Source organism: Micromonospora sp. NPDC047187, assembly GCF_040643355.1.
In the GTDB taxonomy this organism is placed as follows: Bacteria; Actinomycetota; Actinomycetes; order Mycobacteriales; family Micromonosporaceae; genus Micromonospora; species Micromonospora salmantinae.
Window position 1 is genome coordinate 159,952 of the sequence record NZ_JBEYUF010000009.1, and the last position, 81,453, is coordinate 241,404.

An 81,453-nucleotide genomic window follows, 5' to 3' on the forward strand; every position below is an offset into this window, starting at 1 on the left:
TCGATACTCTATGGTTTTCGCTTGTTTTGCTCCGCTACGGTTAGGGCTCCCGCGGTGGGGGGGGGGGGGGGTTTGGGGGGGGGGGGGGGGGGGGGCCCCCCCCCCCCCCCCACCCCCGTTCACCCGTTCGGGTCAGACCTTGGCCTTGCCCAGGATGCGGTTCACTGTTGTACCGCATACCGGACACTTGCCCTTGGCCATGTTCATTCCGGTCTTCGAAACCTCGACGTGCCCCTCGAAGTCCCGCTTCTCCTTGCACTTCACGCAGTAACCGTTGTAGGTCGTCTGGGCCTGGTCGGCCACGGTGCCCTCCTCGTCTCGTCCGCCGGTCAATGCCGTTCCGGCGGGGTGCCCGGCGGCGGGCCACACGGGGCGCCGGCGCTGGGTCTCACTCCGCGGCCACCTTCGTGACCGCTGGTCCGCGGACCCTACCCAGGTCTGGGCAGTTCCATGTCAGCTGTGCATCGACACTGTGAGCAAGTCGACGTCGAGAGTGTGCATGGCGAAATAGGTCGGATAAGTCAGTTTGGCGGGGACACGCCGACCAAACCCTGACAGCCACCCGTGCGAGTGCCCCTGCGGCGGCATCCGGGGCGGTGATCACCTACGGTGGAGACGTGCCGAGCACCGGCGCCATCGGCGTTCACCAAGGGTGACGAGATGGCGCGATGGCGCTACGGTCAAGAAATTTTCGGGACGGCTGGCGACCAATCACCATTTTCCGGGCGCGTGTCGTGCGGTTGACTCTTGCGGACCCCTGGTCAGTGGGCATTAGCTTTCCTTCGTGACACGTAGTCGAGGCTGCGCGGGCCAGTGATGGCGGGGGCGCGCAAGCCGGTCGTCGAGGTGCGGCGCAGTCAGCGTCGACGACGCACGGTGTCCGCGTACCGTGACGGTGAGCGAGTGGTCGTCCTCATCCCCGACCAGTTCTCCCGTGCCGAGGAGAGCGAGTGGGTCGACCGGATGCTCGCCCGGCTCGCCGCCCGGGAGGGGCGCCTCGCCCGGTCCGACGACGAGCTGCTGGCCCGGGCCAATCGGCTCATCGATCTCTACCTCGCCGGATACGCCGCGAAGGCGGTGCCGGCCAGCGTCCGATGGGTCACCAACCAGAACGGCCGGTGGGGTTCCTGCACGCCGGCGGACCGCAGCATCCGCATCTCGCACCGCGTCCAGGAGATGCCCGACTGGGTGATCGACTACGTGTTGCTGCACGAGTTGGCGCACCTCATCGTGCCCAGCCACAACGCCCGGTTCTGGGCGCTGGTCGGTCGCTACCCCAAGGCGGAACGCGCCCGCGGCTACCTCGAAGGGGTCGCCGCCGCCTCCTCCTGCGCGCCGCTTCCCACCTGATCCACACCCCGCCCCGAGTCTCTGGACGCCGCGCGCCGAGATCCACTCGCCTTCCTGAATGCCGCGCTATCCAGGTCTCCGGGACGCCGCGAATTCAATGAAAACCGAGTCGATCATGCAGCCGAGGCCCGCTCGCCGACGTGGTTCGGGATGGGTGGGGTGGCGGGCGCTAGGGTCGGGGGATGGCGCGACGGGTGGTGGTGGCGTTGCTCGGGCCGGTGCACTGGTCGCCGCCCGGCGTCGACCTGGCGCAGTGGCGAGCGGCGCTCGCGGAAGACGTTATCGACCTGTTCGCCACGCTCAACGAGGTGGAGGTCGCGGTCGCGGTGACTCCGGCCGACCGGGCCCTGGCCGATGCGCTGGTGTGGCCCGGTACGGCGGTGTACGAGGTGGCCGAGCCGACGCCGAACGCCGTGTTCGCCACGCTGAAGGGGTACGACCAAGCGGCAGTGCTGGTCAGTGACGTGCCCGACCTGCCCGCCCTGACCGTCGGCAAGCTGCTCCGCCCACTCACCAGCCGGCCGGTCGCGGTGGCCCCGGTCGAGGGCGGCGGCCCGGGTCTGCTCGGGGTCGCGGTACGACTGCCCGCGCCGGACTGGCTGCCGACGCTGGAGCTGGACACCGCGACGCCGGCTGAGGCGCGCGCCAACGCCCCGCGCCCGGGTGACGTGGCCGTCACCACCGGCTGGCGACGACTGCGCGGCCCGGCTGACCTGGCCACGCTGGACCCGGCCTTCGAGGGTTGGGAAGCGACCCGCGCCCTGCTCTCCGGGTCGGGCCGACCCACCTGAACCGCCGCACCTGACGAACGCGCCCGGGTGCCCGCTGTCGATGACGCGGGCACCCGGAGCGCAGGCCGTCGACGCGTGGGCGTCAGGACCTGGTGTCGCCCTCGCCGTCGGTCTCGTCGGACGGACCGGGCTGACCCGACGGACCCGACGGACCGGGCTGATCAGACTGGCCAGGGGCCTTCTCCTCCACCCCGCTGGGGGCGGTGAAGTCGAAGCTGTCCAGCTCGCTGAGGTCCATGTCGTTCATCGCGAAGGCGACCGGGTCGGCGAAGTCGTCGTCCGACGGGAGCAGGTCCGGGTGGCCCCAGACGGCGTCGCGGCCCTCGATGCCACGGTGCTGGGTGAGCGCGGCCCAGAGCGCCGCGGCCTCGCGCAGTCGGCGGGGGCGCAGTTCCAGACCGACCAGCGCGGCGAAGGTCTGCTCGGCGGGACCGCCTGCGGCCCGGCGACGGCGGAACGCCTCGCCCAGCCGGACGACGTTGGGCAGCCGGTCGCTGGCGGCGCTGTCGACGACGTGGCACACCCAGCCCTCGACCAGGGCGAGTGCGGTCTCCAGGCGGGCCAGCGAGGCCTTCTGCGCCGGAGTGTCCTCCGGGGTGAAGATGCCCTCCAGGGCGATCGCCTGCATCGACTCGGGGTCGGTCGGGTCGACCCGGCCCATCGCCTCCTCGATCGCCTCCCGGTTGACCCGGATGCCCGAGGCGTACATCTCGACAGCGCTGAGCACATGCCCACGCAGCCACGGGACGTGCTGGAACAACCGCTGGTGGGCGGCCTCGCGCAGCGCCACGTAGAGGCGGACCTCGTCCTCGGGCAGCTCCAGGCCCTCGCCGTACGCCCGGATGTTGGCCGGGATCAACGCGGCCGTGCCGGCCGGGCCGAGCGGCAGCCCGATGTCGCCGGCGGAGAGCACCTCCGCGGCGAGCGAGCCGAGGGCCTGGCCCAGCTGACCGCCGAACAGCGCGCCACCGAGGGAGGCCACCATCGACTGCATCGGGCCGAGCTGGGCGCGCGCCTCGGGTGGCACCAGGTCGCCCATCGCACCGACCATCCGGCTGGCGACGGGGTCGCACAGCTTGCGCCACACGTCCAGCGTCTTGAAGATCCACTCATTGCGGTTCCACGCAACGGGGTTCTGGATGCCGGAGGGCCACGCCGAGGCGGGCTCCAACCACAGGTCGGCGAGGCGCAGCGCCTCCTCGACCGCGTTGCGCTCGTACATCGACACCGCCGGGTCACCGGCGGCCGCGAGCTGGCTGGCTGCTACCTGCCGGGCCAGGTCCCAGTTGACCGGCCCGCTGCCCGGCGCGGAGAGCAGGTGCTGCAACTGCGACATGAACTGCTGCATCTGCGCGGGATCGTTGGGGTCTGGTGGTTGCCCACCCGGGAGCGCGAAACCGAACGGAATATCAGGCACGACATCTACGGTACGCGGACCGCGCCCCAGGTAGCCGCCGCTGGCGTTGCGCTGAGGGCGAAGTCGCGCGCCGCATCCGGCGGGTGACCCGCAGCCGGTCGGTACGCTCTGCGGCATGAGACGTCGTGGCCTGACGGTCCTGCTCGGTGCCCTGCTCACCGCCCTGCTGAGCATCGGGGTGCTCCGGGTGCCGATTCCGTACGTGGTGCTGGGCCCAGGGCCGACGGTCAACACCCTCGGTACGACCGACGGTAAGGAGGTCATCCAGGTCTCCGGTCGGGAGACCTCGACCTCGGCCGGTCAGTTGCGGCTGACCACGGTGGGGGTGCAACCCAGTGTGCGGTTGCGGGGGGCGATCGCTGGCTGGTTCTCCGACGACGAGGCGGTGGTGCCGCGGGAGCTGGTTTACCCGCCGGGGGAGTCGACGGAGCAGGTCGAGCAGCGCAACGCCGAGGACTTCAAGGCGTCGCAGACCAGCGCGGAGACCGCCGCGCTGCGGGAGCTGGGCTTTCCGGTGCAGGTGGTCATCAAGACGGTGGCCGGGGACGGCCCGGCGGCCGGGGCGCTGAAGGCCGGCGATGTGATCACGTCGGTCGACGGTCAGCCGGTGCCGGTGGCCGCGAAGGTCACCGAGCTGGTCCGGGCCAAGCCGGCGGGCACGGCGTTGACCATCGGCTACACCCGTGACGGCGTGCCGGCCACCGCGACGGTGACCAGTCAGGAGCAGGACGGCCGACCGCGGATCGGTGTCGAGATCGATCAGCAGCAGCCACACCCGTTCACCCTCGGCATCGACCTGGGAGACATCGGTGGGCCGAGCGCCGGTCTGATGTTCGCCCTGGGGATCGTGGACAAGTTGACCCCGGCCGACCTCACCGGCGGCCAGATCATCGCCGGCACCGGCACCATCGACGACGAGGGCGCCGTCGGCCCGATCGGCGGGATCGCCCAGAAGCTGGTCGGCGCCAAGCGCGCCGGGGCGAAGGTCTTCCTGGTGCCGGCGGACAACTGCGCCGAGGCGGTCCGCAATCCGCAGCCCGATCTGCCGCTGTTGCGGGTGGGTTCGTTGGACGAGGCGATGACCGCTCTGGAGACGTTGCGCGCGGGTGGTCAGCCGACGCGTTGCTGACCGATGTGACCGTGCCCCGACACGCTCAGGAACACCCCGTACTCTGGGTGCCTGGTCGGAGCCGATCATATCGAGCGTGCGGAGCCAACAGTGGTCATGCGAAGCAGCAGCCCCCTCCCGAGGATGAGCCGGCGCGGGCGCGTCACCATCGCGGTCCTGGTCGGGGTGTTCGTGCTCTTCACCCTGCTCGGCTGGGGTGTCCAGGCCTGGACCGACTGGCTCTGGTTCGACGAGGTCCGCTACACCGAGGTCTTCACCGGCGTCCTGCTCACCCGGCTGGTGCTCTTCCTCGCCATCGGCCTCGGCATGGCGGTGATCGTCGGCGGCAACCTGTGGCTGGCCTACCGGTTGCGCCCGCGACTGCGTCCGCACTCGGTGGAGCAGGCGACCCTGGAGCGCTACCGGATGGTGCTCGGCCCGCGTCTCGGCACCTGGATCTCGCTGACCGCCGCGGTGGTCGGGCTCTTCGCCGGTCTCTCCGCGCAGAACCGGTGGAACCAGTGGCTGCTCTTCCGCAACGGCGGTGACTTCGGCATCAAGGACCCGGAGTTCGGGGTCGACATCGGCTTCTACGTCTTCCAACTGCCGTTCTGGCGTTACCTGCTCGGGGTCGCCTTCACCGCTGTGGTGCTGGCCGTGATCGGCGCGCTGGCGGTGCACTACCTCTTCGGCGGGGTCCGCCTGCAGGGCGTCGGCGACCGGATGAGCAACGCGGCCCGCGCGCACCTGAGCACCCTGGTCGCGGTCTTCGTGCTGTTGAAGGCGATCGCGTACGTGCTGGACCGGCGGGCCATGCTGCTGGAGTACAACGAGGGCGCCAAGTTGTACGGCGCCGGCTACGCCGACGTCAACGCGTTGCTGCCGGCGAAGGAGATCCTCGCCTACATCTCGATTGTTGTGGCGATCGCGATCCTCGTGTTCTCCAACGCCTGGATGCGGAACCTGGTCTGGCCGGGGATCTCGCTGGCGCTGCTCGGCGTGTCCGCGGTGGCCATCGGCGGCATCTACCCCTGGGCGGTGCAGACCTTCGAGGTCAAGCCGAGCGCCAAGGACAAGGAAGCGCCGTACATCCAGCGCAGCATCGACGCGACGCGGGCAGCGTTCGGGTTGGGGGCCACCGAGACGACCCCGTACGCGGCGAACAACCTCACCCCACCGGCGAACCTGGCCACCGACACCTCGGTGGTGTCGAACGTGCGACTGCTCGACCCGCAACTGGTCAGCGAGACGTACACCCAGCTCCAGCAGGTGCGTGGCTTCTACGACTTCGGCCCCAAGCTGGACATCGACAGGTACGGGGTGAACGGAAAGGTCTCCGACTACGTGGTCGGCGTCCGGGAGATCAACTACGGCGAGTTGACCGACCAGCAGAACACCTGGATCAACAGGCACACCGTCTACACCCACGGGTACGGGCTGGTGGCTGCCCCGGCCAACCAGGTGGTCTGCGGCGGGCAGCCGTTCTTCGTCTCCGGCTTCCTCGGCGAGAAGACCCAGGAGGCGTGCTCCTCGCAGACCGAGCAGATCCCGGCCAAGCAGCCGCGCATCTACTTCGGCGAGCGGATGGCGGCCGACGACTACGCGATCGTCGGCCAGGCCGACCCGAACAGGAAGGCCGAGTTCGACAGGCCGGTCGGCGACGGCGGCGGCGAGTCCTACACCTACACCGGTGAGGGCGGCGTCGAGATCGGCTCCTTCACCCGGCGGCTGCTGTACGCCATCAAGGAGCAGGAGTCGAACTTCCTGCTCTCCGAGGCGGTCAACAAGGACTCCAAGCTGCTCTATGTGCGTAACCCGCGCGACCGGGTGGAGAAGGTCGCGCCGTTCCTCACGTTGGACGGCGACCCGTACCCGGCGGTGGTGGACGGCCGGGTGCAGTGGATCGTCGACGGTTACACCACGGCGGCCACCTATCCGTACGCGGAGAAGGTCAACCTGCAGACCGAGACCACCGACGAGTTGACCAACCGGGGCACCTTCCAGCTGGCCCGCGAAGACGTCAACTACATGCGCAACTCGGTGAAGGCCACCGTCGACGCGTACGACGGCACCGTCAAGCTCTACGAGTACGACGACACCGATCCGGTGCTCAAGGCGTGGAACAAGGCGTTCGGTGGTGACCTGGTGCTGCCGAAGGCGGAGATCCCGGTCGAGCTGACCGAGCACCTGCGCTACCCGGCGGACATGTTCAAGGTGCAGCGCAACCTGTTGACCAAGTTCCACGTGACCAACCCGGGTGACTTCTACTCGGCCCAGGACTTCTGGCAGGTGCCAAACGTGCCGGACGCTCCGGACAGCGGCCAGAAGCAGCCTCCGTACTACCTGTTCACCCAGTTCCCGGGGCAGGAGAGCCCCCGGTTCCAGCTCACCTCGGCGGTCACCCCGAACGGCCGGCAGAACCTCGCCGCGCTGATCTCCGGGTCGTACGTCGAGGGGAAGCCCCGCCTGGAGGTGCTGGAGTTGCCGGACCAGACCCGGATCTCCGGTCCGGTTCAGGTGCACCAGCAGATGACCAACAACGCGAACATCCGTCAGCAGCTCAACCTGCTCTCCAGCAACCAGGCCCAGGTGCACTACGGCAACCTGCTCTCGTTGCCCTTCGCCGACGGGATGCTCTACGTCGAGCCGGTCTACGTGAAGAGCAACCAGCAGGACGCGTACCCGCTGTTGCAGAAGGTGCTGCTCTCGTACGGTGACGGCGGCTCCTTCGTGGCGCTCGCCGACAACATCAACGACGGCATCAAGCAGTTGGTCGAGCAGGGCAAGAAGGCCGGGCAGGGCACGTCGCCGCCGCCGACGACCGGGGGCAACCCGACGACGCCCACGCCGACGCCTTCGGGCACGGCGACGCCGGCGCCGACGGCGACCCCGAGCCCCGGCACCCCACCGCCGACCGGTGACCTGGCTGCCGCCGCGGACCGGGTGCAGACCGCTATCACCGAGGTCCGGGCCGCGCAGACGTCCGGCGACTTCGAGCGGTACGGGCGTGCGCTGAAGGCCCTCGACGAGGCGCTCACGGCGTTCCAGCAGGCGCAGCAGGCCGCTGGTGCGCCGGGTGCCAGCCCGAGTGCCGGAGGCTGACCCGCCACCGCACGCAGTTCCTCCCCGAGCCCCCGTCGTTCGGACCGCATCAGGTCCGAACGGCGGGGGCTCGGCCGTTGTCGTGATCTGTGCGTATCTGTCACGTCACCGACAGCACCCTCCACCCCCGCAACCTGCGACGCCGGTCCGCCGTCCTCAATGCAACGGGGTGGGGACGAGGGGGAACAGTCGTGCGGGACGCGCAGAGCTTCGATGACTTCTACCGCAGCACCGCCCGGCGGATGGTGCGGTACGGCTATGCGGTCGCTGGCGACCACGGCGAGGCCCAGGACCTGGTGCAGGAGGCGTACACCCGGGCCTGGCGGCAGTGGGGGCGACTGTCGTCGCATCCGGCTCCGGAGGCGTGGCTGCGGCTCGTGGTGGCCCGGCTGGCCACCGACCGCTGGCGGCGCCTGCACCGTTGGCGGGTGGTGCTGAGCCGTACCGGACCACCGGCTGTCGCACCCCCGCCCAGCGAGGACGGGGTGCTCCTGGTCGGAGCGCTCCGGCAGTTGCCCGCCACGCACCGGCAGGCGCTGGCCCTGCACTACCTCTTCGACATGTCCGTCGAGGAGATCGCCCGGGAGACCGACGTCCCGGTCGGCACCGTGAAGTCCTGGCTGTCCCGAGGCCGGTCCCGGCTGGCCGCGCTGCTGCCCGACCTCTGCACCCTGGAGTTGGAGGCGAACGATGTCAGTTGAACTCTCTGCCCTGTACCGGTCGCTCAGCACCGTCGCGGACGGGTACGAGCTGACCCATCCCGAGTCGCTTCGACGGTTCGCCGACCGGCGGGCCCGGGCCCGGGTAGCCGGTTCGACGCTCGCGGTGGCGCTGCTCGTCGGCGGGGTTGCCGTCGGTGGCCGACTGGCGTACCCGGCGGACGGCGCCGCACCGCTGCCGCCGCCCGCCGACACCCCTGGCCCGCTGCCGACCGGGGCGACTGCGACCCCCCTGCCGTCGACGACACCGACTCCGGCGTCGACACCCTCGTCCCCGCCGCCGTCGCGGACCACCCCGAGCGGTACGCCGTCGCAGCCGGCCACCGGACCGGCGGCACCTCGACCGCCCACCTCGATCCCCGACCGCGCCTTCTTCGTGCTGGCGGCCCCGAATCGGACCGGACTGGAATCCTCGGGGGAGGGGCCGGCACTGCCGACGCTGTGCGGGACGCGCCTGCCCAGCGACTCGGCAATGGTCCAACGCCGTGGTCGCTACCTGGCCTACAAGTTGCCGGAGACGCCGACGGGGCACGTCCCGGACGGCAGCTACCGGCACACCATCACCATCTACCGGGCAGGCCGCGCCGACGACGCGTTGCGGGAGCTGCGGCAGGCCGTGCGCGGCTGCCCCGACCAGAAGCTGTCCGACGACAACAGGACGTGGCGGCAGCGGCTGCTGGCCTCGGGGGCGTACGGGGACGGGTCGGTGCTGTTCGAGATGCGGGCCCCGATGCCGGACGGGATGGGCGAGCCGGGTACGGAGGAGGTTCGGCTGGTCCGGGCGGTCCGGGTCGGCGACGTGGTGACGGTGCTCTGGGAGCAGGGTTGGGAGCACACGGCGGCCGTTCGGTCCCAGGTCGATGCTGACAGTCGACGGGCGGTCGCGGCGATCGAGAACTGGCTCGACTGACAACGGCCCAGGTCAGGGGTGTCGGCGAGTGCGGTATCGGCGTCGCTTTGCGGTGTCCCGGGTCGGTGCGCTACGGTTATCGAGCCGACGCGGGGTGGAGCAGCTCGGTAGCTCGCTGGGCTCATAACCCAGAGGTCGCAGGTTCAAATCCTGTCCCCGCTACGAGAGAAAGCCCGTCCCGGGAAACGCCGGGGCGGGCTTTCGGCATTGTCCGGCACGTTGGGCATCGTCGAGTACGGGCGCCCGCAGCGGTTGGTGACCCCGGTGATCATCGCTCGGAACGGGTGAGTTAGTCTTAACCAGTCGACGCGGGGTGGAGCAGCTCGGTAGCTCGCTGGGCTCATAACCCAGAGGTCGCAGGTTCAAATCCTGTCCCCGCTACCACTGAAAGTGATACGAGTCCGGCCCCCACAGTGTGGGGGCCGGACTTGTTTGGTGCCGCTGTCAGAACTGAGGGGCCCGGACGGGCCGGCACCTCGTCGGTGCCGGCCCCCCCGGCGGGTTCTACCGCAGGCCGAAGGCCCGGGTGACGGTCTGGGTGACGCCGCCACCGTTGCGCTGCTTGGCGGTGACCCGGATCGACACGAAGTCGGCCCGGTGCGGCGCGTTCAGCGACGCCTGCCAGGTGCCCTTCTTCTCCCGCAGGTCCTGCCGCTGCCAGGTCGCCCCGTCGTCGTAGGAGATCTCCAACTCAAGTGACGACACGGCGTCCCGAGCCGCTGTGCTGCCCACCACCACGGGCGTGATCGAGAAGTCGGTTCGGCGCTTCGTCCGACCCGCGAAGTCCACGTCAGTTCCGTAGTCCAGTTGGACCAGCGGGATGGCCTGCACCTCAGTGCTGCCGCCGGAGACGAAGCTCCACTCGGTGTGCGTGGCGGTCGAGTACGGGCTGAACTCGGGCTTGCCAGTGGTCTCGACGACCAGTCGGTACGGCAGCTTCTCCGGCGACAGGTCACCAGCGCCGACCTCCGGCCAGCCGTCGAACCGGGTCAGCTGCTTGTCGCCCTGATAGAACGTGGCGATCTGCGACATGCTGGCCCCGCCGCTGTGGGCGGCGCCCGCGTCGCCGAACCCCTGGATGTAGGCGCTCATGGCCGTCTCACCACGGAACGGGATCTCGGTGCTGAGCAGCCGTGGCCGGGTGATCGGCCCGAACCAGCGGTCCTTCTGGACGCTGCCCGGCCGGTACGCGATGGCCTCCGTGTTGGACCGCGCCCAGTCGGCGACGTCGGCGTACTGCATCCACTTGATGCCGCCGCCTGCGGAGACCCAGTCGGTACGCGGCCCCGGCGCTACCGGCTCGAACGGGAACGGCCGTGCCGCCGCGTACTCGTACGGTGGGAAGTCCATCCGGGTCTCGCTGGACTGCTTCCCCGGGGGCGGGGAGAAGGTGAGATCGATCCGGGCGAGGTTGCGCGGGTCCGTCTTGGCGGACGGGTCCTTCGGCACCCCGCCGCTGTGGTAGTCCACCAGGTCGTACAGGTACTTCGCCCTGGGGTGGGCGACCACTACCAGTCGTACCGGGTTGCGGCCCGCGACGGTGATCTTCTGGATCAACGCCTCGCCCTCGTCCATGGTCACCGAGGCCACCGGGACCGGTCCGGGCGTCACCGCGTCGGGGTTGCCGTACCAGTCGCTCTTGCGACCGGCGCGGTCGTTGACCACGACGAGCATCGCCGCACCGGCGGTGTGCGCCGCCGCTGCCTGGTCCGTGGGGGTCACCGCGTCGTTGCCGCGGACGACCACTGCCTTGCCGCGGGCGGAGACGCCGGCGTAGTCGGCGGTGCCGCCGTCGCCCGCGAAGACGGCGTCCAAGCGCGAGGTGCCGTCGGGCAGCGGTGGGGAACCGGGCTGCGCGAGCGGGTGGCTGAGGTGCCGGCCGTGGTAGCTGATCGCCAGTGGCGTCTGCGCGGCGCGGATCCGGGTGGTGAAGACGAAGCTGCCCTTGCGCACCTTGTCCCTGGTCGGCAGGGCCCACAGGCTGTCGTAGGCGGCGCCCGGCCAGAACGTCTCGCGGAGGGCGCTCCAGTCGGTGGGTGTCGGCTCGCTCGAGGTGAAGGAGCGGTAGACGTCGATTCTGCTGTTGACGACGGCGGTCGGCTGGGGTGTCGCCACCTTCACCTGGCGGGCCCGCGCGGCGTCGAGTTCCACTACCCGGTTGGTCGTCAGGTCGACCTCGGGAGCGGTCAGCATCGCGAGCCCGAGGGAGCGGGGCCCGTGCAGACCCTCCACGTCCGCCGCCGTGACGACAGTGTAGGAGCCAGGTGCCAGGCGGGCGGTGAGCTTTCCGTCGGGCACCCACATGAAGGCGGAGCCGGTCTCGGCGTTGACGACCTCGACCTCGCCGCTCATGGGCCGGCCGGCGCGGTCCTTCAGGTGGATGGTGAGGTCGTACTTCTTGGACTCGACGGCGACCCCGACGGCCGTGTGCACCTCGCCGGCGGCGAAGCGGGCCGTGACCTGGGCTGAGTACCTGCCGGCGGGAAGGCCCGCCGGGGCCACCACGACGTCGACAGTCGCGCTGGCCCGAGCGGGCACCGTGACGCTGTCGGCGGTTGCCGTGAACGTCTGCGCGGGGGCGGAGCCGTTGTCGACGGAGAGCGCCAACGCGATCGGGCTGTCAGTGGTGTTGGTGTAGGTGATCGTCCGCTTGATGGGCTGTGGCGCGGTGCCCCAGCCGACGAGTCCGGCGTCCACCGACCCGGACGCGACGACCTGGTCCTGGTGGTACGCGGCGGCGACGTTCAACCGACCGCTACCGGCCTGGTAGGCGTCGTAGTCGGGCGTGCGGACGCTGGTGCTCATCAGCGCGTCCTTGATCTGCCGCGCGCTCCAGGTCGGGTGCTTCTGGACCAGCAGGGCGGCCGCCCCGGCGACGTGCGGCGCTGCCATCGAGGTGCCACTGTCGGCGTAGTAGTAGCCCTCACCCCAGGAGATGTGCTGCGAGCGTGCCGCCAGCACGTCCACCCCGGGAGCGGTCATGTCGGGCTTGAGGGCCTCGTCGTTCAGCCGGGGTCCGACGCTGGAGAAGCCCGCCAGGTGGTCGGAGGTGTCCACCGCCCCGATGGTCAGCGCGGCGTCCGCGGTGCCCGGCGCACCGAGGGTGTACGGATCTGGTCCGCTGTTGCCGGCGGCCACGACGAAGAGGGCACCCGTCTCGGCGGTCAGCTGGTTGACGGCCTGGCTCAGCGGGTCGTCCTGGGTGTGCCAGGCGCTCACGCCGAGACTCATGTTGATCACTTTGGCGTGCTCGGCCCGCGCCGCCCACTCCATGCCCGCGATGATCCCCGAGATGGACCCGCTGCCGTACTCGTCGAGGACCTTGCCGATCACCAGGTCGGCGTCGGGGGCCACGCCCCGTTCCCTGCCTCCGGAGGCGGCGCCCGTCCCGGCGACGGTGGAGGCGGTGTGGGTGCCGTGCCCGTTCCGGTCGATCACGTCCTGGCCGGGGATGAAGCTCCGCGAGGCCACCACCTGGTCGGCGAGATCCGGGTGGGTGGTGTCCACCCCGCTGTCCAGGACGGCGACCCGGACACCGCTGCCGGTGCCACCCGCGGCCCACGCCGCGGGCGCGCCGATCTGGGCGGTGGTGTCGGCCAGGGTGGCCTTCGCCTTGCCGTCGAGCCACACCTTGTCGACGCCGGCCGCGAAGGAGGGTGCCGGGGTGGCAGCGCTGCGACCGGTCGGCGACTGTCCATCGGTGAGGGCCGACCAGAAGTCAGCGGCCTGCGATCGGCGGGTGCGGATCGCCTCGCCGCGGACGGAGGGAAGCTCCAGCGTGGTCCGCGCGCCGGGCAGCGCGGTGCCGGTCCTGAGCTTCGCCGTACCCGTCGTGCGGGTGACGATCAGGGGGAGTTCGGCGGTCCGCGCGTCGTCGTAGCCCTGGGCGATGAGCTGGGTGACGTCGAACAGTTGCTTGTCGAGTCGACCGGTGGCGAGGTACGGCATCGCCTCGTCCGGGTACACGTAGGTGTCCCGACCCTCAGTGGAGACGCGTACGGAGCCGGTGGCGCCCGGGGCGCGCTTGACATCCACCGTTGGGGTTGCGCCGTGGACGCCCGGGGTCACGGTCACCCGGTCGCCGGTGATCAGCGTGACCGTGACGGGTGCGCGGTCCGCGTTGCCGCTCGGAGCGGGTTTGGTCGGCGGCGGTGGGGGTGGCGGGGCGCCGTGCGCCGCCGTGGGGGTGAGGAGGGCGGCGACGAGGGTGACGCCGACCGCTGCCGCCGCAGATCTTCGGGTGCGAGAGATCCGCGCACTGTCTACAGAGTTGAGCATGAGGCGAATCCGATCACCTCGAGAGATTCATGTAAAGATCATCATCTTTGCCGGGACGTTGCGAGCGCGTTGCGCCCCGCACGGAGAGCTTGCGGACCATCCGGTCCCGTGATTCGGCGTGGACCGACGTGCCGAGGTTGCGCGCTTCGGCGAGGATGGGCACATGTCTTCATTCGGTAAGTGGTGGGGCCGCCTGAGCGCGGTCTTCGGTGCGGTCGTACTGGCGGTCTTCGTACCCGTCGCGGCCTGGGCGTCCACGGGCACCGGCGAACTCGTGGTGGAGGCCGCCCGGCGGCGAGGCCGCAGCGGCTTCGGGGTGCTCCCGCTGCTCTGCTGCCTGGTGGTGGTCGCGATCGTCGTGTTCCTGGTGCTGCGGCTGATGCGCAACCGCCGGGGTGGCCCGCCGCGCTGACCGGGCCCGAGGCGTCGGCGGATCACCAGCGGCCGGCTCCGGGCCGACCGCCGGTGCTCACACCGCCAGAGCCGCGATGGCCTGGGACAGGAAGCGCGCGGTGGCCTCACGGGTGCCGTCGCGCTTGACGCGGATGCGCTCGGCGGCGGTGACCAGCAGGGTGCGCACCTTGGCGTGCCCCTTGGGCGGCGGCGCCGGCGCCGGCCCGAGCAGGTCGGCGATGCTGGCGCCGAACTCGGCGGCACGTCGCTGCGCCGGGTCGGTGATGCTGCCCTCTGCGTAGCGGCGGACCTGGGCACTGGCGTTCAGCCCACGTTCGTGGCCGAGAACGGCGCCGACCTCACCATTTGTGGTCAGAAAGTTGATCACGTCGGCGACCGCGTCCGGGTGGCGGGTGCCTCGGAAGCCCGCCCAGTACATCGACGCTCGCGCCCACTGAGCCCCCGGCGGGCCGGGAATGCCGACGATGCCCAACTCGGACTCGGTGAGTCGTTGCAGCTCCGGGAGCTGGTGCGACCAGGCGAAGGACGCCGCCGTCACCCCGTTCACCACCAGTTGCCGGGCCGGCTCGCCGCTGTCGGCCTGCTCGACCAGGGCCGCGCTCGGTGTGGCTCGGCCCCGGCGGGCCCGCTGCCACAACTCGAACCACGCGATCAGCTCGTCCGCGCCGAAGCCGAGCTGGTTGCCCCGGTAGAACTCGCCGCCCTGCGACCGCAACCAGAGCCAGAGCGCCCGGTAGTCGCCCGACCCGTCCATGGTGCCGGCCACCCGGCGGTCGCTGGCCTCGGTGACCTGCGTGGCCCAGGAGATGTAGTCGGCCCAGGTCATCCCGGCGCGGGGCTCCGGCATCTCCAGCTCCCGCAGCAGGTCCCGGTTGAACACCACCACGGCGTGGGTCTGCCCGGCGGCCACCGCCATCGTCCGACCCTGCACAGTGCCGTAGCGGATCAGACCTTCCGGCAGGCCCCGAAGATCCAGGTGGTGGTCGGTGAGGTCGAGGATGACCTGACGTTGGGTGTACTCGGTCAGCATGGCGTCGTCGATCTGGATCAGGTCCGGTACGTTCCCGCCGCCCGCCTGGGTGGCCAGCCGGTCGTAGTAGCCGTCGGCGCCCTGCCAGGTGACCCGGAAGGTGACCCTGGGGTTGCGATCCGAGTAGAGCCGTAGCGCCTTCTCGGTGAGCTCGGCCCGCTTGGTGCCACCCCACCAGAAGACCGACAGCTCGACGGGCCCGTCCTGGGTCGAGGTGGCCGCGCCGTCGCTGCACCCCGCCAGCCCGCCGGACGCGAGCAGAGGTGCGCCGAGCAGCGCGCCGAGCAGTCGGCGCCGGCCCGGGTCGGCGCCGAGGCGGTCGAGCGGGGGTCGAACAACGGGCACGGTGCTCTCCTGGACCTACGGGGGTGGCGGTCGGACCATTCACGCAGGCAGCACACGAAGGTGTCAACGTCCGTCCGGTCACCCTCGGCCGGGTGGTCGAATCAGGCCCTTCCCATGTCGCGTGGTGTACTAGGGCGCGTGGAACTTCTGCACTCGGGCAAGGTCCGGGACGTCTACGCCGACGGCGACGACCTGATCCTGGTGGCCTCGGATCGCATCTCGATCTACGACGTGGCGCTGCCGACGCCGATCCCGGACAAGGGTCGTCTGCTCACCGCGCTCTCGCTGTGGTGGTTCGAGCAGCTCGCCGACCTCGTGCCCAACCACGTCATCTCGGCCACCGACGTGCCCGCCGAGTTCGCCGGGCGGGCCATCCGCTGCCAGCGGCTGGACATGGTCCCGGTCGAGTGCGTCGCCCGCGGTTACCTGACCGGCGGCGGCCTGCGGGAGTACGAGCAGACCGGCGCGGTCTCCGGCGTGCCACTGCCGCGAGGGCTCGGCGAGGCGTCGATCCTGCCCGAGCCGATCTTCACGCCGTCGAGCAAGGCCCCGGCGGGCGAGCACGACGAGCCGATCACGTACGACGACGTGGTGGACAAGGTGGGTCAGGCCACCGCCGAGCGGCTGCGGCAGATCACCGTCGACATCTACCGGCGCGGCGCCGAGTTGGCCGCCGACCGGGGCATCCTGGTCGCCGACACCAAGATCGAGCTGGGTTGGGCGCCGGACGGCACCCTGGTCCTCGCCGACGAACTGCTCACCTCCGACTCGTCGCGGTTCTGGCCGGCCGAGTCGTACCAGCCGGGCCGGGTGCAGTTCTCCTACGACAAGCAGTACGTGCGGGACTGGGCCACCGGCAGCGGCTGGAACAAGCGGGCCCCCGCCCCGGACATGCCGGCCGAGGTGGTCGAGGCGACCCGGGCTCGCTACATCGACGTCTACGAGAAGCTCACCGGCAACCGCTGGGAGTGAGTGACGGCCGGACCGGCGTCACTCCACCCAGTCGAGGGTGCGCTGCACGGCCTTGCGCCACTGGCGCAGCTCCTTCTCGCGCAGGTCCGCGGCCATGGCCGGCTCCCACTGGGCGTCGGAGCGCCACTGCGCCCGCAGGGTGGCCAGGTCCGGCCAGAAGCCGACCGCCAGACCGGCCGCGTACGCGGCGCCCAGGCAGGTGGTCTCGGTGATCCGGGAGCGGACGACCGGCACGTCGAGCACGTCGGCGAGGAACTGCATGAGCAGGCCGTTCGCTGTCATCCCGCCGTCCACCCGGAGACGGCGCAGCGCCACGTCCGAGTCGGCGTTCATCGCGTCGACCACCTCGCGGGTCTGCCACGCCGACGCCTCCAGCACCGCCCGCGCCAGGTGCCCCTTGGTGATGTAACCGGTCAGGCCGGCGATCACCCCGCGGGCGTCGCTGCGCCAGTGCGGGGCGAACAGCCCCGAGAACGCCGGCACCACGTAGCAGCCGCCGTTGTCGTCCACCGTGCGGGCCAACTCCTCCACCTCGGCGGCCGTGGAGATCAGCCCGAGGTTGTCACGCAGCCACTGCACCAGCGAGCCGGTGACCGCGATGGCGCCTTCGAGGGCGTACGCCGGTGGTTGGTCCTTGATCCGGTAGGCGACAGTGGTGAGCAGGCCGTGCGTCGACGGGACCGGGCTGGCGCCGGTGTTGAGCAGCAGGAAGCTGCCGGTGCCGTAGGTGCACTTCGCCTCACCCGGCTGGAAGCAGGTCTGCCCGAACAGGGCGGCCTGCTGGTCGCCGAGCGCACTGGCCACCGGCACCCCGGCGAGCACCCCGCCGGCAGTGCCGTACACCTCGGCGGAGCAGCGGATCTCCGGCAGCATCGCCGCCGGAACACCCATCGCGTCCAGCAGCTCCGGGGCCCACTCCAGGGTCGTGAGGTCCATCAGCATGGTCCGGCTGGCGTTTGTCACGTCGGTGACGTGCTCGCCGGTCAGCTTCCAGATCAGCCAGCTGTCCATGGTGCCGAAGAGCACCTCGCCGCGCTCGGCGCGCCCGCGCAGGCCGTCGACCTCGTCGAGCAGCCAGCGCAGCTTCGGCCCGGCGAAGTAGGTGGCCAGCGGCAGGCCCGTGCGGGCCCGGAACCGCTCCTCGCCGTACGCCGACGCAAGCTCGCGCAGCAGCGGCCCGGTCCGGGTGTCCTGCCAGACGATGGCGTTGGCCACCGGGCGCCCGGTGGCCCGATCCCAGACGACTGTGGTCTCCCGCTGGTTGGTGATGCCGACTGCGGCCAGCCCGGACGCGTCGGTGCCGGCGGCCCGCAGCGCCTCGGCGACCACCTGCTCGACGTTGTCCCAGATCTCCTCGGCGTCGTGCTCCACCCACCCCGGTCGGGGGAAGATCTGCCGGTGCTCGCGCTGGGCCACGGCGACGATGTCCCCGGCCCGGTCGAAGACGATGCACCGCGAGGAGGTGGTGCCCTGGTCGATGGCGGCGACGTACTGGGGGGTCACCGCAGCACCGTACCCGGACGGCGGCGCGGCGCGACAGGCGTCACGGCGGGTTCCGGCCCGCCGCCGTCGGCGGCCGTCCGCTTCCCCTACGATGTGCGAACGTGCGCGACATCGCAGTTTTCAGTGGAACCGCCCATCCCGACCTGGCTGCCGAGATCTGCGCCCACCTGGGGGTGCCGCTGCACCCGGTGCGGGTCTCCCGGTTCGCCAACGACTGTCTGGAAGTCCAGTTGCAGGCCAACTGCCGGGAGCGGGACGTCTTCCTGATCCAGCCGTTGGTGCCGCCGGTGCAGGAGCACCTGGTCGAGCTGCTGCTGATGATCGACGCCGCCCGGGGCGCCTCCGCCGGTCGGATCACCGTGGTGCTGCCGCACTACGCGTACGCCCGGTCGGACAAGAAGGACGCGCCACGGATCTCGATCGGCGCGCGGCTCGTCGCCGACCTGCTCACCTCGGCCGGGGCGGACCGGGTGCTCGCGATGACCCTGCACTCGCCGCAGGTGCACGGCTTCTTCAGCGTCCCGGTGGATCACCTGCACGCGCTGCGGGAGCTGGCCACCCACTTTCGGCGCTACGACCTCAGCAACACAGTGGTGGTCTCGCCCGACCTGGGCAACGCCAAGGAGGCCGCTGCCTTCGCCCGGCTGCTCGGCACGCCGGTCGCGGCCGGGGCGAAGCAGCGGTTCAGCGACGACCTGGTCAAGATCAGTGCGGTGATCGGCGACGTGACCGACCGGGATGTCATCGTGCTGGACGACGAGATCGCCAAGGGCAGCACCGTGGTCGAGCTGATGGAGCACCTGCGCGGCCTGAAGGTCCGGTCGATCCGGCTCGCCTGCACGCACGGGCTCTTCTCCGGCGACGCGTTGCAGCGGCTCAGCGACCAGGACGGCGTCCTGGAGATCGTCTGCACCAACACGGTGCCCATCCCGGCCGAAAAGCGCGTCCCCAAGTTGCAGGTCCTGTCGGTGGCCCCCGCCCTGGCCGAGGCGACCCGCCGAATCCACAACGGAGAATCCGTCTCCGCCCTCTTCGCCTGACCCGCCCCCCGCGCCCTCCCGCCCCGTCACCCCGCGCCCGCGCGATCTTGCGGTTTCTGTCGCGACGAAAGGGATATTCCACTCATCTTGACAACAGGAATCGCAAGATCGCCGGAGCGACGGGCGACGGGCGAGGGCGAGGCTGAGTGGGGGTTAGCGCGGGGTGTGGTTTTGGGTGGTTAGGCCCGTCGTGATGCGGACGGTGGTGCCGGCGGTGCCGGTGACGACCTCCATCGCGTCGGTCAGCTCGCGGGCCAGCCAGAGGCCCCAGCCGCCAGCGGTGTCCGGGGTGGGTCGAGTGCGGTCGCCCAGCCGTTGCGGGCTGATCCCGTGCCCGTGATCGGCGACCTCGCAGACCAGCACGCCGGACTCGTGCCAGAGCCGCAGCCAGCCGCGCCCGCCGCCGTGTCGCACCGCGTTGGTGATCAATTCGTTGATCGCGAGCACGAAGTCGTCCAGCCGTTGGCCGCTGAGACCCGAGGCATGCGCGCAGGAGGTGACCGAGTGTCGAATCTCGGTTACCTGGGCCTGGTCAAAGGCTTCGGCGATCAGGAGGGCAGGTTCGATGGGCACAACCGTACGCGGTGCGTGCGGATCTGCGTTCGTCATGGGCCCGTCCCGGCGGCGCATCTCGGAGTATTTCGCGGCTTTTCCACCGTACGTCAGGGTTTCCCGAACCGCACTCGCTGCTCGCCGTGTACCGGCCCGGTTGTGGCATCCTGACCGCCATGCCGTCGCCGCCGGGTGGGTTCGAGGTGCCGCTGTGGCGTGCGCTCACCGTGTTCAGGCTGGCCTCCCTGGCGTACGTCTGCGCGCTCGCGGTGCGCGACGCCGACCGGTACGCCCACCCGTACGCCGTCGGCGCCCTGATCCTTCTGATGATCGCCTGGACCGGCGCGACAGCGATCGGGTACGCCCGACCGGCCTGGCGGCGCTGGCCGCTGCTGCTGGCCGACCTCGGGGTGGTAGTGGCCATCGTGCTGGCCACCCCATGGGCTGTCGGCCGGACGGCGCTCACCCAAGGCGTACCCACCCTGGGGGTGGCCTGGATGGCCGGCCCGGTGCTGGCCTGGGCCGTCTCCGGTGGCCGGCGGCGGGGCACTGTCGCCGCGCTGGTGGTCGCCGGCGCGGACCTGGCCACCCGGGAGCGGATCGGCCAGTCCTCGTTCACCGGGGTGATCCTGATGCTGCTCGCCGGAGTGGTGGTCGGGCACGTTGCCCGGCTCGCGGTGAGCGCCGAGGAGCGGTTGCAGCGCGCGGTGGAGCTGGAGGCCGCCACCCGGGAGCGGGAGCGGCTGGCCCGGGACATTCACGACTCGGTGCTCCAGGTGCTGGCGCTGGTGCAGCGGCGCGGCGCCGACCTGCCCGGTGAGGCCGGCGAGCTGGCCCGGCTGGCCGGCGAGCAGGAGGTTGCCCTGCGGGCGCTGATCGCCGGCGCCGGCCCGGCCGCCGCGAGCCTCCCGGACGGCGGCGAGGCGGTGGACCTGAGGACCCTGCTCGGCCGGTACGCCTCGGGGGCGGTGGCGCTCTCCGCCCCGGCCACCCCGGTGCCGCTGCCCCGCCGGGTGGCCGGAGAGTTGGCCGCCGCGACCGGCGCGGCCCTGGACAACGTGGGGCGGCACGCCGGCGGACGGGCCTGGGTGCTGATCGAGGACGAGGGGGCGACGGTGACCGTGTCGATCCGCGACGAGGGGCCGGGCATCCCGGACGGTCGGCTGGACGAGGCGGCCGCCCAGGGTCGGCTCGGCGTGACCCAGTCGATCCGGGGCCGGGTGGCCGACGTGGGCGGCACTGTCCGGATCGTGTCCGGCCCCGAGGCGGGCACCGAGATCGAGCTGAGCGTGCCGAGGTCACCGCGGTGAACCCGATCCGGGTGATGGTGGTGGACGACCATCCGATGTGGCGGGAGGGCGTGGCCCGCGACCTGACCGAGGCCGGTTTCCTGGTGGTGGCGACCAGCGGCGAGGGACGACAGGCCATCCGGGTGGCCGCCGCCGCCCGGCCCGACGTCGTCGTCCTCGACCTGCAACTACCCGACATCTCCGGCGTCGAGGTTATCCTGGGGTTGCGCGCGGCACTGCCCGCCGTACGGGTGCTGATGCTCAGCGCCAGCGGCGAACAGCAGAGCGTGCTGGACGCGGTGAAGGCCGGGGCCACCGGTTACCTGGTGAAGTCGACAGCGCCCGCCGAGTTCCTGGAAGCGGTGCACCGCACCGCGGCCGGCGACGCGGTCTTCACCCCCGGCCTGGCCGGGCTGGTGCTCGGCGAGTACCGCCGGCTGGCCGCCGGACCGGGGCGGGGGACCGGCCCGGCCGGCGCTGCCGAACCCGCGACGCCCCAGCTCACCGAACGGGAGACGGAGGTGCTGCGGCTGGTGGCGAAGGGGATGTCGTACAAGCAGATCGCCCAGCGGCTCGGCCTGTCGCACCGCACGGTGCAGAACCACGTGCAGAACACCCTGGGCAAGCTGCAACTGCACAACCGGGTCGAGCTGACCCGGTACGCCATCGAACGCGGTCTGGACGACTGAGCGGATGTCAGACCGAGCGCGGCGGCTCTGTCTCGTGGATGGCCAACTCCTCGGCTGTCGCTCCGCCCCCGGCCGATCCGGCGTCGTACGCCACCGAGTCGGTCTCCTGGTCGGTGTGCGACCCCTCGTCCGGTTCCACCAGTCGGCCCACAGTGGCGTCGGCCACCGTGCCGAGCTGACCGTGGTCGTAGAGGGAGACCGGTGAGTTCGGGTCCGAGGTCGGCCCGGGGTCCATCACGTCGGCGTCCAGCTGAGCCTCCGCCGCGGCTTCCAGGTTGTCCGCCTCGAAGGCGATCTTCGGGTCGATGGTGCCGGCCAGCGGGTCGTCCGCCGGGCGCTCGTAGACCTCGCGGTCGAGCTTGTAGTCCAACGACTCACCGTCGAGCTGCTCCTCGGCGGTCGTTCCGAACCGGTCCACCGCCACCGGCGTCCGATCGCCGGGCAGTTGGGCAGGGTCCGGGCCGTCCGCCTCGCGCCCGGTGAGGACGTCGTCGTTGGCGGTCGAGTCGTCATCGGCGGTGTCGGGCAGCCCTTGCGCCTCGGTGTCGGACAGGGGGGTCGGGTACTCGTTGTCGCGCATGTCTGATCACTACCCGCTGCCCTGCCGCCATAACCGGGCGGCCTCCGGCGGTACGTCGCCGAACCGGGCGCCGATGGCGAAAGCCCCCGTCAGGCGGCCTCGTCGTCGGGATGCAGCACACACCAGACGACCTTGCCGTCCGGTACGGCGCTGCTGCCCCAACGACGGGTCACCGTGTCGATCAGCAGCAGGCCCCGGCCGCCGGCACGGTTCGGCGGGGAGATCCCGGCGAAGGTCGGCTGACGCGGGGAGTGGTCGCGAACCGCCAGGTGCAGGGTGGCCTCCTGAGGCGCCAGCCGAACCGTCATCGGGGTCCGGGCGTGCGCCACCACGTTGTTGACCATCTCGGTGATCGCGATGCACGCCGGGTCGGTGAGCGTCGGCATGCCCCAGCGCTCGCAACCGGTGGCGACCAGCTCGCGCGCCTGCCGGGCCGCTCCCACCGCCGGAGCCAGTTCGGCGGTGAGCACCGCCGCCAGGGGTGTCGCCGCCACAGCGGCCAGCGCCCCGTCGAGCGTCGGCCAGGCCGGCACCCCGGCGAGCGCGGCGTCCGGGCGGGCGGGCCCGTCGACCGCCGGGTCACACAGCAGCAGGTCCGCGGCGGGCCAGTCGGCGACCTCCCGGCGTACGTCGGCGAAGACGCCGCGCCCGGCCGGGTCGACGACCCGCAGGCCGGTCACGTCGGCCACCACCGGGCCGGGCCGGGCCAGCAGACGGGCGAGCAGCGCGCCGCGTACCGCCTCGGCGCCGGCGGCATCGAGCACACCGGTCAGCCGGACCACCGCTGACGACTCGTCGATTTCCACGAGACAGCTCGACATGATCGCCCCATTGTGCGCGCCGGTGACGGTCAGCGCATTCGGGCGCTCGACATCGGCCATCAGCGGTCCGACCGGGAGCGGCGGTTGATGGCCGCCAGGGTGCCGACAGCGGTGCCGGCGGCGGCCAGACCGAACGCGGCGGTCATCCGCACCAACTGTCGCCGCCGACCGTGCCAGCCACCGTCCTGACGCGCCTGGGCATCGGGGTGGAACACGTTACCGCTGCTGTCCACCCGGGCGCCCGGGCCGAACTGGGTGCGGTGGGCGTACCAGCCGAGGGTGCGCTCGACCAGCGCGGGTGCCAGCCGCCACTGCAGGCCGATCAGCCGGGCCGCGCCGCCGGCGTACGCCTCGCGGCGGGGCCGGCGCAGCAGCCGGACGATGGTCTCGGCGACCACCTCCGGCGGGTAGATCGGAGGAGGCGGCACCAGTTCCCGGCCGCTGTGGTTGCCGGTGTGCCGGAAGAAGGGGGTGTCGATAGTGGCCGGCAGCACTGTGCAGACGGAGATGTGACCGCGACCGGTGACCCGCAGCTCCTGTCGGACGGTGTCGGCCAGCCCGCGGATGCCGTGCTTGGTGGCGTTGTACGCCGACTGGTACGGCATGGCCACCTCGGCCAGCACCGAGGCGTTGTTGACCAGCACACCCCCACCGGCGGCGCCCAGGTAGGGCAGGGCCGCCTTGATGCCGTGCACCGCCCCGAGCAGGTTGACCTCCAGCACCCGGCGGAACTCGGCGACCGGGATCTCGTCGAACAGCCCCACGGCGCTCACCGCGGCGTTGTTCACCCAGGCGTCGATCCGGCCGAACTCGGCCGCCGCCTGCTCGGCCAGCCGCCGCACCGACTCCAACTCGGTGACGTCGGTCGGTACGACCAGAGCGCGGCCGCCCAACTCCCGGCAGCGCTGCGCGACCTGTAGCAGGGCCGGCTCGCTGCGGGCGGCCAGCACGACGGCGGCACCCCGGCGGGCCAGTGCGTACGCGGTCGCCGTGCCGATCCCGCTGGACGCGCCGGTGATCACCACGGTCGAATCGTCGAGACTGCGGGTCAGCGGCATTCCTGAGCGGTACCCCCGGCCGGGCCTGGTCACACCGACGACGGCTTGTCGATCATCGTCGAACCGTGCTGTCGCGTGTCGCCTGTGCTTGCCGTGGCGCAAGTGTCGGTGGCACCTGCGCTGACTCTTCCTGATCTGCCAGGTTTCGGCTCAGCGTCGCGGGGTTAATGGGACGCTCTGACCGGGAGGACCACCGCCGAGGAAAGATCGCAGGGAGGTGACCCATGCGCGTCGGCCTCGTCTGCGCGCACGCCAGTTCCTACCGCCACGCCGACGGCCCGCCGGTCGGCACCCGACAGCACACCGCGAGGGTCGCCGCCGAACTGGCCGAGCGAGGCCATGACGTCCGGCTCTACGTGCGCCGGGACGACCCGACGCTGCCGGCGACGATGAACGTCGACGGCTACCAGGTGCACCAGGTGCCCGCCGGCCCGCCCGCCCCACTACCCACCGTCGAGCTGATCCCGCACGTGACGGAGGTCGGCCGCTGGCTGGCCGACGAGTGGTCGGGTTCCTGGCGGCCCGAGGTGGTGCACGGGCACTACTGGGTCGGTGGGCTGGCCGCCGCGCACGCCGTTCGGGAGACCGACATACCGGTGGTGCAGACGTTCCACTCGCTCGGCATCGAGCAGCTGCGTCACCTGGGAGGCCACTACGACGGGCCGGGCCAGCGGATCACGCTGGAGCGCGCGTTGACCCGGGCGGTCGACATCGCCGTGGCCCAGTCCAACGACGAGGTCGACGAGCTGACCCGGATGGGTCTGCAACGCAGCTCTGTCGCGTTGGTGCCGGCCGGCGTCGACATCGACCTGTTCCACCCCGACGGCGAGGCAGCACCCCGCGAGCAGCGGCCCCGCATCCTCTCGGTGGGCTCGCTGTCCGCCGGGCACGGCCAGGAGGACCTGATCCGGGCGATGCGGGTGGTCGGTGACGCCGAGCTGGTGATCGCCGGTGGGCCGTCGGCCGACCAGTTGGCCAACCACGCCGAGGCGCGACGGCTGCGCGAGCTGGCCGAACAGCTCGGCGTCGTCGACCAGGTACGGCTCGTCGGAGCGGTGCCGCACGACCAGATGGCCACCTGGTACCGGTCGGCGGACGTGGTCGCCTGCACGCCGCACTACTCCTCGGCCGGGCGGGTCTCGCTGGAGGCGATGGCCTGCGGGGTGCCGGTGATCGGCTACGCGATGGGCGGCCTGGCGGACGCCGTCGTCGACGAGGTCACCGGCCGCCTGGTGCCCCCCGGTGACGTACGGGCACTCGGAGTGTCGATGCGCCGGCTGCTCGCCGACAACGCCGGCCGGTTCGCGTACGGGCACGCCGCGGTGGACCGGGTGCGCAGCAGCTACACCTGGGAGCGGACCGCCGGTGCGTTGGAGCGCCTCTACGAACGGGTGGTGAGCCGCCGCAAGCCGGTCGAGGCCTGAGTCGGCGGTGCCGCGACACCTCTGCAGTGGCGCGGTGCCGGACGGTCAGCCCGGCCGGCCGGCACCGACCATCGCGGGGTCCCGACGGCGTGCCACCGAACGGTGTTGCTGCGGTTCGGCGTACCGGGTCAGGCCGATCACCGCGGCCAGGGTGACCAGAAAGCCGACAGCGGCCAGCCACTCCCGCCCCGGCCAGATCTTGTCGTTGAGCAGCAGCAGGCCGACGATCGCGGCCGGCACCGCGCCGGCGGCGTCCATCGCGGCGACAGCGGCGGTCGTCGAGCCGCGCTGCATGGCCAGACCGAGCAGCAGCTGACCCACTATCGAGTGGGCGATCAGCAGGTAGAACAGCGGGTCGGCGAGGAACGCCTCGGCGGACGGCGCGGACGCCAGTGGTCGGGCGGCGACCGCGGCCGAGCTGAACGCCAGCCCGGCCAGTGAGCCGAGGGCCACCGAACCCGGCGCCCCGTGCAGCCGGACGGCGAAGAAACCGAGCACCGCGATCACGCCCAGCGCCACCAGCAGGGCGATCGAGCCGGCGGTGCCGAGCTGCTTCGACGGCGCCGGCCGGGCGGACAGCACCAGCGCGGTGATCCCCGCGAAGAGCAGCGCCAGCAGCACCACCTCCGCCGCCGGCAGCCGCCACTTCAGCACCAGCACCCCGAGGATGGCGGTCACCCCGAGCCCGGCGGCCACGCTGGCCTGCACGAGGAACAGCGGCAGGTCCCGCCGAGCCAGGAAGGCGAGCACGAAACCGCCGATCTGACAGCCGAGGCCGACCAGGTACGTCCGGTGCCCGGCGAGGCGCAGCAGCAGGCCCGGATCGAAGGTGTGGTGGACAGTGGTGCGGGCCGCCGCCACCGACTGGAGCAGGTTGGCGAAGCCGTACGCGACGATCATCGCCGCGAGAAAGCACCAACCGGAGGAGACCACCTGGCGAGGATAGAGGTTGCCGGGGGTCAGCGCTCGGCTGGTCGATTGAGGCGGGCGAGGATGTCGGCGTGCAGCACACCGTTGGTGGCCACCACGCTGCTGTCGGTGCCCGGAGCGCCGGTGGGGGCCGGTTGTCCGGCCAGATCCGTGACCGTGCCACCCGCCTCCGTGACGATCGGAACCAGCGCCGCCACGTCCCACAGCGACAACTCCGGCTCGGCCATCACGTCCAGTGCCCCCTCGGCCAACAGCATGTAGCCGTAGAAGTCGCCGTACGCCCGGTTGCGCCAGCTGTCCCGCATGAGGTCGAGCACCGCGTCGAGCCGCCCGGCTTCCTCCCACCCGTTCAGCGACGAGTAGCAGAAGCTGGCGTCCGCGATCCCCCGCACCGCTGACACGCCGATCCGCTCGCCGGCCGCGGGGCCCGGCCCGGCGTACGCGCCCGCACCCGCGCTGGCCCACCAGCGTCGTCCGAGCGCCGGCGCGGACACCACGCCGACCGCCGGCCGGTCGCCGTCGTAGAGCGCGATCAGGGTGGCCCAGATCGGCACGCCACGGACGAAGTTCTTGGTGCCGTCGATCGGATCGATGATCCACCGGCGACCGTTCGGGTCGGCGGACGACTGCGCGCCGTACTCCTCACCGAGCAGCCCGTCGGCCGGTCGGTGCTCGGCCAGCAGGGCACGGATCTCCCGCTCCACCGCGGTGTCCGCGTCGGAGACCGGGGTCAGGTCGGGCTTCGCCTCGACGCGCAGGTCGAGCGCGCGGAACCGGGCCGTGGCAATGGCGTCGGCCCGGTCGGCGAGCAGGTGGGCGAGGGCGAGGTCGTCGGCGTACCCGGTCATGCCGGCAACCTAGCCCACGCCCTTCGGGTCACTCGTCGGGGCCGCGCCGGTCACCCTCGCCGGGGCCGCGCTGGTCGCTGTCGCCGCGCGAGTCACCCTCGCCGGCCCGGGAGGCGAGCAACCGACGGTACGAGGCCAGCCGGCGCGGGTCGGCCTTACCGGCGGCCACCCAGGCGTCCAGCCCACAGTCGGCCTCGTCGGCGGTGTGGGGGCAGTTCGGTGGGCAGTCGACGGTGCCCTCGACCAGGTCCGGAAAGCCGTGCAACAGGCTGTCGGCCGAGACGTGCGCCAACCCGAAGCTGCGGATGCCGGGGGTGTCGATGATCCAGCCCGGATCGGTGTCGATCCCGGGCACCGGTGGCAGCCGCAGTGCCACCGCGCTGGTCGAGGTGTGCCGGCCCCGGCCGATCGCGCTGACCACGCCGACCGCGCGCAGCGCGTCCGGAACGAGGCGGTTGACCAGCGTCGACTTGCCCACGCCGGAGTGCCCGACCAGCACCGACACCTTGCCGCTGAGCAGCGCACGGAGCGCGTCGAGGTCGGAGTCGGGGCGGTTGAGCACGTACGGCAGCTCCAGCTCGGTGTAGTAGCCGAGCACCTCCTCCGGCCCGGCCAGGTCGGCCTTCGTGAGGCAGAGCAGCGGCTCGACGTCCGCGTCGTACGCGGCCACCAGGCAGCGGTCGATGAACCCGGTGCGCGGCGGTGGGTCGGCCAACGCGCTGACGATCACCAACTGGTCCGCGTTGGCCACCACGACCCGTTCCAGCCGACCCTCGGCGGTGGTCTCGTCGTCGTCGGCGGTGCGACGCAGCACCGAGCGACGTTCGGCGATCCGGACGATGCGGGCGAGCGCGCCCTCCGCGCCGGACGTGTCGCCGACCAGGCTGACCCGGTCACCGACCACCACCGACTTGCGGCCCAACTCGCGGGCCCGCATGGCGGTGACAGTGGGCAGCTCGGCGCCGACGACGCCGCGTTCGGCCCCGGAGAGCACGCAGGTGTAGCGCCCCCGGTCGACGGCGATGACGAACCCGTCGACCGCGTCGGCGTGCTGGGGGCGGGTGCGCGTACGCGGGCGCGACGATTTTCCGGGCCGGACCCGCACGTCGTCCTCGTCGTACTCCCGCCGTTTGGTCGCCAGGACCTGTCCTCTTCTCGCGTCAGCTCTTGCCGGTCACCATCGCTGACCATAGTGCCGGGAACTCGGGCATGGTCTTGGAGGTACACCCCACGTCGTCCACCTCGATGCCCGGAACCGCCAGCCCGGCCACCGCGGCGGCGTGCGCCATCCGGTGGTCGTGGTAGGTGCGGAAGACGCCGCCCCGCAGGGGTCGGGGCCGGATCTCCAACCCGTCCGGTGTTTCGGTGATGTCCGCCCCGAGCCCGCCGAACTCGCGCGCGAGCGCGGCTAGCCGGTCGGTCTCGTGGCCACGGATGTGCCCGACGCCGGTGAACACCGACGGCGAGTCGGCCAGCATGGCCAGCGCGGTCAGCACGAGGGTCAGCTCGCCGACGTCGGAGAGGTCGGCGCTCAGACCGTGCACCACGCCGGTGCCACGGACGGTCAACCCGTTGGTGGAGAGGGTGACCTCGCCGCCCATCCGCTGTAGCAGCGAGCGGAGTTTCTCGACCGGCTGCGCGCTGCTGTGCGGCCAACCCTGCAAGGTGACCTCGCCGCCGGTGACCATCGCGGCGGCGAAGAACGGCACGGCGCCGGAGAGGTCCGGCTCGATCTCCCAGCCGCGCCCGGTGAGCGGGCCGGGCTCGACGGCCCAGACGTCGGGGGTGCTGTCGTCGACCGCCGCGCCGGCGGCCCGCAGCATCCGCACCGTCATCCGCAGGTGCGGCGCGGAGGGGACCGGGGGGCCGACGTGGCGGACCACGACGCCCCTGTCGAAGCGCGGGGCGGCCAGCAACAGCCCGGAGACGAGTTGACTTGAGGCGGACGCGTCGATCACGACCTCGCCGCCGGTGACCCGGCCGGTGCCGAGCACTGTCAACGGCAGGCTGCCGGTGCCGGTGACGTCGATCCGGACGCCCAGCGAGCGCAGCGCGCCGACCAACGGGCCGAGTGGGCGGGTGCGCACGTACGGGTCACCGTCGAAGGTGACCTGCCCGTCGGCCAGGCCCGCCACCGGTGGCACGAACCGCATCACGGTGCCGGCCAGCCCGACGTCGACGTGGGCGGGGCCGGCCAGCGGGTGCGGTCGGACCAGCCAGCGCTCGTCGTCGCTGATCGAGACGTGCGCGCCCATCGCCCGCAGGCCGGCGGCCATCAACTCGGTGTCGCGGGCGCGCAGTGGCCGGGCCAGCGTCGACGGGCCGGCGGCCAGCGCGCTGAGCACCAGGGCCCGGGCGGTCATCGATTTGGAACCGGGCAGGCGCAGCGTCGCCGCCACCGGGTCGGATGCGGTCGGTGCGGTCCACGGCTGCGGCGGCCGGGTCGCGGTCAGGTTGCCCACGGTTACATTCTGCCGTGTCGGCGGGCGGGCGGCGGGGCCCGGCACTCGTACTCCCGGTTGGCGGGACAGCCGACGGGGCCTCCGACGCGTTAGCGTGTGCCCCATGTGCGGCAGGTACGCGACGACCCGGAGTTCCGGCGAGCTGAGCGCGCTGTTCGAGTCGTCCGACGACTCCGACGGCCTGGTGCGGGCGGACCACAACGTCGCGCCGACCGACCCGGTGCCGCTGGTCCGGGTCAGCCCGGAGGGGCACCGCAGCCTCTGTGTCGGTCGCTGGGGTCTGTTGCCGCACTGGTCCCGGTCGGCCTCCGGAGCCGCCCGGATGATCAACGCGCGGGCGGAGACCGTGGCCACCAGCCGGGCGTACGCCGGTTCCTTCTCCCGTCGCCGTTGCCTGGTCCCGGCCGACGGCTGGTATGAGTGGGTCCGGCTGCCCGACGGCGGGCGGCAGGCGTACTTCATGACCCCCCGGGACGGCTCGGTGCTCGCGCTGGCCGGCATCTGGTCGCTCTGGAAGTCCGACGCAGAGAGCCGGCTCACCTTCAGCGTGCTGACCACCGCGGCGCTCGGCGACCTGGCCGAGGTGCACGACCGGATGCCGGTGCTGCTGCCGCCTGAGCGTTGGTCGTCGTGGCTCGCGCCGACGGACGAGCCGGGGCGGCTGCTCACTCCGGCGTCGGCGGAGCAGTTGGCGGGGTTGGAGATCCGCCCGGTGGGTGCGGCGGTGGGAGACGTTCGTAACGACGGGCCACAGCTGACCGCGCGGGTGGCGGTGGCGCCGACGGTGCCACCGCAGGAGCTGACCCTGTTCTGACGGGCGCCGCGCATCGTCGGCCGCCGATTTGCCAGGGTTCCGCGCGATTCGTCTCCTGGCTGTTCAGTCATGTTCCCGGCAGACCCTTGTCCCGGTGTTGTGAAGTGCGATAGAACACAGCGCCGGTAGTGGCTGTCGGTCCGCACGGGGCGGACGACGTCCACAGCTCTTGCCGGTCCCACGGGGGAGGTGGGTGGATGACACGGGCACGTATGCCGCGCCCGCACGAGGTGGCGGCGGCGCGGCGAGATCCGCGACTGCTGCGGGCCGTGCGAGAACGGCGACAGGACGACGCATGGCGCACCAGAGGAACCTGCCAGAGCGTCGATCCGGAGACATTCTTTCCGGCACCGAACGAGCCGGCGGACGCCGCCGTCGCGCTGTGTCGCAGTTGTGACGTGCAGGGGTCCTGCCTGGCCTGGGCCCTCGACGTCGGTGACTGCCACGGCGTGTGGGGCGGCACCACGCCGCGGGAACGACGGGCGATGCTGGTCGCCTGGCGCGGCGAGGTCGAACCCGATCCGGACGCCATCGACGACGCGGGCCCGCCGGTGCGCGATCGCCTGCTGGCCCTGGTCCCGCTGAGCTGATCGGCGGCCCGGTTCGCACCCGACGCCCGTCCGGCGGCGCAGAATAGGCCGGTGCCAGCCAGCAACGAGATCGACACCCCGCGCGGTCCGGCGTGGATCGACACCGACCTGCCGATCCGCCCGGCCACCGCCCTGCTCGTCCTCGGGCACGGCGCGGGCGGCAGCGTCGACGCGCCCGACCTGCTCGCGGTCCGGGACGCGTCGGTGGCGGCCGGCCTGGCGGTGGTCCGGGTGACGCAGCCCTACCGGGTCGCCGGTCGACGCGCGCCGGCACCGGCAGGTCATCTCGACGAGGCCTGGACGGCGGTGCTCGCCGAGCTGCGCGACCGGCACGCCGACGTGCCGACGGTGGTGGTCGGTGGGCGGTCCAGTGGCGCACGGGTGGCCTGTCGGACGGCCCGCGCGGTGGGCGCGGTGGGCGTGGTCGCCTTGGCCTTTCCATTGCACCCGCCCGGCCGGCCGGAACGCTCGCGCGCCGCCGAACTGGGCACCGGCCTGCCGACGTTGGTCGTCAACGGCGACCGGGATCCGTTCGGGACGCCGGAGCCGGGACCGGCCGTGCAGGTGGTGAGCCGTCCCGGTGAGACGCACGACCTGCGCCGCGATCCGGCCGGCACCGCCGCCGCCGTGCGGGACTGGCTGTCCGCCCAGGGCTGGGCGGCCAGCTGACCCGTCGCGGCCGGCTCGCCGGGGCGACCGTTTCCGGCGCGGGAACGGGTCGTTGCATCCGTTGGTGCCGCCGGCCCGAGCAGGGCCGGTGACACCAGTCCTCCCAGGCCCTTCCTGGTCCCAGCGCCGGCCGCCGTCGGGGCCGGGACCAGGAACGGGGAGGACCGGCCGGAATGCCCCAGTGGTCATCTCGCGTTACTAACCCCGGACGACTTTTCTGCGAGGGGGGTGACCGGTGCCAACCGAGACACGAAGCCTGGAACGGGACGAGCGGGACGCCCGGCAGCTGAAGCGGCTGCTGGACGGTCCGGAGTGGCCCGCGACGGCGGGACCGGGCGTGGTGGGTGCGGTGAGCACGGGCACACCGGCCGGAAGTGAATCTGCGGGCAGGTCCGTGCGCGTATCCTCGGCGGGAAAGCATCCGACGCGAGGGGATGTGCGGTTGACCACCGAGAAGACGGACGAGCGCAGGGCCCGATTCGAGCGGGACGCGATGCCATTCGTCGATCAGCTCTACGCTGCTGGGCTGCGAATGACACGCAACCCGGCGGATGCCGAGGACCTGGTCCAGGAGACGTACCTGAAGGCGTACGCGGCCTTCCACCAGTTTGAGCAGGGCACAAACCTCAAGGCCTGGCTCTACCGGATCCTGACCAACACCTACATCAACTCCTACCGCAAGCGGCAGCGCCAGCCGATCCAGGCGCCCACCGAGGAGATCACCGACTGGCAGCTCGCCGAGGCCGAGTCGCACACCTCCAGCGGGTTGCGTTCGGCCGAGACCGAGGCACTGGACCGGCTGCCGGACAGTGACGTCAAGGAGGCCCTCCAGCAGTTGCCGGAGGAGTTCCGCCTGGCCGTCTACCTCACCGATGTCGAGGGCTTCTCCTACAAGGAGGTCGCGGACATCATGGGCACGCCGATCGGCACCGTGATGTCGCGTCTGCACCGGGGCCGTCGTAATCTGCGCAAGCTGCTCGAGCGTTACGCCGGCGAGCGGGGCTTCAGTGCGGCCCGTTCGGCGAAGGGCTCGACCGCCGCTGCCGGCCGGGAGGTGTGACGTGAGCTGTGGGGAGCCGCACGAGACGGACTGCCGCGAAGTGCTCGCGGAGGTGTATCTCTACCTGGATCTGGAGTGCGCCGACGAGCGTCGCTCGCTGATCCGGCACCACCTGGACGAGTGCGGGCCCTGCCTGCGCGAGTACGGGCTGGAGCAGGAGGTGCGGGCGCTGGTGGCGCGTTGCTGCGGCAACGAGACCGCGCCGGATCAGCTGCGTGAGCGGCTGCGGGTCAAGCTCACCGAGCTGGTGGTCTTCGAGACCAGCGACTCCCGTGAGCTGGCCGACTGAGCGTCTGAGCTGGCCGATTGAGCGTCGGCACCAGCTGGCAAGACCGGTGGCCCGGGTCGATGTCGACCCGGCCCACCGGTGTACCCGGCCTCGGCCGGCTGAGCGGCGACGGGCAGTCGGCCCGTCGACCCGTTCAGGAGTTGGGACGCTTGCCGTGGTTCGCGGCGCTCTTCTTACGAGCCTTCTTCTTCCGGGACTTCTTCGCCATGCTGACCTCCTCGTGATGGGTCGGATCCGTCCTGCGCACGACCTCGGCGCGGATGCGGCCACCGGCGGTCCGGCGTCGGGTCCGACCCGCTGATGGTAGTGCGGTCGACACCCGCCGCCTTCCCCAGGGCGGGCCTGTCATCCCGGCTGCGCCGCTGCCCGCCCATCGCCGGTCGACGCATGATTGGATACATCGGCAGGCACGTCGCGAAGAGGGAGGGCCTGGACATGGCCGAGGAGATCCGCGCCGAGATGGTGGCCAACGTCTGGAAGGTCGTCGCCACGGCGGGTGACACGGTGACCGAGGGCGACACCCTGGTGATCCTCGAGTCGATGAAGATGGAGATCCCGGTCGTCGCCGAGTCCGACGGTGTGCTCCAGCAACTCGTCGTCAACGAGGGCGACGTCGTGCAGGACGGTGACCTGATCGCGGTGATCGCTTGACCGGGTTGCGGGTCCGTTCGGCCGAGTCGGCCGATTTCCCGGCGGTGGCCCGGGTGACAGTGGCCGCGTACGAGGCGGACGGCCAGCTCAAGGGCGAACACGGGTACGGCGAGGTGCTGGCCGACGTGTCGACCCGAGCCGCCAGCGGCGAGGTGCTGGTCGCTGTCGACGAGGTGACCGGGGCGGTGCTCGGCTCGGTCACGTTCGTGCTGCCGGGCACCCCGTTCGCCGAGCTGGCCGGGCCGGGCGAGGCGGAGTTCCGGATGCTCGCGGTCGACCCGGGCGCTCAGGGGCGGGGTGTGGGCGCCGCACTGGTCGAGGCGTGTGTCGACCGGGCAACCGGGTTGGGTTGCACGGCGGTGGTGATCTGCGTCCGGGCCGGGATGGCCGATCAGGCGCACCGGCTCTACTCGCGGCGCGGCTTCGTCCGTTCGCCGGAAAAGGACTGGTCACCGCTGCCTGGTGTGGACCTGCTCGGCCTTCGGCTGGAGCTGACGCGCGGCTGAGCCGGCGACCGACGAGCCCGGGCCGCCACGATCACGCCCGGTCAGGCGTCGGGCTGCGTGCCGATGGCGGCCAGCAGTTCGTCGGCCACCTCCAGGGCGAGCTTGCGGCGTTCGTCGTCGCTGATGTGCGGCGCGCGGACCGCGAACCAGCTCGTGTGCACCGCAAAGATTGACAGCGCGGCGCGCAGTTGGGCGGCGGGGGAGTCGTCGCCCCGGCAGAGCGCGTCGGCCAGCTCCAACATCCGCCCGCGCATCTTCTGCCCGGAGGAGAGGCTCTTGAGCGCGGTCTGGTTCTGCTCGAAGAAGCGCATCACCGACGGCTGAGTGCCGTCGAACATCGTGTCGGCGTACCGGGAGATCAGCTCGCGCCGGGTGGCCAGGGTGGCGGGCTGGGTGGCGGCCCAGGCGATCAGTGCGTCCATCCCCTCCAGCCGGTCCTCGACGAAGCTGGCGACGATGTCGTCCTTGCTCTTGAAGTGGTAGTAGAGCGCGGCCTTGGTGACGTTGAGGCGCTCGGCGATCTCCCGGAGCGAGGTCTTCTCGTACCCCTGCTCGGTGAAGAGCTCGAGCGCGACGGCCTTGATCCGTTCCCGCGTTCCGCCGCCTGTGCTCTCGCTCACGCACACCCTCCAAATGGCTTGACCGTTGCTTGTACCCAACTTACCGTGCGGCTAGTAAGGTGACTAGCCGGGCGGCAAGTAAGTACGGCAATCTTCGGGGGGAGCTTACCCATGACTCAGGCAACCCAGGCCGGCACGCGACCCAACAACATTCGGGTCGTGCTGTTCGGGCTGATGATCGCGATGATGCTCGCGATGCTCGACAATATGATCGTCAGCACCGCGTTACCGCGGATCGTCGGCGAGTTCGGCGGGCTCAACCACTTCACCTGGGTGGTTACCGCGTACGTCCTGGGCACCACCGTCTCCACCCCGATCTGGGGCAAGCTCGGTGACCTCTACGGCCGCAAGTCGGTCTTCCTGACCTCGGTCGTCGTCTTCCTGGTCGGCTCCGCCCTCTGTGGCATGGCCGGCTCCGGGATGCTCGGCGGCCCAGAGGACGGCATGGTCCAGCTCATCGCCTTCCGGGCCGTGCAGGGCCTCGGCGCCGGCGGCCTCATGGTCGGCGTGATGGCGATCATCGGTGACCTGGTCCCGCCCCGCGAGCGCGGGCGCTACCAGGGCATGATCGCCGGCATCATGGCCATCGCCATGGTCGCCGGCCCGCTGGCCGGCGGATTCATCACCGACCACCTCTCCTGGCGCTGGGCGTTCTACGTGAACCTGCCGCTGGGCGGAATCGCGCTGCTCGTGCTGATCACCACAATGCACCTGCCGAAGTACCGCACCGAGCACCGGATCGACTGGCTCGGCGCCGGGCTGCTCTCGGTCGGCATCACCGCGATCGTGCTCATCACCACCTGGGGTGGCAACGAGTACGACTGGGTGTCACTGCCGATCCTCGGCCTGGCCCTGCTGGCCCTCCTCTCGTTGGCGGCGTTCGCCGTGGTGGAGTATCACGTCCAGGAGCCGATCCTGCCGCTGGCGCTCTTCGCCAACCGCAACTTCGCGCTGATCTCGGTGATCGGCTTCCTGCTCGGCTTCGCGATGTTCGGCGCGATGAACTTCCTGCCGCTCTACCAGCAGACAGTGCAGGGTGCGTCGGCCACCAACAGTGGCCTGCTGCTGCTGCCCCTGATGTTCGGCATGCTGGTCGTCTCGCTGGTCATCGGCCGGGCGATCACCCGCAACGGCAGGTACCGGGCGTACCCGATCATCGGTGGCGTGATGATGACCGCGGGCATGGCGCTGCTGTCCATGCTCGACACCGACACCAGCAAGCTGATGTCCTCGCTCTACATGATCGTGCTCGGCGTCGGCATGGGCTTCCTCATGCAGACGTCGATGCTGATCGCGCAGAACAGCGTGGAGCAGAAGGACCTCGGCGCGGCCAGTGGCGCGGCCACCTTCTTCCGGTCGATCGGCGGTTCGTTCGGCATCTCGCTGTTCGGCGCGATCTTCGCCAGCCGGCTGGCCAGCTCCGAGGGCGGTCGGGCCTTCGGTGGCGGCGAGGCCGGTGCCGGGATGGACCTGGAGAAGCTCAAGGAACTGCCCGCCCAGGCGCGCGAGGCGGTGCTCGGTGGTCTCTCCGGCGCCATCTCGCACGTCTTCCTCTGGGCGGTGCTGTTCACCATCGTGATCCCGGTGCTCGCCTGGTTCATCAAGGAGATCCCGCTGCGCACCGCGAACGAGGCGCCGCCGCAGGCCACCCCGGAGGAGGACGCCGAGGTCGCCCTCGGCAAGGCCCCGGTCGCCTGACCCCGAACCTCCGCGATCTTGCACTTTGTGCGCGTGCATAAGCACTGTTTCCGACAGAACGGCGACAGTAAGTGCAAGATCGCGGGGTGGTGGGAGTCAGCGGCGGAGCAGGCGTTGCCAGAGGCGGCGCAATGGGTTGCGGGGGCGGGGAAGCCGGGGGGAGTGGGCGGCCAGCAGTTCGGTGGCCAGTGCCGCCGTCGCCGGATCCAACTGCGGGGCGGCGAGTGCCAGGTGAGCCAGCGAGGCGGCGATCGGGACCGGTCGGCTCCGCGCCACGGCAGCCGCGTCGGCCAGCCGCTCCGCCACCACCCGAGCCACGTCCGACCGCACCGAGGGGTCCACCCAGGCGGCGGTGACCAGGGCGAACAGCGCCGCCTCGGTGACCCAGTCCTCGACGCCCCAGATCAGATCGAGCAGCACCCGGCGCCGGGTCGAGCCCACCCACGGCTCGTCGGTGCGGTGGTGCAGCAACCCCAGACAGGCCCACACCTGCACCCCACGAACCCAGACCGACGGGTCGTGGGCCGCCAGCAGCCGACCCACCGCGTTGGCCGGCGCCGCCGGCGGGTGCACCAGCAGACCGAGCAGGTCACCCAGGTCGAGGCCGGCCAGGCCCACCGCCGCGTCGTACGCCGCCGGTGGGTGTGCCCACGCCGGGTGGGCGATCTGCCCGATCCGTTCGACAGCCGTCGCCGAGGGCGCCGCCAGCGCGGGCGTGGGGACGGCGTCCGCGTAGTGCCACAACCGCTGAGCGGACTCCCGCCGGGGCTCGCGCGGGTCGGGCTCCGGCGCGCCGACGACCTCGATCCGCAGCCCGGGGGCGGTGGAGATCGCCGTCCCGACCGCGCTCGGCGGGGCGGCGGCGGGTAGGCGTACGGCACCGCCGAGACCAAGTTCGTCATCGGCCACCGCCTGGCGCATCGCGTCGACCAGGGGCCCACCGGCCGGGGTGAGTTGGCCGAGCCAGGGCCGACCTCGGCAGCACTGGGCCAGGTCGCCGTGCTCGTGGCTGTCGTCCGGGTGGTCCCGCACGAAGTCGGCGAGCGCGACCAGGTGGGCGAGGTCACCGTCGCGCAGGTGCCGCAGGCGGTGGGCGGTGTGCACCGCGCAATCGAACGACGGGTCGCGCGCCAGCGCCCGCTCGGTCCACTCCAACGCCTCGTCCAGCCGGCCGATCTCGGCCAGGGTGCCGGCGATGTCCGCGTAGATCGCCAGGTCGTCGGGGTCCAGCTCGACGGCCCGACCGAGAGCCGCGAGGCCGTCGCGGGTCCGGCCCGAGCTGCGGTACGCGTACCCGAGCCACACCTCGCCCATCTTCGAGGGCTGTGCGCGTACCCCTCGGGTGGCCCAGCGGACCGCCAGCTCGACCTCGCCGAGGCGCCGGGCCAGCGCGGACGCCGCGCCCAGCAGCAGGCCGTGTTCGGGGTGCACTGTGGCCGCGTTGCGGGCGAGCGTGAGGTACGGGGTCAGCGGGGCCCGGCCGATCCGCGGCACCGGGTCGGGCAGTGCGGCGCAGACCTGCATGAGGACGCGGGCGATGTGCTCCGGCTCCAGTCGTTCGGCCAGCTCGGGCGCGGTGACCCAGGGCACGCCGGCCCACTCGGTGCCGGGCGCGTACGACGTCGCCGCGGCCAGCAGCTCCAGCCCTTCGGCGGGGCGGCCGGCGGTAGCGAGGAGGTGGGCGCGGGCGACGACGGCACCGACGAAGGTGTGGTGGTTGATCGGGAAGAGGTCGAGGCCGCCGCCGCTCGACACGGCGAGCCGGGCCAGCGTCTCGTGCACCTCCGGCAGGGTGGGGGCCCGCGCCAACGCGCCGGCGAGGTGGCCGGCGGCGTGGTGCAGGTCGCCCTCGTCGAGTGCCAGCCGGGCCAGCGCCAGCTCCTCCGTCGCGGAGAGCGCGGGATCGTCCGTTCCCTCGGGCACGTCGTCCTCTCGTGGCAGTTAGACCGGGTGCAACGGGTAAAGCTTAGTTGATATTGAGATCAACTGGTGATCACCTGCGCAATCCTGCTCGTTCGATTGCTGAGATACGCTCAAAAGTGCAAGACTGAGCAAGAATCGCGCGGCAACCGCGCAGGGGGAGGGGTTTCCGTGACACGTGCAGGGGCTGGAATGGCCGCCGACATCGACGAGCAGCCGGCTGGCTACGCGCGCTTGCTCTCCGCTGCCAACGCCGCCGAGATCGCCCGGGTGGCGGCGGTCATCGCCGAACGTCGGCCACGGCACGTGGTCTTCACCGCGCGGGGCACCTCCGATCACGCGGCGCTCTACGGGGCCTACCTGACCGAGATCCGGCTCGGCCTGCCCGCCGGGCTGGCCTCGCCCAGCGTCGTCACCCTGTTCGGGGCCCGCCCCGACCTCTCCGACGCGCTGGTCGTCGGGGTCAGCCAGAGTGGCGGCTCGCCCGACCTGGCCGAGGTGCTGCGCGCGGCCCGAGCCTCCGGCGCGCTGACCCTGGCGGTGACAAACGCCCCAGACTCGCCGCTGGTCGACGTGGCCGAGCTGAGCGTCGACATCGCCGCCGGGCACGAACGGGCGGTGGCCGCCACCAAGACGTACACGGCGGAGCTGCTCGCCCTGCTGATGCTGGTGGAGGGGATCCGGGCCGGCGACGGCGTGCTTCCGAAGGACGAACGGGAGGCGCTCGACGCACTGCCCGAGCTGGCCGCCCGCACCCTGGCCGACGGCACCCCGGCCCAGCTCGCCCCGCGCTACCGGTTCGCCCGTCAGCTGGTCACCACCGGCCGGGGGTACGCCTATCCCACCGCCCGGGAGGCCGCGCTGAAGCTGATGGAGACCTCGTACCTGCCGGCGCTCGCCTTCTCCGGCGCCGACCTGCTGCACGGCCCGCTCGCGATGACCGACCCGGAGGTCCCGGTGCTCGCCGTGGTCGGCTCCGGCCCCGGCGGCCGGTCGATGGGTGAGGTGCTGCCCCGCCTCGGCGAACGCCGCGCCGACGTCGTGGTGGTCGGCTCCGCCGACGTGCCGGGCGCCACCCGGCTGGCCGTCCCCGAGGTCGACGAGCGGTACGCCCCGCTGCTGGACATCCTGCCGATGCAGCGGTTGGCGCTGGCCCTGGCGCTCACCCGAGGCGAGGACCCGGACGCGCCGCGCGGGTTGAAGAAGGTCACCGCGACGATGTGAGGCGCGGCGTGGCACCCTGGTCACCGTGTCCACGCTGCGCGACCTCGCCGAGGAGCACACCCATCTCCGTCCGGCCGACATCGACCACCTGCACCGGATCGCCGGCGACTGGCAACTGCTCTCCGATCTGTCCTTCGCCGACCTGCTGCTCTGGGTGCCGGTCGACGCCGACGGCACGTTCCTCTGCGTCGCCCAGGTGCGCCCGACCACCGCACCGACCGCCTACCAGGACGACCAGGTGGGTCGGATCGTCGGCGGGCCGGAGGTGGCCCACCTGGGGGTGGCGTACTCCCAGGGCCGGATCTGGCGCGAGGGCGACCCGGTCTGGTACGGCGACGTGCCGGCCCGGCACGAGGCGATCCCGGTTCGGCTGCGTACCGCCGAGGGGGAGGCCGGCGAGGTGATCGCCGTGGTGGGGCGGGACACCAACCTCTCCACCGCGCGTACGCCCAGCCAGCTGGAGCTCAACTACCTCACCACCGCCGACGACCTGGCGCAGATGATCGCGGACGGCACCTTCCCGCCGCCGCGGCATCCGGGCGAGACCACCTCGGCGCCCCGCGTCGGCGACGGCCTGGTCCGGCTCGACGCCGGCGGCAAGGTCACCTACGCCAGCCCGAACGCCCAGTCCGCGTACCGCCGACTGGGCTACGCCTCGCACCTGGTGGGGGAGGACCTGGCCGCGTTGCACCGCCGGTTGGCCGGTGACCCGCTGGACGGCACGGAGGCCTCGAACGGCATCCTGGCCGCGCTGCGCGGTGAGGCGCCACCCCGCCGGGAGATCGACGCACGAGGTGCCACGATGCTCACCCGGGCGCTGCCGCTGATGCCGGCGGGGGTGCCGATCGGAGCGTTGGTGCTGGTCCGGGACATCACCGAGGTCCGCCGCCGGGACCGGGCGCTGATCACCAAGGACGCCACCATCCGGGAGATCCACCACCGGGTGAAGAACAATCTTCAGACGGTGGCCGCGCTGCTGCGCTTGCAGGCCCGCCGGGTGGCGATGCCGGAGGCCCGGGTCGCGCTTGAGGAATCGGTCCGTCGGGTCGCCTCGATCGCCCTGGTGCACGAGACACTCTCGATGTCCAGCGACGAGGCGGTGGAGTTCGACGGCATCGTCGACCGGGTGGCGAGCGCGGCGACCGAGGTGGCGGCGACCGAGGTGAGCGTCGGCATGCGCCGGCGGGGCAGCTTCGGCGTCCTGCCGGCGGAGATCGCCACCTCGCTGGTGATGGTCCTCAACGAGTTGCTGCTCAACGCCGTCGAGCACGGCTTCCCGCCGGCCGACGAGGCGGAGGAGGCCCTGGTGGCCTCCGCCTCTGGCATGGTGCCGGTCGCCGCTCCCGAGGTGGACCCGTCCCTGCGGCCCGAGGTGGTGGTCTCCGCGCACCGGTTCCGCAAGATGCTGCACGTCTCGGTGACCGACAACGGGCGCGGCCTGCCCCCGGACTTCGACGCCGAACGCGGCAGCCGGCTCGGCCTCCAGATCGTCCGAGCCCTGATCACCGGGGAGCTGCGCGGCACCATCGAACTGCGCGCCGGCGCCAACGGTGGCACCGAGGCCATGCTGGTCGTCCCGCTGGCCCGCAACACCCACGACGGCCGCTCGCAGACCTGACCGCCGTGCCGCCCAGCCCTCTTCCGCGTTGTGCCGATCAGCGGTCGGGGCGGGTGGTCAGCAGGGCGACGGTCAGGCCGGGTCGCTGCCAGACCTGGGTGACGGTGAACTGCGCGCGTAGCGCGTCGCCCTTGGCGCCCGGCACGGCGGCCAGCGGCTCGGCGTGCCGGCCGGACACGACGAGCCACACCCGTGTCGTACCGGCGAGGCACGGTGCTGGCTGCTGGCACTCGGCGGCCCACAGGTCGCCGCGGCGGACCTCGTCCTCGGTGACCAGCACGTCACGTGGTGGGTCGCCGAGGTGGTACTCGATGCCGAGATCGAGGAAGAGCCAACTGTGCCGGGGCGAGTAGACCACCGCGTCCCCTGGGCGTTGGCCGTCGGCGATCACACGGGCCGCCCCCGCATAGTCCACCGGCGCGCTGCGCGGCCACTCGTGGGTCCGTCGCAGCGCGGCCTGGTCGGGTAGGCCGAGTAGCCCGGCCAGGACCACCACGACGAGCGCGGCCGGAGCGGCCACGGTGGCCAGCGCCGCTCCCGCCGGGAGGCAGGCGAAGGGCACCACGAAGACCAGGTACCGCGGCACCCACAGCGGTACGACGGTGCCGGCGGCGAAGAGCAGCAGTACCGGCAGCAGCACCGCGCTGACCGGCAGCAGGGCGCGCCGCCCGAGCCGGGCCGCGCCCAGCGCGGCGACCCCGACCAGCAGGCCACCGACCACACTGCTCTGGGCCACACCGCCGGGCAGCGCGGTCAGGTCGTCCAGCCGGGCCAGGTGGACCCAGTTCAACTGCCGGGACTGCTGGGTCCGGGCCTTGACCAGCAGCGGGCCGGCCAGCAACGCGACCGGCACCACGGCGACCAGCCAACGCCACACCCGCCGGTCCCGCTCGGCGTCGGGCTGGGCCGCTGTGGCGATGCCGGCCGGGGTCGGGCCGCGCCACCAGGCGACGAGGACGACCAGCGCGTGGGCGGCGAGCAGCGTGAGCGCTATCAGGTGGATGAGCCCGAGAGCGGCGACGGTGGCGGCGTAACCGGCCCAGCGGGCCCAGCTCGGTCGACGCAGCGCGCTCACCAGCAGCACTGTGGCGAGCACGGCGAGCATTGTGGCCAGCGCGTACGGGCGAGCCTCCTGCCCGTAGCGGGAGGTGCCGGGAAGCACCGCGAACAGCAGCCCGGCGAAGAGGCCGCCGCGTCGGTCGACGAGCCGCGCGCCGAGCACGGCGAGCAGCCCGGCTGTCACCGTCATCGCCAACACGGCCGGTACGCGCAGGGCGATCGTGGAGTCGCCGAAGATCCGCGTCCAGAGGTGCATCAGCAGGTAGTACGGCCCGGTGGCGGCGTCGATGGTGCCGGCCAGTCGGGCCAGGTCGCCGGGCGACCGGGTGGCAGCGCTCCACGTCGCCAGCTCGTCGCGCCAGAGCTGGGCGGAGCCCAGCCCGGTCACTGTCACCGCCAGGGTCAACAGCGCCGGGGGGAGCCAGACCGGCAGGCGGCGCAGGTGCTCCCACGCCGTCCCGGCCGACCTCTCGGACAATTGCCCCACGGGCCGAGCCTGCCACGGCCACCCGCTCCGTGGGCGTCAGCCGGCGCTCTCCCTGTCATGCCCGAACTGTCCTTGGTGACCAGCTGGTCGGCTGAGGTTCGGCCCGTGATGTGGGATCCAGCACGTGGACATTGGCCGGCCCCCATGGGGTGTGGCAGCATGGGCGCATGACCGCCGCAGTCGTCCGCCGCTTCGTGGCACGTCGCCACGTCGATTACGGCCGCGTGCGCAGCGCGATCTGTCCGGCCTACTGACGACGCCCGATCATTCTGTCTCGGGCGCGCTCCGCGCCGGCTGTCTGAAGACACCGTTGTCCCGCCCGCTTCGCCGGGCCGGCCGCCGCGCCCCGCGTATCCCGAGGCACAGCAGACAACGGAGGACGCCGCGATGGCGGTCAGCAGCATCCCGGCCCGTTCCGAGGACCCGACGGCTCGCCCGACCCGAGCGCCGCGCCGGCCACGGGGTGAGGGGCAGTGGGCGCTCGGCCACCGCGAGCCGCTCAACCCCAACGAGCGGATCAAGAAGGACGACGACCCGCTCAACGTCCGGGCCCGCATCGAGACCATCTACGCGCATCGTGGCTTCGCCTCGATCGATCCGCAGGACCTGCGGGGCCGGTTCCGCTGGTGGGGCCTCTACACCCAGCGCAAGGCGGGCATCGACGGCGGGCGTACCGCGGTGCTGGAGCCGCACGAGCTGGAGGACGAGTTCTTCATGCTCCGGGTCCGCATCGACGGCGGGCAGCTCAGCCTTGCCCAGCTGCGGGTGATCGCGGACATCTCCCGGGAGTTCGCACGGGACACCGCCGACATCACCGACCGGCAGAACATCCAGTACCACTGGATCCGGGTCGAGGACATGCCGGAGATCTGGCGTCGGCTGGAGTCGGTCGGTTTGCAGACCACCGAGGCGTGCGGCGACTGCCCGCGGATCGTGCTGGGCAGCCCGGTCGCCGGGGTGGCCCGCGACGAGCTGCTCGACCCGACCCCGGCGATCGACGAGATCGTCTCCCGGTACGTCGGCGACAAGCAGTTCTCCAACCTGCCCCGCAAGTTCAAGACGTCGATCTCCTGGTTGGTGGACACCCCGTACGAGTCGAACGACATCGCCTTCCTCGGTGTCGACCACCCGGAGCACGGGCCCGGCTTCGACGTCTGGGTCGGCGGGGGCCTCTCCACCAACCCGATGCTCGCCAAGCGGCTCGGCGTCTGGGTGCCGCTGGCCGAGGTGCCGGACGTGTGGGCCGGGGTGGTCGGGATCTTCCGCGACTACGGCTACCGCCGACTGCGCAACCGGGCCCGGTTGAAGTTTCTGGTGGCCGACTGGGGCGTGGAGCGCTTCCGCGAGGTCCTGGAGAAGGACTACCTCGGTCGTACGCTGCTCGACGGCCCGGCGCCGGTCCTGCCGTCGAAGCCGGTCGACCACGTGGGGGTGCACGAGCAGGCCGACGGGCGGCACTACGTGGGCGCCGCTCCGGTGGTCGGGCGGGTCTCCGGCGCGCAGCTCAGCCAGTTGGCCGACGTGGTCGAGGCGCACGGCAGCGACCGGGTGCGGCTCACCCCGTACCAGAAGCTGCTGGTGCTCGACGTGCCGTCGGAGCGGACGGAGTCGCTGATCGACGCGCTGCGTGGGATCGGTCTGGAGGCCCGGCCGTCGGCCTGGCGGCGCGGCACGATGGCGTGCACCGGCATCGAGTACTGCAAGCTCGCCATCGTCGAGACGAAGGCCCGCGGCGAGGAGTTGGTGGCCCGGCTGGAGCAGCGGCTGCGCGACTTCGACGCGGACATCTCGATCCACATCAACGGCTGCCCGAACGCGTGCGCCCGCACCCAGGTGGCCGACATCGGGCTCAAGGGTCAACTGGTGGTCGGCCCGGACGGCCGGCAGGTCGAGGGTTTCCAGGTGCACCTGGGCGGCGGGCTGGGCATGGCCCAGGGGCAGACCGCCGGTTTCGGCCGCAAGCTTCGCGGCCTGAAGACCACCGCCGACGAACTTCCGGATTACGTGGAACGGCTGGCCCGTCGCTACCTGGCCGGTCGGAGCGAGGGCGAGACGTTCGCCAACTGGGTGATCAGAGTCGACGAGGAGGAACTGCGGTGAGCAGCGAGAACCGAGCGGCACCTCTGTACTGCCCGTACTGCGGCGAGGAGGACCTACGGCCGCACGAGGCGGGTCACGGCGCCTGGGAGTGCCACGCCTGCACCCGGGTCTTCTCGGTGAAGTTCACCGGGTTGCTGAGTCGGGCGGTGACCTCATGAGTCTCGTCTCGGCCGCGAGCCTGCGCCTGGTGGGCCCGGGCGGCTCGACGTCGGCCGACCCGGCCCGGCGCGACCCGGACGAGCTGCGGGCCCTGGCCGAGCAGGCCGCTCGGGACCTGGAGGGCGCCCCGGCACTGGAGATCGCCCGCTGGGCGGCGCAGACCTTCGGTGAGCGGTTCTGCGTGACCAGCTCGATGGCCGACGCCGTGCTGGCGCACCTGGTCTCCCGGGTGGCCCCCGGGGTGGACGTGGTCTTCCTCGACACCGGCCTGCACTTCCCCGAGACGCTGCGGGTACGCGACGAGGTCGCCCGGACGCTGCCGGTGAACGTCAGGTCGATCCGGCCCCGGCTCACCGTCGGCCAGCAGGACGGCCAGTACGGCCCCCGGCTGTTCAACAAGTCGCCGGACGACTGCTGCCAGTTGCGCAAGGTGGAGCCGCTGGAACGGGCGCTGACCGGGTACGACGCCTGGGCTGCCGGTCTGCGCCGCGACGAGTCGCCGAGCCGGGCCAACACTCCTGTGGTGACCTTCGACGCGCGTCGGGGCAAGGTCAAGGTCAATCCGATCGCGGCCTGGTCGCAGAAGGATGTGGACTCCTACATCGCCCGTTTCAACGTGCCGGTCAACGAGCTGTTCAAGCAGGGTTACGGGTCGATCGGCTGCTGGCCGTGCACCCGCCGTACGAAGGCCGGCGAGGACGCGCGGGCCGGCCGGTGGGCCATGTTCGAGAAGACCGAGTGCGGGCTGCACGTCTGACCTCCCCGGCGGCGCCCCTGACCGGCCTCGGTGCGGCTGGCGGGGCGGACCCGGTGGTGCTTGTCGCACACGGCAGCCGTGACCCACGAGCCGCCGATGCCACCCGGGCGCTGGCTCGGGCGGTGTCGGCGGCCCGGCCGGGCACACCGGTGTGGGCGAGTTGGCTGGACCACACCGAGCCGGGGCCTACCGAGGTGCTGCGCGACCTGGCCGTTGCCGGTCATCGCCGGGCGGTGCTGGTGCCGCTGCTGCTGACCGCCGCGTACCACAATCGGGTGGACATTCCGGCGGCGATCGCCGCGGCGGCGCGATCCGGGCCACCGCTGTCGGTACGGGTGACCGATGTGCTCGGCCCGGCGGACGACACGCCCGATCCTGGGCTGCTGGCCGGGCTGTGCCGGCGGCTGGGTGAGACGCGTCCGGGCCGCTTCGACGCGTTGGTGCTGGCCGCGGCGGGCACCCGGGACGCGCGGGCGCGGCGGTCGGTGGGCCGGGTCGCCGATGCGCTCGGCGTGGAGTTCGGGGTGCCCTGCCGGGTGGCGTACGCGTCGGCGGCTCCACCGGCGGCCGGTGTGGCGGTGTCCCGACTGCGGGCGTCCGGCGCGCGTCGGGTCGCGGTGTCCGCGTACTTCCTCGCGCCGGGGCTGTTCCACGACGCGGTGACCGAAGCGGCCGGGGCGGCGGGTGCGGTGGCGGTCGCCGCGCCGCTGACCGACGCACCGGAGTTGGTCGAGTTGGTGCTGCGTCGGGTCGACGACCGGCCGGTGCTGGCGTCTACGGGCTGACCCGTGCCGACACCGTGATCAGGGCCCGTGCCGACACTGCGCGATCGGTGCCGGACAGCAGAACGCCCCGGTGGGCGAACCCACCGGGGCGTACAGCTGTGTGTGGGGGATCAGGCGGAGTGAGCGCGCAGCACCCGGAGACCGCCGCGCCGCTTGACGGCGCGCCGCTCCTCCTCGCTCATTCCGCCCCAGACGCCGGCGTCCTGACCAGACTCGAGTGCCCACTGAAGGCACTGGTCGGTCACGGAGCAGCGCCTGCAGACGGCCTTGGCCTGCTCGACCTGCAGCAGAGCCGGTCCAGACGTCCCGATCGGGAAGAACAGCTCCGGGTCCTCGTCGCGGCAGACACTATGGTGACGCCAGTCCATGGCGGCAACACTCCTCATTCTGGATGGGTGGCGAACAATTGCTTGTCGTGCTTTTCCTATATGCATCCGCAGTGCCGATGGTGACAGTTAGCGTCCGTCCATTCGGCAGTGCGTGAGCAGGCGTTCAGCGCCGGGGACCTGCTGGAACAGCTCAACCTGACGAGCATATCCAGGCAATGTCCCGGTAACTCAAGTCCGCTTGTGAATACTTTCACGAACAGTCGCGATGTCAAGGGTGACGCTCGGAAAAACTCCGGGCGGTGAGCAAGCCCACAACCCATTTGTCCGGGTTCCAGTGCTTTCCTGGTTACCCGCCGTGCCACAGTCGAGGATCAATATAGTACAGTCCGCGTGACATTGCTGACATTTCCGGCACCTGCCCCTCGGTGTGGCGGCGACCAAGTCGATCGGTTGTGGCCACCGTGTCGACCAAGGGCAGTACCCGAGACCTAGCAGATTACTCTCAGTGCGGCCGGAACGGAGGTGAATCTGACTTTCTCCCGCTCGCCGAGATAGTCCCCGTCCAGCTGGAACGCCTGCGGACGGCTGGAGACCAGCGTGAACTCCGCCGTGTCATGGAGTCGTAACACCTGCCGGCCGCGCGGATCCGGTTGCCGGGACAGGAATTGCGTCACTGTCCGTGTTGTGCTAGCCACCCGGAGCTGACGCAACGCCAGCACATCCAGCCCGAGATCGAACGACGCCGCCGGGTTCGGGTTGACCTCCCGGTCGCCCAGGTACGTCCACGGTGCCGTGTTCTGGATGATGACGGTGGCCAGCTCGGCCTCCGCCGGCTCGCCCGGCCGCTCCAGGACGATCGCCGGGTGCCGCCGGTCCGAGGCGAAGAAGTACTGATTCATGATCGAACGCAGATAGAGCGACGGCGTGGAGACCCGCCCCTTCCGCCGGGCCTGCTCCACCCGGTGGATCACCGCGGCGTCCAGGCCGAAGCCGGCGCAGAAGGTGAAGTAGCGGTCGTCGGCGAGGCCCAGCCCCACCGTCCGGCTCCGGCCCAGCCGCAGCCCCTCCAGGATCATGCTGGTCGCCTCCGGCCACTCCCGGGGCAGACCCACCGCGCGGGCGAACACGTTTGTCGAGCCACCGGGAACGGTCGCCAGCGCGGGCAGTCGCTCGGCCATCGGCGCGTCGCCGGTGCGAGTCGGCGGTTCGGCCGTCATCAGGCCGTTCACCACCTCGTTCACAGTGCCATCGCCACCCAGGGTGACGACCAGGTCGACGCCCTCAGCGGCTGCCTCCCGGGCCAGCGCCACGGCGTGTCCACGCCGACGGGTGTAGCGCACGCTGAGATCGACTTCGCTGCGCAGCGCCCGGACGAGCACGTCCCGGCTGCGTTCGCTGGTGGTGGTGGCCTTTGGATTGACCACCAGGACGGCCCGCATGGGCGGCACTGTACCTTCCGGCAGCCCGGGTATCGTGGCGCGCGTGACCATCGACTCGGACCCGATCCCCGTCACGCTCCGCTGGGCGGTCCGGCTGCTGTGGGCGGAGGCGGCCGTCGTCGGGCTGATCGCCGTCTGGCTGGTCTGGGCCGACCTCACGGCCACCCGCACCGACCTGCTGGCGGCATTGCTGGTGACAGTGTTCGCCATCGGGGCGGCCGTCGCGCTCTGGGCCCTGGGTCGCGCGCTGCTGCGCCGCCAGGCGGGCGCACGAGCCCCCGCGATCGTGCTTCAGCTGATGCTGCTGCCGATCGGGTGGTTCATGATCCAGGCCGGCCTGGGCTGGCTGGGCGTGCCGCTGATGGCGCTCGGCCTGGGCGTGGCCTGGCTGCTGATCTGCCCTCCGACGACCCGGGCCCTCGGCTTCGAGTGACCGCCCTGGTGCGTCGAACCGGTCAGTAGCCGCCGGAGCGGCGGGTGAGCAGCGCGATAGTGGCCCGATCGTCGGCGGAGGTGGCGGACGCCGAGGTGGTCAGCGCGGTGAGCACCTTCCAGGCGAAGGACGACTCGCCGGGCAGGGTGGCACCGCGCACGGTCGGCACCGTCACCTCGACGGTCAGCGCGTCCTCGGTGACCGCGAAGCGGCACTCCAACTCGGCGTCGCGGGTGGCGATGGCGAGCAGCATGGCGCACGCCTCGTCGACAGCGATCCGTAGATCCTCGATCTCGTCGAGCGCGAACTGCAGCCGGGCAGCGAGACCGGCGGTGGCGGTGCGGAGCACGCCGAGGTAACCGCCGTCGGCAGGCACCGTGAGGTGCACCACGTCGTCGTCGGTCGCTGGCTGGCCAGTCAGTTGAGTCACGCCTCATCCCCCCGGTCGGGGACTCTACCCGGTCAGTCGTCCGTACGCGTGCCGGCGGTGGTGGCGTGCTCGGCCAACTCGCGGAGCGCGGGGCCGCTGAGTCGGTAGGGAACCCACTCGCTCATCTGTTCGGCGCCGATCGAGGCGTAGAAGCCGGCGGCCGGATTCCAGTCGATCATCCACCACTCCAGCCGCTGGTAGCCGCGTCGTACGCAGATGTCGGCCAGCGCGGCGAGCAGCAGCCGACCGGCTCCGGTGCCCCGGGCGGCCGGCCGGACGTAGAGGTCCTCCAGGTGGATGCCGTGCACGCCGGCCCAGGTGGAGAAGTTGAGGAACCACAGCGCGAAGCCGACCGGCTCGTCGTGCGCGTCCACCGCGACGTGACCGAAGAGCGCCGGAGCGGACGGACGACTGCTCCAGCTCGGCGCGTCCGACGCCACGCCGCGACCTGGAGCACTCGCAAATAGCGCCGAGGTCAGTTGCTCGGTGGTGAGGTGGCACTGCTCCGCGGCACGCTCGTACTCGGCCAACTCGTGCACCATGGCGACGACGGCCGGCACGTCCTCGGGACGTGCCGGCCGGATCGTCGGGATGACCGGGGAGGTCACGCCTTCTTGGTCTCCCAGAAGATCTTCGAGATCTCGTCGATCTTCGCGAGCAGCTTGTCGGCGGTGGCCGGGTCGAGGCTGCCCTTGACGCCACCGGCGCCGGCGAGCTTGGTGGCCTCGTTGAACAGGCTGTGCAGGTTCGGGTACTTCTCGAAGTGCGGCGGCTTGAAGTAGTCCGTCCACAGCACCCAGAGGTGGTGCTTGACCAGCTCGGCGCGCTGCTCCTTGATGATGACGGCGCGGGTGCGGAACTCCGGGTCGGTGTTCGCCTGGTACTTCTCGCAGATCATTTTGACCGATTCGGCCTCGATCCGGGCCTGAGCCGGGTCGTAGACACCGCACGGCAGGTCGCAGTGAGCGCTCGCGGTGACGCGGGGCGCAAGGATGCGCGGAAGTCGCATCGGGATCCTCCATGGGAAGTTTGCGATGATCAAAGGCGACATTACTCCTGGGAATGCTCCCCGAACGGGGTGGAGGTGAAACCAGTGGCCGCCGATCACCCGGCTGAGGTGCCGCGGTTGCGCGGGCCGCTGACCGCCGTTCTGGTGACCGGCCCGTCCATGGCGCCGACCCTGCGGCACGGTGACGCGGTGCTGGTTCGTCCCGGTGGCCGCCCGATCCGCGCCGGCGACGTGGTGGTCGCGGTCTTCCGGACCCGGCCCGATCTGCTGGTGGTGAAGCGTGCGGTCCGGCCGCAGGACGGCGGCTGGTGGCTGCGTGGCGACAATGACCTGATCACCGATGACTCCCGGGCGTACGGGGTGGCCGACGTACGAGGACGGGTGGTGGCCCGCTACTGGCCGCGCCCCGGACGGGTGCCTCGTCGTCAGTTATGACCCTGCTCACATCCGAGGGGTGGTGCCGACACTATGCTCGGAAAGTGCCCGGGTGACCCCCCGCACCGCGTGCCACCGCTCGCCGCCCACCTTGCGGCGGGGCCGGCCGCCTCACATCTGCTCGACAGATCCTGGAGTCACCACCATGTCTTCGTCCACCGTGGACCCCGCTGATCCCGTCTTCCTACTGCACCGGGGCGGCAAGATGGCCGTCACCTCGACCGTGCCGCTCACCAGCCGGGAGGACCTCTCCCTGGCGTACACCCCGGGGGTGGCCCGGGTGTGTGAGGCGATCGCCGCCGACCCGGCCCTGGTGGACGACTACACCTGGGTGTCGCACACGGTCGCGGTGGTCACCGACGGCTCGGCGGTGCTCGGGCTGGGCAACATCGGTCCCCGGGCCGCGCTGCCGGTGATGGAGGGCAAGGCGGTGCTGTTCAAGCAGTTCGCCGGGGTGGACGCGGTGCCGGTGTGCCTGGACACCCAGGACGTGGACGAGATCGTCGCGGTGGTGCGGGCGCTGGCGCCCTCGTTCGGTGGGATCAACCTGGAGGACATCAGCGCGCCGCGTTGCTTCGAGATCGAGCGTCGGCTCGACGAGGCGCTGGACATCCCGGTCTTCCACGACGACCAGCACGGCACCGCCATCGTGGTGCTTGCCGCGCTGCGCAACGCCGCGATGTTGCTCGACCGCAAGCTCGGTGACCTGCGGGTGGCGGTGAGCGGCGCGGGCGCGGCCGGCGTGGCCGTGACGAAGATGCTGATCGCCGGGGGCGTCAACCCCGACCAGGTGGTGGTCTGTGACTCCAAGGGGATCATCGGCCGGCACCGCACCGAGCTGACCGGCACCAAGGCCGAGCTGGCGGCGAGCACCAACGCCGACGGCCGCCAGGGCGACATCACCGAGGCGTTGCGCGACGCGGACGTGCTGGTCGGGGTCTCCGGCGGGCAGATCCCCGAGGCCGCGGTGGCCGGGATGGCACCCGGCGGGATCGTGTTCGCGCTGGCGAACCCGACCCCCGAGGTGCACCCCGAGGTGGCCGCCCGGCACGTCGCGGTGGTCGCCACCGGGCGCAGCGACTACCCCAACCAGATCAACAACGTGCTGGCGTTCCCCGGTGTGTTCCGCGGCGCGCTGGACGCCGGTGCCACCCGGATCACCGAGGCGATGAAGGTCGCCGCCGCGGACGCCATCGCGGGTGTGGTGGCCGAGTCCCTGACCGCCGACGCGATCGTTCCGTCCCCGCTCGACCCGCGCGTCGCGCCGGCCGTGGCCGAGGCGGTCGCCGAAGCCGCCCGCCGCGACGGCGTCGCCCGTCGCTAGGCGCACGCGTCGGCCGGCGGCGCGCTGCGCCGTCGGCCTGCGCGCACGGCTTCTTAACGAGCGCTCAGCTTGTTACCGTGCCGATCATGCGTGCTGCCTTTGCCTCCCGTTTCGACGACGCCGATCCGCTCGCCGCGCTCACCGTCGGCGAGCGGCCCGAGCCGACCCCTCCGGCCGACGACTGGGTGACCGTGCAGTTGCGGGCCACCTCGCTCAACCACCACGACCTCTGGTCGCTGCGTGGGGTGGGTCTCACCGAGGCCCAGCTGCCGATGATCCTCGGCTGCGACGCGGTCGGGCTGGACCCGGAGGGGCGCCCGGTGGTCGTGTACCCGGTGGTCGTCACGCCGGGTGACCCGCGCGGGGTTTCCATCCTCTCCGAGCACTTTGCCGGGACGCTCGCCGAGCGGGTGGCCGTACCCCGGTCGAATCTGATCCCGCTGCCCGACGGCATGGCGGCTACCGACGCGGCGTGCCTGCCCACGGCCTGGCTGACCGCGTGGCGGATGCTGACCACCAAGGGCCGCGTCGCGGACGCCGACAGCGTGCTGGTCCAGGGTGCGGGCGGCGGCGTGGCCACCGCGGCCGTCGCGCTCGCCGTCGCGATGGGCAAGCGGGTGTACGCGACCAGCCGCGACGCCGTCAAGCGGGACCGGATCTCGGCCCTCGGCGCCATCGCCGTGGAGCCCGGTGCCCGGCTGCCGGAGCGGGTGGACGTGGTGATCGAGACGGTCGGCGCGGCCACCTTCGACCACTCGCTGAAGTCGGCCGCGCCGATGGCCCGGATCGTGGTCTCCGGCGCGACCGCCGGGCACGAGCCGTCGGTCAACCTGCGCCGGGTCTTCGCCATGCAGCTGGAGATCCTGGGCACCTCGATGGGCACGCCCGGCGAGCTGTACGAGCTGCTGGCGTTCTGCTCGGACAACGAGGTGCGCCCGGTGGTGGACAGCGTCATCCCGTTCAGCCGGGTCGAGGACGCCTTCGCCCGACTGCACTCCGGCGACGCCTTCGGCAAGGTCGTCATCGACCACACCGCCTGACGCGCACCGCGCGCTGCATCGCCGCGCCGCGCCGCCGGGCCTGGGCCCCACGCCGCTAGATCGCGCAACATCATGGAAGTAGTGGCCTCCGCGTCGTGGGAGGCCACTACTTCCTGGTCACTGCACGATCTTGCGGCGGCCGGAGCGGCGAAGGCGCACGGCGCGGGCGGGCCTCAGAGGTGGTCGTCGAAGGTGGCGATGTCGCCGCGCGTCGCGTCGGTGGGGATGCGCTTCCTGGCGTCGGCGTCGCCGTAGAGCGACCAGCGCAGGAACTCAACAGACGTGTCGGAGACGACCCGCAACGTCGCGCCGTCGCTGAGCAACGCCCGCCCGTGGTCGCCCTTGGGCAGGCTCAGCATCGCCTTCGGCCAGGGCACCTTGTCGTACGCGGCCCTGCCCGCCGCGTACTCGACCACCTCGTCCAACTCGCCGTGCACGAACAGCTGCGGTGCGGCCGCACCGGCGAACGCGGTGCCCACGCCGAGCGCCGTGCCCGCGAACACCACACCCGCGTCCAGCCGCTCGTCCCGGCTCGCTGTGAACAGGCCGATGGTGGTCACCCCGCCCGCGGAGTGCCCGGCCGCGGCCACCCGCTCGCCGTCCAACCGGCCGCGCAACGCGTCGCCGGCCTTGCCGTCCAACGCCAGCACCTGGTCCAACGCGTACGACACGTCGGCGGGCTGGTTGAGCACGTCGAGGACGTTGTTGTCCGCGCCCCGCGAGGTGTGCGGGAACGTCGGCGCGGCCACCACGAAACCCGCAGCCGCCCAGCGGGTCAGCAGCGTGGCGTAGTCGTCCGGTCGCCCACCCAGGCCGTGACTGAACATCACCACCGGGAACCGGCCCTCCACCGCCGTCGCCGCCCGCTTGGCCGCGCCGCCGGACTGCCCGGCCGCCGGGTACCAGAGCGTCGTCGGCAGCGCCCGGCCATCCCGGTTCAGCTTGAGCTGGCGTACGCCGACCGCGAAGGCGCGCTGCGGCGCCTTGCCGGCGGGGACCTGCGGTGTCGGCGTGGCGGCGGGTGGTGGTTCGACGGGCGCCTGCTGACCCTCGGTCTTCCTGGCGTCCGCCGAGCAGCCGACCAGACCGGCCATGAGCACGGCGCTGGCCAGCAGGGCGGGGGTGAGGCGACGTGGCATGAATCCGATTGTGCCTTGCCCCGCTGACGTGCCCGGTGGACTTCGACGCGGTGTGCCCGTCGACTCACCCAGCGCCGCGCGCCCGGTGTCAGGCGGCACGTTCGGCGAGCGGGCGTCGCCGTCGTGCGGTGTCGGCCAGCGGGCGCGGAGGGAAGGCGGCGTTGGGATTGGTACGCACGCCGACGGCGTACGACCCCTCGGGCGACCGACGCGCCGACACCGGCCCGGTGGCCCCGCCGGCCACCGCCGTGGCCGGGGCACAACCGGCCAGCAGCGCTGTCACCAGTACGGCCATCAGCCGGCCCGCCCCATCGTTCCGCGGTAGGTGCCCGGGCAGGCGTAGCGGCCCCGCCGTCCGGCTCGGGTGCACCCGCCACCCGGTCGGGTCCCCTCCGCCGGCCGGGTCCAGCCCTGGGACGCCGCGGGCCGGGGACGGTGCCGCGTGGCCAGCTTCGCTAGGGTCACCGACATGCCTGAGAACTACACGGACCCCAGCGGCAACACCGAGGCGTTCCGCGCCTTCAACCAGACGCCGGAGACTGCGGCGTCGACGGAGGCCCCGTCCCGCCTGCCGCTCATCATCGGTGCGGCAGTGGTCGTCGTGGTGCTGGTGGCACTCGTGGCCTGGCTGGCGACCGGCTGATCGAGTCGCCTGGCTGGCTCCGGCACCGAACGGGCTCCACCGACTCGCGCACCCTCGGGCCTCCCGGGGGTGCGCGCCTCAGTGGCGTCAGGCCGCCCCGACCACGTCCCGGGTCTGCCGGGCGATTTCCCGCTCCTCGTCGGTGCGGATGACGCAGACGCTCACCTCGGCGCCGTCGGGAGAGATCAACCGGTCGCCCTCGCCGTTGTTGCGGGCGTCGTCCACTGTGATGCCGAGCCGGCCCAGGCCGCCCAGCGCGGCGGCCCGCACCGGCGCGGCGTGCTCGCCGACCCCGGCGGTGAAGGCGATCGCGTCGACCCGACCGAGCAGCGCGTAGTACGCCCCGACGTACTCGGTGATGCGCCGGCAGTACACGTCGAAGGCCAACGCCGCCGCCCGGTCACCAGCGGCTCGGCGTTCGAGCACCTCGCGCATGTCGTTGACTCCGGTCAGCCCGAGCAGGCCGCTGCGGTGGTTGAGCAGGTCGTCGATGTCGTCCACCGACAGCCCGCCCTCCCGGCGCAGGTGGAAGATCACGGTCGGGTCCACGTCGCCGCTGCGGGTGCCCATCACCAGCCCCTGCAACGGGGACATGCCCATCGAGGTGGCGACGCTGCGACCGTCCGCCACCGCGCAGGCGCTGGCCCCGTTGCCAAGGTGCAGGGTGATCGCGTTGATCTGCTCGTACGGGCGGCCCAGCAGCTCGGCGGTGCGCCGGGACACGTACGCGTGCGACGTGCCGTGGAAGCCGTACCGGCGGATGTCGTACCGTTCGGCGGTTTCCCGGTCGATCGCGTACGTCGCGGCGGCCTCCGACAGGGTGTGGTGGAACGCGGTGTCGAAGACGGCGACCTGCGGGACGTCCGGCAGCGCCGCGCGGGCCACCTCGATGCCGGCCAGGTTGGCCGGGTTGTGCAGTGGGGCGAGCGGCACCAGATCCTTGATCGCGGCCAGCACGGCGTCGTCGACAAGTACCGGCGCGCTGAACGTCCGGCCACCGTGCACCACCCGGTGTCCGACCGCCGTCAGCCCGGCCAGGTCCAGCCCGTCCAGGATCTGCCGGACCGCCTCGGCGTGGTCCGCCGGGCCGCCACCGGGCTCACCGATCCGCTCGACGGTGCCGTGGTCGAGTGCCCGGTCACCGTCGTAGCGGCGCCACTTCACCGACGACGACCCGCAGTTGAGCACCAGTACCCGACTCACGACGCCTCCTCGGTGGCCGCCTGGATGGCGGTGATCGCCACGGTGTTGACGATGTCCGGCACCGTGGCGCCCCGCGACAGGTCGTTCACCGGCCGCCGCAGGCCCTGCATGACCGGGCCGACGGCGACCGCCCCGGCCGAGCGCTGCACCGCCTTGTACGTGTTGTTGCCGGTGTTCAGGTCCGGGAAGATGAAGACAGTGGCGTGCCCGGCGACGGGGCTGTCGGGCAGCTTCGTGGCCGCCACCGCCGGGTCAATCGCCGCGTCGTACTGGATGGGCCCCTCGACCAGCAGGTCGGGCCGGCGCTCCCGGACCAGCGCGGTGGCCGCGGCGACCTTCTCCACGTCGGCGCCCGCGCCGGAGCTGCCGGTCGAGTACGACAGCATGGCCACCCGGGGTTCGATGCCGAACCGGGCGGCGGTGTCGGCCGACGAGATCGCGATGTCGGCGAGCTGGGCCGCGTCCGGGTCGCGGTTGACAGCGCAGTCGCCGTAGACCAGCACCCGGTCGGCGAGCAGCATGAAGAAGACGCTGGAGGCCACCGAGACGTCCGGCAGCGTACGGATGATCTCGAACGCCGGCCGGATGGTCGCGGCGGTGGTGTGCGTGGCGCCGGAGACCATGCCGTCGGCGCGGCCGGTGGCCACCATCAGCGTGCCGAAGTAGTTGGGCTGCGCCACGATGTCGTGCGCCAACTCGGCGGTGACGCCCCGGTGGGCGCGCAGCCGGGCGTACTCGGCGGCGAAGTCGTCGCGCCACTCGCTGGCACCCGGGTCGACCACCCGCACGTCGCCGAGGTCGATGCCCAGCTCCCGAGTGCGTCGGGCGATGTCGTCCGGCCGGCCAAGCACCGTCAGCTCGGCCACCCCACGCCGTAGCAGGATCTCCGCCGCGCGCAGGATCCGCTCGTCGGTGCCCTCCGGCAACACCACGTGCCGGGGCTTCGAGCGGGCACGATCGATCAGCTCGTTCTCGAACATCAGTGGGGTGACCCGTGCCGACCGGCTGACCCGCAGTCGACGGGCCAGGTCGTCGGTGTCCACACAGCGCTCGAACGCGCCGAGCGCGGCCTCCACCTTGCGGGGATTGGACGCGCTGGGCCGGCCCTCGATGCGACTGGACGCGGCGACCGTGTCGTAGCTGTCGAGACGCACGGAGAGCACCGCCAACCCGGTGTTGAGCCCCTCCACCAACCGCATGACCCTGGGGTCGGGCTGCTCGCCGAGGGTGAGCACCAGCCCGGCCACCGACACCTGCCCGGCCACGTGCGCGGCGCTCGCGGCGACGAGCAGGTCGGCCCGGTCCCCAGGGGTGATCACCAGGGCGCCCTCGGTGAGGTGGCCCAGCAGGGTCGGCACGTGCGCCGCACCGACCACGAAGTCCAGCACGTCGCGACCGAGCGCGGCGTCGTCCCCGGCCAGCAGGGTGGCGCCGAGCGCCGCCGCCACCTCGGCCACCGTCGGCGCGGACACGCTCGGCACCTCCGGGATGGCGTACGCGGGGACCGGCAGGTCGGGCAGCGTCATCGGCCCGGTCACCCGGTTGGCGATCACCGCGAGCACCGTCGCGCCGAGGTCGGCCAGGTCGTGGTACGCCCCCCGCATCGCCGACGCGACGGCCGCCGGCTCCTGCCCGAAGCCGTCCACTACCGGCACCACCACGCTGCCGAACTCCGTGGCCAGCCGGGCGTTGAAGGCCAGCTCCCGGGGGTGGGCCGGGTCGCCCGGCTCGTCGAAGTCACTGCCCACCACTACCACCGCCGGGCACTGCCGCTCCACCGCCCGGTAGCGCTCGACGATCGCGGAGATGAGCTGTTCCCGTCGGCCGTCGGCGACCAGCGCCGAAGCCTCGGCGTAGCTCGCCCCGGCCAGTTCGGACAGCGGCATCTCGACCCGGTAGCGCTCGCTCAGCAGGGCGAGGATCGGGTCCTGGCCGGTGTCGGCCACCAACGGCCGGAACACGCCGATCCGCCCGACCTGGCGGGACAGCAACTCCGCCAACCCGAGGGCAATCGTCGACTTGCCCCCGCCGGACCCCACGCTCGTCAGATACACACTTCGGGCCACAGCCCCACCCTAGAAGATCGCGAGGTCCCCCACCCGGGCCGTCCGCCCCTGCGCACCAAACCCCCGCCCCTGCGGGCCCCCCGCCCCCCGACCCGCCCACGCCCCCGCCCCGGTGATCATGGAGTTATCGCCCGGCACGCCGACGACACGCGCGGACAACTTCATGATCAACGCCGGGGGTGGGGGTGGGGGTGGGGTGGGGGATGGGGTTAGGCGTCTTCGTCGTCGGGGTCGTCCAGGCGTGCCAGGTAGGTTGCCAGGCGTTCGATGGGGGTTTCGAAGTCGGGGTTGAGGTCGACGAAGTCGCGCAGGCGCTCGCCGAGCCACTCCAAGGTCACCTGCTCGTCGCCCCGGCGCTCGACCAGCTCCTCGATGCCACGGTCGGTGAAGTACATGGGTACGTCCTTGTGCTCGGCCCGGCTCGGGCCGGGCGGATGAGATGGCGGGTGGACCGACGGAGCGGGGCAGGACCGTGTGGAACGGCCCTGCCCCGGCTTCCGTGCTCAGGTCAGGTCACGGGCGGGGAAGAGCCGCCTCGATCAGCGCGTTCTGCTCGACCTCGTGGGTCTTGGCCGAGCCGACCGCCGGGGCGGCCGCGGCCGGGCGGGAGATCCGCCGCAGCCGAACGTCAGTGAGGTGCTCCAGCAGGTTGAGCGCGACGAACGACCAGCCACCCTGGTTGGCCGGCTCCTCCTGCACCCAGGCGAAGTCCTCGGCGTTCGGGAACTGCCCGAGGGCGGCCCGGATCTCCTCCACCGGCAGCGGGTACAGCTGCTCCAGCCGGAGGATCGCGGTGTCGGTGACGCCGCGCTCCTGCCGGGCCTGGAACAGGTCGTAGTAGACCTTGCCGGAGCAGAGCAGCACCCGCTTCACCGCCTCCGGCGCCGGGGCGGCCGTGTCACGCAGCACCGGCTGGAAGGTGCCGGTGGTGAAGTCCTCCACCGACGAGACGCAGAGCTTGTGCCGTAGCAGCGACTTCGGCGTGAACACCACAAGCGGCTTGCGCTTGGGTGACAGGGCCTGGCGGCGCAGCAGGTGGAAGTAGTTCGCCGGGGTCGTCGGGATGGACACCCGCATGTTGTCCTCGGCGCACATCTGCAGGAACCGCTCCGGCCGGCCGGAGGTGTGGTCCGGGCCCTGACCCTCGTGGCCGTGCGGCAGCAGCAGGGTGATGGCGGAGCGCTGGCCCCACTTCACCTCACCGGACGAGATGAACTCGTCGATCACCGACTGGGCGCCGTTGACGAAGTCGCCGAACTGGGCCTCCCAGGCGACGAGGGCGTTGATGTTCTCCACCGAGTAGCCGTACTCGAAGCCCATCGCCGCGTACTCGCTGAGCAGCGAGTCGTGCACGAAGAACCGGGAGCGGTCGCCGTCGCCGGTGAGCGACTTCAGCGGCAGGTAGTCGTCGCCGGTGCGGGAGTCGACCACCGAGGCGTGCCGCTGGACGAACGTGCCGCGACGAGAGTCCTGCCCGGCGAGCCGGACGGTGACCCCGTCGTGCAGCAGCGCCCCGAGCGCGATGATCTCGCCGAAGCCCCAGTCGATGTTGCCCTCGACGGACATCTTGGCCCGCCGGTCCAGCAACTGCTGGATCCGCTTGTGCGGGGTGAAGCCCTCCGGCAGGTTGATGTGTGCCTCGCCGATGGCCTTGACCACCGACGCGTCGGTGGCGGTGTCGACCTGCGGCTCCGGCTCCTCCTCGCGGCGCGGCCGGTTGAGCTGGCGCGGTGCCGAGGCGGCGTCGCGGGTGGCCTTGAAGACCTTCTCCAGCTGCGCCTGGTAGTCGCGCAGCAACTCCTCCGCGTCCTCCACGGTGATGTCACCGCGGCCGATCAGCTCCTCGGTGTAGAGCTTGCGGACCGAGCGCTTCGAGTCAATGATCTTGTACATCTGGGGGTTGGACATCGAGGGGTCGTCGCCCTCGTTGTGCCCGCGCCGGCGGTAGCAGACCATGTCGATCACGACGTCCTTGTTGAACGTCTGCCGGTACTCGAAGGCCAGCCGGGCCACCCGGACCACGGCCTCCGGGTCGTCGCCGTTGACGTGGAAGATCGGCGCCTGGATCATCCGGGCCACGTCGGTGCTGTAGAGGCTGGACCGGCTGTACTCAGGGGCGGTGGTGAAGCCGACCTGGTTGTTCACCACGACGTGCACGGTGCCGCCGGTGCGGTAGCCGCGCAGCTGGGACAGGTTGAGCGTCTCGGCGACCACGCCCTGCCCGGCGAAGGCGGCGTCACCGTGCACCGCCAGCGGCAGCACTGTGTAGCCCTCCAGCTTGAGGTCGATCCGGTCCTGCTTGGCCCGGACGATGCCCTCCAGCACCGGGTCGACGGCCTCCAGGTGCGACGGGTTGGCCACCACCGACACCTTGACCGCGTGCTCGCCGTCGGGGGTGGTGAATTTGCCGTTCTGACCCAGGTGGTACTTCACGTCGCCGGAGCCCTGCGTCGAGCGCGGGTCCAGGTGACCCTCGAACTCCGAGAAGATCTTCTCGTACGGCTTGCCGACGATGTTGGCCAGCACGTTGAGCCGACCCCGGTGGGCCATGCCGATGACGACCTCGTCCAGCCCGTTCTCGGCGGAGGACTCCAGCACCTCACCGAGCAGCGGAATCAACGACTCGCCGCCCTCCAGCGAGAAGCGCTTCTGGCCGACGTACTTCGTCTGGAGGAAGGTCTCGAACGCCTCGGCGGCGTTGAGCCGGTTGAGCACGTGCTTCTGCTCGTCGGCGGACGGCTTCTCGTACTTGCGCTCGATCCGTTCCTGGACCCAGCGCCGCTCCTCCGGGTCCTGGATGTGCATGTACTCGATGCCGACCCGGCGGCAGTACGAGTCGCGCAGCACGCCGAGGATCTCGCGCAGCTTCATCCGCTGCCGGCCGGCGAAGCCGTTGACCGGGAACTCGCGGTCCAGGTCCCACAGGGTGAGCCCGTGCTGGAGGACATCCAGGTCGGGGTGCTTGCGGATCTTGAATTCCAGTGGGTCGGTGTCGGCCATCAGGTGACCGCGCACCCGGTACGCGTGGATCAGCTCGTGCACCCGGGCGGTCTTGTTGATCTGACCCTCGGAGTTGACAGCGACATCGCGCATCCAGCGCACCGGCTCGTACGGGATGCGCAGCGCGGTGAAGATCTGGTCGTAGAAGCCGTGCTCGCCCAGGATCAGCTCGTGCATCACCTTGAGGAACTCGCCGGACTGCGCGCCCTGGATGATCCGGTGGTCGTACGTGCTGGTCAGCGTGATGATCTTGCTGACCGCCAGCTCGGCCAGGGTGGCCTCGGACATCCCCTGGTAGGGGGCCGGGTACTCCATCGCGCCGACGCCGATGATCGCGCTCTGCCCCTGCATGAGCCGCGGCATCGAGTGCACGGTGCCGATGCCGCCCGGGTTGGTCAGCGAGATCGTGGTGCCGGAGTAGTCCTCCATGGTCAGCTCGTTGCGCCGCGCCCGTCGGACCACGTCCTCGTACGCCTGCCAGAACTGCCGGAAGTCCATCTGCTCGCAGCCCTTGATGGAGGGGACCACCAGGTTGCGGCTGCCGTCCGGCTTGGCGAGGTCGATCGCGATGCCGAGGTTGACGTGTGCCGGGCGGAGCACCGCCGGCTTGCCGTTGGCCTCGGCGAAGGAGTTGTTCATCTCGGGGTGCTGGACCAGCGCGCGAACCATCGCATAGCCGACCAGGTGGGTGAAGCTGACCTTGCCGCCCCGCCCGCGGGCGAGGTGGTTGTTGATCACGATGCGGTTGTCCACCAGCAGCTTGGCCGGGACCGCGCGCACGCTGGTCGCGGTGGGCACGCTCAGCGAGGCGTCCATGTTCTGGACGATCTTCGCCGCGACGCCCCGCAACGGCGTGGTCTGCGGGCCGTCGGCACTCGGCGCGGCGGCCTTGGCGGCCGGCTTGGCCGCAGCGGCCTTCTCGGGTGTGGCCTTCGGCGTGGCCGCGGCGGCGGGCTTGGCCGGCGCCGGCTGGGCGGCGGCCGGCTTGCTCGCGGTCGCCGGCTTGGCCGCGGTGCTCGGCTGGGCGACAGTGGCGGCCGCCTCCGGCTGACCGTCCGGCTCCGGGGCGGCGGCCGGCTTGTCCGACGATTCGGCGCCGCGCGGGGTGCCCGCTCCCGGTGCCGGCCGGTAGTCGGCGAAGAAGTCGTGCCAGGCCGAATCGACGCTCGATGGGTCGGCGAGGTAGCGCTGGTACATCTCCTCGACGATCCACTCATTCGGGCCGAAACCCGCCAGTGGGTTCTCCTGCGAAGTCTGCTGGGTCGACACGGCCGGTAATCGCCTCTTTCACGCGGGTTTGTGTGGCACGCGGTGGGTCCGTCGCGCCCGATTAGGAGCACGGACTAGACGGCTCCCAGGCTACGCCGTACCGATCCCGCAGGCATTTCCGCCTCGGTCCCGTGGCCGGTTTCACAGAAGATGCCAGAAGTTCAGCAACGCCTGCGCGCACCGTGTCGAGCTGGTAACACCCCGGCCCTCGCGCGGCCGGTCACCGATGGTGAGGCCCGACCCCGGGGCGGTCAGCCTGTCGTCGCCGCCCCGGAGTCGCAGACGCCATCAGGCGATGTCGCGCCGCCGGGTGAGCAGGACTCCGGCGATTCCGCTGACCAGCGCGTAGCCGATCAGCACCAGGGCCCCGACCCACCAGGACGGGGTGAACTCCGAGGTGCCCTCCGTGATCATGACCTGGGATGCCACAGCGGGCCAGATCACCTGCCACTTGAGCACCGCCTGGCTGTCGAGCACGTTCGACAGGAGCAGGAACAGCAGACCCACCACCTGGGTGCCGATCAGATAGAGCACCGCCGCCGTGATCACCGCACCGAGCTGGTTGGTGATCAGCGTGCCGATGCCCACCCCGAGGATCGTCCAGATCGCGTAGGCCAGCAGGTTGAACAACAGCGCCCGCTGCACCGGCCACTCACCGAGCTGAGTGCCGTAGTCGTTGGCGGCCAGGAAGATCGCGCCGGCGGCCAGGTCGATGAGCGTGGTCGCCAGCCAGAACATGAAGCCGAGCAGGCTGGCGGCGACGAGCTTGCTGACGATGACCGACGTTCGCCGGGGAGTCGTCAGGAACGTCGTGGTCGCGGTCTGGTGGAAGAACTCGTTGGTGACCATCAGGATGCCGATGAGCATCACGAACATCAGCCCGAGGTACTGGCCCGAGGTGTAGAGGTTCGCCGCCTGCGCCGGCGCGGTGGCCTGCTCGGCGCTGACGCCGATTTCCTCGGCGTCGCCGCCGAGCGTCGTGACGGCCAACCACGCGTTGATCGCGAACGCCAGGGCGATCGAGAGGAACGCGCCGAGGGCCAGCCACCACCAGGTGCTGGTGGTACGGATCTTGAGTAGCTCGGATCGGACCAGGTTCATCGGATGCCCGCCTTTCCGGCCGTCAGCTCCAGGAAGACCCGTTCCAGATCGGGCCGTTCGGTGGTCAGTTCGTGCAGCTCGACCCCGGCCGCGAGGGCGGACCGGCCGATCGTCGGGGCGTCCACCCCGCCGACCAGCAGCACACCCTGCTCGTCGGTCTCGATGGTCGCCGACTGCGCCTTGAGGGCGGCGGTCAACGCCTCGGCCTGCGGGGTGCGGACCCGGACCCGGGCGCCCTGGGCCATCGACCCGAGCACCTGGTCGACCGGTCCCTGCCGGACCAACTGCCCGGCCGCGATGATCACCACGTCGTCGGCGAGGAGCTGCATCTCCGACAGCAGGTGGCTGGAGACCAGCACCGTACGACCCTCGTGGGCGAGGTTCTTGAGGAACCCACGCATCCACCGGATGCCCTCCGGGTCCAGCCCGTTGGCCGGCTCGTCGAGGATCAGCACGCGGGGGTCACCGAGCATCGCGGCGGCGATGCCGAGCCGCTGCTTCATGCCCAGCGAGTAACCCTTGAACTTGCGCTTCGCCGCCGGGGTGAGCCCGACCAGGGCCAACGCCTCGTCGGCCCGCTGCTTGGGCAGCCCGGCCGCCGCGCAGATGACCCGAAGGTGGTTGATACCGGTGCGGCCCTTGTGCGCGCTGGACGCCTCCAGCACCGCGCCGACCTGCCGCAGCGGGTTGGCGAGGTCGACGTACCGCTGGCCGCTGATGGTGGCCGTGCCGGCGGTCGGCGTGACCAGATTCAGCAGCATGCGCAGCGTGGTGGTCTTGCCTGCGCCGTTCGGGCCGAGGAAGCCAGTCACCCGTCCCGGCGCCACGGTGAAGGACAGGTTGTTCACCGCCCGGACGTTCTTGTACTGCTTCGTCAGACCGGACACCACGATCTGACCGTCGCTGGTGGGGCTTCGCTGCCCGTCAGTCATCGTTCTCCTCCCGTGTGTGGCGTCGAGGTACGCCGTGGCACAGCGTGACGGCCCGTGGCAACAAGGTCAATCAGGCGCGGTCGGTACGTTTGCCTCCGTCGCGGGGTGGAGGCGACTCATCCCTGCGGACTACGGCAGGGGTTCAGCGGGCGATCCAGGTTGCCCGCGCCGCGCCGAGCAACGACCCGTCCGGGCCGTACAGGCTGGTGTGCACGAGCGCCTTGCGCCCTTCGACGCGCAGCAACGCCCCGGTCACCACGCACTCGTCGCCCGGCCCGGGCAGCGCCGCGACCACTGCGGCGATCCGCCCCAGCAGGTACGGGCGGCCCGGCGCGAGCACCGCCCAACCGCCGGGGCAGTCCAGCGCGGCCCAGACCGTGGCCGCGCTGACCTGTTCGGGCGCGCGGAACGGCGCGGCGGTCCGGCCGTCGGGCAGCCGGCCGGGGAAGATCCGCAGCCCGTCGGCCCGCTGCGGCCCGCAGACATAACAGCTGGGGAACGGATGCTCGACCAGGCCGGGGTAGCGGGCCGCGGCGGCCACCGCCGTCTCCAGGTCGACCGGGGGTACGACGGCATCGAGCACCCCGGCCGGGCGCACCTCGGCCACCAGTTCGCCGGCCGGGTCCCGGACCTCGCCGTCGGCCAGAGTCAGCTCGGTCTCCAGCGGTGGTGGCCGGCGCAGCGTCACCTCGACCGGCTCGCTGCCGCCCGCCTCGGCGGCGAAGATCCCCGCGCTCCAGCCGCCGTTGCCGGAACCGGCGGGCCCGTTGTAGCGGGTTTCGATGCGCATCCTCGACCTCCGGTGGTGCGTGTCGGCGCCGTCGCCGGCCTGGTCCGGCAGCCTCGCACGGTCTGCGCCGGGCGTCGCTAGCGGTCTCGCCTGCCGGCGTTCATCCGATCGACACCAGTGGTCCCCGTGAATGGCAACCCGGGCACCTACACAGATCCCATGGCCGTTCTGCATGCCGCTGGCGCACCCCTGAAGACCAGCGGATACACCCTGCTGATCGCCGACGACCCCACCCAGGTCGCGGCCGCGCAACGCCTGCGCCACGAGGTGTTCGCCACCGAACTCGGCGCCACCCTCCTTCCCGGCGAGGCCGGGTTGGACGTGGACCCCTTCGACGCGTACTGCGACCACCTGATCGTCCGCGAGGACAGCACCGGCGAGGTGGTCGGCACGTACCGGCTGCTGCCGCCGGGGCGCACCAGCCGGCGCTACGCCGAGGACGAATTCGACCTGAGGCCGCTCGACCCGCTCCGCGACGACCTGGTCGAGGCGGGCCGCTCCTGCGTGCACCCGGACCACCGCTCCGGCGCGGTGATCAACCTGATGTGGGCCGGCATCATCCGGTACCTGCACCTGCGCGGCTCCCGCTGGCTCGGCGGCTGCGCCTCGGTGCCGGTGGCTGACGGCGGGCGGACGGTGGCCGAGGTGTGGAGCCAGGCCCGGGCCCGGCACCTGTCGCCGCCGCCGCTGCGGGTCCGCCCGTTGCGGCCCTGGTTCACCGAGGCGGCTGCCGCCGGCCCGGTCGCCGCTGCCCCGGCCGGGCGGGTGACGGTTCCGCCGCTGCTGCGTGGCTACCTCCGGCTCGGCGCGTGGATCTGCGGCGAGCCTTCGTACGACAGCGACTTCGGGTGCGCGGACTTCTACGTCCTCTTCTCCCTGGACCGGATGAACCCGCGCTACCTGCGGCACTTCCTGGGCGGTGAGCAGCGGTGACCGCCGTGCCGCGCGACCTGTGGCGGCCCTCCTCGGGCTGCGACGACGACTGCCTGCCGGCGGCCGGCGAGGTGCCCACGGTGCCGGTGGCCCGCCGGGTGCTCCGGCTGGTCGCCGCGCTCGGCATGCTGCTGGCCGGGATCCCCGTGGTGGCGCTGCTGCCGGTGCTGCCCAGTCGGGAAGGCAAGGCGCTGCTCAGCGGCTGGGCGCGGGCCACCGCGCGCGCCTTCGGCGTCCGCCTCGTGGTCCGGGGTCGGTTGCCCCGGCGGCGCGCGCTGCTGGTCGCGAACCATGTCTCCTGGCTGGACATCCTCGCGGTGCTGGCGGTCGCGCCCACCCGGATGGTGGCGAAACGGGAGGTCCGCTCCTGGCCGGTGGTCGGACTGCTGGCCGCGGCGGCGGGCACTGTCTTCGTGGACCGCGCCCGGCCGCTGGCGCTGCCGAGGACCGTCGCCCGGGTGGCCGACGCGCTGCGCGCCGGGCGGTCGGTGGCGGTCTTTCCGGAGGGTACGACGTGGTGTGCCGGGAACGGTGCCACCGACTGCCGCCCCGGCGGTGGGTTCCGGCCCGCGACGTTCCAGGCGGCCATCGACACGGGCAGCCCGGTGGTTCCGTTGCGGCTCACCTATCGCTGCACGGCCACCGGGTCGACCACCACGGCGGCCGCCTTCCTGGGTGCGGACACCCTGCTGCGCTCGGTGGCACGGGTGGTCGCGGCGCGGGAGCTGGTGGTCTCGGTGACGATCGCCGCTGCGCTGCACCCGGCCCGTGACGCCGACCGGCGGTTGCTGGCCCGGGCCGCCGAGTCGGCCGTACACCTGGTGCCGACGGTGGGTGCCGTGGCGCGGGCCCGGCTGCGGCCGGTGCCGACGGTGACCCCGGTCGTTCCCGGGCCGGCTCCGCTCGTCGATCGGGAGCTGGACCTGGCGGCCTGAGGGGAGCACGCCGAGCGCCGAGCCGGCGACCAACTCGCGACCTGTCTTGTGGTGTCGCGATGTATCGCGTTACATTCTCCTCCTGTTCGGCGTGCCTCCCGCGCGTCGTCGAGAGGGGGACGCCATGGCCGGATGGACGGTCGAGAGCCCGCAACGGCTCACAGTGGACACTCCGGTCGTCCGGCTGGACGTTCGACTGATCAGTGGGCGGCTCAACGTGGTCGCCACCGACGGGCCGACCCGGATCGACGTGACCCAGGTCGGCCGTCGGCCGGTCCTGATCGACCACACCGACGGTCGGCTCAGCATCCGTCAGGAGCGCGGTCGGGGCTGGTCGGACGTCCTGCGCTGGTTCCGGATGATCCACCGCTATCCCCGGGTGGACGTATCCGTCGCCGTACCCGCCGACGTCCTCGCCGATCTGGGTCTGGTCGCGGGCTCGTTGGTCGCCTCCGGCCTGCGCCGGCAGACCACCGCCAACGTCGTCGCCGGCCAGATCACCCTGATGGGGCTGCGCGGCAGCACCTCCGCGAAGCTCACCTCGGGGCCGGTGGAGGCGCTCGGCGTCCGCGGCGACCTCACAGTGGAGACGGTCTCCGGGGAGGTGATCCTCGCCGACAGCGCCGCCGACCGGGTACGGGCACAGACCGTCTCCGGCGCCATCACCTGCGACCTGGACAACCCCCGGCGCAGCGAGATCCGGTTGACCACCATCTCGGGCAGCATCACCGTTCGGGTCCGCGCCGACAGCGACCTCGCCGTTCAGCTGAACACCGCCTCCGGCCGGATCACCAGCGGCTTTCCGCAGCTGCGCACCTCGACGTTCCCACTGCCCAGCAGCGAGGGGGTGCTCGGCGCCGGCGAAGGTAAGCTCTGGGCTTCCGCGACCTCGGGGAGCATCGCCCTGCTCGCCCGAGCCGTCGACGACGATGGGGAGGAGCTGCCGTGACCGCCGTGTTCAGCCACGGGCGGCTCCGGCTCTACCTGCTCAAGCTCCTCGACGACGGCCCGAAGCACGGCTACGAGCTGATCCGCCTGCTGGAGGACCGGTTCCTCGGGCTGTACGCGCCCAGCGCCGGCACCATCTACCCCCGCCTGCAACGGCTGGAGGTCGAGGGTCTGGTCAGCCACACCGCGGCCGGCGGCCGCAAGACGTACGACATCACCGACGCCGGCCGGGCCGAGCTGCGTCAGCGGGCCGCTGAGTTGACCGCCCTGGAAACGGACATCGCGGCCTCCGTGGCGGACCTCTCCAGCCTGGCCGGCGAGATCCGCAGCGAGGTACGCGGATCGGCACGCGACCTCAAGCGGGAGTTGAGCGAGGCCACCCGGCAGACCCGACGGGCCCGGTGGGAGGCGCCCGCACCGCAGCCCAGGCCGGCGTCGACCACCGGGCCGCAGGCCGAGCTGCGCGACGAACTCGACAAGCGGCTGGCCGCGTTCACCGCCGAGGTGGGCCGGCTGATGCACGCCCGACAGTTCAGTGACACCCAGCTGCGCACCGCGATCCGGCTGCTCGACGGCGCCCTGGACGGGTTGCGTCGGCTGCTGCGCTGACCGGCGTCGCCGGATGGTCAGCGACTCACAGCCTTTTTCCAGGAAGCGTCCAGCGCTGGCGCAGTGACGTCACCGATGATGGGCACATGCCCGCTACCCAGACCGAGGCGCGACTGCTTGTCGTCGAGGACGACCCCAACATCCTCGAACTGCTCTCCGCGAGCCTGCGGTTCGCGGGCTTCGACGTGGCAACCGCGACAAGTGGAAGCGCGGCGCTGAACGCCGCCAAGGACCACCGGCCCGACCTGGTGGTGCTTGACGTGATGCTCCCCGACCTGGACGGCTTCGAGGTCATCCGGATGCTCCGCGAGGGCGGCACGCGTACCCCGGTGGTGTTCCTGACCGCCCGGGACGCCACCGACGACAAGATCCGTGGGCTGACCCTGGGCGGCGACGACTACGTCACGAAGCCGTTCAGCCTGGAGGAGCTGACCGCGCGGATCCGCGCCGTGCTGCGCCGCACCACTACCGGCGAGCAGGCCCCGTCCCGGCTCACCTTCGCCGACCTGGAGTTGGACGAGGAGACCCACGAGGTGCACCGGGCCGGTCAGCGGGTGCAACTCTCGCCGACCGAGTTCAAGCTGCTGCGGTACCTGATGCTCAACGCCAACCGGGTGCTGTCCAAGGCGCAGATCCTCGACCACGTCTGGAACTACGACTTCCGGGGCGACGACAACATCGTCGAGTCCTACATCTCCTACCTGCGGCGCAAGGTCGACACCACCCAACCCCGGCTGATCCACACTCTTCGCGGTGTCGGGTACGTCCTGCGCAAGCCGGCGGCGTGAACGCGGTCCAGCAGGCGAAGGGACGGGTGCGGGGCGTCCCACTGCGGATCAAACTGGTCGCCTCGGTGCTCGCGCTCGTCTCCGGCGCGCTGGTGGTGATCAGTGTTTCGACCGCGTACTTCCTGCACAACTATCTGGTCGACCAGATAGACCTTGAGCTGCGTGACTCGGCGGGCCGGATTCAGTCCATGATGCCCTCATCGAATGTCGTCTCGCTGCCCAGCGACTACGTGGTCGTGCTGACCAGCCCGACCACCGGCCAGGTGAAGGACTTCGCGTACGACAAGTCCCGCTTCACGGCGGCGGATCTGCCGCCGTGGCCGAGCGACGCTGCCGGTTTCGAGGTGCAGGAAAAGGCCCAGGACGGCAAGCCGCGCACCGTCCGCGCGCGGGACAGTTCGCTGCGCTGGCGAATGCTCTACACCGAGCTGCCGAACGGCCAGATGGCGGCGATCGGCGAACACCTGACCGATGTCGACCTCGCCGTGAAACGGCTGGCCTGGATCGACCTGCTGGTCGGGGGGTCAGTGCTGATCATGCTGGCCTCGGTCGGCGCGGCGATCGTCCGGACCAGCCTCAAGCCCCTCGTCGAGATCGAACAGACCGCCGCGGCGATCGCCGGCGGTGATCTGACCCGCCGGGTGCCCGACCCGGAGGAGGGACAGGCCGAGCCGACCTCGGAGCTGGGCCGGCTATCCCGTGCGCTGAACGCGATGCTCACCCAGATCGAGGCGGCGTTCACTGCCCGAGCCGCGTCGGAGACCTCGGCCCGATGGGCGGAGAGCGCCGCCCGGGACGCCGCCGCCGCCGCTCAGGCGTCCGAGGCGCGGGCCATCCGCTCCGAGGAGCGGATGCGGCAGTTCGTCGCCGACGCCTCGCACGAGCTGCGGACTCCGCTCACCACCATTCGTGGCTTCGCCGAGCTGTACCGGCAGGGTGCGGCCCGTGCGCCGGAACAGACCGCCGGCCTGCTGCGCCGGATCGAGGACGAGGCGGCCCGGATGGGGCTGCTGGTGGAGGACCTGCTGCTGCTCGCCCGGTTGGACATGGAACGGCCGCTCTCGCTGACCCCGGTGGAGCTGCCGGTGCTCGCCTCCGACGCGGTGCAGGCCGCCCGGGCGATGGCACCGGACCGGCGGATCGAGCTGGAGATCGCGCCCGAATCCGGCCCGCTCGTCGTCTCCGCCGACGACGCGCGGCTACGGCAGGTGATCGGCAACCTGGTCACCAACGCGCTCACCCACACCCCGGCGGAGGCCGAAGTCCGGGTACGGCTGCGCGCCGAACCGGGTGGCTTCGCCGTTGTGGAGGTGGCCGACACCGGTCCCGGCCTCTCGGCCGAGCAGGCGGAACGCGTCTTCGAACGGTTCTACCGGGCCGACGCGGCCCGTACCCGGCGGGCCGACGGCAACACCGGCACCGGCCTCGGCCTGGCCATCGTGGCCGCCTTGGTCGCCGCCCATCACGGTTCGGTCGAGGTGGCCGAGACGCCCGGCGGCGGGGCCACGTTCCGGGTTCGGCTGCCACTGCTGCCGCAGGTCGACGGAGCGGGCGAGTGACTTTCAGCCAACTTCCAGGACGGTTCCAGGTTGATTGCAGTGCCGGAGGAGAAGGTAGTGCCATGACCGAGTTCGAGTCCGACCCGCAGCGCCGGCCGGCCCCCACCGACGCCGAGCCGTCGCACCCCACCGCCGAGCTGCCGCGCGACGAGCGCGTGCAGTCCGACTCCCCGACCACCCCCGTACCGGTCGTCTCGACCGGCGGCGACCCGACGGTCGCCTCCACCACCGGTGACGCGGAGACCACCGCCGCCACGCCGGTCGGGTACCCCGGCTCCGCCGCGCCCGCCGGCCAGCCGACCGCCGCTCAGCCGACCGGGTACGAGCCGTCGACCGGCTACGAGCGCCCGGCCGCCGCCGCGTCCGCGCCGCCCTACCCGGTCTCCGGTCACCCGGCGCCCGGCCAGCCCGGCTACCCGCAGCCGGCCGCCGGCCACTACCCGGGTGCCCCCTGGTACCCGGGCCAGCAGTCCGGCTGGGCCGGCGGGGGCCAGCCGGGCATGGCGTACGCCCAGCACCAGCAGCACCCCGGGCAGCACGCCCAGCACCCCGGGCAGCACCCGCACCACCCGGGCCAGCCGGTCCCGCCGTGGGGCCCGCAGGTCGCGCCGCCCGGCAGCGGCCCCCGGCCGGGTCGGATCGCCAAGTTCGCCGGTGCCGGTGTCGCGGTGTTCGCCCTGATGCTCGGTTCCGGCGTGGCTGGTGGGGCACTCGCGCTCGCCCTCGACGGCGACGGCGGTGGCATCACCCGTACCTACTCCGCGGCTCCGGTGATCAATGGCGCCGATCTGCCGAAGATCGCCGCGTCGGTGCAGGACAGCGTCGTCTCGATCACCACCGGCAGCGGTGAGGGCTCCGGGGTGGTGCTCAGCGCCGACGGATACGTGCTGACAAACAACCACGTTGTCGCGTCCGCCGCCGGCGACGCCGTGCGGGTGGTCTTCGCCGACGGCAAGACCGCCGACGCGAAGATCATCGGCACCGACCCGAAGACCGACCTGGCCGTGGTGAAGGCCAACGGGGTGAGCGACCTCAAGCCGGCCAAGTTCGGCGACAGCGACGCCATGCAGGTCGGCGACCAGGTGCTCGCCCTGGGCAGCCCGCTCGGTCTGCAGGGTTCGGTGACCTCGGGCATCCTCAGCGCCCGGGACCGCACCATCCGGGCCGGTGAGGGTCAGCCGCAGGACCCGACCCAGCAGCAGGGCCAGCCGGTCAGCTCGATCTCCGGGCTGCTCCAGACGGACGCCCCGATCAACCCCGGCAACTCCGGCGGCGCCCTGGTCAACACTCGGGGTGAGGTGATCGGCGTCAACACCGCCATCGCGACCTCCGGGCAGAGCACCGGCAACATCGGTGTCGGGTTCGCCATCCCCAGCAACAAGGCCAAGGACGTCGCGGGCAAGCTCCAGCGTGGCGAGAAGGTCAGCCACCCGTCGCTCGGAGTCGGCGTCAACCAGGCCGAGGGCGGCGGGGCCCTCGTCGCGTCGGTCACCCCGGGCAGCCCGGCGGAGAAGGCCGGCCTCCAGCGCGGCGACGTCGTCACCCGGTTCGGCGACAAGCCCGTCAACGACTCGGACGACCTGGTGGGCGCGGTGCAGGCCGGCAAGGTCGGCGACCGGGTCGAGGTGCAGTTCAAGCGCAACGGTGTCGAGAAGACGGAGACCGTGACACTCGCCGAGACGTCCTGACCAGCTGTCTGAACCTGCTTCCTCCCTCCGGCGGCGGGTGGCGGGGCCGAGGGGGTCGGCTCCGTCACCCGCCGCTTTTTTCCGCCCGGACGGCGGTTCACCCGGATCGGGTGAACCGCCGTCACCCGTCCGCCCGGCAGTTTCGGAGGGCGACGACCGGAACCGGGGGTAGGTGCCATGACCGAGGTGGTGGGTGTCCGCGACGACCAGCGGATCCAACGCGACGTTCTGGCCGAGCTGGCCTGGGACGCCCGGCTGCAACCGAACGAGATCGGGGTGACCGTCGACCAGGGCGTGGTCACCCTGACCGGATTCGTGGACGGTGCCGCGCGCGGCTGGGCCGCGACGCGGTGTGCGCAGCGGGTTCGCGGCGTACGGGCGGTGGCCGACGAGATGGAGGTGCGGCTGCCCGGCACTCCGGGGCGTACCGACGCCGAGGTCGCCACCGCCGCCACCCGCGCCTTGGAGTGGGACAGCTTCGTACCCGCCGAACGGCTGGACGTGACAGTGGCAAACGGCTGGCTGATGCTGCGCGGTGAGGTCGAGTTCGGGTGGCAGCGGCGGGCCGCCGAGGGCGAGGTGCGCCGGCTCGACGGCGTACGGGGGATCACCAACCTGATCGAGGTACGCCCCGCGGCGCCACCGGCCGCCGAGCGGCTGCGACGCGACGTCCAGCGGGCGCTGCTGCGCACGCTCGGCGGCGAGCGGGTGACAGTCGAGGTGGACGGCGACACGCTGGTCCTCGCCGGTGTGGTCCGTTCCTGGTGGGAACGCGATCAGGTCGAGCGGGTGGCGTGGTCCGCGCCCGGGGTGCGGGTGGTCCACGACCAACTCCTGGTGGGCGGGTGATCGTCCGCCATGTCCGGTTTACCTGGGACGCCACCGGGAAACCGCCGCCGACCGGCGGTGCCGCCGCACCGGGGAGCAACGGGGAGGACTCGTGGCCGTGAACCACTCGCCTGCGGTCCGCCCCGAGGAGCGGTCGCTGCGCATCGCGATGGTGGTTCCGCCGTGGTTGTCCGTACCGCCACCCGGCTACGGCGGCCTCGAACAGGTCGTCGCCGCCCTGGTTGACGCGCTCTGCGGGCAGGGGCACTCGGTGACCCTGTTCGGCGCCGGCGATGACCACGGCACGGCGGCCGACGGCTTCGTCTCCACGGTGGCCGAGGTCCAGTACGAGCGGCTCGGCGAGTCACTGCCCGAGCTGGCCCACCTGGCCAGGGTGAATCGGCTGATCAGCCCGGCCGACTTCGACGTGATCCACGACCACACCACGATCGGTCCGCTGGTCGCCGGCCGTCGGGCCGTGCCGACTGTCGCCACAGTGCACGGCAACCCCGTCGGGGAGTACGGCGACGTGCTGAGCGACATCGACGCGGGCGTCGCACTCGTGGCCATCTCGCACGCCCAGCGCCGGCTGAACCCGAACCTGCCCTGGGCCGGCACTGTGCACAACGCGCTCGACATCCGCGGCTTCCCGCGCAAGCACACGCCCGGCGCGGGGCCGGTGCTGTGGCTGGCCCGGTTCAGCCCGGACAAGGGCCCGGACACCGCCATCCGGGCGTGCCGGGCGGCCGGACTGCCCCTGCTGTTGGCCGGCAAGTGCAACGAGCCGGCCGAGCGCCGCTACTACGAGCAGGTCGTCGCGCCGATGGTCGACGAGGACGTGACAGTCGTGCTCAACGCGGACCGCGCGACGACGCTGCGGATGCTTGTCGACGCGCGCTGCCTGATCATGCCGATCCAGTGGGACGAGCCGTTCGGCATGGTGATGCTTGAGGCGATGGCCACCGGCACGCCGGTGGTGGCGCTCAACCGGGGTGCGGTGCCGGAGCTGGTGCGGCCGGGGCTGACCGGGCTCGTCGTCGAGCGGTCGGAGGAGCTACCCGCGGCGTTGCTCGCGGCGGAGCGACTCGACCCGGAGGACTGCGTGGCGCACGTCGCCCGGAACTTCTCGGTCGAGCGGATGGCGAGCGGCTACGCCGAGGTCTATCGGCGCTTCGCCCTCGGCCGGCACGACGCCCGTGAGCCGGCCCGGGTGCCGGTGCGCTGACCCACCGGTGTCGCCGGGTCAGGCCCCGGTCGCGCCCAGCTCGGCGATGGCGGCGTCGAGCCGAGAGGCGTACGCCGGGCTGATGCCGCCCTCACCGAGACGGACGGCGACCTTCGCACGCAGCCGGGCCACCGGCGGCGCCAGCTCTTCGCGGCCGGAGCTGACCGCCACGGTCAGGTTGCGCAGCTCGTTGCGCAGGTCGAGGGCCACGTCGTCGCGGATCTCGCCGGCGCTCAGGCCGGAGCCGATCAACCCGTCGACGCGGTTCGCGACCTGGGTCAGGGTGCCCGGGTTCGAGGTGGGCGCTCCGGTGGTCGGCTTCGTCGACGGTGCAGCGGTCGGCGGGGACGACGTGATCGGCGCGGACGACTCGGGGGCCGGCGGCTCGGTCGACGGTGTCGTCACCGGCCCGGCGGAGGGTTGCGCCCGGCGGGTCGGTTGCTGTTCGGGCAGCAGGGCCACCCCGGCCAGGGTCACCCCGACGGCCAGCACCAGCAGCAACACCAACCGCCGACGCGACCAGCCCGACCCGGTCGCCGGCTCGCCCGCGTTGGAGGAGGTCGCGCCGTCCGAGGCGTCTCCGTGCTGTCGCTTTGCCGCCGGGACGCCGGCCGTCGCGACGGCGGGCGACTGTGGTGGCAGGGGCTGGGTCGGCACCCGGATGGTCGCCGTCGAGGGCTCGGCGGGCAGCGAGTGATCGCGGAGCGCGGTGGCGACCTGCCGGGCGGTCGGCCGATCGGCCGGGTTCCGGGCGAGGCTGCGCAGGCAGATCTGGGCCACCGGTGCGGGCAGTTCCGGTAGGTCGGCCAGCGTTGGCGGCGGACCACTGGCCAGCGCGGCGCTGAGCTGCTCCCAGGTGTCCGCCGGATACGGGACCCGGCCGGTGAGCGCCTCGTGCAGCAGCACGCCGAGTGAGTACACGTCGGTGGACGGTTGGGCCGGCGCGCCGTCGAGACGTTCCGGAGCGACGTACGCCGGGGTGCCGAAGGTCTCGCCGTCCTCGTCCTCGTCGGGCGCGCCGATCCGGGTGGCGATGCCGAAATCGAGCACCTTGACGCCCGTCCCGGTCATCATCACGTTGGCCGGGGTGATGTCCCGGTGCACGATGCCGAGCCGGTGCGCGGCGGCCAGCGCGTCCGCGACCTGCGCGCCCACCTGCACCGCCTCGGCCCAGGGCAGCGGCCCTTCGGTGAGCCGAAGCTTCAACTCCTCGCCGCTGAGCAGCTCCATCACCACGAACGAGGTGATCGAGCCGTCCGGGTCGACCGTCTCGCCGTAGTCGTGCACGGAGGTCAGGTGTGGGTGCACCAACTGGGCGGCGGCTCGTGCCTCCTCGCGCACCATCCCCCGGAACCGCGCGTCGGCGGCGAGTGACGGGGCGAGCACCTTGAGCGCGACCACCCGGTCCAGTACCTCGTCCCGGGCACGCCAGATGACCGACATGCCACCGGCGCCGATCTGGTCCAGAAGTCGATATCTGCGAGCCAGCAATCGGCCCGGATGCAGCGCTGCCTTCACGGATCGCACCTGCCTCAGGGGTGGGAGCGGTATCAGGTTGCGCGAATGCGTCCTGCCTGTCAACGCCGTCGCCACCGGCTGTCGACGGACGGTGCCTGCCGTGCGCCGACCGCCGGTCGACAGCGGCCCACTGGTCGGCGGCGGGCGCGTGCCAGGATGAGAGACATGGCGGGGGGACCGGTGGCGTTCGTGCTCGGCGGCGGGGGAGTGCTCGGCGCGGTAGAGGTCGGCATGTTGCGTGCCCTGTTCCGGGCCGGCATCCAACCCGACATGGTCCTCGGCACCTCGATCGGCGCGGTCAACGGCGCGCTGGTCGCCGCCGACCCGTCCGAGGCGGTGACCGACCGGCTGGTCCGGCTGTGGGCCTCACCGGAGGCGAGCGAGGTGTACGGCGACTCGGTCGCCCGGCAGCTACGCCGCTTCGCCGCCCGCACCCACCTGCACTCGCCCCGGCCGCTGCGCCGCCTGCTCGAGAACGAGCTGGGGGTGGACACCACCTTCGCCGACCTGCGGGTGCCGTTCCGGTGCTGCGCCGCCCACATCGAGCGGGCCGCCGAGCACTGGTTCGACAGCGGTCCGGTGGTGCCGGCGGTGATGGCGTCGGCCTCGGTGCCGGGCCTGCTTCCGCCGATGGAGATCGACGGCGCGCACTACGTGGACGGCGGCATCGTCAACTCCATCCCGATCGGCGAGGCCGTGGCCGTCGGCGCCCGCCGGATCTACGTCCTCCAGGTGGGTCGGATCGAACGGGAGCTGACCCCGCCCCGTCGGCCGTGGGAGATCGCGCAGGTCGCGTTCGAGATCTCCCGCCGGCACCGGTTCTTCCGGGAGATGGCGGCGTTGCCGGAGGGGGTGGAGGTGCACGTCCTGCCGACCGGCGGGCTCAACCCACGCGACGACACGCCGTGGGCGTACCGGGACATGGCGGCGGTGGGCCGGCGGATCAGCCGCGCGTACACCGCCTCCCGGCGCTACCTCGCCACCCACCTGGAGCGTTGATGCCGCTGCCTCCCCGGTGGCTGCGTCGGCTGCTGATCGCCCCCGCCGTCGTGCTGCTCGCCTTCCTCGTGGTCACCACGTTGCCGATCTGGGCGCTGCTCGCCGCGGCCGCGTCCCCGCTGGTCCCGGGCCGGTTGCGCCCGCTGCGACTGCTCTGGATCGGCTGCTTCTACCTGGTCTGGGACGCCGCCGCGCTGCTCGCGCTCTTCCTGCTCTGGGTCGTCTCCGGCTTCGGCTGGCGGGCCCGGTCCCCGGCCTTCCAGCGCGCGCACTACGTGCTGGCCGGCTGGTTCCTGCGGGTGCTGTTCTGGCAGGCACGCTGGACACTGCGCCTGAGCATCGACGTGGTGGGCACCGACCCGGACACGGCGCTGCCCGGCCGGCCCGAGCTGGTGCTCTGCCGGCACGCCGGGCCGGGCGACTCGTTCATCCTGATCCACGGGCTGGTCAACTGGTTCCACCGTGAGCCACGGATCGTCCTCAAGGACAGCCTCCAGTGGGATCCGGCGATCGACGTGCTGCTCAACCGTCTGCCCAACCGGTTCATCGCGCCGACCCCGGAGCGCGGCGAGGAGACGGTACGCCAGGTCGGGCACCTCGCCACCGGCCTGGACGACAACGACGCCTTCGTGATCTTCCCCGAGGGCGGCAACTTCACCCCCGGGCGACGGCTGCGCGCCATCGCCCGGCTGCGCTCCCTCGGCCTGGAAAGGATGGCCCTGCGCGCCGAGCGGATGCGCCACGTGCTCGCCCCGCAGCCCGGTGGGATGCTCGCCGCGCTGGACGCCGCACCGGGCGCCGGGGTCATCTTCGTCGCCCACACCGGGCTGGACCGGATGCTCACCGTCACCGACGTGTGGCGGGAACTGCCGATGGACAAGCGGATCGTGATGCGGTTCTGGTCGGTGCCGCCGGAGGACGTACCGACCGGACGGCAGGAACGCATCGACTGGCTCTTCGATTGGTGGGCGCAGATTGATGCCTGGATCGCGGCTAATCGGTAAATGTCCGCGTAGGGTGCGGGCGTGGACGAGATCTGCGTGGTGACAACGGTGGTGGACGCGCGTTCGGTCGCCGACGTGCTGGCGGCTGCGGCCGTCGCCGGCAGGCTCGCCGCCTGCGCCCAGGTGGGTGGTCAGGTGGACAGCACCTACTGGTGGCGGTCCGGGATGGAGACGAGCACCGAGTGGTCGGTGCAGTTCAAGACCGCACCGGATCGGCTCACCGCGTTGCTGGACCAGATCCGGGTCAGCCACCCGTACGAGGTGCCGGAGATCCTGGTGTCCAGGGTGGAGAGCGGCAACCCCGACTACGCCACCTGGGTGTACGAGCACACCCGATCCTGAGTACGCGCACTCTGGGTCGCACCCCGGTCGGTTGTCGATGATGACCGGGTGGACGACACCCGTTACCCCTGCCCCGCCTGCGGTGCACCGGCCGATCTGAGCGCCGGTTGCTCCGGCTGCCGCCGCGCGCCCGACCCGATCGCCGCTGAGGTGGTTCGGCTGAGCCGGGAGGTCGCCGAGCTTGAGCCGCAGGTGGAGCGGGCTCGCCGCACGTACACCGAGCTGGCCGGGCGGCTGTCGACCGTGTCCGGGCGGCGAGCCGAACTGGCCGCTGTCGTCCGTGCCGGGTTGGCGGCCTCGGTCGTGGCGCGCCCGGCGCCTGCCGTCGGCCCGGCGCCGTTCATCGGCCCGGGCCCCGGGGTCGCGACGGGTTCGCGGCCGGGCGCGGCGGAAACCTCGACCCGGACGGTCCAGGGCTTGCTCTTCGTCCTCGGTGGACTCCTGTTGGGCACCGCGGCGGTCGTGTTCACAGCGGTCGCCTGGGCGGCGGTGGGGGTCGCCGGACGGGCGTTGATCCTGGTGGCGTTCACCGCGCTCGCGCTGGGCGTACCGCTGTTGGCGGTCCGGCGAGGGCTGCGCGGTACGGCGGAGACCTTCGCCGCTGTGGGTTTGCTGCTGGTGGTGCTGGACGGTTACGCGGCCTGGTCGGTGGACCTGGCTGGCGTGGCCGGCTGGCCGGGCAGCCGGTACGCCGCGCTGGTCGGGGGGGCCAGCGCGGCGGTCGCCGTGGCGTACGGCCGGTGGAGCGGGTTGACGGGGCCCTGGTTCGCCGCCCTGGTGGCCGCCCAGCCGGTGTTGCCGCTGCTCGCCGCCGAGGCCGGGCTGGGTGCGGCGGGGTGGGCGTTGGTACTGCTCGGGGTGGCGTCGCTGAACCTGGCCGTGCTGGCCGCGCTGCGTGGCCGGGGAGGGGCGGCGCAGCTCGTCGGCCGGGTGCTGGCCGGCGCCGGTCACGTCGCCGCGCTGGTGGGCGCCTCGGCGTGCGCGGTGGTGCCGCTGGTCGGTGGGCGGGCGGGGGGCTCGCCACTGCTGGCCGGGGTGCCGCTGTTGCTGGTCGCGCTGACCGGGTTCGGTGCGGCCTGGCTCGTCGGGGGACGGGCGCTGCGGGCGGTGACGGCCGGGCTGCTGGTGCCGGTGCTCGCCGCCGCCCTGCTGCGTCCGGTGGCGGAGCTGAGGCCGTCCCTGCTGTTGCTCGCGGCGGCGACGGTGGCGCTGGGGATGGCCGCCGCCGTGCGGCTCCTGCCGGCGGCGGTGGACGGTGGCGGCGGTTGGCGGACCGGTCCGCGGGCCGGCGCGCTGGTCGTCGCGGGGGGCACGGCGCAGGTGACCGTGTTGATCACCATCGGGCTGGCGGTCGCCGCCGTCGGCCGGTCGCTGCCGCCCTGGGGCGGGGCCGGGACGGGGCCGGACCTGAGCTGGGGTTGGCAGCTGGCACCCGCTGTGGCGCTGGCGATCGGCGCCGCGGTGCTGCTGCTCCCTCGGAACACGCGGGCGGTGCTCGCCACGACCGGCGCGGTCGCCGTGCTGTTCGCCCTGCCCGCCGGCTGGGCGGCCTCCTGGCCTCAGGTGATGGCCATCGACCTGGTCGGCGGGGTCGCGCTGCTGCTCGCCGTGTTGGCCCGCCCGAGCACCCCGTCGGTCGCCCTGCGCACCCGTGCGCTCGGCGGCGCCGTCCTGCTCGGGCACGGGCTGCTCGTCGCCCTGGCCGCCCCGACCGGCGCCCTGGTGGCGCTCGGCGTGCTCGCCGTGGTCGGGCTGGCACTGGCCGTCCGACGGGGGACCGGCGCGTACCGGGAGGTGGCCGGTGCGGGCCTGCTGGTCGGGCAGCTCGCGCTGCCCGGGATCGCGGCCCTGGCGATGTTCGCCGTGGGCGGGCCGCCCTGGTGGCAGGCCCGGCTCGCGCTGGCCGCCGCCGGGCTGTCGCTGGTCGCGGCGCTCGCGGCCCGCCGCCACCGGGTGGAGCTGACCGGGTACGCGGTGACCGGCGCCGTCGCCGCGGTGACAGTGCCCGGCCTCGCGCCACTGGTCGGGGCGGGTGACGAGCCGCTCGCGCCGTACGCGGCGCTGGCCGCGCTGGGTGTCGCGTTCGTCGTCTACCTGCTGCCGTCGGCGAACGCCTCCGGCCAGGCGGCCCTCGGGGACCGGCCGGCGGCCGACGGGCGCGAATCGGCCCGGTCGGCGCTGTTGCTGGCGGCCGGCGGAACGCTGGCGGCGGTCGCCGTCCTGTCGGCCCTGCCGACGGTGCTGACCGCGCTCGGGTCGCCCTACGGCGGCGGGAACCGGGTGTGGTCGGGGGTGCCCACTGTCGTCGCCGACCCGACGGTGCTCCCGGTCGGGTTCGCGCTGGTCGTGCTGGCGGTGGCCGGCGCGCTGGCCGGTCGGCGGGTCGGCCTGCCGGTGCCGCCCGCGCTGCCGTTCGTCGCGGCGGCGCTGCCGGTGCTGCTCATCGCGGTCGGCGCGCCGTGGCCGGTGCTGCCGGCCGCCGTCCTGCTCGCCGGCCTGGCGGCGCTGCTGTTCACCGCGCTGGCCGCCGCCCGCCCGGCGCTCACGCCGGTCGCCGTGCCGGTGGGCGTGGTGCTGGTGGCCTCCGGTGTGCTCGGTCTGCTGGCCACCAGGGCCGGGACGCTCGCCGCCGAGGGGGCGCTGCTGGTGGCGGCGGTCGCGGTCGCCGCCGGGGCGCGACGGTTCGGGGTACGGGTCGCCGGCTGTCTCGCCGCCGTGGGCGCGGCGTCCGCGTTGGCGGTGACCGCCCCCCTCGCCGGTGGGCTGCCGTTGCGGGCCGCCGCGTACCCACTGCTGGCGGTGGCCGCGTTGGTGCTGGCCGCCGCGGCGGTCGCCCCGGCGCGGGTCCGGCTGGGAC

The 81,453-nt window shown here is 72.1% G+C and carries 76 protein-coding genes and 2 tRNA genes; 47 read left to right on the forward strand and 31 right to left on the reverse strand.

What is annotated here, in order from left to right:
- Window positions 1–132 precede the first annotated feature (132 nt).
- Window positions 133–303 carry a DUF5679 domain-containing protein gene (locus ABZ794_RS17400; protein WP_167457767.1) on the reverse strand — a complete coding sequence of 57 codons (171 nt, stop codon included), beginning with the start codon at window positions 301–303 and terminating at the stop codon, window positions 133–135.
- Window positions 304–816: 513 nt separating this feature from the next.
- On the opposite strand from ABZ794_RS17400, the gene ABZ794_RS17405 reads away from it, so the two are divergent.
- A complete protein-coding gene (locus tag ABZ794_RS17405) occupies window positions 817–1,350 on the forward strand; it encodes a M48 family metallopeptidase (RefSeq protein WP_210784634.1) in 534 nt (177 codons plus the stop codon).
- A gap of 182 nt (window positions 1,351–1,532) precedes the next feature.
- Window positions 1,533–2,141 carry a hypothetical protein gene (locus ABZ794_RS17410; protein WP_357516253.1) on the forward strand — a complete coding sequence of 203 codons (609 nt, stop codon included), beginning with the start codon at window positions 1,533–1,535 and terminating at the stop codon, window positions 2,139–2,141.
- An 82-nt stretch (window positions 2,142–2,223) separates the two neighbouring features.
- Here ABZ794_RS17410 and ABZ794_RS17415 read toward each other — a convergent pair whose 3' ends face one another.
- The gene (locus ABZ794_RS17415) at window positions 2,224–3,558 is read right to left on the reverse strand and encodes a zinc-dependent metalloprotease (RefSeq protein WP_357516255.1); all 1,335 of its coding nucleotides are present in this window, start codon (window positions 3,556–3,558) and stop codon (window positions 2,224–2,226) included.
- Between the two features lie 115 nt (window positions 3,559–3,673).
- Here ABZ794_RS17415 and ABZ794_RS17420 point away from each other — a divergent pair, with 115 nt between their 5' ends.
- From ABZ794_RS17420 to ABZ794_RS17445, 6 genes are all read left to right on the forward strand, one after another.
- Window positions 3,674–4,687 carry a PDZ domain-containing protein gene (locus ABZ794_RS17420; protein ID WP_357516257.1) on the forward strand — a complete coding sequence of 338 codons (1,014 nt, stop codon included), beginning with the start codon at window positions 3,674–3,676 and terminating at the stop codon, window positions 4,685–4,687.
- Window positions 4,688–4,783: 96 nt separating this feature from the next.
- Window positions 4,784–7,768: a UPF0182 family protein gene (locus tag ABZ794_RS17425; RefSeq protein ID WP_210784631.1), complete on the forward strand. Its 2,985-nt coding sequence runs from the start codon at window positions 4,784–4,786 to the stop codon at window positions 7,766–7,768.
- Between the two features lie 191 nt (window positions 7,769–7,959).
- Window positions 7,960–8,469 carry a SigE family RNA polymerase sigma factor gene (locus ABZ794_RS17430; protein ID WP_238690302.1) on the forward strand — a complete coding sequence of 170 codons (510 nt, stop codon included), beginning with the start codon at window positions 7,960–7,962 and terminating at the stop codon, window positions 8,467–8,469.
- Window positions 8,459–9,397, forward strand: a complete 939-nt coding sequence (locus ABZ794_RS17435) for a hypothetical protein (RefSeq protein ID WP_210784629.1) — start codon at window positions 8,459–8,461, stop codon at window positions 9,395–9,397. Before ABZ794_RS17430 ends, ABZ794_RS17435 begins: the two co-directional genes overlap by 11 nt.
- Window positions 9,398–9,485: 88 nt before the next feature.
- A tRNA-Met gene (locus ABZ794_RS17440) sits at window positions 9,486–9,559 on the forward strand.
- 145 nt (window positions 9,560–9,704) lie between these two features.
- A tRNA-Met gene (locus tag ABZ794_RS17445) sits at window positions 9,705–9,781 on the forward strand.
- A gap of 120 nt (window positions 9,782–9,901) precedes the next feature.
- Here ABZ794_RS17445 and ABZ794_RS17450 read toward each other — a convergent pair.
- Window positions 9,902–13,675: a S8 family serine peptidase gene (locus ABZ794_RS17450; RefSeq protein ID WP_210784628.1), complete on the reverse strand. Its 3,774-nt coding sequence runs from the start codon at window positions 13,673–13,675 to the stop codon at window positions 9,902–9,904.
- Window positions 13,676–13,838: 163 nt separating this feature from the next.
- On the opposite strand from ABZ794_RS17450, the gene ABZ794_RS17455 reads away from it, so the two are divergent.
- Entirely contained in the window at window positions 13,839–14,087 is a 249-nt protein-coding gene (locus tag ABZ794_RS17455; protein WP_030336617.1) for a hypothetical protein, read from the forward strand.
- 57 nt (window positions 14,088–14,144) lie between these two features.
- On the opposite strand, the gene ABZ794_RS17460 is transcribed toward ABZ794_RS17455, so the two are convergent.
- A complete protein-coding gene (locus ABZ794_RS17460; RefSeq protein ID WP_210784627.1) occupies window positions 14,145–15,464 on the reverse strand; it encodes an extracellular solute-binding protein in 1,320 nt (439 codons plus the stop codon).
- A gap of 138 nt (window positions 15,465–15,602) precedes the next feature.
- Between ABZ794_RS17460 and ABZ794_RS17465 the strand changes: the two genes are divergently transcribed.
- Window positions 15,603–16,436: a phosphoribosylaminoimidazolesuccinocarboxamide synthase gene (locus tag ABZ794_RS17465; protein WP_238690305.1), complete on the forward strand. Its 834-nt coding sequence runs from the start codon at window positions 15,603–15,605 to the stop codon at window positions 16,434–16,436.
- 18 nt (window positions 16,437–16,454) lie between these two features.
- On the opposite strand, the gene glpK is transcribed toward ABZ794_RS17465, so the two are convergent.
- A complete protein-coding gene (glpK, locus tag ABZ794_RS17470; protein ID WP_357516261.1) occupies window positions 16,455–17,939 on the reverse strand; it encodes a glycerol kinase GlpK in 1,485 nt (494 codons plus the stop codon).
- Window positions 17,940–18,040: 101 nt separating this feature from the next.
- Here glpK and ABZ794_RS17475 point away from each other — a divergent pair, with 101 nt between their 5' ends.
- Window positions 18,041–18,979, forward strand: a complete 939-nt coding sequence (locus ABZ794_RS17475) for a ribose-phosphate pyrophosphokinase (protein WP_210784624.1) — start codon at window positions 18,041–18,043, stop codon at window positions 18,977–18,979.
- 153 nt (window positions 18,980–19,132) lie between these two features.
- Here ABZ794_RS17475 and ABZ794_RS17480 read toward each other — a convergent pair whose 3' ends face one another.
- The gene (locus tag ABZ794_RS17480; protein WP_210784623.1) at window positions 19,133–19,588 is read right to left on the reverse strand and encodes an ATP-binding protein; all 456 of its coding nucleotides are present in this window, start codon (window positions 19,586–19,588) and stop codon (window positions 19,133–19,135) included.
- A 119-nt stretch (window positions 19,589–19,707) separates the two neighbouring features.
- Here ABZ794_RS17480 and ABZ794_RS17485 point away from each other — a divergent pair, with 119 nt between their 5' ends.
- Both ABZ794_RS17485 and ABZ794_RS17490 read left to right on the forward strand, forming a co-directional pair.
- Window positions 19,708–20,841: a DUF5931 domain-containing protein gene (locus ABZ794_RS17485; protein ID WP_357516264.1), complete on the forward strand. Its 1,134-nt coding sequence runs from the start codon at window positions 19,708–19,710 to the stop codon at window positions 20,839–20,841.
- 14 nt (window positions 20,842–20,855) lie between these two features.
- Window positions 20,856–21,509 (forward strand): response regulator transcription factor, encoded by a 654-nt coding sequence (locus ABZ794_RS17490; protein WP_196924633.1) that lies wholly within the window; start codon window positions 20,856–20,858, stop codon window positions 21,507–21,509.
- A 7-nt stretch (window positions 21,510–21,516) separates the two neighbouring features.
- Here ABZ794_RS17490 and ABZ794_RS17495 read toward each other — a convergent pair whose 3' ends face one another.
- The 3 genes from ABZ794_RS17495 to ABZ794_RS17505 all read right to left on the reverse strand — a co-directional run bounded on the left by ABZ794_RS17495 (window position 21,517) and on the right by ABZ794_RS17505 (window position 23,968).
- Window positions 21,517–22,089: a DUF5709 domain-containing protein gene (locus ABZ794_RS17495; RefSeq protein WP_091406114.1), complete on the reverse strand. Its 573-nt coding sequence runs from the start codon at window positions 22,087–22,089 to the stop codon at window positions 21,517–21,519.
- Between the two features lie 89 nt (window positions 22,090–22,178).
- The gene (locus ABZ794_RS17500) at window positions 22,179–22,970 is read right to left on the reverse strand and encodes an ATP-binding protein (RefSeq protein ID WP_238688475.1); all 792 of its coding nucleotides are present in this window, start codon (window positions 22,968–22,970) and stop codon (window positions 22,179–22,181) included.
- Window positions 22,970–23,968: an SDR family oxidoreductase gene (locus ABZ794_RS17505; protein WP_210784620.1), complete on the reverse strand. Its 999-nt coding sequence runs from the start codon at window positions 23,966–23,968 to the stop codon at window positions 22,970–22,972. Before ABZ794_RS17505 ends, ABZ794_RS17500 begins: the two co-directional genes overlap by 1 nt.
- Window positions 23,969–24,192: 224 nt before the next feature.
- Here ABZ794_RS17505 and ABZ794_RS17510 point away from each other — a divergent pair, with 224 nt between their 5' ends.
- Window positions 24,193–25,392 (forward strand): glycosyltransferase, encoded by a 1,200-nt coding sequence (locus tag ABZ794_RS17510; protein ID WP_238688476.1) that lies wholly within the window; start codon window positions 24,193–24,195, stop codon window positions 25,390–25,392.
- 45 nt (window positions 25,393–25,437) lie between these two features.
- On the opposite strand, the gene ABZ794_RS17515 is transcribed toward ABZ794_RS17510, so the two are convergent.
- From ABZ794_RS17515 to aroA, 4 genes are read right to left on the reverse strand one after another with little or no spacing between them, the layout of a single operon-like run.
- Window positions 25,438–26,292 (reverse strand): hypothetical protein, encoded by an 855-nt coding sequence (locus tag ABZ794_RS17515; protein WP_238688493.1) that lies wholly within the window; start codon window positions 26,290–26,292, stop codon window positions 25,438–25,440.
- A 59-nt stretch (window positions 26,293–26,351) separates the two neighbouring features.
- Entirely contained in the window at window positions 26,352–27,170 is an 819-nt protein-coding gene (hisN, locus tag ABZ794_RS17520) for a histidinol-phosphatase (protein ID WP_210784617.1), read from the reverse strand.
- 28 nt (window positions 27,171–27,198) lie between these two features.
- On the reverse strand, window positions 27,199–28,275 hold the full coding sequence (gene rsgA / locus ABZ794_RS17525; protein ID WP_210784616.1) for a ribosome small subunit-dependent GTPase A: 1,077 nt from the start codon (window positions 28,273–28,275) through the stop codon (window positions 27,199–27,201).
- A 55-nt stretch (window positions 28,276–28,330) separates the two neighbouring features.
- Window positions 28,331–29,632, reverse strand: a complete 1,302-nt coding sequence (aroA, locus tag ABZ794_RS17530) for a 3-phosphoshikimate 1-carboxyvinyltransferase (protein WP_357516268.1) — start codon at window positions 29,630–29,632, stop codon at window positions 28,331–28,333.
- Window positions 29,633–29,735: 103 nt separating this feature from the next.
- On the opposite strand from aroA, the gene ABZ794_RS17535 reads away from it, so the two are divergent.
- The 8 genes from ABZ794_RS17535 to ABZ794_RS17570 all read left to right on the forward strand — a co-directional run bounded on the left by ABZ794_RS17535 (window position 29,736) and on the right by ABZ794_RS17570 (window position 34,211).
- Complete coding sequence (locus tag ABZ794_RS17535; RefSeq protein ID WP_357516270.1) at window positions 29,736–30,446, forward strand: SOS response-associated peptidase; 711 nt, start codon at window positions 29,736–29,738, stop codon at window positions 30,444–30,446.
- Between the two features lie 197 nt (window positions 30,447–30,643).
- Complete coding sequence (locus tag ABZ794_RS17540) at window positions 30,644–31,036, forward strand: WhiB family transcriptional regulator (protein WP_091406097.1); 393 nt, start codon at window positions 30,644–30,646, stop codon at window positions 31,034–31,036.
- Window positions 31,037–31,087: 51 nt separating this feature from the next.
- The gene (locus ABZ794_RS17545) at window positions 31,088–31,705 is read left to right on the forward strand and encodes an alpha/beta family hydrolase (protein WP_357516272.1); all 618 of its coding nucleotides are present in this window, start codon (window positions 31,088–31,090) and stop codon (window positions 31,703–31,705) included.
- A gap of 235 nt (window positions 31,706–31,940) precedes the next feature.
- A complete protein-coding gene (locus tag ABZ794_RS17550) occupies window positions 31,941–32,765 on the forward strand; it encodes a sigma-70 family RNA polymerase sigma factor (RefSeq protein WP_210784612.1) in 825 nt (274 codons plus the stop codon).
- A 1-nt stretch (window position 32,766) separates the two neighbouring features.
- The gene (rsrA, locus tag ABZ794_RS17555; protein ID WP_030490399.1) at window positions 32,767–33,054 is read left to right on the forward strand and encodes a mycothiol system anti-sigma-R factor; all 288 of its coding nucleotides are present in this window, start codon (window positions 32,767–32,769) and stop codon (window positions 33,052–33,054) included.
- A gap of 59 nt (window positions 33,055–33,113) precedes the next feature.
- Complete coding sequence (locus ABZ794_RS17560; protein ID WP_357516275.1) at window positions 33,114–33,278, forward strand: hypothetical protein; 165 nt, start codon at window positions 33,114–33,116, stop codon at window positions 33,276–33,278.
- Between the two features lie 205 nt (window positions 33,279–33,483).
- Window positions 33,484–33,705: a biotin/lipoyl-binding carrier protein gene (locus ABZ794_RS17565; protein ID WP_181518367.1), complete on the forward strand. Its 222-nt coding sequence runs from the start codon at window positions 33,484–33,486 to the stop codon at window positions 33,703–33,705.
- Window positions 33,702–34,211: a GNAT family N-acetyltransferase gene (locus ABZ794_RS17570; RefSeq protein ID WP_210784611.1), complete on the forward strand. Its 510-nt coding sequence runs from the start codon at window positions 33,702–33,704 to the stop codon at window positions 34,209–34,211. The genes ABZ794_RS17565 and ABZ794_RS17570 overlap by 4 nt, the downstream gene beginning before the upstream one ends.
- 41 nt (window positions 34,212–34,252) lie before the next feature.
- On the opposite strand, the gene ABZ794_RS17575 is transcribed toward ABZ794_RS17570, so the two are convergent.
- On the reverse strand, window positions 34,253–34,837 hold the full coding sequence (locus tag ABZ794_RS17575) for a TetR/AcrR family transcriptional regulator (protein ID WP_210784610.1): 585 nt from the start codon (window positions 34,835–34,837) through the stop codon (window positions 34,253–34,255).
- A gap of 105 nt (window positions 34,838–34,942) precedes the next feature.
- Between ABZ794_RS17575 and ABZ794_RS17580 the strand changes: the two genes are divergently transcribed.
- Complete coding sequence (locus tag ABZ794_RS17580; RefSeq protein WP_210784609.1) at window positions 34,943–36,529, forward strand: MDR family MFS transporter; 1,587 nt, start codon at window positions 34,943–34,945, stop codon at window positions 36,527–36,529.
- Between the two features lie 96 nt (window positions 36,530–36,625).
- Here the strand turns inward: ABZ794_RS17580 and ABZ794_RS17585 are convergent, their stop codons facing one another.
- A complete protein-coding gene (locus ABZ794_RS17585) occupies window positions 36,626–38,452 on the reverse strand; it encodes a tetratricopeptide repeat protein (RefSeq protein ID WP_357516279.1) in 1,827 nt (608 codons plus the stop codon).
- A gap of 189 nt (window positions 38,453–38,641) precedes the next feature.
- Between ABZ794_RS17585 and ABZ794_RS17590 the strand changes: the two genes are divergently transcribed.
- On the forward strand, window positions 38,642–39,673 hold the full coding sequence (locus tag ABZ794_RS17590; RefSeq protein ID WP_210784645.1) for an SIS domain-containing protein: 1,032 nt from the start codon (window positions 38,642–38,644) through the stop codon (window positions 39,671–39,673).
- Window positions 39,674–39,698: 25 nt separating this feature from the next.
- Window positions 39,699–41,291 carry a PAS domain-containing sensor histidine kinase gene (locus ABZ794_RS17595; RefSeq protein WP_210784607.1) on the forward strand — a complete coding sequence of 531 codons (1,593 nt, stop codon included), beginning with the start codon at window positions 39,699–39,701 and terminating at the stop codon, window positions 41,289–41,291.
- A gap of 37 nt (window positions 41,292–41,328) precedes the next feature.
- Here the strand turns inward: ABZ794_RS17595 and ABZ794_RS17600 are convergent, their stop codons facing one another.
- On the reverse strand, window positions 41,329–42,837 hold the full coding sequence (locus ABZ794_RS17600; RefSeq protein ID WP_357516281.1) for a glycosyltransferase family 39 protein: 1,509 nt from the start codon (window positions 42,835–42,837) through the stop codon (window positions 41,329–41,331).
- 387 nt (window positions 42,838–43,224) lie between these two features.
- Between ABZ794_RS17600 and ABZ794_RS17605 the strand changes: the two genes are divergently transcribed.
- Genes ABZ794_RS17605 through ABZ794_RS17620 form a run of 4 tightly spaced genes read left to right on the forward strand, consistent with a single transcriptional unit; the run spans window position 43,225 to window position 46,638 of the window.
- Window positions 43,225–44,937, forward strand: coding sequence for a nitrite/sulfite reductase (locus tag ABZ794_RS17605; RefSeq protein ID WP_210784605.1), 1,713 nt, complete (start codon window positions 43,225–43,227; stop codon window positions 44,935–44,937).
- Window positions 44,934–45,095 carry a hypothetical protein gene (locus ABZ794_RS17610; protein WP_165435836.1) on the forward strand — a complete coding sequence of 54 codons (162 nt, stop codon included), beginning with the start codon at window positions 44,934–44,936 and terminating at the stop codon, window positions 45,093–45,095. The genes ABZ794_RS17605 and ABZ794_RS17610 overlap by 4 nt, the downstream gene beginning before the upstream one ends.
- A complete protein-coding gene (locus ABZ794_RS17615; protein WP_210784604.1) occupies window positions 45,092–45,853 on the forward strand; it encodes a phosphoadenylyl-sulfate reductase in 762 nt (253 codons plus the stop codon). Before ABZ794_RS17610 ends, ABZ794_RS17615 begins: the two co-directional genes overlap by 4 nt.
- 17 nt (window positions 45,854–45,870) lie before the next feature.
- On the forward strand, window positions 45,871–46,638 hold the full coding sequence (locus ABZ794_RS17620) for a CbiX/SirB N-terminal domain-containing protein (RefSeq protein ID WP_357516315.1): 768 nt from the start codon (window positions 45,871–45,873) through the stop codon (window positions 46,636–46,638).
- A 110-nt stretch (window positions 46,639–46,748) separates the two neighbouring features.
- Here ABZ794_RS17620 and ABZ794_RS17625 read toward each other — a convergent pair whose 3' ends face one another.
- The gene (locus tag ABZ794_RS17625) at window positions 46,749–47,006 is read right to left on the reverse strand and encodes a WhiB family transcriptional regulator (RefSeq protein WP_088950012.1); all 258 of its coding nucleotides are present in this window, start codon (window positions 47,004–47,006) and stop codon (window positions 46,749–46,751) included.
- Between the two features lie 449 nt (window positions 47,007–47,455).
- Entirely contained in the window at window positions 47,456–48,406 is a 951-nt protein-coding gene (locus ABZ794_RS17630) for a diacylglycerol kinase family protein (RefSeq protein WP_210784603.1), read from the reverse strand.
- A gap of 43 nt (window positions 48,407–48,449) precedes the next feature.
- Between ABZ794_RS17630 and ABZ794_RS17635 the strand changes: the two genes are divergently transcribed.
- Entirely contained in the window at window positions 48,450–48,839 is a 390-nt protein-coding gene (locus tag ABZ794_RS17635) for a hypothetical protein (RefSeq protein WP_124853891.1), read from the forward strand.
- Between the two features lie 22 nt (window positions 48,840–48,861).
- Here the strand turns inward: ABZ794_RS17635 and ABZ794_RS17640 are convergent, their stop codons facing one another.
- The 3 genes from ABZ794_RS17640 to sodN are packed head-to-tail and all read right to left on the reverse strand — an operon-like array spanning window position 48,862 to window position 50,278.
- The gene (locus tag ABZ794_RS17640; RefSeq protein WP_210784602.1) at window positions 48,862–49,269 is read right to left on the reverse strand and encodes an ATP-binding protein; all 408 of its coding nucleotides are present in this window, start codon (window positions 49,267–49,269) and stop codon (window positions 48,862–48,864) included.
- 32 nt (window positions 49,270–49,301) lie between these two features.
- On the reverse strand, window positions 49,302–49,877 hold the full coding sequence (locus tag ABZ794_RS17645; protein WP_210784601.1) for a GNAT family N-acetyltransferase: 576 nt from the start codon (window positions 49,875–49,877) through the stop codon (window positions 49,302–49,304).
- Window positions 49,874–50,278: a superoxide dismutase, Ni gene (sodN, locus tag ABZ794_RS17650; RefSeq protein ID WP_088987805.1), complete on the reverse strand. Its 405-nt coding sequence runs from the start codon at window positions 50,276–50,278 to the stop codon at window positions 49,874–49,876. Before sodN ends, ABZ794_RS17645 begins: the two co-directional genes overlap by 4 nt.
- A gap of 84 nt (window positions 50,279–50,362) precedes the next feature.
- Between sodN and ABZ794_RS17655 the strand changes: the two genes are divergently transcribed.
- From ABZ794_RS17655 to ABZ794_RS17665, 3 genes are all read left to right on the forward strand, one after another.
- On the forward strand, window positions 50,363–50,713 hold the full coding sequence (locus ABZ794_RS17655) for a S24/S26 family peptidase (RefSeq protein WP_238687480.1): 351 nt from the start codon (window positions 50,363–50,365) through the stop codon (window positions 50,711–50,713).
- A 145-nt stretch (window positions 50,714–50,858) separates the two neighbouring features.
- On the forward strand, window positions 50,859–52,037 hold the full coding sequence (locus ABZ794_RS17660) for an NADP-dependent malic enzyme (protein ID WP_210784600.1): 1,179 nt from the start codon (window positions 50,859–50,861) through the stop codon (window positions 52,035–52,037).
- A 77-nt stretch (window positions 52,038–52,114) separates the two neighbouring features.
- Complete coding sequence (locus tag ABZ794_RS17665; RefSeq protein ID WP_112583659.1) at window positions 52,115–53,077, forward strand: zinc-binding dehydrogenase; 963 nt, start codon at window positions 52,115–52,117, stop codon at window positions 53,075–53,077.
- 173 nt (window positions 53,078–53,250) lie between these two features.
- Here the strand turns inward: ABZ794_RS17665 and ABZ794_RS17670 are convergent, their stop codons facing one another.
- Both ABZ794_RS17670 and ABZ794_RS17675 read right to left on the reverse strand, forming a co-directional pair.
- Window positions 53,251–54,216, reverse strand: a complete 966-nt coding sequence (locus ABZ794_RS17670) for a dienelactone hydrolase family protein (protein WP_210784599.1) — start codon at window positions 54,214–54,216, stop codon at window positions 53,251–53,253.
- 88 nt (window positions 54,217–54,304) lie between these two features.
- Window positions 54,305–54,511, reverse strand: coding sequence for a hypothetical protein (locus ABZ794_RS17675; RefSeq protein WP_357516286.1), 207 nt, complete (start codon window positions 54,509–54,511; stop codon window positions 54,305–54,307).
- A 174-nt stretch (window positions 54,512–54,685) separates the two neighbouring features.
- Here ABZ794_RS17675 and ABZ794_RS17680 point away from each other — a divergent pair, with 174 nt between their 5' ends.
- Entirely contained in the window at window positions 54,686–54,859 is a 174-nt protein-coding gene (locus tag ABZ794_RS17680) for a hypothetical protein (protein WP_210784597.1), read from the forward strand.
- 87 nt (window positions 54,860–54,946) lie between these two features.
- Here the strand turns inward: ABZ794_RS17680 and ABZ794_RS17685 are convergent, their stop codons facing one another.
- From ABZ794_RS17685 to ABZ794_RS17715, 7 genes are all read right to left on the reverse strand, one after another.
- A complete protein-coding gene (locus ABZ794_RS17685) occupies window positions 54,947–56,062 on the reverse strand; it encodes an acetate kinase (protein WP_210784596.1) in 1,116 nt (371 codons plus the stop codon).
- On the reverse strand, window positions 56,059–58,128 hold the full coding sequence (gene pta / locus ABZ794_RS17690) for a phosphate acetyltransferase (RefSeq protein ID WP_357516288.1): 2,070 nt from the start codon (window positions 58,126–58,128) through the stop codon (window positions 56,059–56,061). Before pta ends, ABZ794_RS17685 begins: the two co-directional genes overlap by 4 nt.
- Before the next feature lie 209 nt (window positions 58,129–58,337).
- Window positions 58,338–58,523, reverse strand: a complete 186-nt coding sequence (locus ABZ794_RS17695) for a DUF6104 family protein (protein ID WP_007464679.1) — start codon at window positions 58,521–58,523, stop codon at window positions 58,338–58,340.
- 118 nt (window positions 58,524–58,641) lie between these two features.
- On the reverse strand, window positions 58,642–62,397 hold the full coding sequence (locus ABZ794_RS17700; RefSeq protein WP_357516291.1) for a multifunctional oxoglutarate decarboxylase/oxoglutarate dehydrogenase thiamine pyrophosphate-binding subunit/dihydrolipoyllysine-residue succinyltransferase subunit: 3,756 nt from the start codon (window positions 62,395–62,397) through the stop codon (window positions 58,642–58,644).
- Window positions 62,398–62,685: 288 nt separating this feature from the next.
- Window positions 62,686–63,498, reverse strand: coding sequence for an ABC transporter permease (locus ABZ794_RS17705; protein WP_357516293.1), 813 nt, complete (start codon window positions 63,496–63,498; stop codon window positions 62,686–62,688).
- Window positions 63,495–64,430, reverse strand: a complete 936-nt coding sequence (locus tag ABZ794_RS17710; RefSeq protein ID WP_210785386.1) for an ATP-binding cassette domain-containing protein — start codon at window positions 64,428–64,430, stop codon at window positions 63,495–63,497. Before ABZ794_RS17710 ends, ABZ794_RS17705 begins: the two co-directional genes overlap by 4 nt.
- A gap of 142 nt (window positions 64,431–64,572) precedes the next feature.
- Window positions 64,573–65,220: a hypothetical protein gene (locus ABZ794_RS17715; protein WP_238688485.1), complete on the reverse strand. Its 648-nt coding sequence runs from the start codon at window positions 65,218–65,220 to the stop codon at window positions 64,573–64,575.
- A gap of 159 nt (window positions 65,221–65,379) precedes the next feature.
- Between ABZ794_RS17715 and ABZ794_RS17720 the strand changes: the two genes are divergently transcribed.
- The 9 genes from ABZ794_RS17720 (at window position 65,380) to ABZ794_RS17760 (ending at window position 74,733) form a co-directional block, all read left to right on the forward strand.
- The gene (locus ABZ794_RS17720) at window positions 65,380–66,153 is read left to right on the forward strand and encodes a GNAT family N-acyltransferase (RefSeq protein WP_210785384.1); all 774 of its coding nucleotides are present in this window, start codon (window positions 65,380–65,382) and stop codon (window positions 66,151–66,153) included.
- Window positions 66,150–67,088: a lysophospholipid acyltransferase family protein gene (locus ABZ794_RS17725; protein WP_357516295.1), complete on the forward strand. Its 939-nt coding sequence runs from the start codon at window positions 66,150–66,152 to the stop codon at window positions 67,086–67,088. Before ABZ794_RS17720 ends, ABZ794_RS17725 begins: the two co-directional genes overlap by 4 nt.
- A gap of 124 nt (window positions 67,089–67,212) precedes the next feature.
- Window positions 67,213–68,037, forward strand: coding sequence for a DUF4097 family beta strand repeat-containing protein (locus tag ABZ794_RS17730; RefSeq protein WP_210785382.1), 825 nt, complete (start codon window positions 67,213–67,215; stop codon window positions 68,035–68,037).
- Window positions 68,034–68,645 carry a PadR family transcriptional regulator gene (locus ABZ794_RS17735; protein WP_357516297.1) on the forward strand — a complete coding sequence of 204 codons (612 nt, stop codon included), beginning with the start codon at window positions 68,034–68,036 and terminating at the stop codon, window positions 68,643–68,645. The genes ABZ794_RS17730 and ABZ794_RS17735 overlap by 4 nt, the downstream gene beginning before the upstream one ends.
- Before the next feature lie 86 nt (window positions 68,646–68,731).
- On the forward strand, window positions 68,732–69,433 hold the full coding sequence (locus ABZ794_RS17740) for a response regulator transcription factor (protein ID WP_030336721.1): 702 nt from the start codon (window positions 68,732–68,734) through the stop codon (window positions 69,431–69,433).
- The gene (locus ABZ794_RS17745) at window positions 69,430–70,992 is read left to right on the forward strand and encodes a HAMP domain-containing sensor histidine kinase (RefSeq protein ID WP_238688487.1); all 1,563 of its coding nucleotides are present in this window, start codon (window positions 69,430–69,432) and stop codon (window positions 70,990–70,992) included. Before ABZ794_RS17740 ends, ABZ794_RS17745 begins: the two co-directional genes overlap by 4 nt.
- A gap of 62 nt (window positions 70,993–71,054) precedes the next feature.
- The gene (locus ABZ794_RS17750; RefSeq protein ID WP_357516299.1) at window positions 71,055–72,680 is read left to right on the forward strand and encodes a trypsin-like peptidase domain-containing protein; all 1,626 of its coding nucleotides are present in this window, start codon (window positions 71,055–71,057) and stop codon (window positions 72,678–72,680) included.
- A 177-nt stretch (window positions 72,681–72,857) separates the two neighbouring features.
- Entirely contained in the window at window positions 72,858–73,529 is a 672-nt protein-coding gene (locus tag ABZ794_RS17755) for a BON domain-containing protein (RefSeq protein ID WP_357516301.1), read from the forward strand.
- Between the two features lie 148 nt (window positions 73,530–73,677).
- The gene (locus tag ABZ794_RS17760) at window positions 73,678–74,733 is read left to right on the forward strand and encodes a glycosyltransferase family 4 protein (protein ID WP_247669860.1); all 1,056 of its coding nucleotides are present in this window, start codon (window positions 73,678–73,680) and stop codon (window positions 74,731–74,733) included.
- 18 nt (window positions 74,734–74,751) lie between these two features.
- Here the strand turns inward: ABZ794_RS17760 and ABZ794_RS17765 are convergent, their stop codons facing one another.
- Entirely contained in the window at window positions 74,752–76,260 is a 1,509-nt protein-coding gene (locus tag ABZ794_RS17765; RefSeq protein WP_357516303.1) for a protein kinase, read from the reverse strand.
- Window positions 76,261–76,416: 156 nt separating this feature from the next.
- On the opposite strand from ABZ794_RS17765, the gene ABZ794_RS17770 reads away from it, so the two are divergent.
- The 4 genes from ABZ794_RS17770 to ABZ794_RS17785 form a co-directional block, all read left to right on the forward strand.
- Complete coding sequence (locus tag ABZ794_RS17770) at window positions 76,417–77,250, forward strand: patatin-like phospholipase family protein (protein WP_210785375.1); 834 nt, start codon at window positions 76,417–76,419, stop codon at window positions 77,248–77,250.
- Window positions 77,250–78,254 carry a 1-acyl-sn-glycerol-3-phosphate acyltransferase gene (locus ABZ794_RS17775; protein WP_238688491.1) on the forward strand — a complete coding sequence of 335 codons (1,005 nt, stop codon included), beginning with the start codon at window positions 77,250–77,252 and terminating at the stop codon, window positions 78,252–78,254. Before ABZ794_RS17770 ends, ABZ794_RS17775 begins: the two co-directional genes overlap by 1 nt.
- A 21-nt stretch (window positions 78,255–78,275) precedes the next feature.
- Complete coding sequence (gene cutA / locus ABZ794_RS17780; protein ID WP_091406014.1) at window positions 78,276–78,596, forward strand: divalent-cation tolerance protein CutA; 321 nt, start codon at window positions 78,276–78,278, stop codon at window positions 78,594–78,596.
- Window positions 78,597–78,644: 48 nt separating this feature from the next.
- Window positions 78,645–81,453, forward strand: a 2,809-nt coding sequence (locus ABZ794_RS17785) for a hypothetical protein (protein ID WP_357516305.1), incomplete at its 3' end; no start/stop codon positions are given.

Excerpts from the sequence above, each read along its gene's own strand:
- ABZ794_RS17495 (WP_091406114.1), bottom strand. The coding sequence starts at position 22,089 with ATGCGCGACAACGAGTACCCGACCCCCCTGTCCGACACCGAGGCGCAA.
- ABZ794_RS17480 (WP_210784623.1), bottom strand. The coding sequence starts at position 19,588 with ATGACGAACGCAGATCCGCACGCACCGCGTACGGTTGTGCCCATCGAA.
- ABZ794_RS17580 (WP_210784609.1), top strand. The coding sequence starts at position 34,943 with ATGACTCAGGCAACCCAGGCCGGCACGCGACCCAACAACATTCGGGTC.
- ABZ794_RS17705 (WP_357516293.1), bottom strand. The coding sequence starts at position 63,498 with ATGAACCTGGTCCGATCCGAGCTACTCAAGATCCGTACCACCAGCACC.
- ABZ794_RS17455 (WP_030336617.1), top strand. The coding sequence starts at position 13,839 with ATGTCTTCATTCGGTAAGTGGTGGGGCCGCCTGAGCGCGGTCTTCGGT.
- ABZ794_RS17760 (WP_247669860.1), top strand. The coding sequence starts at position 73,678 with ATGGTGGTTCCGCCGTGGTTGTCCGTACCGCCACCCGGCTACGGCGGC.
- ABZ794_RS17450 (WP_210784628.1), bottom strand. The coding sequence starts at position 13,675 with ATGCTCAACTCTGTAGACAGTGCGCGGATCTCTCGCACCCGAAGATCT.
- ABZ794_RS17715 (WP_238688485.1), bottom strand. The coding sequence starts at position 65,220 with ATGCGCATCGAAACCCGCTACAACGGGCCCGCCGGTTCCGGCAACGGC.
- ABZ794_RS17425 (WP_210784631.1), top strand. The coding sequence starts at position 4,784 with ATGCGAAGCAGCAGCCCCCTCCCGAGGATGAGCCGGCGCGGGCGCGTC.
- ABZ794_RS17710 (WP_210785386.1), bottom strand. The coding sequence starts at position 64,430 with ATGACTGACGGGCAGCGAAGCCCCACCAGCGACGGTCAGATCGTGGTG.
- ABZ794_RS17510 (WP_238688476.1), top strand. The coding sequence starts at position 24,193 with ATGCGCGTCGGCCTCGTCTGCGCGCACGCCAGTTCCTACCGCCACGCC.
- sodN (WP_088987805.1), bottom strand. The coding sequence starts at position 50,278 with ATGCGACTTCCGCGCATCCTTGCGCCCCGCGTCACCGCGAGCGCTCAC.
- ABZ794_RS17660 (WP_210784600.1), top strand. The coding sequence starts at position 50,859 with ATGTCTTCGTCCACCGTGGACCCCGCTGATCCCGTCTTCCTACTGCAC.
- ABZ794_RS17500 (WP_238688475.1), bottom strand. The coding sequence starts at position 22,970 with ATGGCCGATGTCGAGCGCCCGAATGCGCTGACCGTCACCGGCGCGCAC.
- ABZ794_RS17410 (WP_357516253.1), top strand. The coding sequence starts at position 1,533 with ATGGCGCGACGGGTGGTGGTGGCGTTGCTCGGGCCGGTGCACTGGTCG.
- ABZ794_RS17515 (WP_238688493.1), bottom strand. The coding sequence starts at position 26,292 with ATGATCGTCGCGTACGGCTTCGCCAACCTGCTCCAGTCGGTGGCGGCG.
- ABZ794_RS17695 (WP_007464679.1), bottom strand. The coding sequence starts at position 58,523 with ATGTACTTCACCGACCGTGGCATCGAGGAGCTGGTCGAGCGCCGGGGC.
- ABZ794_RS17630 (WP_210784603.1), bottom strand. The coding sequence starts at position 48,406 with ATGCGGGCCGTCCTGGTGGTCAATCCAAAGGCCACCACCACCAGCGAA.
- ABZ794_RS17540 (WP_091406097.1), top strand. The coding sequence starts at position 30,644 with ATGACACGGGCACGTATGCCGCGCCCGCACGAGGTGGCGGCGGCGCGG.
- ABZ794_RS17420 (WP_357516257.1), top strand. The coding sequence starts at position 3,674 with ATGAGACGTCGTGGCCTGACGGTCCTGCTCGGTGCCCTGCTCACCGCC.
- ABZ794_RS17435 (WP_210784629.1), top strand. The coding sequence starts at position 8,459 with ATGTCAGTTGAACTCTCTGCCCTGTACCGGTCGCTCAGCACCGTCGCG.
- ABZ794_RS17560 (WP_357516275.1), top strand. The coding sequence starts at position 33,114 with ATGTCGACCCGGCCCACCGGTGTACCCGGCCTCGGCCGGCTGAGCGGC.
- ABZ794_RS17755 (WP_357516301.1), top strand. The coding sequence starts at position 72,858 with ATGACCGAGGTGGTGGGTGTCCGCGACGACCAGCGGATCCAACGCGAC.
- ABZ794_RS17590 (WP_210784645.1), top strand. The coding sequence starts at position 38,642 with ATGGCCGCCGACATCGACGAGCAGCCGGCTGGCTACGCGCGCTTGCTC.
- ABZ794_RS17625 (WP_088950012.1), bottom strand. The coding sequence starts at position 47,006 with ATGGACTGGCGTCACCATAGTGTCTGCCGCGACGAGGACCCGGAGCTG.
- ABZ794_RS17505 (WP_210784620.1), bottom strand. The coding sequence starts at position 23,968 with ATGCCGCTGACCCGCAGTCTCGACGATTCGACCGTGGTGATCACCGGC.
- ABZ794_RS17770 (WP_210785375.1), top strand. The coding sequence starts at position 76,417 with ATGGCGGGGGGACCGGTGGCGTTCGTGCTCGGCGGCGGGGGAGTGCTC.
- ABZ794_RS17680 (WP_210784597.1), top strand. The coding sequence starts at position 54,686 with ATGCCTGAGAACTACACGGACCCCAGCGGCAACACCGAGGCGTTCCGC.
- ABZ794_RS17730 (WP_210785382.1), top strand. The coding sequence starts at position 67,213 with ATGGCCGGATGGACGGTCGAGAGCCCGCAACGGCTCACAGTGGACACT.
- ABZ794_RS17490 (WP_196924633.1), top strand. The coding sequence starts at position 20,856 with ATGGTGGTGGACGACCATCCGATGTGGCGGGAGGGCGTGGCCCGCGAC.
- ABZ794_RS17675 (WP_357516286.1), bottom strand. The coding sequence starts at position 54,511 with ATGGCCGTACTGGTGACAGCGCTGCTGGCCGGTTGTGCCCCGGCCACG.
- ABZ794_RS17740 (WP_030336721.1), top strand. The coding sequence starts at position 68,732 with ATGCCCGCTACCCAGACCGAGGCGCGACTGCTTGTCGTCGAGGACGAC.
- ABZ794_RS17775 (WP_238688491.1), top strand. The coding sequence starts at position 77,250 with ATGCCGCTGCCTCCCCGGTGGCTGCGTCGGCTGCTGATCGCCCCCGCC.
- ABZ794_RS17535 (WP_357516270.1), top strand. The coding sequence starts at position 29,736 with ATGTGCGGCAGGTACGCGACGACCCGGAGTTCCGGCGAGCTGAGCGCG.
- ABZ794_RS17750 (WP_357516299.1), top strand. The coding sequence starts at position 71,055 with ATGACCGAGTTCGAGTCCGACCCGCAGCGCCGGCCGGCCCCCACCGAC.
- ABZ794_RS17670 (WP_210784599.1), bottom strand. The coding sequence starts at position 54,216 with ATGCCACGTCGCCTCACCCCCGCCCTGCTGGCCAGCGCCGTGCTCATG.
- ABZ794_RS17720 (WP_210785384.1), top strand. The coding sequence starts at position 65,380 with ATGGCCGTTCTGCATGCCGCTGGCGCACCCCTGAAGACCAGCGGATAC.
- ABZ794_RS17615 (WP_210784604.1), top strand. The coding sequence starts at position 45,092 with ATGAGTCTCGTCTCGGCCGCGAGCCTGCGCCTGGTGGGCCCGGGCGGC.
- hisN (WP_210784617.1), bottom strand. The coding sequence starts at position 27,170 with ATGACCGGGTACGCCGACGACCTCGCCCTCGCCCACCTGCTCGCCGAC.
- ABZ794_RS17405 (WP_210784634.1), top strand. The coding sequence starts at position 817 with ATGGCGGGGGCGCGCAAGCCGGTCGTCGAGGTGCGGCGCAGTCAGCGT.
- ABZ794_RS17485 (WP_357516264.1), top strand. The coding sequence starts at position 19,708 with ATGCCGTCGCCGCCGGGTGGGTTCGAGGTGCCGCTGTGGCGTGCGCTC.
- ABZ794_RS17605 (WP_210784605.1), top strand. The coding sequence starts at position 43,225 with ATGGCGGTCAGCAGCATCCCGGCCCGTTCCGAGGACCCGACGGCTCGC.